A 115,343-nucleotide genomic window follows, 5' to 3' on the forward strand; every position below is an offset into this window, starting at 1 on the left:
TATACTCTTCCATTTCAGGCGCTTTCTTAGCCATGGCTGCATTACCTCCTTAATCTTTCATTATCCATATGCTTCAATTACTCTTCTTCGTGAATCCCCTTCTTAAGTGCATTCCACGCCAGTGTTGCGCACTTGATTCGGGCAGGGAATTTATTAACCCCGGATAGAGCTTCAAGCTCTTCATATTCATCAAAATCGACTGTCTCTCCCTGCATCAAGGAAGAGAAACGTTTAGCCAAATCCATTGCTTCCGCATAGGTCCGGCCTTTCACTGCCTCTGTCATCATCGATGCTGAGGACATACTGATCGAGCAGCCTTCCCCAGTGAAGCGGGCATCTTCACAACGCCATCCTCCAGCTTCAGCTGGAGCGAGATGCGATCCCCGCAAGTTGGGTTGTTAAGATCAACAGTCAGGGAATCGTCATCGAATTTCCCGCGGTTGCGCGGGTTTTTATAATGATCCATAATTACGCGGCGGTATAAGTCGTCAAGTTGCATTATCCAAAATACTCCTTTGTCTGGACTAAAGCTTCAGCCAGACGGTCAATATCCTGCTCCGTATTGTACAGATAGAGACTAGCCCTAGCTGTAGCGCTGGCCTCAAGCCAACGCATCAACGGCTGGCAGCAATGATGACCGGCACGAATAGCTACTCCGGACGCATCCAGAACAGTAGCCACATCATGCGGATGAACATCCTGCAGATTGAAGGTCAACAGCCCGACCTCGCGATCACGCGGCCCATACAACGTCAGTCCTTCAATTTCAGAGAGTTTGGCTTCAGCATATTTCGCCAGCTTCGCTTCATGCTGATGAATTGCATCCATACCAATCTCCTGCAGAAAATCAATCGCAGCGCCCAGTCCAATCGCTCCGGCGATAATCGGTGTCCCACCTTCGAATTTCCACGGAAGTTCCTTCCATGTCGATTCATATAGGCCAACATCATCGATCATCTCACCGCCGAACTCGATCGGCTCCATAGACTCCAGCAAATGCTTCTTACCATATAGTACCCCAATTCCTGTCGGTGCGCACATCTTATGGCCAGAAAAAGCATAGAAATCACAATCCAGCTCCTGCACATTCACTTTCATATGAGGCGTGCTCTGTGCTCCATCCACAACCATAACGGCTCCATGACGGTGAGCAATCTCGGCCAGTTCTTTGACCGGATTCACTACACCAAGCACGTTGGAGACATAAGCAACCGAGACGATCTTCGTCCGATCGGTAATCGTCTTCTCCGCATCCTCCAGAGCGATATTGCCGTCAGGCTGAAGCGGAATATATTTTAAAGTAGCACCCGTTCTTTTAGCCAACTGCTGCCAAGGGATCAAATTACTGTGATGCTCCATTGGGGTAATGACAATTTCATCCCCCTCTTGAAGCACCGCAGGCCCATAACCGGAAGCAACCATATTTAGCGCAGTCGTCGTCCCCGAGTGAAAATAATCTCCTGAGTCCGAGCAGCGCCGATAAACCGAGCTACCTTCTCTCTAGCACCTTCATAAGCATCTGTAGCCCGGCTGCCCAGCGTGTGTACACCGCGATGTACATTGGAATTGTCCCATTCATAGTAGCGCTTCAGTGCGTCAAGCACGACGCGTGGCTTCTGAGAAGTGGCAGCACTGTCAAGGTATACGAGCGGATGACCATTAATCTCCTGATGCAGAATAGGAAATTGCTCCTTGATCAGCTCGGCATTCATTGACCTAACTTCCTTTCAACCAGCCCTTGCAATTGCTGCTGCAATTGTTCCAGAGGAATCTCTGTAACGACCGGAGCAAGGAAACCGTAAATTACTAAGCGTTCAGCTTGCTCACGTGAGATACCACGAGACATAAGATAGTAGATTTGCTCCTGATTCACTTGACCAACCGAAGCCGCGTGTCCAGCTTTGACATCGTCCTCATCGATCAACAGGATTGGGTTAGCGTCCCCGCGTGCCTTCGGACTAAGCATAAGAACCTTCTCCGTCTGCTCACCGTTTGCCTTGGTTGCACCCTTCTCGATCTTCGTGATCCCGTTAATGATCGCCGTAGATTGTTCACGCATAACAGCTCGGGTAATCATTTGGCTCTCAGAGCTCTTACCGAAATGAACTGCCTTCGTCGTATAGTTCAGCTTCTGCGAACCTGAACCAACAGCAATCACCTTCATATCGGAGAGAGATCCGTTGCCTTTGAGAATCGACAGGGTCTCACTCATTGCATCGCCGAAATTCATCTCACCAATGATCCATTCGATTGATCCGTCATTGTCGACGATCGAACGACGGTAGCTGAGATCAGTGGTGCTTGTTCCCAGATTATGAACCGTCGCGAATTGTACCTTGGCTCCCGCTTGAACGAATACTTCCGCTACTCCACTATGAATAACTGTCTTCTCAAATTGTCCGGAGAAGTAGTTGTCTACATAAGTAACACGGCTATTCGCCTCAGCTACGATCAAGATATGCGGCGCGAAGGTCGTCTTGTCGTCCTGCTGTACGAAAATGCTCTGCAATGGAATATCGATCTCTACATTGCGTGGAACATACAGGAACACACCGCCATTCCAAAGAGCGGAATGTAGAGCCGTCAAGCGGTTCTCATCGCTCTTGACAGCTTGGTGCAAATATTTCTGTACCAGTTCGCCATGCTCACGAACGGCAGTCTCCAGATCAGTGAAAATAACACCTTTGGCAGTCAGCTCAGGGACAACTGCGTAAATTGTGTTCTACTGTTCACCTGAACAATCAGATTGCTATGCTCTTTCAAATCGACGAGAGAAGCCACACTTTCGGGCAATTGCTGCTCTGATGCTGCATAACCTTCGCGCAGTTGACCGAAGTTGCTGAGATCCCAGCGTTCGATTTTCATTTTTTCCAATTTAGGTAGTTCAAGCTCTTGAGCAAGCTTCACTCCATTTACACGACTTTCCGTTAACCAGGCCGGTTCCCCATTATTAACGGATGTTTGTCTTACTGTATCAAGTTCCACCGGAAGAACGATTTGTGTCGTCATTTCAGTTCCCTCCTTCCGTATTAGGCTTCTTGACCGACTGTTTCATCCGTAATTCCAAGTTCTTCTTTGACCCAATCATAACCGTCACGTTCCAGACGTTCTGCCAATTCAGGGCCACCCGACTTAACGATACGACCTTGCATCATCACGTGAACGAAATCCGGTTTAATATAGTCAAGCAAACGTTGATAGTGAGTAATGATCAGGAATCCGCGATCTTCATCGCGCATGCTGTTCACACCATTTGCTACGATACGCAATGCGTCGATATCCAGACCAGAGTCGATCTCGTCCAAAATAACGAGCTTCGGCTCAATCATCATCATTTGCAAAATTTCGTTACGTTTTTTCTCCCCGCCGGAGAAACCTTCATTCAAATAACGGTGAACAAATTCAGGATTCATTTCCAGCTCCTTCATTTTGCTCTCCATTTGACGAATGAATTTGATCAGTGAGATTTCGTTGCCTTCCTCACGACGTGCGTTGATTGCACTGCGCAAGAAATCAGAGTTTGTTACACCCGCGATCTCACTTGGATATTGCATACCCAGGAACATTCCCGCACGAGCACGCTCGTCCACGGCCATTTCCAATACGTCTTCACCGTTCAAGTTTACCGATCCGTCGGTTACTTCATATTTGGGATGTCCCATCAAAGCGGAAGCAAGTGTACTTTTACCAGTTCCGTTTGGGCCCATGATGGCATGAATTTCTCCGCCCTTTATTTCAAGATCAATTCCCTTGAGAATTTCTTTTCCTTCTATGGTTGCTTTCAGACCTTCAACAACGAAATTTGTCATTTTTTACCATACCCTCCATTACTCGTTCTCTTTTTTGTTAAAGCGATTATAACATAAAAATTCTAATCATTATCTAATTAGAATTATTATTGATGATTCTCACTGATTCTCATTCCATTCTACCCTACTTTGCAACCCGAATCAACGCAAGTAGGAAAGATTCTCAATGAATTAATCAAACAATGAAGCTAATAACCCCAAATCCACATCCACCGATCTAGGTCTATAGAATCATTTTAATAAAAACACCATAAGTTATACTGCATTATTATATGAATTCCGCTATTTTTATAAGATTTTAGGACTATGCTTCCCTTTGAAGCAGTGCTATGATTATCAGGTAAAATATACGAAAACTTTTTTGCTACATATCATGACATGAGCTTTTGGGGGAAATATGAAAAAAACAAGTGCAACCGACCAAGAAGAACTAGGATTCCTATTTAATGTAGAAATTCTGGTTAAAGAACAGACGAATGCAAAAGCACTGCAAAAACTGTTGCAACTTTTGAACAATAGTGATGATATTATCGATTATCGTATCAACTCAGGAATTGAGTTAGGCTCCATCATTAACTCAATGCTTGCCAACAAGAAGCAGTCGCTTATCGCCAAATCCTATAAAAGGATTAATGAAGGTGCTTCGAAACCGACTCCCTCGGAGACCAAGACTGCAAAATCATCCCCTGCTCCTCAGGAACAACAAACAGAAGCCACACAACAGAGCAGCTTTGAAAGTATGGCCAAAAGTCAGGAATTCGAGAAGTGGATTCAAAAGTATATTGCGAATAATTCACTCGTCCGCCTGTTAGTCAACCGAAATGGGAAGCGCGTCAGCATTCCTTGCCGCATCTTGAACTTCCTGACGGATACCTATACCTTGACGGTCTATCATGTGGATGAGAAGCAGGTTTATTCTTTCCACCTTAGTGAAATTATCGATCTTAACGAGTAACATATAATAGAAGTAGTTCAAAAAGGGAACTGATAAAAAAGCGGACGATCTATCTAATTCATAGATTCGTCCGCCTTTTTTATTTGCTACTATTCTGCTGAGTCTTGTCCCATGCGGCCAATATGAACATCAGCCAGCCGGCAATAAAGGATACGCCGCCAAGCGGAGTAATCGGGCCAAACCATTTCCAACCCGTCAGGGCTATCAAGTACAAGCTGCCCGAGAACAAGATCGTACCAATCAGAAACAGAATATTCGCCCAGCGCCATTTACTCGCACTGCCTCCAAAGGCCGCAGCTATGGACGCCAGGATCATACCGATTCCATGAATCATCTGATAGTGAACCCCTGTCTCATAAGTACCGAGCATTTCCTCTCCGATTATCGGTTTCAGCACATGAGCCCCAAATGCTCCAAGTGCCACGGACAACAGCATAATTATAGCGCCGATCCCGGCATATTTGCGTTGCATGCTAACGCCTCCTATACAGTTCAACCTTACCTTTACTCATCTTAACTCAATGCCTTGATTCATTCTAGTATTACATACAATTCAAATAGTCATTGATTTTTTGGCAAAGATATGAAAAATTAGACAGAGTAATAAATATGGCCAAAAGGAGACTTATTAAAACAATGGAAAACTTTGACCAGAGGAATTACGCTACATCCCCTTCTTATCCTGGCCCCGCACAAGGCGGCCAACCAATTCTGATAACCAAGCATTCGGGTCCTGGCATCGCCTCCTTCATCATAAGCTTGGTAACCTTCTTGGGCTATATTTTCGCAACAGTACTCATAACGGTGGCAGCTGCCAATGTTCTGGAGAGCCCGGATGAACTATTCCAGGAGTATTTCATGCAGCAAGGCAGCGCAATTGTTGGGATTCTGCTATTCTTCCTAGCCGCACTCCTAAATCTCACCTCACTAATATTAGGCATTGTCGGAATAAGCACCAAGAATCGCAAGAAAGTGTTCGCTATATTAGGTACGATATTCTCGGCAATCCCTATATTCCCAGTGATTATCATCCTATTGTTTTCTAATCTATAATAGGAAGTGGAAGTATTATCACTTTTAAGGGAGATGTATATGTCACAAGTAAAAATATTCGCGGACAGCACCTCCGATCTGCCGACAGATTGGATTACAAAATATGAAATAGGAATTATTCCTCTCTACGTTGTGTTTGGTGAGGAAATTTACCGGGATGGTATCGATATTACTCCGGAGGAGCTCTATCGCAAGGTTGAAGCAGGCGGTTCTCTGCCGAAGACCACGGCGCCGTCACCAACAGACTTTGTCGATGCCTTCCGCCCGCATATCGAACGCGGTGAGACTATCGTCTATATCAGCTTGTCGTCCAATCTATCCGCTACCTATCAAAACGCTCTAATTGCTGCCGATGAATTCCCACCAGGCCGGATACATATTGTAGATTCTATGAACCTATGCAGCGGAATTGGTCTACTTGTCATGAAGGCCGTTAGAGCGGCGGAACAAGGCAAGACTGCGGCAGAGATTACAGCTGTGCTTGAGCATACCCGTCCGCTGGTAGATACCGAATTTGTCATCGATACACTGGAGTATCTGTACAAAGGAGGTCGCTGCTCAGGAATGCAAAATTTCATTGGCAGCCTGCTAAAGATTCGACCGATTCTGAAGGTCGTGGACGGTTCCATCATCCCGGCTTACAAAGTGCGCGGCAAAAAAGACAAGGCCGTTCAGAAAATGCTGGATAACGCACTAGCAAATCTTGATGCGATGGATAATGATGTAATTATTGTTGCTCACACGCTTGCCGAGGAAGAAGCCCTATATCTAGCTTCCGTACTGAAAGAGAAGACCAGTGCGCGCGAAGTAGCTCTCTCCCAAGCAGGATGCGTTATTTCGAGTCATTGTGGCCCACATACTGTCGCAATCATGTATACTAAGAAGTCTGAGGCCTGACGGATCAGACAGACACAGGCCTAAACTAAACCATATAAGGAGGACTAACAATGGGAAACCTCAAAATATTCGCTGACAGCACATGTGACCTGCCATCCGATTGGATTAGGAAATATGACATTGGTATCATTCCCCTGTATGTCACCTTTGATCAGCAGACCTATAAAGACGGCGTTGATCTAGATACCCCAATGTTATATAAGAAGGTAAGCGAGATCGGGAGACTGCCGAAGACGGCTGCCCCTTCGCCTGCTGACTTCATCCAGGCTTTCACACCAGCGATCAATGAAGGCAAAGATATTCTGTATATCAGCTTGTCGTCCGAGCTCTCCTCTACGTATCAGAACGCGGTGATCGCCGCAGCTGAATTTCCTGAGGGACGAGTACAAGTATTTGATTCGCTGAACCTGTCCACCGGCATAGGCCTACAGGTCATGAAAGCATATAGAGCTGCCGAAGCTGGCCAAAGCACCGATGAGATCATGGACCTTCTGCACCGAACCCGTCCACAAGTTGAGACGGAATTCGTGATCGATTCCCTCGACTATCTCTACAAAGGTGGGCGCTGCTCAGGTATGCAGAACCTGGTCGGCAGTCTACTGAAGATCCGTCCGGTTATCAAGGTGATCGATGGTAAAATGACTCCCGCCTACAAAGTACGCGGGAGCCGTGAGAAGGCCCTTCAGCAAATGCTGGACAACGCGCTTGCCCGCATCGATGAGATGGATAATGACCTGATCTTCGTTACTCATTCGCTGGCGGATGAGGATGCCGACCAATTGAAGAGCATTCTACAGGAGAAGACAGGAGCTGAGAAGTCGCGATCTCCAAAGCAGGCTGCGTCATCTCAAGCCACTGCGGTGCGAAGACAATCGGCATTCTGTATACGAAGAAGACAAGCTAACGTTTTTTAGCTTAACGCTTATGAGTACAAGAATCTTAGATAAAATAGAACCCCGCCTATCTAGGCGGGGTTCTATTTGGTTGATTGCAGTAGAACAGCATACGTTGGCATTCATCTCTACCGATACAATACTACACACAGACCTGAGCCACAGTAGAACCAATACGTTCAGTCGACAACAGCTTATACAGTACCATCTTGTTTGCATCGGTGTTCAGAACATCCTCGCGTGTTGTCTATACAACTTTCTCTAACGAAACTGGATATCGCTATTCAGGCCAAAAAGGGCTGCTAAAAATTCTAACGAAACTGGGTATCGCTATTGAAGCAAATTAGTGCCTAAAAGCCTGGATTTCTCCCAAATAACGATCTGTAGTTTCGTTAAATTAAAGTTTCCGCTTTTTTTGAGGAATTAACGATCTGTAGTTTCGTTAGAACTGAAAAAACTCTGCGTGAGCTTTACAACCATCCGCAAACCTGTAAAAATGCAAGCTTGAGGCACTATTAGGCTCCGCAGGTGTTAATTCCTGCAAGAATGCAGTATTTTGAGCAATATTAGGCTCTCCAGGCGTTAATTCCTGCAAAAGTGCAGTTTTTTGAGCAATATTAAGCTCTCCAGATGTTAATTCCTGCATAAACCTCACGGCCCCCTAATAAAAGTGGAGTCTTGCCCTCCAATAAATTAGACTATTTATAAAGGGGAGATTCGAAATGAAACGAAAGAATAAAGCGTATGAAGAAGTTCGTTTACAGGTGGTCCGTGAGGCACTAGCAGGGATTAAGGTAGCCGTATTGTCCCGTAAGTATGGAGTTCATCCTGAGACTATTCGTAGTTGGATCAGGGAGTATCGAGATCAAATCGAAGAGCATGAGATACCCGCTGCAGATGAACAGCTACAGGAATTAAAAAGATTGCAGGAAGTCGAAGAGAAATACCAAACCGCTGTAAAGATCCTAGGCGAAAAGGAATTAGAAATCGAAATCCTGCGTGAACTCTTAAAAAAGAAGAACCCTGCTTATCTGAAAGATTCGAAATAGCAGACCAGTTTATTAAGCAGGGATATTATGCAGCACTGGTACTGCGAATCTTAGGGTTGGCTGAGTCAAGCTATTATGCACGAAAAAAAAGAATAGGCCAACATGATGAGCCTGTAACACGCATTCGTAAAGGGCGTCCATGCCCAGGTTATTCGCTAACGGAAAACGGTACCAGAATAAGCGACGAACAGATTAAAGAGTGGTTCGTAGAGCTTACAGAAGGCGAAGAGAACGAGTATGGGTATAAATTGCTTGCTGAGTGCCTCCGTAAGGATCACCGTCTCATTTTGAATAATAAGAAAGCTTACCGTTTGTGTCGTGAATTGGGGATTCTCCAAAAGTATCGAGAGAGAAGATCGAAGCATCCTCGTCGATTGCCTAGAAATCGTCTAGTCACCGGTCCGAATCAGTTATGGCAAATGGATATTAAATATGGTTACGTAGCAGGACGTGACCGCTTCTTTTCCTGCTCAGTATCATTGATGTATTCGACCGCGCTATTGTGAGCTATTACCGAGGCTCTGAATGTAAGGCTACTCATGCAATTCAAGTTCTGGGAAAGGCACTAGAGTCCCGGATCCAGCCAGGAGAATCGCTACCCACGATCCGAACAGATAATGGACCTCAATTTATCAGTGCTTTATTTGGAGATACGTGTGAAAATTGGGGCATTTCACACGAAAGAATCCCTCCTAAAACTCCAAATATGAACGCATATATTGAGTCGTTCCACAGTATTGTGGAGAAAAATCTATTCAGCAAAATGGAATACAAGACGATGGAGGCCGCCTATGAATCGATAGATAACTATATCGATTTCTACAACAACCGAAGAATGCATGGCAGTCTGAAACGGATGTCTCCACTCCAATTTTCTAGTTGGATTATGCAGTTCGAAGATCGGTCTCAGTTCTATAGATCTTTGTAAAACTTTAAAATATAGCGTTAGACTACGAATACAGTATTTTACTCGGGTCAGACTCCAGATTTAGGGGGCCGAACCGTAAATGCAGTTTTTTTCTTATAAATTGGTTTGTTTAGGGCATGATCGAAGGAAATACCTGCATTTTTGCAGGCTTTTTGCTAAAAACGGTCGATTTCAGAAGAAAAAACTGCATTTCTGCAGTTTTCTTCTGAATCTTTTTATTTATGGGCCTAAAATGGACTTGATGATGCCCCGAAACGGACTTGAACTGCATTTGCTTTGGCACTTGCCTTGACCTTAGCTTTGGCACTTTCCTTAGCCTTGGACTTGGACATGACCAGAGCTTTGGCTTTGGCCTATCCCTTTTCCAGTCCCCGCTCCTTACCCTGACCCTAAACTATCTTCCGGCTCACTTTATTGCCCTCATAGCTGAACAGGGCGATCTTGTTCTCGACGACCGTCTCCATATGGACCAGGTCTGCCCCAGAGCGAGTATACATAAGGAAGAGTGCGCTCCAAATATTTAAGGTCCAGCTCAAGACCGTCATATTGATGTTTCAGCAGCAGCTCGCCAGCCCGATTATAATCGCCGTCCTTCACGACAATGTAAGGAAATCCGCCGTTCATGCGGGAAGCTACAAGCTGATCACGCACATTCTCCCATGCCTTGTCGGTGATTTTCCATTCGGGTCCCTGCTTCTCGAAAATGTACAGATCCAGATCATCTACCAATTGCTTCGTCAAATAACTGCGCAGGAATGAAGTATCTGAGTCGAGCTCCCGCACCTCAAAGATCTTCTCTCTACCCTGCCCAGGGACTCTCCCGAATCTTGTTCTTTCCTCCTCTGTTGGCTTATTCCAACGCCGTTCAATATCTTCGAATATTTTCAGACCCAGATAGTAGGGATTGAGGTTTTGCGAAGGTTGCACGACAGAAGCGTTAAGCTTGGCGAATTCGATCGTCTCGTCACTGCTCAGATCCATCTCGCGCAGAATCCTCTGATGCCAGTAAGAGGCCCAGCCTTCATTCATGATCTTCGTCTCCATCTGCGGCCAGAAGTAGAGCATTTCTTCACGCAGCATGCTCATAATATCCCGCTGCCAGTCCTCCAGATTCTCCGAATACTCCTGGATGAACCAGAGAATATCCTTCTCCTGCTCTGGTGGAAAAGAAATCGCGTCCTCACTGTCCGAGAGCGCAGCGCCATGGTTCTCCAAATCCCACAGATCATCATATTCTCCCTGTCGGACAGGTGCCTTCGTCTGCTCCTTAGCGCGGCGCTGCTTCTCTTCCATTTGCTGACGCTTATCATAGCGGTGTGGCTTAATTAACTGCGGATCGACATGCTCCTGAATAGCCAGAACAGCGTCGATGAAAGCTTCCACCTTGCTCGCTCCATGAATCAACTCATAACGACTGATCCGCTCCGCGGTCGCAGACATACTCTCGACCATATCACGGTTTGTTGCCGAGAAGCGAAGATTGTTCTTGAAGAAGTCGCAGTGAGCCAGTACATGGGCGATGATTAACTTGTTCTGAATCAGCGAATTTCCTTCCAACAGAAAGGCATAACATGGATTGGAATTAATGACGAGCTCGTAAATTTTGCTTAATCCAAAGTCGTACTGCATCTTCATTTTATTAAAGGTTTTTCCGAAGCTCCAATGACTGAAGCGGGTCGGCATACCATAAGCCCCGAAGGTGTAGATGATGTCCGCTGGACAGATCTCATAACGCATCGGATAATAGTCCAGCCCGAATCCATCGGCGATTTCCATAATTTCCTGAATCGAATATTCCAACTGTTCCAGCTCAGCCGCCACGTTATTTGCCCCCTTTCCGTTTATGGAAAAAGCGTTTCAAGGCCTGGTACACCTCACCCTTCTCCTTAATTACATAGTACAAGAATCGTTCATGCTTCAAATTGCGATAAGCGGACATTAAGGTACTACCGCGGTTGTATTGATTAACCTCCCCGTAGCCGAACATATTTGAGCGCTTCAGAAGCTCATTGATGAGCCTAGTACAGCGTTCATTGTCCGAAGTCAGATTATCTCCATCAGAGAAATGGAAGGGATAAATATTGTAGCTGGACGAAGGATACCGTTCATCAATAATCTCTAGCGCCTTCTGATAGACGGAAGAGCAGATCGTGCCGCCGCTTTCACCGCGGGTGAAGAAATCCTGCTCACTGACCTCCTTCGCTTCTGTATGGTGAGCCAGGAACACAATCTCGACCTTCTCATATTGGCGACGCAGAAATCGAGTCATCCAGAAGAAGAAGCTGCGTGCGCAGTATTTTTCAAAATTGCCCATGGATCCACTCGTATCCATCATGGCGATAATGACTGCATTGGAGCGAGGAATCTGGACGTCCTCCCACGTTTTATAGCGCAGATCATCCGGTGAGATACCATGGATGCCCGGAGAGCCGGAAGTCGCATTGCGACGTAGGTTTTCTAGAATCGTCCGTTTCTTGTCTATGTTCGACATCAGTCCCTTCTTGCGGACGTCGTTGAAGCGGAATGAGACGGTCTCCATTTCCTCTTGTCCTTATCCTGAATAAAGGGAAGCTCCAATTCATTGAACAGCATATCCTCCAGTTCCTCGATACTGATCTCGGCTTCTACGACATCATGACCTGGCTGATTGCCTGCTTTGCCCCCTTTGCCGGCATCCTTTGGATGATCCTGAGCCAGCACATCGCCAACCTCGCTGTCTCCATTCCCTTGCCCAACATGCTTCTGTTTCTGAAAATTATGAATGAAGCGGTATTCCTCCAAATTGCGTAGAGGAACTTTAATAATCTGCTTGCCGTCCGACATAATAATATTCTCTTCAGTAATCAGATCCGGCAGATTTTGCTTGATCACTTCCCGCACCTTCTCCTGGTGGCGCTGCTGATCCTGGTAGCCTTTGCGATGCAGCGACCAATCTTCCTTGGAGACGACGAAGCTGAACTTATTCTGTTCAAATGAAGATGACACGGTGGGCACCTCCCTATTGGAATGTCAGGGAATTAAAAAGTAGTTGTAACTAAGTATATTCAAACGGCACGGTGATATGTGAGGAAGAAACAAAGCAAGTATAGCCCATTAGCAGAAATAGAATAGGGCAGCTATAACGAACAAAACCACCGGAGACTATAGTCCGGTGGTTTATACATCATTCTTATTATCTGGTCCAATAAATCTTACTCACAAATCTTCATCCGATATATCCCCAGCGCGACCGCGTACATATACCATGAAGCATGCGGCAGCCATTGCTCGGCCCAGCGCCAATTATCGTCAACGACGCCGGGTTCGGATCTGACAAACAATTCGATGTCTTCTTCATCGGTTAATCCGGAGGTAACTCCGTTGCAGATTCCACCAGGACAATTCATATAATCGAATCCGTTCACAAAATGGTACTGTGGATTGTTCCGTCCGGAGCCTTGCAGCATGCAGCTGTCAAATGGATTAAGTCCAAGAATCCAGCTCAACTGGGCATCCGCATAAGCTGATAGCTTCTCTTTAAACTCCGCATCCTTAGCATCTGTCAATTGCTTACCCAGTAGCCTAGCCGCTGCAGCTAGAGATGCCAGACGCGCATTCTCCCCTTGCCACCAAGGCGAAGCCTCTGTCTGATGAGGCAGGAAATATGAAGTATATCTCCGTCCATCACTGCTCTCAACCCATTGTCTTGCCAGTCCGAATGGATTAGTGACCTCTGCGGTAATCTTGAGTTCCGACTCCATGACCTGAAGTGCCGCCTCCATCACTTTGGCCCGGCGCGATTGATTCTTCTCAATCTGCAAATAGTTCAGTAGCGCTACCACCGGAAGCCCGGCATCCGAAGGATGGAAGAATGGGCGCCCCTCTTCATTGGCGCTCCAATAGTGGCCCCATTCTGCACTTGGCTGTAAATAACCAATTAACCGCTCGGCACTCTCGCCAGCTTGTTTTAGATAATCCGGATCCAAGGAGGCCTGGTACAATTCAACCAATGCGGTTAACTTACAATATTCATCCAACAGATTCGGCTTGCCATCATTCAAATACTTGGCATTATTAGTCGCAAGATATTCATACGACTCACGAGCTGCCTGCAAATATTGCTCGCGCGAAAAGTCGCCTGGGTAGGCGTGTCTACTCGCAGCAGCTAGAGCTGCAATGGCGAATCCAGCGCCCTGACGGAATCCTGTCTCATAGGACTCATCGGTAATTACTTCAACATCAGCTGTTACCGCAGCACCAAACTGGGAAGAAGAGTTCTTGTACTGAAAGGAGATCCTCCGGTCCTCCGACTTCATGAATTCTCCGCTGCGTTTGGCCGAACGGAAGAAGCTGCCCGAGGGTGCCCTCATACGGAACATATAGTCCGCACCAAACATCGCTTCATCCAGCAATCTACGTTTGAATTGGTAATAATGGCGATTTCCCGATTCCTCGAGTAGCTCATGCGTCTTAAACAGCGCCCATGCTGTAAAAGAACCCTGCTGCGGATTAAAATAAGTCGCATGCGACAAATGCGATAGATGCTTACCGTAATCCCCGGTCGCATCATACCAGCCCCCGTGCAGGTCATGTCGCCCTTCTCGCTCCCCAGCGAAAGGGATATTCCGGTCCGCCCGATCGAAATCTCCACTACACCGTTGAGCTTTGAAATAGAAAATAACGTCCGATAGACTCTGCCTCCCGAGTAAATTATCTTCTATAACGAACTCATAGGATCTGATGGTGCCTTGCGACGTATCACATTCGATCACATATCGACCCTCGATCTGCAATGCATTAAAATCTGCCGTCCAGAAATGCCAATCCCTCCATCTGTCCACCGTTCCACAACGCTGAGCACTTCCAGAATAGACCGTTCGCCCGTTCAACTGATCCACAACGCGGAAACCGCTGACCTCATCACCACTCCCGCCCAGGATAACAGCACGTTTGGTTCCTTTTCGCTCATAACCAATATGATTAATTAGAACTTTCATCCAGTCGTCCCCTCACTTCCTACCTAGTCATACTGCACATTAGCTGAACCATCGTTTGTCCGAATGAATAAAGGTATCCGATTGAAATGTCCCAATTTTCTACTAACCCGTTCCTTCATAATCCCATGCCAGACAAGCCGCACCGAGTAATCCGGTCACCTGTGGCCCGAGCTCTGTGAGTGAGATCTCTTTCAATCCTCTTCTCGACACTCCGGTTGAATTCTGATAAATAAAATCACTAAGCTCCTTCAACAGCCAACGATCCCTCATCACTCCACCGCCGAGAATGATCGCTTCCGGGTTAAGGATATTCACAAGATTAACCAGCCCGATCCCGATCGACCAGATGAATTCTTTATGTATTCTCATGGCTAGTGGATCTCCCTGACGCGCCGCCATGAAAATATCCATAGAGGTAATGCAACCGGATTGAATTAGAGAGGCCAGTCTGGAATCCGGATAATCGCTAATCCAGCGAATCGCCCGATTGATCATACCGCCCCCTGATGCGGCAGACTCTAGACACCAGCTGCTTCCGCACATACACTGCTCCATATCACGCCCGACAAAAGTATGACCGATCTCCCCGGCATAATTGGAGGCTCCCCTAATCAACCTGCCATCACTAACAATCCCCGCAGCAATCCCCGTGCCGATATTAACATATAGAAAATGACGGTATTCGCGTCCTTTACCAAGATGCAGCTCAGCCAGAGCCGCCGTATGTACATCATTATCGATCGCTACATTCATTCCGTAGCGTTGCTTAAGATCATCTCTAAAGTGTATCATTTCCATCCCGGGCAATCTCATCGTTCCGAGCCAGTCACCCTGTTCAAAATCAACGTGACCGAATACTCCAATTCCGATATTTCCAGATATATTCTCATTACCGTACCCTTGGATATAATCCGCTATGGAACGATAGATACTGCCCTTTAACGAGGACTCCGTACTAAGATCGATCCCGTATCTAGCATGATGAGTAATATCACCCTGACGCGTTACCGACCCGATTAATATTTTTGTTGCACCAATATCAATTCCTACAGTTACCGGCTCACCAACACGCATTTGTCTCGATCTCCTTTCTATCTAACCCTGGATCACAATCTTGCCTACATCAGCTCAGCTGCCGCCTTATCCAAAACAATCGTCAGACTAGGATGCAGCTGTAGAACAGAGGCTGGAACATCTGTAGTGATCGGGCCCATTAGGGCCTGCTTAATAATTTCGGACTTGCTCTTTCCTTTAGCCAGAAGCAAAATATGCTTCGATCTCATAATTCGCCTAATCCCTACGGTAATCCCCTGTACAGGTACGCTGCCGACCGCGCCGAAGAATCCTGCCTTATCCTTTGCAGTACGGCTAGTTAGGTTGCTCACATGCGTATCCAGATGGAAGGGGGTTCCCGGCTCGTTAAATCCAATGTGGCCATTACTCCCGATCCCGAGAATCTCGAGATCAACAGGATGCTCATCGAGAAGCCTATCATAGGTGGTACAAGCCTTCTGTAGATCTTCCGCCATACCATCCGGCATATAAATATGGTCGCTTTGCACACCGATATGGTTCAGAACCTGGTAACGAATCCGATAGCTGACACTTCGCGGATCATCAGGGGACAGACCGACATACTCGTCTAGTGTAAACGCCTTCATTTTTGAGAAATCAATACGCCACTCTTGGTACAGGTGGGTCAACTCACGATAAAGCCCGACGGTAGTCTCTCCTCCCGCGAACGTAACCACACTATTTGGCTTCGCGATGACTTGCTTCGTCACTTCAAGTGCGGACGCTATATGAAACTGTTCCTCCGTATCCTCCACAATGATCCTCATGAAGCACCTCCCATGATGTGTATTCACCTCTATATTACCCCTCTCTACCAGAATTTAAGGTAGAAAATCTTCTAATAAGGGGTTAATATTCTACAAAAAAAGAGCCGTCTATTTCGACAGCTCCATAAATCCTTCCCCGAACACATCACGTACATCATGAATCGTAATAAATGCATTCGTGTCGATCGCCTTAACGATCTTCTTCAGTTGACTGATCTCCTGCTTATTAATGACGATATACAAAATTTCCTGCGGCAGCTTCGTATAGAAGCCATGTCCGTGAAGCACAGTCACGCCCCGTTCCATCACGACATTCACCTGCTCGGCGATCTGATTTTGCTCCTTGGAGACGATCATCACCGCTTTTCTCGGATTCAAGCCTTCGATAATAAAATCCATCACCTTGGTACCAATAAATAACATCACAATGGTGAACATCAAGCTCTGAACACCAATGATGAACAAGGAAGCAAAGACGACGATCAAATCGAAGAATAACAAAGCATAACTTACATTCCAATCCAAATACTTATTCATGATCCGTGCAAGAATTGTCGACCCTGCCGTCGTCCCGCCAACCTTAATAATGAGTCCAATGCCTACCCGGCAAATACACCACCAAAGACAGCATTCAGCATCAAATCATGGGAAGCGATCGTCCAGCCTTCTGTAAGATACAAGAAGAGAGAGTTGAATACGACAGCGATAATTGTATATATGGTTGTCTGCTTATCGAGAAATTTGTACCCGATCACCAGCAAAATAGAATTAAATATGAAGTTAACGAGACCAGGAGACCAGTGGAACAAGTAGTACAGAATAATCGTGACCCCGGTAACTCCTCCTTCACCAAAATCATTAGGAATTACAAACAGATTCACATCCAATGCAAAAATCAATGCGCCAAAGATGATTGTTACAATATCGGTTATTCTCTTTTTCATGAAGTAAGCCCCTTCTTGTGAGTATGTATGGTTGTACCACTAGCGCTAAAATCAGTAATTCCTCCTGACCGTACAAAATTGGAAAGAGCGCACCGTGGCAAGGGTACGCCCTTCTTCTTAGTATGAATTGTAATTCGATCCGAACCAGTTGGCCGATCAGGCATCTAATTAATTGTAGTGGAAATATTATGATTTGTTAACCCATTTTCAGAAAATGAATAAATATTCAAATGAAACAAAAAAAGCCTGCCACTGGCCCAGTGACAGACTCTAATCATTTATATAAGCTCATTTCCCTCTAGAGGTAAGAGCCCATGCCCCCATCATGGCTCCCGCCCTTGATAGCGGAATAATCTAGCGATTCAACAGACTACCAACGTACCGCAGCAGTTCATTCGCACATACGGGGCAATATCCATGCTCATCAATCAAGCGCTTGCTGACCTCATTAATGCGTTTCAGTTGACTCTCATCCGGGGTTTTGGTTGAGGTCGTAATCTTAACGATATCCTTTAGATCAGCGAACAGCTTCTTCTCAATCGCTTCCCGTAGCCGATCATGATGATTGTATTCGAATTTGCGACCTTTACGGGAGTAGGCCGAGATTCGAATCAAAATCTCTTCACGGAACGCTTTTTTGGCATTCTCGGAAATACCGATCTGCTCCTCGATCGAGCGCATCAGCCGCTCATCCGGATCAATCTCCTCATCCGTAAGCGGGTCACGCCGTTTCGTCCAGTTGCAGAACGATTCGATATTGTCGAGATAATTCTCGAACAATGTCTTAGCCGACTCCTCGAAGGAATAGACGAATGCCTTCTGTACTTCTTTCTTAGCGATCTCATCATACTCTTTACGAGCAATGCTGATAAAGTTCAAATACCTATCGCGTTCTTCCTTGGTAATCGAAGCATGTTGGTCCAATCCATCTTTTATCGCGCGAAGAATATCAAGAGCACCCATGCATTGGATATCCTGCTTAATCAAGGCGCTGGAAATCCGGTTAATGACATAGCGTGGATCGACCCCGGACATTCCTTCCTCCAAGTACTCATTCTGCAGCTCTTTCAAATCGGCATCTTTGTAGCCCTCTACCTCTTCCCCATCGTAGAGGCGCATTTTCTTGACCAGATCGACTCCTTGTTTCTTAGTCTCCTTCAAGCGAGTCAGAATAGAGAAGACCGCCGCAGAACGCAGAGCATGCGGCGCAATATGCACATGCCCCATATCGCTCTGTCCAATCAACTTGGCGTATATTTTCTCCTCTTGCGACACTTTCAGGTTATATGGAATCGGCATAACGATCATCCGGGATTGCAGCGCCTCATTCTTCTTGTTGGCGATGAAGGATTTATACTCCGATTCGTTAGTATGAGCGACAATAAGCTCATCAGCCGAAATTAAGGCAAATCTTCCCGCTTTGAAATTCCCTTCCTGCGTTAAGGACAACAGATTCCAAAGGAACTTCTCATCACACTTCAGCATCTCTTGGAACTCCATCAGACCTCGGTTTGCTTTATTCAATTCTCCGTCAAAGCGGTAAGCTCGTGGATCGGATTCTGAGCCAAATTCTGTAATCGTCGAGAAATCGATGCTCCCCGTCAGATCTGCAATATCCTGTGATTTCGGGTCCGAAGGACTGAATGTACCGATCCCGATCCGTCCATCCTCGGACAAGATCACTCTCTAACCGGTACTTTCTCGATATCTCCGTCAAACTCTGTACGCAGTCTCATCTGGCAGACTGGGCAGAGATTTCCCTCGATTCTAACATGTAGCGCCTTCTCTACCTCCGGACGAAGCTCATGAGGTACTAAATGCAGCGGCTCCTCATGCATCGGGCAGCCGGAGATTGCATAGACTGCTCCACGCTGCGTACGGGAGAATTGCTCCATACCACGCTTAAGCATGGTGACAATCGTCGATTTTCCACCACTCACCGGACCCATTAATAGCAAGATGCGCTTGCGAACATCGAGTCTTCTAGCCGCAGAATGGAAATACTCCTCTACCAGCTTCTCCACTGCTCGGTCCAGTCCGAAAATTTCCTGTTCAAAAAACTTATACTTTTTCCGGCCATTCAGCTCTTCCACACCATAAGACTCAATCATTTCATACACCCGGGCATGGGCCGTCATGGCAGGCGAAGGATCCTCAGCGAGCAGAGCGACATAGTCTTTAAATGTTCCGTTCCATGCTAAAGCATCGCTTTCCGCCCGGTAAGCCGCTATACGTTCAAAAATGTCCATGTTCAGTACCTCCTGTACTCCGCTTGGGGTATCCCCGTCCCTTTGATCCTGAACTAGCAATGGAATAACCTACAAAATGATATTTCATCTTGTTTATTCACTCATTTGACTCAATTAGAAAAAGTGTATTACATACCTATGCGGAAACAAGCAAGAAGTTGACCTTTTTTATCCGTATTAATTATTCCAGTAGGAATAGTCAACTTAACACCATACTCTCTATAGAACAAGCCTCCGTATTACTGACCGTTCCAGACGTATTTCTGGCTGTGCTATAATTTGAGTTATTAGCTGAGTCCGACAATCAATGAGTAGCAGTCGCAATGGCGGTGACATTTGCAATAGATGAGTAAATATATGAGTGTACCGAATCTAGAGATGACATTTGCCTAGTGGAAGGGGCTTTCTGTTTACACACCCCCAAAATAATGGGCTCCAGTGGCCTAACGGAACATGGAAGACTCGCACAATAAGGAACGATAGATATTCTAACGAAACGTGGGATCGTTATTTGAGCTAAAGCAGGCCGTAAGAAAATCTAACGAAACTGTGTATCGCTATTCAGCCAAAACCACGGTACTTAGGCCAAATCCCCCCTAAATAACGTGTCTCTGTTTCGTTAGAATTTAAATCATAGCATTTAAGCGACAATAACGTTTCCCAGTTTCGTTAGCGTATAAATCTTATAAATAGAGGGAGAAGCGGCATGGCAGTCAAGCATGAGACGGAATTGTATGCCCCGCTGAAGGCTTTTTTTGAGGAGCGGGGATATGAAATAAAGAGCGAGGTACGGCATTGCGATCTAGTCGGCTACCTGCGGAGAGCGATGAACCGTTAATCGTGGAAATGAAGAAGGGCTTCAATCTTCCCCTGCTCCTGCAAGGACTGGAGCGGCAGAAGCTGAGCAGCGAGGTATATCTGGCTGTAGAGCGGGCGCGGGCCAAGAAGGGAGCTCATAATCAGCGCTGGAGCGACATTACGAACCTGTGCCGCAGACTCGGTCTCGGCTTCATCACCATTACGCAGTACAAGACCAAGAAGCCTTTTGTCGAGATTCACTGCATGCCTGGTGATCATCTACCCACGCCTTCACCGAAGGTCATTAAGGCCAGGGCCGCCCGATTGCAATATGAATTTAATGAAAGAAGCGGCGACTATAATGTCGGCGGCAGTCATGGCACGAAGCTGATGACCGCATATCGTGAGAAGGCGCTGCGAATTGCGGTGGTGCTGCAGGAAGGCGGGGAGATGGCCCCTAAAGACATTAAGCTTCGGAGCGGCGTTGGTCAGACAGCAGCGATTCTGCAGAAGAACTACTATCTTTGGTTCCGCAGGGTCTCGCGTGGTCGTTATGTTTTGACCCCTGAAGGCGAGCATGGACTTAAGCAGTATAGCTACATTATCGAAGGATGGAGCAGCGCCGCTCCATCTATAGAAGATTGAACTCCCAGTCCACCCTAAAAAATAATATCCTCTTCAGCAGGTATAAGGGTTCTGCGTCCTCCCATTTCTGCCTCTCACCGCGCGCGATCCAGCACGCGGTGTTTTCGTTGTATGCCCCTTAGCTTCTGGCGGTAAATTCCATCAAGGCGTCTTCAATCCGCGCAATACCCTCGGAGGCCCCCAATAACGGATATGCTGCATAATTCAGCCGTATCCATTCGCCCTCCATAGCCGGAAACTTTTGCAATTCCTCTGCCACGGCATAACAGTGCATGCCCGGTGTAAATGCCGCCCCTTCTAACATCGAGGCCTTAAGTAGCGCTTCTGAAGTAATTCCTTCGGGAAGCCGCACCCACAAAAATAACCCGACTCCCGGATCATAAACCTTGGCCTCCTGCCACTCCGTTTGCTTTAGCTTCTCCTTCAAATAAACCCGCCGAGTATTCAATTCTACTTCTATCTCCGCGGTATACTCCGTTAATGAGAAGCTATCCCCCGTCAGCAACCTATCAAGGATAAGACAGTTCTGAATGGAAGCACGGCTATGAACGGCTTCTTCAGTGCCGGCGACTGCGAGCCTGGCAAGCATTGCCGCATCGCCGCGTAGCCAGGCCAGCGGCAACGATGGGGATAGGGCCCGCTCGAACGAATCCAGCAAGACGACGCTCGTTCTTCTCCATTTGGCTTGGCTAAGCCATAAGGAGAAGAACGAGTCGGACGCTGCCGAGATCGATGCATTGCCCGCCCCTGGCGCACCTGCGCCTTGCAGCCAGGCGCGCGCGAACCCCGGCACCCGCAGGCGGTGCCGTCCTCGACGATCGGCACACGATGCCGATCGCACTGCTCCAGCAGCGTAAGCATGCGCTGCTGGCTCCACACCGCGCCGGACGGCCCGGTGCTATGCAGCGGCGTTACGTACACCAGCGCCGGCTTCGCCGCGCGGAGTTGACGCCGCAGATCGTCCGGCAGCATGCCGTCCCGGTCACACTGGACCGGGACAGGGACCGCGCCGCGGAGGCGCAGCATCCACAGCGCCTCCGGCGAGCTGGGCGACTCCACCAGCACCGCGTCGCCCGGCTTCAGCAGCGCGCTAATCGCAAGCTCCAGCGCGCCTGCTACACTGTCCACCAGCAGCAGGCGGTCCTCCGCCTCTGCTGCTCTCTCCCCGCCCTCCGCTTGCCGATAAGCGGAGGCCAGCCAATCGCGCAGTCGCTCCGATGCCACGGCCGCTGCTCCTGCTGCTTCATCTGCCTGAGCGGCCACAGCCCCTTCAGTGGCTTCCCCTGCCTGATGGACCTTCGCCCCTGCTTCCCGCAACGCATTCCCTTTCCATTCTCCGGCCAATCCTAATTCCTCCACAATTCGCACCATTCGTTCGCTGAACGAAGACATCTCCCCGATTGAACTCCCGGCGAAGGAAATAAAATCGCCGTCACGAATCAAGTTCTCGACATCACTGCGGAATATTTCCGGCAACTGCCCGATCGTCTGCTCCAACCACCTTTCCAAGTTCATTCCTCCTCTTCCGAATCATTACTCTTACGGCGATTGTACCCGAGGACAAATTATTGCCGCAAATCTACCATTCAACCTTTTTTTCACTATCAATAAAGTCCGTTTTGCGAGAAACGATACCACATGATAGAATGGAATCTTGGAAATCATAACTAGAGGTGATATAATGCCTTACTCCACAGAGCCAACGTCAGACAGTGTCCCGAGCAGAAAGAAGCGTAGACCATCCGTAAAGATGGTTCTATTAACTTGGATTCTTCTTATCGCTCTCGGCGTTACCGCCGCTTACTTATACAGCAATCATTTGAAAGAATCGATGATCGCGCAGATGAACCAGGAAATACAAACCCGCACGGAAGCGATGAAGACCGATTATACGACGCAGCTATCCGCTCTATCCGCTGAAATTCAGGAGCTTAATAACAAGGTGGAAGCCTTCAATGAGCTGCTGACCTTCACGAAGGATAATTCCAGCAATAAGACGGATAACAGCAACAAGCTGTACTCACAGCTGAATGAAGTCAAAGCGCAGCTGGCCGAGCTGCAGAAGAAGATGGAACTATTAAAATGATAGCACCACATAAACAAATCAATCGCTTCTTTTTACTCGTGACGGGTCCCTTCCTGGGGCTTATCATCGCCATACTGATTAGCGGAACAAGCCTGAATTTTCAACAGAAACCCGAACCATTTACAGTCAATACAGATATTCCGGCTACCGCAGTCGCGATTTCCGGACAGCTGGAACAAGCTCAGGACGCAGCCCAGACAACAATAACGTCTATTAAGAAGACGGCTGAGCTGTACAATAAGACGACCTCCGTCATGTCCAAAATCGTGCAGGCATCACAGAATGCCGCCAAACGGCCTGAAACCATCTATAATAAAAAAATTACGAGCTTGCTCGGCTCTCCATACAAGACCGTAGAATCCGACCGCATAAGGCTTGAGCTGTTCACCGTGAATCCCGGTACTTATCATGGCTATGCCATGAAGGTCAAGCTTAAGTCACCAGATGCGATGCAAATGACTCTAGGCAAAGATAAGCTGGGCGGATCTGAGACAACACTAGCTGCGGTCAAGCGCTATGGAGCTGTTGCCGGGATCAATGCTGGCGGATTCGCCGACTCCAAAAAAGGACGTTTCCCGCTAAGTACAACCGTACTGGACGGCAAATATTTGGGCGGATTTGAATCCAGCTACAAGGATCTCTTCTTCGTGGGACTGAACAAATCCGGCAAATTGATCGGCGGACAGTTCTCCTCGCAAGAGGAGCTGGATCGGCTCCACCCGGAATTTGGGGCTACCTTTGTACCGGTTCTACTTAAGAACGGACAAAAGAAGCTGATCCCGGACAAATGGAAAACCTCGCCCTTGCGAGCTCCACGCACCGTCATCGGTAATTACAAAGACGACCAATTGCTTATTATCGTCGTGGACGGATATAACGAGAATGGCGGCTCCGGGCAACCCTGGAAGAAATTCAGGGAAGATTGTACAAGCTCGGCGTTCAGGACGCTTACAATTTGGACGGTGGCGGTTCCTCCTCACTCGTCGTTAACGGCCAAATCGTGAATCAGCCCTCCGATGGGCAACTTCGTCCTGTTCCTACTCATTTTCTATTTTTTAAATAGAAAAAAAGACCACTACACAAGTGATCTCGTTCCGTCTGTGAAATATATCATATTTTGATTTATTTTTATCGAAGAGATGGATATAATAGGAATAAGAGATGTTAACTTGGAGGTGTCGTCCTTGTCTTTCTCATTAACATTCTGGATTATTGCCATTGTACTGGCCATGTTCCTGTGTGGAATTCTAACTTCATCCTATAACGACGATAAAACAAAAGGCCTGTAATAAAGAAGCTTCCCTTCAAAGGGAAGCTTCTTTATTACATTTAGAGGTTGTTCAAAAAGTCCGCTTTTGATCACGAAGTGAATCAAGAAGTAACTCGGCATCGAATCTTGAATTCACCCGGGTCTTCTGGTGCTCACGTACAAACTACGTACGCTCCGCTCCTCAGACCCTAGCTTCATCCAACCTTCTCGGTGCTGAAAACCGAACTTTTTGAACACATACTTTTAGGTCAAATGATTCATCTCGACCAAGCATTGATTGCAGATCGAGCGTTCTTTGAAGTCACTAACATTGTCCATAGAGCCGCAAAATACGCATTTCGGACGATATCTTTCCAAAATAATATGATCACCTTGTACAAGAATTTCTACAGGGTCCCCTTCATTCATTTGATATCTTTTGCGCAGCGACTTGGGCAATACGATTCTTCCCAGTTGATCCACTTTACGGACCACACCAGCTGGTTTCATGATATAAAACACCTCTCCAACATAAAATTAATATGTAAAAATAGAACGAAATACCTATCTAATTATATATATTTCGCTATTTTTTTATAGATTCCTGCTAATTCGACAGTAAAAATGCTTCGTCAGGATTTCCCCGCTCCCGAATCTGGTTAGCAGTAACGGTATGTAATGGACCACGCTGGCTAACATCTGCTGGTCATAGAGGTTGTTCAAAAAGCCCAATTTTGATCACGAAGTGACACTGCGAGCTTATTCGGCATCGAATCTTGAATTCAGCCGAGCCTTCCGGTGCTCACGTACAAACTACGTACGCTCCGCTCCTCACGCCCTAGGCTTTATCCAACCTTCTCGGTGCTGAAAACCGTTCTTTTGAACACGCACTTATAGCAAATTTCAGCGGGCGCGGCCCGGTGATCAAGCTGCCCGGAGGCCTATACCATTTCTGGGAAGCCAATCTGTCTTAGCGCCTCGTAAGTGATAATAGCTGCCGAATTGGACAAGTTAAGCGAACGTACTTTATCGGTCATCGGCATCTTCATTAACGTATCCGGATGTGCCACAAGAATCTCCGGCGAGAGCCCCTTGGTCTCCTTACCAAACACAAGAAAATCTCCGTCACGGAATTCAAAATCTGTGTAATACTGCTTCGCTTTCGTCGTGGCAAAGAAGAAGCGGCTGCCCGCGTATTTCTCTTCAACTTCCTGGAACGAGTCATGGTACTCAATATTTACCGCGTACCAATAATCAAGACCTGCCCGTTTCATCGTTTTATCATCTGTATTGAAACCGAGCGGTCGCACCAAATGCAGGTGAGTCCCCGTTGCCGCACAGGTTCTGGCTATATTCCCGGTGTTCGCCGGAATTTCCGGCTCCACGAGTACAATATGCAATGCCATGCTTATTAACACCTCATCAATAATAGAATCTGTACTTTCCATAGCTGTCTAAGGGTAGTTCTAACCTATTATAACAGTTTAGCACTCGAAGTATAAGAATGTTTTAAAATTCATCCAACTGAAGCGTTTCGAAGAAACGCACATCGCAAGCATAAGCTTCGGTGCTGAAAAGCGTACTTTTCAAACTTCATTAAAAGAAAAACCCTCCGTCGCCATTCGCAACGGAAGGTTGATAGATTCAATCTTCATTAACCGTTTTGCTGTTGGAAATGGTTCATAAAATCAACCAGAGCCTTGATGCTGTCATATGGCACTGCATTGTAGATCGAAGCTCGGAGTCCGCCGACACTGCGGTGGCCCTTGAGTCCGACAAAGCCCTCTTGCTCTGATTGCTTAATGAACTGCTTCTCTAGCTCTTCATTAGCAAGGCGGAAAGTCACGTTCATCAGGGAGCGGCTCTCTTTGTCCGCACAACCATAGAAGAAACCGCCGCTATTGTCGATCGCATTGTACAACAGGTCCGACTTCGCGCGGTTGTTCTTCTCGACCGCTTGCAAGCCGCCTTGTTCTTCAATCCAGCGTAATACTTCATTTACCATGTAAATGGAGAAGGATGGAGGTGTATTATAGAGCGAATTGTTCTCCGCTTGAATGTCGTAACGAAGCATGCTTGGCAGATGCTTAGGAGAATTACTTACCAGCTCCTCACGGGCAATGACAACCGTTACCCCGGAAGGACCCAGATTCTTCTGTGCCCCTGCATATACCATACCAAACTGATTCAGGTCGAACGGACGGCACAGAATATCACTCGACATATCCGCAATCAACGGCACGCTGCCGGTATCCGGATATTGTGAGAACTGGGTCCCTTCAATTGTCTCATTGGAGGTTACATGCAGATAAGCTGCATTGTCTGGCAATTGGAGATTGCTAACATCAGGAATGGACATGTACTTGCTTTCCTCGGAGGAAGCTACCACATGAGTCTCGCCGATCAGCTTCGCTTCTTTAATCGCCTTGTTGGCCCAGCTTCCCGTCTTCACATAAGATCCAACTTTGCCTTCAGTCAGGAGATTCATCGGAATCATAGCGAACTGCGTCGATGCTCCGCCTTGTAGGAACAGTACTTTATAGCCTTGCGGATTGCCTAGCAATTGAAGCAGGCGGCTGGACGCTTCATTATGAACCCCTTCATAGACAGCCCCGCGATGGGACATCTCCATGATCGACATTCCTGTACCATGAAAATCAACAAACTCAGCTTGTGCGCGTTCCAATACTTCAAGCGGAAGTGCAGCCGGACCAGCATTGAAATTATAAGCTCTCTTACCCATTTCTCCCATCCTCTCCTAGTTCACCTTAATACCTGCGTAGTTTTTTTAAGGATTATCATAGCAACTATTCTTTTCTACAGCAAGAATATATTTTAATGAATCGCATCAATTTGCAGAATTGACACATTAACGCTTCACCAAGATGTAGCGATAATCATTTTATTTTGTGAAAAACTCATAGATTCTGGACCAGCTATAACTCTCGCCGGGAGCGACATTCAACTTAATAAATATTTCTGGTGAGATGACATGTTTCTCTCCCCATACCGCGATAGAATCGACCGGATATGTGCTGATCTCTCTGACTCCTGCCCGACTCTCGTGGTTATACAGCTCCCAGATCCATCCCTGAGGATGATAAGCTTGGGCTTCCCCCTGCAAACGGAAGTAAAACCAGCTATCCTGGGCTCCGCTCCAGTTAACTTCACTGCCATGGAATGACAGACTGTCCATCGATCCCTCTTCATCTACTTCAGGCACCAGTTCAAATGGGAATTTCAAAGTATAGGCTGGTCCAACCCCTTGCCCATCAATACCGAGAAAATTGTGATTATATTCTTTCGTAGAGATCGGCTTGCTGCCTTCATTTTGCAATGTGTAGTCCACTATCAAAAGGTTGTCCTCAATGCGGATCTGCTTCTCCAGACGGACCGCATAGCCGCGGCACTCCTCTGGAAATACCGTATAGCATAGATTAGACGGACTTTCCTGTCTGACCTCCTGCAGAAAAGGAATCAACGGATATTGCTTATGAAATTGATACGCCTCTTCATCCACCCGAGTTAGCAAACCGACTCCCAGCTTAGGAAACAACTCACCAACCTGGGCATCCTCATATCCGATCGGATCGGCGATGCCAAACTCATTACACAGCCCTGCGCCACCAGTTCCGAGTCCGGGAACAAGGCTCTCCGGTACACAGAAGCTATGATTCCCCTGCCTTAGGGTCACTCCCGTAATAAAACCGCTCCAATCAAAACGTTTACCTTGATAAAATCCTTGCTCAGCAAAATCTACGATTAGATGATCATTCTTTAATTGATAGCTCATTTATATTCCTTCCTCTCTTATCCCATCAAATAAGTATACCTCCCTCTGTCCCGTTCGTTAATATACTAAACAGCTTTTCTTTAAAAAAAGCCATACCTGCTCGGATTGCTGCAGATATGGCTAATATATAAGCGGAACTAACCGTTGCCTGTCCGACCCTATTTCAGCTCTATTTCTAGCAGCCGCGCCGTCTTCGTCTCCGGTAGCGTAACCTTCAAAAAGCCTTCTCCCTCACTCCAGCTCCAGCTGCAATCAAAACTCTGCGGATATGCACAACGAATTTCTAACATCTTACCTTGCAGTTGTGGAAGCGATAGGCTGATTTCAGCCGATTCTCCATGGATGCGCCAAACTGCCAGGTAGGTAGCGTCTTCGTGGCGTAACCCGAGACAGATCCATTCATCCTGCTGCTTCGGTAGACCGAGCGGCCAGAATGGCAGCGCCTGCGGGATATGGTGGCGAATCGATTTGTAATACTCAAGCGCCTCCTTCACCAGCTCACGCCGGCGTAGGCTAAGCTCAGCCAGATGGCCGCTCTGATGCACACGCAGCAGCAAGGCGTTCACCATATTGAATACAACCTCCTCATCATCTCCTTCACGAAGCGGGTACGACCAGATTGCCGACTGTTCCGGTGTAAGCGCGGAAGGTGATGCTGCAGCGATTGCCGCATAGTTCACATAATTCTCCTGATCACTCGTAGATTGAATACTGTGGCGGCTAAGCATAGCATAATCCATCCGCATTCCACCGCTGGAGCAATTCTCAATTACCAGCTCCGGATAGCGTGCAAAAATACGATCCAGCCAGGCCAAATAAGCACGGTTATGCTGAAGCAGTCCATCGCCAACACTGTCCGCATCCTTCTCCGTACCGATACCCGCATTAATGTTGTAATCCATCTTGATATATCCTACCCGTAATCCTCCACAAGTCTCCGAATGACTTCATCAGCGTGGGCAATGACATTCGGGTTGCGATAATCGAGCTGGTAACGGCTACGATCCTTTACTCTCTTTCCATGACGCTGAAAGAACCAGTTGTCATCCGTATCTTTTAACTTCGGGCTGTTGATGCCCATGACTTCAAGCTCTAGCCACAGCCCAGGAATCATTCCCCTGCTGCGGATATAGTCGAGTACATATTTAATTCCTTCAGGAAACCGCTCTGCGGACGGCCTCCACTCGCCAACACCGTCCCACCATTCACCAGGCGCATACCATCCGGCATCGATACAGAAATATTCACAGCCTACAGAGGCAGCCGCATCAATAAGCGGAAGCAGCTTCTCCGTCGTCGGATCCCCCACAAACAGTTCATGTAGTCATTAAAGATGATCTTCAGATTACGATTATCGTCATTCGGCCGACGGATCAGGCGGCGGTAACGTGTTAATTGCTGTGCCGCCTCATCGATAGAGCCTTGAACCTCCCCCACCGCAGCTGGCACCGAGACGAACTCTTCTCCTGGTTGCAGTGATATCCACCAATGATTGTCATGTTCAGTCGGTCCGCTGATCAAGAGTGTCAATAAATCAGACTGATCGATAATTTCCCAATGCCATGATCCGTTATGCTCTATTTGCCAAAATAGGCTTGTTCCAGCTTCATTATTCTCCAGAATAGCCATAGGAATATGCTCCGCCGCGGACCAAGAGCCAGTATTACTGCATGAGATGCGCTTGGAGCTTTTGTCGATCAGATGCGACAAGCCGAGCTCAGGTAGATGATACGACCGCCATTGCAGCTCGCTCTGCCAACCATGATGCGGGATCGATAACAGCATTTTGCTATCCCTATCCTCCTTGCCTACCTTATCAATTCCTGTCAACGCAAAGGAGGAGACGTATTCCACATCGATTGGCTCAGATCCTTTATTACACAGCTCCATCCAGCAGCGGACAATGGCTACACCTTCATAGAATTGAAAGTGTTGTACCGCCTGTAAAGAGGTAACAGGATCGATAAGTACAATCTCTAACTTACGTCCGTTCTCGTTGCGAGAGTCGCGATGCGTCTCATATTGAAGTCTTAAACCCGGATACGTCGCACGATGTGTTCTTCCGTGATATTCATCGCGATCCTCTCCCGTGATTTGCAGTTCCATTAGGCGGAACCCTTTTTTATACGCAGCAGACAACCCGTTTACTTGACTTTCAACGTCCTGCCAAGCCGTCGTACCGAAATGCAATAATAAAATATCACGATTATCTGTTACCTCCAGGACTAAATTCAACCCGTTCTCTTCAATGTTGATTATCTGACTCATCGCTCCAGCACTTCCTTTCCTTTCAGCCTCCATATATAACTTAACTCAGCACCAGGAGATGCTGAGTTAAGAATAGGAATATTAGGGTTCACTTGCGTTATTCTGCAGATCCAAGCTGAATCCAAGCTTTTTGAATTTCGTCAATCGTTTTCTCTTTAGATTGATTTCCGCCAATATAAGCTTGCATAAGTTCCCCGAATTTTTGATGGAACGTATCCAATGAGTAGTTGATAGACAAATCGCCAGAAGGCTGAGTCTTCAGAATTTCAACCATTTGCTTAGGCATATCCAGAAGAGGCATCGGCGCATCCTTAATTGGCGGAATTACTTTAGCTACATTGGAGAACCAGCCTTTACCGTAATCCGAAGTATATAACCAATTGAAGAACTCAATCGTTTCCTTGGCAACCTTCGAGTCTTTGTTAATGCGTAGAGCTTGATCAGCACCCGTAATAATGAGAGCCTGATCCGCTTTATCACTTACAGGGTAACCAGCGATACCGATATTGAAATCCGGATTGATTTTCTTAATTGCCTCCTCATCCCATGCGCCCTTACCTGTCATAAATGCGGCTTTTCCGGAAGCGAAATCACTTACCTCAGCGTTGCTGTCACGTTCTAGCGGCTTATCAGTACCATGCTTAACTGTCGTATCTATGAAATTGAAGAAGTTATCGGACAGAATCGGATGTTCTTTGAAGGTTGTCTTACCTTCGATGAAGTTGTCAACAAGTTCTTTCGGGCTCATATTTGCATCCTGGGCTGCAGCATCCACGAAATGCTGGAATACGTGCTTCCATACCCACCATTCTTTATAGGCGTTGGCAAATGGAGTGATGCCTTGAGCCTCCAGCTTAGTAACCGCGTCTTCTAATTCAGCTGTTGTCTTAGGTGCTTCTTTAATACCTGCTTTTTCAAGGAGATCTTTGTTATAAATAAGTGCGAATAGATTACCTTCGACCGGTAGACCAAGCACTTTACCATCTGATGAACTCATATTCGAACGAATGGCATCTGTCATTGCTGCCGCAAGCGGCTCATTGGTCAAATCTGCGCTGTATTCGGCAAAAGTATCGATATCTCCGCCCGCAGTTGTTTGAAATACGTCAGGAGTGCTGCCGGCAGCTATTTTCGATTTTAATACCGTGTTATAGTCGGCTTGCATAATTTCCAGGTTAATCGTTACGTTCGGTTTTACTTTTTTGTATTCTTCAATGTAAGCGTTAAATGCGTCTGTGTATTCTGGAGAAGCTGTAAACATGTTAATGGTCACCGGTTTAGAGGAATCCGCGTTGCCGCCATCGCCCGCCGCACCATTTGCCCCGTTATCAACCGCCTTGTTGCCACCACACGCTGACAGAAGTCCCATTAACAGTACTAGACTGAATGAAATGGCAAGAAACTTTTTCTTCATAAGGTAATGCCCCCACTTTCTTTGATTAGTATGTCTATGTTGCTTATTCTAAAGAAAAGGCTTATTAAGAAAAATGGAGATAAGTGACAATCTAAGGGTAAAAAAGTGTTGTTATCTGGTTGTTCACTTTTTATCCCCTGCTCTTCCATTTCGATATTCCGTAGGCGATTCGCCATAATAATTTCGAAATGCCTTACTGAAATAATTTTTATCTTTATACCCCAGCATTTCGGATATTTCCTGAATTTTCAGAGCAGAATCATCCAACAGCATGCAGGCCTTATCCATCCTCACCTTCTGCATATACTCATGAATCCCGAATCCGAATTGCTGCTTGAACAGTTTCATCAGGTATTCTCGACTAAGATAATATTTATCGGTGAACATGGAAATTTTGATATCTTCAAAATAGTGCTGGTCAATATATGCCTTAATGTCCTCGATGTTAAACGGACGATTACTCGCCATCGCCTGACGGATCTGATCGCCATAAAATTCAAGAGTTCGTTCAAGCATTTGTTCGTACTCTCCTAAAGTCGTGAAGTCTGCGGACAGACCGACGTTAGCAAACGAACTACGTGAACCAATAGCGAGCAGCTGATCCGAGGCTGCACCCAAATCTATCGCCATGTCGTTAAAGAGAACGATCATTTCGCGGATTGCCCGCTCCGCTTCGCCGATCGCGAAATAATCAGCCTCCCTAATTTTTTGCGTTAACTCACTCAGAATGATCTTCGCCTGATTGATGTTTGCGGATTCCAGAGCATTTCGTATAGCCGTCATACGATTCGTAAAGGACAACACCTCGGAATGGCCTGTCTTCTCCTTAGAAGCAAAGGCGTTCGCCCCCTTCAGCTTAAGCAGATCAAATCCATAAATTGCAGCTCTCGCTTCCTCATAAGAATCCGCCAGTTTGGAGACTTGTTCATACACTTGTCCGATTCCTGCCACCGATACAATGCCAAACAGCTCGCTTAGCATCTGTCCTACTTTTCTCATCAGGAAATCCGCCCGGAAAGCCAGATCCTCCGGATACCCACCCCGCATCGTAAATACAGCGATAATTTCCCCATCCTTCCTCGGATCGGAAAAGCTGAAGCAGATCGTATCATCCATGGCGACTTCGTTGATCACGTTCGCCACAGCGAAATATAGCAATTCGGAATCCCGATTGAATCGCTTGTCACGCACGACCTGCATGTTTAGTAATTTTAATACGAGCGCACCAAAGCGGTTATCTTCTCGATCCGCGCCGATCAGAGGGAGAAAAGCGAGATTGTTCTGTTGCTTAAAGGAGCGTTCGATAATCGACAAATAAATTTTCTCCTTCAGCTTGGGCAAAGACATGTTGAAGGCGATATTCCTAGTGATTAGTTCGCTGTGGCTCTGCCGCTTCGCTTCCAGCACATTTATCGCCTTGCGGAGCGCTTGATTAAGATCCTGCCGATTAATCGGTTTAAGCAAATAATCAACGACCTTGGAATGGATCGCCTGTCTCGTAAATTCAAAATCGTTATACCCGCTGATCACGATTGTTAGCAACTCGGGGTAGTCGCGCTCTACTATCCGTAGAAACTCGACCCCATTCAGTTCCGGCATCTTCATATCCAGCATGACCAGATCTGGATGGTGCTTGGCAAGCAAATCCAGTCCAACTACTCCGTCGGTCGCCTCCCATACTTCTTCGACCTCGAGTCCTTCCCAATCTCCCAATATTTTGATAGCCTCGCGTAGCGGCTCCTCATCATCAATGATCAATACTTTATACATAGCCCGCGCCTCCCCGTGGTATTCTCATCGTCATTTCTGTTCCGGACTCGTCGCTATGAATCGTTAGCCCATATGGATCGCCATACAGTAGCTTCAGGCGAGTATTCAAATTTTTCAATCCGATATTCTCTCCTTCCTGCTCCTCCCACTCGACTTCCAAAGTTCGTAAAATTTGCTCAAGCCTGTCCGAAGGAATGCCCGGCCCGTCGTCATAGACCGAGATCACTGCAAAAGTCTCACTAACCTTGGCCTTAATTTCAATCGTAACTGGCGCGGACACCTTCTCGACCGCGTGCTTAATCGAATTTTCCACCAGTGATTGCAGGGATAGCTTAGGAATTTGCAGCTCCATCAACGACTCATCCCAATCGATGTTCACTTGAAGCCGGCTGCCGAATCTCGCGCTTTGCAGCGCCAAATATCTCTCAATATGTTTAAGCTCTTCTCTAGCATAAATAATATCTTTACCACTGATACTGTACCGCAGCGTTAAGGCCAGGGCATCTACCATATCAGCAACATCATCATTTCCGCTCTTTAAAGCTTTTGTTGATATGGCCTGAAGTGCATTATAGAGGAAATGAGGATTAATTTCCGCTTCCAGCGCTTTTAGAATCGCATTCTTCTCCACCAACTTCATCCGATAACGTTCATTGATCAGATCATTTGTTCGCCGTACCATCTGATTGAAACGATGGGTTAAATAAGCGATCTCATCCTTCCCTTGCACCGGTGCTTCCACATCAAACGTCCCTTCACTGAACTGGCGCATATGCTTTGAAAGCCGATTTAGCGGTTTTGTAATCGCATTCGAAGTAAGGGTAACGAGAATAACCGAAATAAACAGAAATATTAAGCCGATGATATAGCTCAAATTTCTCGCTTTGGTTGCGGCCTTATAAATGGTGCTGTAAGGAATCGGCTTGATCAACTTCCAGCCATCCTGTTTCCCGATATCGTATACAACAAGGTAGCGCTTTTCTCCATCCTTCCAGGTAACAGGACGCGCCGCCTTATCGCTGATCGTCCGAAACCATTCTGCCGAGCTAATCGCCTCGTAAGTATCCAAATCATCCATATGAAAAGGAACATTATTCGGATCGAGGAACATCAGATGCTCCCCTTCCTCGAATGGAATATCGTTCATAATGACATTTTTCACCGTTGGCTTCAAATAGAATGATAGAACGGCTCTAGGCTCACGCGAAGCAATAGAGCGCAGCACGCGATGATAACCCATAAATTTCGGCTCAGTCTCCATCTTGTAACCGCTTTTAGCATCAGGCGCAACGAATGATTGGTAGGAACGATTTTGCGGGCTGTTCATCGCTTCTTGATACCATGGCTGCTTGTCGATTCCTTCTTGATACCCGACCCGGACCGTAATATTGTAAGCCTCTCGGGTAATCGAATAATATTTGTGTTGGTCGATCAAATATAAATAGATGCTCTCCAAATCTTTACGACTGAAGAACATATCCCGTAAATAATCTTCAAGATACATTTTCGAAGCATAGTCATCGCTTTCACGTATGACCGCCCGAATTATATCGTCATATTTGTTGTAAGGAAGAGAAAATTCTTCAATTCCATCTAAATAATCCTCTAGCTTTTGGTTTACGAGCATGAGATTGTTCGTCGTACTATCAATGCTGTTATTGACCGCTTCCTTCTGGAGCATTTGATAGGATATGACCGTGAGCGAACCCACAATAAGAATGATCATTGATGTGAAAAGCAGGATAAGCTTATTGACCAATCTACGGGATACCCTCTGTGTAAACGACTTTATAGCTGCTGATAGTCTTCTTATCATTGCTGATCCCCCTCTTTACAGCGCTACAGTTTACCTTTTTACCCTTAACTGTTTTCTTATGTCCATTTAGACATATTCTTTGCTGAATTATAATCGATTGTAGATAAAAACGACAGAGTGTATAGAAATCTAACTCTCATGTCTTAAAAAGATTGTCTTAAAAAAACGTTACTAAAAAGAGGTGCGATATGTTAAAAACGGGGAGAAAGTGGACTGAAAGGCTAGAATTTGGGGCTTTTACGCTGCCTGTTCTGATCAGTGTGATTGCTGTATTCTATTATCCTTTTATCATGACGATTCGATATTCGTTAACCAAGTGGAATGGGATTTCCAAACACCCGAAATTTGTAGGGCTGGACAACTTCAAGCAAATTTTCAGTGGTGATACTAACTTCATGAATGCAAGCTGGTTCACGATTAAATATGCGATTCTGTATATCGTTCTTGTGAACGTACTGGCTATATTGCTGGCTCTGGTTCTAGATATGAAAATGAAGAGCACCACCTGGCTAAGAGCTGCCTTCTTTATTCCTTACATTCTTAGTCTGGTTATCGTAGGATTTATCTGGAAATTCATTTTCATGCAAGGCTTTGAATCATTGGGGGCAAGCACAGGCTGGGGATCTTCAAGCTCAGTTGGCTCGGTGAACAGAATCTAGCCTTTATCTCTGTTCTGCTTGTCTCCATTTGGCAATCTGTAGGTTTCTATCTCGTTATTTATATCGCTGGTCTGCAATCTGTACCGGAAGATCTGAAGGAAGCTGCAAGAGTAGATGGTGCAGGACCAGTTCGTCGTTTCTTCAGTATTACGCTTCCGCTGCTTGCACCGTCCATCACCATTTCCGTGTTCATGGCATTAACAAACTCCATCAAAGTGTTCGATGTCATCCTGTCCCTGACAGGCGGTGGACCAGGCGGTACTACATATAGTGTCGCATATGATATTTATCGTGATACGTTCCAGAACAACCTGTATGGCTATGGATCTGCCAAGGCGTTGATTCTGTTCGTGGCCGTGCTAATCATCACGGTGATTCAATTAACGATCTTCAAGCGCAGGGAGGTTGAGGCATAATGAAGAACAAAAAAGCAGGACTTATCATCTTTGAAGTAGTTATGGTCATTCTCTCACTATTGTTCTTGTATCCATTATTCTTGACCATTATCAATTCTTTGAAAAGTTTCTCCGAAGTCATGACGGACGTCATTGCTCTGCCAAAAAGTCTGACCTTCGCGAACTATAGCTATGTATGGAAATATATTAATTATCCACGACTGTTCCTGAATAATACGATCATTACTGTATTAGGTCTGGCAGGGATTATCTTAATATCCTCCATCGCTGCTTATAAGCTAGCCAGAACAAAATCAAAGTTGAGTACTCTGATTTATTTCCTTTGTATTACACCTATGCTTATTCCGTTTCAATCAATCATGCTGTCCGTATTGCAAATGTCCAAGACTTTCCACCTCTCAGAAAGTACATGGGGGCTTGGGATTCTATACTGGGGCTTTGGTGCACCATTGGCCATGTTCATCTATCATGGCTTTGTGAAGGGAATTCCGAATGAGATCGATGAAAGTGCCAAGATTGACGGCGCTTCCGGCTTCCGGCTCTTCTTCCAGGTTATATTCCCTCTCTTGAAGTCGGTAACGACGACAATCATTATTATTAATGTCATGTGGATCTGGAATGACTTCCTGCTTCCACTCCTGATGGTTAACGGATCGCCGACCACGAAAACATTGACACTGGCTGCCTACACCTTTGTCGGACAATATACGTCGGACTGGCAATATGCCATGACGGCGATGGTTATGGCCGTTCTGCCATCGATCATCGTGTTCATGTTTCTGCAGAAGCACATCGTCAAAGGCGTGGTTGCCGGAGCGGTAAAAGGTTAAGACTCTCCGAAAATCAAACGATGCGATCACGGCAAAAGAGCCGGGTAGCGGTATTTTCAACCACTGCCCGGCTCTTTTTATGCCGCTAAATTTGGATATACTTTCATCCACCCTCCTGGTTTGATACAATTCACTTAAGTACGTGTTCAACTTCCGCTAAATGATTAAAACGATGAAATGAGGTTAATTCGATGAGAGACGAGATTATCAACAGATTTACATCCTATGTTAAAGTCGATACGCAGTCTAATGAGGACAATCTGGTCTGCCCATCTACACCTGGGCAACTCACGTTGGCCAGACAACTCGTAGAGGAGCTGGAAGCCATCGGCATGGAGGACATCACTCTCGATGATAATGGCTATGTAATGGCTACTCTGCCGGGTAATACAGTGAAGGATGTTCCCGTCATCGGATTCCTAGCTCATCTAGATACCGCAACGGACTTCACCGGTACTAACGTGCAGCCGCAGATCGTGGAATCTTATGATGGTGGAGATATTGTATTGAATGCAGCTGGTGATATCATATTGTCTCCGCGTGACTTCCCTGAGTTGAGCAATTACAAAGGCCAAACGCTCATTACAACCGACGGTACAACCCTGCTCGGTGCTGATGATAAAGCCGGCATTGCCGAGATTATGACCGCAATGAACTATTTGATTCAACATCCGGAAATCAAGCATGGCGCCATCCGCGTCGCCTTTACACCAGATGAGGAGATCGGCCGCGGCCCTGACCGCTTTGATGTGGAGGCCTTCGGGGCAGAATTCGCATACACCGTGGACGGTGGGCCAATAGGCGAGCTGGAATATGAGAGCTTTAACGCCGCAGCTGCAAAAATAACCTGCAAAGGGGTCAGTGTCCATCCCGGATCTGCAAAAGGCAAGATGGTCAATTCGGCCAAGATTGCAATGGAGTTCCAGGCTATGCTGCCTGCAGAAGAAGCGCCTGAGCATACCGATGGTTACGATGGTTTCTATCATCTGTCCTCAATCAAGGGCGATATAGAGCAGACCCGGATGCATTACATCATTCGCGATTTTGACCGTGAGAAATTTGAGGCCCGCAAGGCTAAAATGCAGAACATCGCCGAAGAACTAAAAGCAAGATATGGCCCGGGCAGAATTACCCTCGACCTACGTGACCAATATTACAATATGCGTGAGAAAATCGAGCCTGTCATGGACATCGTAGATGTAGCTGCTGAAGTCATGAAAGATCTAAAAATTGAGCCGATCATCACTCCGATCCGTGGCGGTACCGATGGCTCGCAGCTCTCCTATATGGGACTACCGACACCGAATCTATTCGCTGGCGGCGAGAACTTCCATGGTAAATTCGAATATATTTCCGTGAATAGTATGATCAAAGCGACCGAGGTCATTATCGGAATCATCCGGAAATTTGAAGAAAGAGCGCAGTCTTAATTAGACTGCGCTCTTGCGCTTTCCATGAACTTGTCTGCGATTATCTTTGCAATGCGACCTTCGGAGTATCAAACCGTTTTCCTACAATCGGAGCTAATTTCTCTAGATCCTGTAGCAATGCAGCAAATTGATCCGGGAATAAAGATTGCACACCATCTCCAGTCATTGAATTATCAGGGTCGGTATGCATCTCGATAATGAGTCCATCCGCCCCGGCTGCAACCGAAGCCTTCGTCATTGGCTCAACCAATTCACGCCGTCCTGTACCATGGCTTGGATCTGAAATGACTGGCAGATGGCTGAGCGATTGAAGCACTGGAATGGCCGATAAATCAAGTGTATTGCGAGTGTAGGTTTCGAAAGTGCGGATACCACGTTCACAGAGCATCACATTCGGATTCCCGCCGGCAAGAATGTACTCAGCAGCATTCAGGAACTCATCGTATGTAGCACTGAAGCCCCGCTTAAGCAATACCGGCTTGCCGCAAGTCCCCAGCTTACGCAGCAGATCGAAATTTTGCATATTTCTCGTACCCACCTGAAGTATATCCGCGTATTCTGCGCATATATCAACATATTCTGGTGTCATCACTTCCGTAATCGTCAGTAGACCATGCTTCTTGCCAGCTTCGGCCATCATCACAAGTCCTTCCACACCGATTCCCTGGAAGCTATAAGGACCTGTACGAGGCTTAAATGCGCCTCCACGAAGCACCTGCCCTCCAGCCGCTTTCACCAGACCGGCAATTTCATCAATTTGCTCCGGAGATTCAACAGCACAAGGGCCACCCATGACGACCAACTCTCCACCGCCGATCTTCACATCACCGATCGAGATCACCGTATTTTCCGGATGGAAATCACGGCTCGCCAATTTATACGACTTGGATATTTTAATAACATTCTCAACATCCTTCATTTGTCGCAGATGCTCGGCAAGCTTCGGCTCAATGCTTCCGATAAGTCCGATCACCGTGCGATCCTCTCCTCGCGAAACATGGACCTGCAGTCCCTCTTTCTCAATAACAGCAATAATCTCCTGAATTCGCTCCTCAGGTGTACGATTTGAAGTTACGATGATCATATAATTCCTTCCCTTCCATATTCATTGAGATCATATAGAGATAATTATTAAAAGCTTCGCTACTGAAAGTCTGACTGTTGAATTCACACTTATTATATTGTTACCATACTTTCGCACTTAGACGCTTGTTCGCTTTTATGCTTTTAACCATTAAAGAAAATATACTCTATCCGATCTCTTCCGTCAAGGCTGGCCAAATAAACGTCAAGAATGAAGGAAGAAATAAAAAGGTAAAACAAAAGGAGCTCATAAGAGCTCCTTTGATTTACCGTATACATGAATCAGGTTCCGGACTTTATTTCTTAGCAACTTTAATCGGCGGAAGCAGCTTCTGCATATTAACCGTTCTTACGATTTCCCAAGTGGACGGATCCTCTGGATTGTACTGCTCCAAATAATTGACGACTTCTTTGGTGATAGGTGTCGGCGTGGAAGCTCCGAAGTCACCGCTACCTTGTTAACACCCTGCAGCCATTCCTGTTTGATCTCAGTTACATCAGAAATCCGGTATGCCGTCACACCAGCGATCTCCTCAGATACTTGAGCAAGACGATTGGAGTTGTTGCTGCGCGGATCACCTACGACGATGACCAGATCAGCTTGGCCCGCCTGTTCAGCGACCGCTTGCTGACGCATTTGAGTAGCAAGACAGATCTCATTATGCACCTCAGCCCCTGGATATTTCTCAAGCAACTTCTTCATGATGTGTTTGATATCCCACTGGCTCATCGTCGTCTGATTCGTAATAATGATCCGATCCGACGTAACATGAAGATCAGCGATTTCCTCTTCCTTCTCGATCAGATGAACATGATCCGGAGCGACCCCGATCGCACCTTCCGGCTCTGGATGGCCTTTTTTACCAATGTAGATGACGTCATAACCATCAGCCACCTTCTCCTGGATCAATACATGGGTCTTAGTCACGTCTGGACAAGTAGCATCTACCGTGGTCAGTCCTTTCTCACGGGCCAGCTTTCTCACTTCTGGAGAGACTCCGTGAGCTGTGAAGATCACGGTTCCACTCTCGACCTGCTTCAGAATCTCCATCCGATTTGGTCCATCCAGCGTAATAATTCCTTCATCCTCAAAAGAATTGGTGACATGACTGTTGTGAACAATCATACCCAGAATATATATAGGTCGCGGAAGATCGAGATTTTGAGCAGCCTGTCTGGCTAACACCATCGCATCGACGACTCCGTAGCAATAACCGCGCGGGGTAATTTTGAGTATTTCCATGAAATATTACCTTCTTTCCATACGCCCCTGCTAGTGCGTGTTCAAAAAACCTCTACTAGCGAGAGAAGCGGATAATACGAATCCTCCCTATTATATCCTATTCAGGCAAGGCATTAAAGAGAGCCGGGAGCCAGATGATAAATGAGGTCCCTTCGCCCAGTTTGGTAACTACTTCAACCGATCCATCATGTTCATCGATAATCCACTTCGCAATTGATAATCCAAGCCCAACTCCCTGAATAACGCCGCGGGAAGGATCAGCTCGATAGAAGCGCTCGAAAATATGTGGAATCTCGCTCTTATCCATTCCAATACCGGTATCCGTGATCCGGATGCCTATCTGCTCTCCTTGTCTTGCTGCATCAATCGTTACACTGCCCTCAGGTGTATATTTAAAGGCATTCTCAATGAAAATGAATAGCAGCTGCTGCAAGTAGTCCTTATTCCCCATCACAGCGGTACCCTTAACCGCATCAAGATTCCCCTGCAGCCAAGCTGCATTGCGGGGAAGGAACTGTGCCCTACGGACGACTTCCTCAATCAATGGTGAGAGAGGCAGCGGCTCTTTGTTGATCGTCTTGCCAGCATCGGCCCGGGCAAGCGACAGCAGATCATTAACCAGACCACTCATCCGTCGCGATTCATCGGCGATATCTGTAATCGCCTCTAGCGTATAGATGCGCTTCTGTTCTTCGTCCAGCTCTACCCGTTTTTCACTGCCCTGCCCCCACATTTTCTGCAGCAGGTCAACATTGCCGCGAATCGTCGTTAGCGGCGTCCTCAGTTCATGAGAAGCATCGGAGACGAAACGGCGCTGCGCTAAATAAGCATCATCCAGCTCATTATAGAATCCCTCGGTACGCTCTAGCATTCGGTTGACCGTCCCGATCAACTGACCAATCTCATCATTTGGTCCCTCATAGTCGATTCGAACACTCAGATCATTTCCAGTCTGAATCCCATTAGCCGCCTCAATCACTTTGCCAATCGGCGCCATTGACTGGCGGGCCAGGAACATTCCCAATGTTGCGGCAAAAACGATCGAAATAGATGAGCCAATTAATAGCACAGTTCTGACCAGATCCAGCAATCGTTCTTCTGCCCGGTATAGGCTCCCAGCTGAAGCAGGTGAACTACGTTATTGTTTTCATCTATTGTCAAAGGGCCTTGATACAGTAAGAAAGAGTTTTGACCAACATGAACCCTCTGAAACCAAGACCTTTGATTCGGATTCGTCTGTTTCTTCAGGGAAGCTGCATCGGGTACAGGAAACTTCATATTGAGTTCCTGCATATTTAACGACTGTGTCAAGGATTTGTCCAAATAATTGTAAACTTGTGCGTAGATTTGCGCATCCTCCAGACGGGTAGCTTGGCTTTGGTCTATTTTAACGCTCAGATTATTAGTTACATAGAAACTTGATCGAACCCGATTAGCCTGCTCCTCCAGCCGATTCTTCACTTCTTGATACGTGTAGAACCTTACCAATCCATAGAACGAAGCGCCGAACAAGATCAATACGACTGCCAATATGCTAGTATACCAAGCGGTGAGCCGTAATCTTATCGACATGTTCTTAGTCCCCTCTCAGGATGTAACCGGCGCCGCGAATCGTCTGAATAATGCGTTTCCCGCCGAACTCCTCCGTCTTCTGTCTCAGCATGGCAACATAGACCTCAAGTACGTTGGATTCACCGCTGTAATCATAGCCCCAAATTTTATCCATGATCAGATCCCGAGTGAGCAGACGCTTAGGATTCTGCATGAACAGATGCAGCAAGTCGAATTCCTTTGCTGTCAGTTCCAGCCTCTCTCCAGCACGAATAACTTCACGCGAATCGAGATCCATAATAATATCCTCGAAGATCAAGCGGTGCTCGCCCGTCTCTCCGCCCCCCTGATCCTTCCGTCTGAGCAGCGCACGGACCCGAGCTAACAGCTCCTCAAGCGCAAACGGCTTGACTAAATAGTCGTCCGCTCCCATATCCAACCCTTTAACACGGTTCTCTACCTCATCTTTGGCCGTCAACATCAGTACCGGTACTGCACTTCCGCCCTCGCGCAATCTGCGGCATACTTCAAAACCATCCACCTTCGGCATCATCACATCCAGAATGATCATATCCGGCTCTGCCGTCATCACCATAGACAGCCCGTCCGCGCCATTCTGAGCCGTATATACATCATAACCTTCAAACGCCAGGCCGCGTCGCAGCATGGAAGTAATCTTCTCATCATCATCGATAACTAGAATAACTGATCTCATTGCAACCTCCTATAATCAAGAGCCGTATGTAATCATCGTATACAAAGCTCTCCTCTATCTCCATATATACATTCTATCAGAACTTAAATATAATCTTAAACTTGCCGCAAAAAGGCGGCAAGCCCAAGGGCCCGCCGCCTCCTTACGCCTAGGATCAGACGCATCGACCTGCCGATAAGAGGTAGTTCAAAAAGTCCACTTTTGATCACGAAATGAATCAAGAAGTAACTCGGCTTCGAATCTTGAATTCACCCGGGCCTTCCGGTGCTGAAAACCAAACTTTCTGAACACACACTATTACTGAATATTCGAGAAGTCGTTCTTATTGCCAATCTTAATCTTCAAATCCATCTTGTTGCCGTCACGGACAATATTGAAGGTGACTTCATCTCCGACGTTTTGCTTCTGAATATATTCGATCAGTGATTCCTTGGTAGCAAATTTCTTACCATCGGCTCCTGTAATAATATCGTACGGACGAAGGTCTGCATTATAAGCTGGCGATTTGAATACAACGCTGGATACCACCGAGCCTTCCTTCACATCTGAACCCATTTGGGCTGCCACTTCATCACTCATCGTCATCAGTGTAGCGCCGATGAATGGAACTGGTTTTTCTGGAATCTTCTCGTTATTTTTCAACTTATCAATAACTTCTTTGACCGTACTGGTCGGAATCGCAAATCCGATACCTTGAGAGTCTGCACTGACTGCAACGTTAATCCCTACAACTTCACCATTCAGGTTCAAGAGCGGGCCGCCCGAGTTACCTGGGTTGATCGATGCATCAGTTTGCAGCAGATGTTCATACTCGCGATCTTTCTCGCCGTTCTCACCGGCGATGGTGATGCTACGCTCTTTCGCACTAAGTACGCCCGTTGTAACGGTATGATCAAAGCCTTTCGGGTTCCCGATCGCAACCAGCCAATCGCCTACTTGCGAGTTGTCTGAGCTTCCAAGTGGTATGGATGGGAAGTTGTTATTGCCCTCGATCTTCAGTACAGCGAGATCCAGCTCATAGCTTGTGCCAAGTACCTTGGCTTCATATGGCTTCTCAGTATCCTGCACCGTTACTTGAACCACATCAGCATTATGAACTACGTGTTCATTGGTCAGAATATAACCGCTCTTATCGAAAATAAATCCTGAACCGATGCCGACTGGAACCAGCTGATTCGAATTAGAGGAAGAACCACCGCCATCACTATTACCATTACCATTACCGTTGCCTCCGTTTGAATCTTCACCGAAGAAGAAACGGTAAAACGGATCATCGTTATATGAGTTACCACGGCTTGATTGTTGCTTACCTGCCTTAACCAGTGTCTCAATCTTAACAACCGCCGGACCAGCTTCCTTAACAACACCTGCTACATCCGTAGAACCTGCGACCGGATAAGAAGTGGTTGATGCCTTCGTACCAGAATCGCTACTGTTATGACTCATATTCTGTTCAGCCACAGCTGGTGCTGATGAATTCCCCGTGAAGATGTGAGTATAGTCTGCGAATGCCATCCCTCCACCCATGATCAGCATGCCTGCGAGGAAGGCAGCGACGATAGATTTGACAGAGGATTTCTTCTTGGGCTTATTGAACTGCCAGTTACCTGAATTTTTAGGTGGTAGCGAACCTCCCCCACCATTCAATGCACCAGCGTCTTCAGCTGAGGAACGGTAACCATATGTGTTAGGCAACTGTTTCACCGGCTGCGGTCTCGTAATTTCTACATCCTGTATGGGATCCTCATTAGTAGAGTAATTAGAGTTCGTTCCTTCCGGCTCCTTGCTATAGGATTGGAATGGACCGTAGGAATAATAGTAGGAAGCTCCGGAATCCTGGGTTCCTTGCGATCTATCACTTTCATTCTCTTTAAACGGTTGACCCGATTTGTTGTTATCCTCTTCCATGATTGATATACCTCCTTCCCCTTAGTACTGCAGGGGTAATTGATTGTTTGAGTTGTTATCTCGTTTACATTTATTATTTTCTACTAATAACCTTAAACATACCTTAAAAACAATTAAAAAGGAGATAAAAGCGGAAGAGTTAACTAACCCACCCTTGACGATGAGCATAAATAGCTAATTGAGTACGATCCTCCAGATCACATTTCATAAGCAAATTACTAACATGGGTCTTGACCGTCTTGATACTGATATGTAGTTCTTCTCCAATTTCTTTGTTGCTCTTCCCTTCGGCAATAAGCAGCAGCACTTCTTTCTCGCGCTCAGTCAGATCCGTGTCATCACCCTGTACCGTCCGTTGACGAAGGCCACGTGTTAGTGCTTGAGCGATCTCACCCGTCATGACCGGCATACCGCGACTGGCCTGCTGCAGAGCATGAATCAATTCATCTGCAGACACCGTCTTAAGACAGTAACTGACCGCTCCGGCTTCTACGGCCTGCACAACCAGATCATCCTCAATGAAACTCGTTAAAATGACGATTTTGATTTGCGGAAAACGTTCCAATACTGCTCTTGTCGCCTCTACTCCATTCATAACTGGCATCATGAGATCCATTAATACTATATCAGGTAATCCATTCTCTGAACTAGCATTCATGAAGTCAACCGCTTCTTTTCCATTTCCTGCTTCTGCGATGACATCAAAGAGGGGATCCATCATTAAATAAGTTTTAAGCCCCATTCTAACCATATCATGATCATCAACAATCATTACCTTTATTTTATCACTCATTTACTGCCGCCTCTTTTCCCGTTTCGAATTTCGGAATATGCACGCGGATGGTCGTCCCCGCTCCCGGCTTGCTAATAATTTCAACATGACCACCAAGCTTCTCGGCCCGCTCACGCATGGTAGTCAGTCCATAAGACCCCGGCCTCTGAGTAGTGCTGCTAAAACCCTGGCCATCATCACTAATACTTAGTGTTACCTGTCTTGGTCCCTCTTTAAGCGACATGCTGACTACCTTGGCGCCGGCATGCTTAACGATATTAGCCATTGCTTCCTGAATGATTAGGAACAATTGATGTTCCTTGGCTTCCGACATATCCCCTTGGATATCAAGGTCCTTCATCCCTTTAAGACCATTCTGCCGACAGTAATCAGGGAACCACTGATCGAGCGCTTCTGCGAGCGACTTACCCACGAGCTCCATCGGTCGGAGCTGGGCGATCAATGCACGCATCTGCTTCTGCGCCGTATTCGACATCAGAATAAGCTGTTCCATCACCGTCTGTGCCTGGGCTGCATTGTTCTCCAATACTTTCGGAAGCGAGGAAGCAGCCATATGGATGGCAAATAACTGCTGACTGACTGTATCATGCAAATCGCGGGCAAGTCGGCGTCGCTCCTCTAGTACCGCAAGTTCAGCTGCTTGCTCTTTCTCTACAACCTCTTGCTCCCCAAGTTGCTGCAGGAGCTGCATCTTCTTCTCCACCGCATCCGTCATATTATTGAACTCCTGATATACTCCGGCAAAGGATTGATCCAGCGTCTCAGGCATACGTACGGATAAGTTCCCTTTTGCGGCCTGAAGCATATTCAGATGTAGTAGATCGATCCGCCCCTGAATACGACGGCCGGCAATATAACCGATAATCAACGTTAAAATGACGATAGCTATCGTCTCATAGAACCAGACATGGGGATCACCAATGAAGATGATCCCCGCTCTAACACCGATATAGGAAGCTATGGCTGCCAGACTTCCTGTCAACAGGAAGAATCCGAGCAGCTCCCATTTTGTATTTTTTAGAATCCGTTGAACGATCATATTATCAACCCACCATATTTACTTTGACGTCCCCGATAAATACGCTGACGATCAGCTTTACTTTCTTATTGGCCTCATTATAATATGGGGTCTGCGCTTTAATGTTGCTCATGAACCCGCCCTGTTTCTGTGAGAAGACAGACAGGTCGCCGATAAACGCGCTCGAAACGGCTACAACGCCGATATCCATATCGTCAGGCACGAAGATCTTCACATCACCGATAAATGCTGAAATATGAATCTTCGTCTCGCCATAAGGAATCTGTGCCTTAGTTAAATCGATAATCGTATCTCCGATAAAATGGGATATATTCATCGGATGGAGCTGGAAATAGTCCTGACCGAAATGAACATCGCCAATAAATCCTGATTTGTTAATCGTCTCTTTGGAGCCAAACGATCCATGCATTCCATGGCCTTGCTGCTTCATATCAAAATGACTATCGTCAAACTGATCATAATCAAAATTCCCCGGACCCATTTTCTTGTCTTTCTTAGGCTTCTCCATCGCATCAAAGATCGAGTCCAGCGACGATTCCATTTCCGTAATTGGTGGAACCGGTGGTTTCGGAGGTGCTGGAGGCGGGAATGAAGGCTCCTTAAACCTCGGTGAACGTGGTTTGAACAGCAAATTAATACCGGCAATAATCAACACGAGTGGCAAGAAGAACTTGAAGAACTGCCCAGGATCAAGCTGAACTAGGTCTAAATTCTTGGCTAGAAAATAGCCGCCAATCGCAATCAAAATCACACTCCCGATCAAACTGCCTCCGCGCCTGTCTCCATTTGCAAAGCTGGCGATACCGCCTAAAATAAGGAATACTGGCCAGAATGTCGAGAATAGATAACCTATACTTATATCCGTATAGCCTAGGATATTCATTATAAAGATGCTACCGATTGATATTAATAAAAGCCCACCGATCAAGCGACCTATGTAGCTATGTTTCATTTTTGTCCCCTCCATCGTACTTGTCATCATTCTAACAACAGTGTACCGCATTCCAATGACGAGTAACAGCGGCGCGGGATGGAACATGCTATCGGTCTCGAGACCGAGGTGTATTACTTTTTTTTACAAAATTCAACCATTCCTATGCAAAAAAGGGCGCCCTAACGGGTGCCCTGAAATCTTGTTGTATCTCTCGTTATTGTACGTGAGAGCCCTGTTTATGTTTGGCATTACGAGAAACCTTTTTAGCAGTGGTAGTTGTCATGTTCTCCTCAGCGAACTCAGCATTGAACTTCTCGTTAGGTGTTTTATAGCCAGGAGAAGATGCTTTGTTTTTTTGATTTGGCACAGATTTCACCTCCCTTGCACTTTCGCGACAAGATATTTCTTCTTATCGGACTTAGTGGAGCGTCCATCCAACGCACCACCCTTATTATGCAAGCAGTTCAAGCAAAATATGCACCAATCGATGCCGAGTCCACTCCTAGATACACTTAAGTAATCAAAAGCGAATTTTTGAACTTTCACATTAAATCAAGTTCAAAAATTCGCTTTTCAGCACCGAGAAGGTTGAATGAAGCTAGGGTCCGAGGAGCGGAGCGTACGTAGTTTGTACGTGAGCACCGGAGGACCCGGCTGAATTCAAGATTCGACGTCGAATCTGCTACCCGAATCACATCGTGTTAGATATAGAATTTTATACGTTATCAGCAGAGCTGATGAAATTCTATATCGCAAGAAAACCTACCTTTAAATCGCGGTCGCTCATCCTTGAATTACTTCGATCGGTTTTCTTATCAAAAGAGAAATTTTGAACTTCCTCTAAACAGCTTCGTTCCAGAGGTTTTCGGGGATCTCCTTATTAACCTCCATCGCCTTGCCTAACTCGCGCAGCATAGCCTCCGTCAGCTTCCCATTCCCTTTACGTATCACCTGAACCTCGACTTCCTTCTTACCCCATTCTTTATAGACCTGTTTGGTCGTCTTGAAATACAGATCAATCTTCTTGCCTTTGATTGCAGAGCCTTTGTCTGCTACGACCCCATAGCCATAATCAGGGATGTACAGAATCGTCCCGAGCGGGAACACCTTCAGATCGGCCGCAATTGTGGAGACTGTATTTTTATCGCGTCGTACCTTTACTCCTGAATATGTGATGCCGTATTCCGGGTGATTAGGTCGTTTACCAGTCGATTCATAACCCGCAGTATATCCCGTAGCCATCACCTTTACCGTCTTCACTTTCTTCTTGACCTGCTCTACCTTCTCAGCCTTATCCAAATTCGGTTGTAGCGGCCTTTGTATCGAATCCACCGACTTCGGCGTCAATACGGTTTGCGGCAGGACAGCCGGATTTCCGAATGTTTCCCGCTTGGATTGAACCTCCAGCAAACGCATCATTTCATAATACTTCTTCTGTTCATAGTATGGATCTGAATACGATATATTCGTCACATTTGCCGATTTAGCCGCCGCAGGAATATGATCCAGTGATATTCCGTGCAGCAACAAGCCCGTCAAAATACTTCCTAATACAATTCTTTGCCATAAAATAATTTGGCGCATACGAAAAACCTCCCCCTTATTCCAAGAGGTTTTCCATATGCGCCGCATTTATACATTCAATTATTAAAAAGCATTGTCTCCGCTTTCCTCATCACTTAAAATGACCAAAATTGCGGATTATATGAATATCTAATTAAAGTGCGTGTTCAAAAAGGCCAGTTTTCAGCACCGAGAAGGTTGAATGAAGTTAGGGACTGAAGGAGCGGAGCGTACGTTTTGGGTACGTGAGCACCTAAGATGTTTCCGTAGGGAACATGACTTCGTAAGCATCCGCTTAGGCCCAGCTGAATTCAAGATTCGATGTCGAATTTTCTTCCTGATTCACTTCGTGATCAAAAGTGGACTTTTTGAACAACCTCTTAAATAGTGTGGTTGACGATGTCATTCTTCAAAGAAGCTACTACATCATCAAGAGGCTGCGCACCCAAATCTCCTTCGCCACGCTTACGTACGGATACTGTACCGCTGTTCTTCTCATTCTCACCAACGACGAACATGTATGGGATCTTCTCAAGCTGGGCTTCACGGATCTTATAGCCAAGCTTCTCATTGCGCAGATCGCTCTCGGCACGAATGCCCCCAGCACGCAATTTATCCTCTACCTGACGTGCATACTCCTCGAAATGAGCCGATACCGGAATGACCTTCGCTTGTACCGGGACAGCCAAAGCGGCAAATTACCAGCAAAGTTCTCAAGCAGGTATGCAGTAAACCGCTCCATCGTACCAAGAATACCGCGATGCAGTACAACCGGACGATGCTTCGCGCCATCATCTCCGACATATTCCAGCTCGAAGCGTTCAGGCAACAAGAAGTCGATCTGAACCGTGGACAGTGTCTCTTCCTTGCCCAGAGCGGTCTTGATTTGTACGTCTAGCTTCGGACCGTAGAACGCTGCTTCGCCTTCTGCCTCATAGAATGGCAAGCCTGCTTCTTCTACAACCTCACGCAGCATCCGCTGTGCAGTATTCCACATTTCATCGTTCTGGAAATACTTCTCTGTATCTTGTGGATCGCGATAGGACAGACGGAAGCGGTATTCTCCAATACCAAAGTCGCTATATACTTGCTTGATCAAGTCAAGCACACGAGAGAACTCGCTCTTGATCTGATCAAGACGGCAGAAGATATGCGCATCATTCAGCGTCATTGAACGAACGCGGTGCAAGCCTGTCAATGCGCCCGACATTTCGTAACGATGCTGCATACCGAGCTCGGCGATACGGATCGGAAGATCACGGTAGCTGCGCATATCGCTCTTAAATACCATCATATGGTGCGGACAGTTCATCGGACGAAGTACGAATTCTTCATTATCAACTTGCATCCGTGGGAACATATCCTCTTCGTAGTGAGCCAAGTGGCCCGAAGTTTTGTACAGCTCGGTGCTACCGAGTACTGGAGTATAGACATGTTGATAGCCGAGGCGTTCCTCAATGTCTACAATATAACGCTCAAGAGTACGGCGCAGAGTTGCTCCTTTTGGAAGCCAGATCGGTAGACCTTGTCCAACCAAATTATTAAAAGTAAAGATGCTCAGTTCTTTACCAAGCTTACGGTGATCGCGTTTCTTCGCTTCTTCCAGCATATGCAAATGCTCGTCCAGCTGAGCCTTCTTCACAAATGCTGTACCATATATGCGTTGCAACATCTTATTATCGCTGTTACCGCGCCAGTAAGCGCCAGCTACACTGAGCAGCTTGAAGATTTTGATCTTGCCTGTGGAAGGCACATGTGGTCCCCGGCACAAGTCGAAAAATTCGCCTTGATCATAGATCGAGATCTTCTCGCCTTCCGGCAAGTCGCGGATCAATTCAAGCTTGTAAGGGTCACCCACTTCAGTGAAGATTGCGATTGCTTCTTCGCGGCTCACTTCACGGCGTGTGATCGGCAGATTCTCGCCAATGATTCGCTCCATTTCCTTCTCGATCTTCTGCAGATCTTCTGGATTAAGCGGGTGTTCCAGGTCCATATCATAGTAGAATCCATCTTCAATCACTGGACCTACGCCAAGCTTAACCTCTTTGCCGCCGAACAAACGTTTTACGGCTTGAGCCATTAAGTGAGCGCAGCTGTGGCGCATAATTTCTACACCATCCTGCGAATCCAGCGTAATGATCTCTATCTTCGCCCCGTCTTCCAGCTTCGTGTTCAGATCAACGGCTACCCCATTCATTTTTCCAGCCACCGCATTCTTGCGTAAGCCGCTGCTGATCGATGCCGCTACATCTTCAAAAGTACTTCCCTCTGCATATTCCCGGACCGAACCATCCGGCAAAGTAATCGATACTGCCACTTTTATTTCCTCCCTCACAATGTTTGGCCGCTGGAAGCGGACATACAAAAAACGCCCGTCCCGCGAAAGGGACGAGCGTTATTTTACCGTGGTTCCACCCTTATTCGACCGCCTCAACTAACAACGAGACAAGCCCTTAATTAAGCATTGTGTAACGGTAATGAACCGGCTATTCCTAATACGGATACCGAGCAACAGCCAAATCAGCTATAAGCCCATTCTTCCTATGGTTCGGAACAGCAGCTACAAAGGGGTAAACAGGAACGAATCTGAAGGGACTTCCAGCCTAAGTTCCCTCTCTCTGTACAGTTCAAAATCCGGTTCATATCTTTGTCATCGCTTTTATAGGTAATTCAAAAAGGACTTTTGATCACGTAGTGAATCAGGAAGTTTCTCGGCATCGAATCTTGAATTCACCCGGGCCTTCCGGTGCTCACGTACACACTACGTACGCTGCGCTCCTCACGCCCTGCTTCATCCAACCTTCTTGGTACTGAAAACCGACTTTTTGAATATAGACTAACGTGTAAATTATATAGCGATACTGTTCTACAGTCAAGAAAATGGACTAGTTTATACGGCTCATGGGCACTGATCCCTCGACCTCTCCGATTGATGGAACATGGTACACTGTGGACACTGCGAGCAGATCTCCACCCGTTCTCCGAAAATACGGCAAATCGTCGAGATCATCTGCATTTCCGGCCATGGTGTATGAATCAAAATACGAACCGGCGACAATGAAATCAATGAGCTAACCACAGCGTTTTCCATCTCCAGCTCTTGATCATCTATTCGCGCTACCATGCCTCCACCAGAAGGAATATGGATGGATGTGAAATTTTCATCGAGAATAACAAATTCTTGATCCTTTTTATGCATCAGATGAACGAGCGGGGTCATCGGCTCCTGAAAATGGACAAAATACTGCAGCAGACCGATGAATTCTTCATACTGCTTATCGAGTAGAAGCTCATCCACCGCGTAATCGATAATTTCATCCAGTTTGTCCCTGTACTCCTGTAACCGGAAAGTGATCAAACCATCCACATGCACAAAAGCGCTTTTCAATAAATATTTCTTGAGCTCCTTCTTAATCAAGGAAATCCGCGTTCGTCTAGCAGAAAGACCTGCTTCATCCGTACCCAGCAACCTTAGGCTCTGCTTCGATACAGCCTCATAATCCTCCGCCGAAGCGAAGGTATATTTTCTGGATAACATCGCGGACACAATAGCCGCTTCCTTCACCTCAACTATATAGCGCGCGATCCCCTCTGTTAACCGTTCATGTCCATTTCCCCATGCCGGGTCGGAGTATTTATGTCCGTGTGAAGTTTCACCAGATATTCCAATGAGAACATCCATGATTTTTCCGTCTGTGGAGTAGCTAATTGCTGACTGACCTGAGTCAATATACAGATCCTGTCCTGAGAAACACTCTGTAAAGCGAGCCCCCGACTCTGCACCGTCAATATTGATCCGAATTGTAAAAAAATCCATGGACTTTCCCCCTTCCGCTTCCTCTTCACAAGTATATGGTGAGGAGAAAACGGATATACGGATCAAGCCCATGGAATGAAAGGCAGACTTTCCAATGTTACCTAGACCATATGTGGAATAGGTTTGGAGCGATCTTACGATCGCCTTAGCTGCTGCTTAGTTCTGCATCACAAAATCTCGTTCTACATGAGATCCCGAATCGAACACACGTAGAATATCATACTTCGTATTACGCTGTGCCGGGATTTTCCCTGCTTCACGGATAATGGAGAGAATCGCTTCAATATTTACTTTATAAGTTGCGCCAGCAGATGAGACAACATTCTCTTCGATCATCGTACTGCCAAAGTCATTGCAACCATACTGTAAGGACAATTTGCCGACCTCTGGACCCATAGTAACCCAGGAAGACTGCAGATTCTTAATATTATCAAGGACAATCCGGCTGATCGCTACCGTCTTCAGGTAAGATTCCGGTGTTTGTCTCTCTTTCTTCAAGTTCGTATTATCCGGCTGGAATGTCCAAGGGATAAAGGCCAGGAAGCCTTCCGAAGCATACTGGTTCTGGATGCATTTATCCTGAGCTTCACGTACACGCATTAAATGGAGTGCACGCTCTTCCATGGATTCACCAAATCCGATAACCATCGTCGCTGTCGTGTTCATACCAATCTTATGTGCGGTCTGCATCACATCCATCCAGTCTCTCCAAGAGCCTTTCAGGCGGCTGATCTTCTGCCGTGTGCGGTCATCAAGAATCTCTGCGCCACCGCCCGGCAAAGAATCAAGGCCAGCAGCGTGAATTTGCCGCAATACTTCTTCAAGTGAGAGGCCTTCCGATACTTCCTTCATTTTCATAATTTCCGCTGGAGAGAAGGAGTGCATAGTTATGTCAGGGAATTGAGTTTTGATTTCTTTTAAAAGATCCGTATAATAGCTGAATGGCAGATTAGGGTTTGTTCCGCCCTGCATCAAAATTTCCGTCCCGCCGACATCAATGGTTTCCTGAATTTTCTGCAAAATGGTCTCCGTTGGCAGCACATAACCTTCTTCCGATCCAGGCCGACGGTAAAATGCACAGAATCGGCAATAAACGTCGCAAATATTAGTGTAGTTCACGTTGCGACCGATGACAAATGTTGTCAATGGTTCCGGATGTTTGCGCTCCATAAGGATGTTCGCTACATGCCCCATCTTCTCAATTTCATCGGATTCGAACAAGGCGATCGTCTCCTCCAGGTTGACGCGTTCCCCCTTAAGTGCCTTATCAAGTATATGATCAATTGCTGTCATATATTGCCCTCCCTTGCTTCAATAATAAAACAATCACATATGCAGTGATTTTCAGATAAATTTATCCTATCATACTCAAGCCCATAAAAACAGCACCAGTCTAGGATCAGGTGCTAAGTGATAAATTGTTAGATCGCACTGCTGTTCAGCGCTTGTTCCAAATCGGCAATCAGGTCATTAATATCTTCAAGCCCGACTGAAAAGCGCAGCAATCCATCGCCGATCCCCCGCTCCAGCCTTACTTCCCGTGGCATGGAAGCATGCGACATCATCGCCGGATAGGACAGGATGCTCTCGACAGCACCGAGACTAACTGCAACGAGTGGCAGTTTGACTCCGTTAAGCAGTTTTTTCGCGCGTTCCCCAGAACCCACATCGAAGGAGACAACTGCACCATATCCCGTTGATTGCTGTTCATGAATAACCCTCCCTGGATGCTGCTCCAATCCAGGATAGTAGACAGCTTCAATATCATTTCGGCTCTGCAGCCAATCCGCCAGTTTGCGGGCGCTGATCTCACTGTGCGCCATTCGTGCACCTAGCGTCTTCATCCCTCTCATGAGCAGCCAAGAATCTTGTGCTCCCAATACTGTTCCAAGCCCATTCTGCACATATTTCAGGCTCTGGGCTAGCTCTTCAGTACGTGCAACGGCTAGACCCGCCAGCACATCACTATGTCCACCAAGAAACTTGGTCGCACTATGTAGAACGATGTCTACGCCAAGCTCAATTGGGCGCTGATAATATGGCGTCATAAAAGTGTTATCGACAATACTGAGTATGCCTTTTTCCTTTGCCCAAGCAGCAATTTCAGCCATATCGGTAATTTTCAGCGTAGGATTAGATGGCGTCTCCATATATACTGCCTTCGTATTTGGTCTAAGAGCCGCCTTCACTTGCTCCGTATCAGTCATATCCACGAAGGTCGTCTCGATATTCATACGGCTCAGCACGTTCGACAACAGCCGATAGGTTCCTCCGTAGACGTCCTCCGTCACGATCAGATGATCTCCCGCCGAGAACAGCATGAAGGTCGTCGATATCGCGGCCATACCGCTAGCGAAAGCGAATCCCCTCACTCCACCTTCTAATACCGCGATATAATCCTCCAATGCCTGACGTGTTGGATTCCCTGAGCGGCTATAATCATATTCCGGAGAATTATAGATATCATGATGATGAAAGGTAGAGGCTTGATATATCGGTACACTCGAAGCTCCCGTACTGCGATCTAATTCACCACCGAAGTGAATCAATTTAGTCTCAAACTTGCGATCTGGTTCATCGCTCGGATAGAAGTTACTCATAGTTTTCTCCTCCTTCAACCTCAACTCTGGCTGCTTCCAGAGCCTGACTCAAATCTCCGATCAGATCATTAACATGCTCAATCCCTACGGAAAAGCGCAACAACCGATCATCAACACCTACTGCCTCACGAATCTCAACTGGAATATCGGCATGAGTCTGTACCGCCGGATAAGTCATTAGCGATTCGACACCGCCAAGGCTCTCTGCAAATGCAATTAGCTTAAATGTCGCAGCACTGGCTCGACATAGCGAGCGTCCGTTACTTTAAAGGAGAAGATGCCTGTGTTGCCACTGCTCTGCTTATTTTGAATTTCATAGCCTGGGTGATCTGGTAGAGCCGGGTAGAATACCTCTGCCACCTGCGGATGGTTCTGTAAATATTTTGCAATCGTTAGCGCATTGCTCTGGTGACGATCCATCCGCAATGCCAGCGTCTTCATACCTCTCATGAGCTGATAGCTGTCAGAAGGGCTAAGTACTGCGCCTATAGAATTGTGTAAGAAGGACATCTCGGCAGACAGCTCCTCCCCCTTGGTCACGATAATTCCAGCTAATACATCATTATGTCCACCCAAATATTTTGTCGCGCTATGGACTACGATGTCTGCCCCAAGCTCAATCGGCCGCTGGAAATACGGTGTAAGCAGCGTATTATCGACAATTGTCAGCAATTGATGCTGCTTGGCCCAGCTACTTACTTTACCGATATCAGTGACCATCATTAGTGGATTTGTGGGTGTCTCGATGAATACAGCTTTTGTATTCGGCTGACGAACACTTTCCAGCTTATCCAGATCATTCGTATCCACATAGGAAGCTGTTACTCCGAATTTCGCCAATATTCGTTCAAGCAACCGATATGTACCTCCGTACAAATCAAGCGATACAATCATGTGATCTCCTTGGGCGAATATCATAAATACTGTCTGTAGTGCCGCCATACCGGAGCTACAGGCAAACCCAGCATCTCCGGATTCCAATTCAGCCGCCGCTTGTTCGAGTACGGCCCGTGTCGGGCTCTTCGTGCGTGCATAATCGAATCCAGTGCTCTGTCCAAGCCGTGGATGACGAAACGCTGTTGCTTGATATATAGGATAATTGACCGCTCCCGTCACCGGTTCCTCCACCGAGCCGATTTGTGCCAATTTACTCTCAATATGCCACTTCTTATCCATCCCAATCTTTCCTCTCATTATTTATATAGGTTGTTTAAGTCCGACTTTTATACACGGGACTTAAATCTCATATATGAAGTCTTTCGTCTCATCAATGTCATAAGGTGTCTCTTGATACACATAGTAATTGAGCCAATTGGAGAATAATAAGTTTGCATGTGATCTCCAGGTAGACACCGGTGTCTTGGAAGGATCGTCTTTCGGATAATAGTGAAGCGGCAGATCAATATCGAGCCCCTTGGCGACATCACGATCATACTCCCATTTTAAGGAGCTCGGATCATATTCGGAATGACCCGTTACGAAGATCTGCTTCCCATCTTTTGTAGCGACGAGATAAATACCTGCCTCCTCGGATTCCGCCAGAACCTCCAGCTCATCTCTAGCTTCAATATCCGTCCGCAATACGTCGGTGTGACGAGAATGAGGCACCTGGAACACTTCATCGAAGCCGCGCAGCAGCTTGACATGCGGTTTATTTACCGTATGAGGGAACACGCCAAAGCACTTCTGTTCCAGAGGTATTTTGCGTACGCCAAAATGATGATATAACCCGGCTTGTGAAGCCCAACATATATGCAGGGTCGAAGTAACATGGGTCTTGCTCCATTCGAAGATCTCCTGCAGTTCCATCCAATAGTTCACTTCTTCAAAATCGAGCTGTTCGACCGGAGCACCTGTAATAATTAGGCCGTCAAAGCGACGATGCTTGATTTCATCAAACGTTTTATAGAACATTTCCAAGTGCTCAGCCGATGTATTCTTTGATGTATGAGAGCTTGGGTGCAATAACACGATATCGACCTGCAGCGGTGTATTCCCGAGCAAGCGTAGAATTTGTGTCTCCGTCGTTTCTTTTGTTGGCATAAGATTGAGTATCGCAATGCGGAGTGGCCGAATATCCTGACGATATGCCCGACTTTCATCCATCACAAAAATGTTCTCCTGATTCAGCACTTCCTTGGCCGGCAAATAATCCGGGATCTTGATTGGCATAATGTTCCCACTCCTCATTTCATAGATTTGAATACAAACCATTTGTCATCTCAAAGAGGAAGTTCAAAAATCGAAAAGCCGTCTTTTGAACACTCACTTATTAGCTGGAGATACAACAAATGGCCTCACTCGTATAAAAAATCGAGAAAGGCCATCTACATCTGACTGAATATACCTCTCTCATCTCTCAGAGATCATATGCCATCAAGGCTTCTGATCCTGCAAGAATTAGCACCGTGCGAAAATTGCCGGTTGCCGGGTATCATCGGGCTAGTCCCTCCACCTACTCTTGATAAGAAAAATTGTATTAAGTATTCATTTGTTTTAAATTTGAATTTACTGACCTCATTATACATCATTTCTGCACTTTCACAAGACTTTTCATTGTTTTCAGCCTATATAGCCTCAGAAGCATCCTCAGCATGAACTTTTGTCTTGAAACATTTACGGGCACAGCGTTATACTAGACAGGTGTTTAAAAAACTAGGAAGCATAGAGGTGAAAAATCCGAGATGGAAGGCGACCCGAGTCCGCAGAGTTATAGGATACAACCGCATAGGAAAACGGCCAGCAGGCGACCTGTGGAATCAGCGCGGGCACTTTCTTGTCACGGAGTTTTATTTAGTGGCGCCTCTTTCGCATGTCTGCTGCGACTAACGCTGTCTTTTCCTGTGCTCAACATAATGAGAGCATACCTGACTTAATAGCCAGGAAGAGGGAGTGCATTTAATATGAAAATTCGTCATGTCAAGGATGGTGTGTTTACACCGATAGAGGACGTGGAAATTACGACAAACGCCCCAGAGGAGGGGTTTTATTGGATTGATGCAGATATCGAGGATCTCGCGCTGCTTCAACCCCTATTCTCTTTGCATGATCTGGCTGTGGAAGACTGTCTGTCTGAAGAAGAACAGCGGCCAAAGATTGAAACTTATGAGAATCACTATTTCATCGTTGTGAACAGTATCCGTTATGATGATGAGGAAATCTTCCTGCGAGCACTAAATATCTTTCTTGGACGGCATTATATCATTACAGTTACCAAGCAAAAAATCAATGAACTTCGCGCAGTCAAGCCGATTCTATGGGAACAGGAGGTCAGCTCACCTGACTGGTTCCTCTATCTGCTCATCGACCTTGTCGTTGACAACTACTTTACCGTCGGCGACCGGATTGAAGTGAAGATTGAGACTCTGGAAGAAGATATTCTAATGCATACGAAGCGCTCGCACCTGAATGAAATTATCGGTCTGCGAAGTGAGATTCTATGGCTGAAGAAAGTCCTTGGCCCGCAAAAAGAAGTTATCAACATTTTAAATAAAAAAGATTTGCGTCTGATCGATGATCAATTGCAAAAATACTTTAGCGATATATATGAGAACGCAGTTAAAATCGCCGAAAACTTTGATACGTTCCGCGAACTGATCGGAAACTTAAGGGAAGCCTATCAGGCTTCGATCGCTAACCGTGCGAACGAAATCATGCGTGTGTTTACGGCAATTACGACAATCTTTATCCCCCTTACCCTGATTACGGGTATTTACGGAATGAACTTCGACAATATGCCTGAGTTGCATTGGAAATACAGCTATTATGTAGTTCTTGGCATTATGGCTGTGCTTGGGGCAGGAATGTTCTATCTCTTCCGCAAGCGGGACTGGATTTGAACAGATAGCGAGGAATATTCACCATCGGGTTTTCCCATGATGAATATTCCTCTTTTTCTTACAAAACAACCTCTATACAGCTCTCCGAACCGATTCCGCATTACGTCTAAAAGATAATCGAATTAGTCTTAAGCGCTCATACAGCATATCCACTTGATTGTTCTCTGCGGCTTCTGCTCCGAACACACGCAATAATACCGGCTTGAGGAGATTATCCCCAGCTCTTCGAACGCTTGCCATACAGCAGATTGCTCTTGCTCAGGCATCTCTTGAAGCTCTAGCTTGATCAGATCATCGATCTGATAACCATCTTCTCCAGACCTTCAAGCAGTTCTACCGCCTCCCGACGCTCGAGACCAGTTTGAAGGCAAATATCGCTAATATTCTGTCCTTCGGCTAAGCATTCCAGCGCCTTGCGACGCAGGCTAAACTTCTCGATCTCCGCCCGGTATTTAGCCTCCTTCTGCTTGTATACCCAGGATCGGAATACTTCATCATCAATGGTCTCCTCTACCCAATCGAGTGGGAAAAATCGAGATTGGTCGCGAACCTTCGTCAATTCCAACAACTCGTCTCCATATTCATTCGCCTTGTTCTCGCCGACGCCAGGAAGCTGCAAGAGTTCCTCCCTAGTATGCGGACAGAATACACTAATCAGCTTAAGCAGACGGTTGCTGGCAATCAAATAAGGGGCTTTACGCTCCATGGATGCCTTCCTTCTACGCCAGGAGACTAGCTCAGTATAGAAATCTTCATTAGAATTCAGCTCACTGTAACAGATCAGCCTCTGCGCTGCCATTCCCCGGCCCTGAGCTAGCTCCCGCTCATCCCAAATGCCTTCAATAATCGGTCTGAACCCTTCACCAAGCTTGGCCGCCAGTCGATGACGATAGACGAGCAGCATCTCCGACCATGATGCTCCTTCGAACCAGATCGTCTCCCGCTGTCCTTCCTGCTCCAGCTCGTTCCAACCCATATGCCATATTCCTTCTGCCTCCCCAATCCAAATCTGTGCTTCGACGATATCGTCCTCCTGCGTTTTCTCTCCAAGCTGTTCAAAAATACGATTCGCATACTATATTTCGCCTCCTTGTGCTTTCAGTTACGCTGCGGGTCGCTGACAACGACAAAAAGCACCTCCCCTGCCGTAGCAAGAGAGGTGCTTCCCCTAAACGTATACTGTTATCCCTAATTGTACCATTTTTCGAAACGCTGTCAACGATGAAAGCTGTTTTCCCACAAACACCGTTTTTTCCGATATAATGACAAAAGACATAGCAATTGAAGGAGGTCTATATTATGACAGATCCAAATGATTTGGATTTCTTATCTGACAGCACAGAGAGTACTTCGACTAGATTCGTAACTTTTATCGGACATTCATTGAAACGCTTTGATCTTGCTGTAACTACAACGAACCGCTTCTACGGCAAGAAGCTTATCGCCGATTTACAAAATGGGCGGACAGCGATCCTCGGTACTGACGATCTTGAAGAGGAAGGCTATCTGGAGCATATCTTCTCTCTCGATGAACAAGAAGGTGAAGAATTGCGCAGCTTCTTGTACCAAGTCGTCGGAGACCCTTATTTTACCGATTGATCATCAGTGGCATTAGTATAATCCATAGGCCCTCGTTCACTCTGAACGGGGGCTGGTTATAGCAAGCAATACGAAAGAGATCAATATCATGAGTCCTGCCCAAAACCAGGCCAAATTCATATTACCCGATTCTACTGCCATATAGATCGCCGTCGGCAATGTCTGTGTTCGGCCTGGTATATTGCAGGCGATCATCAACGTAGCCCCGAATTCTCCAAGAGCCCTTGCAAATCCTAGAATGAACGCTGTCATGAGTGAACGATAGGCGAGCGGGATCTCCACCAGCCATAACAACCTCCATTCCGAAGCGCCGATCGAGCGTCCGGCCTCAAGTAGGTCACGATCAATCGAGGCGAAGCCCGCCTTAGCTGCTTGATAAGCGAGCGGAAAAGCAACGACCGTCGCCGCTAACACGGCAGCTCCCCATGTGAATACAATCGGCATTCCGCTCAGGAACTCGAATGCTCTACCAATAAATCCTCGGCGTCCAAATACAATAAGAAGCAAGAACCCAACGACCGTTGGGGGCAGCACCATAGGTAGCATGAAGATCGTCTCCAGCAGTAGTCTGCCCTTGAATTTCCTGGCGGCTAGCCGCCAGGCCGCAAATCCGGCCAGACCAAAAGCAAGTATACTGGAGAGCAGCGCTACCCTTAAAGATAACAGTACCGGAGTGAGAAAGTCATTGGTCATAGACTAACTACTCCGCAAGAACAAAGCCATGCTTGACGAAAATTTCACGGGCATCCGTCTCCCGAAGGAATTGCAAGAAAGCCTCAGCCTCAGCCTTATGCTTCGTAGCAGATACTATCCCCGCAGGATAGACAATCGGCTGATGATAAGAATCGTCAACAGTAAAGGCTGTTTTCACTTTTTGAGAAGACTTGGCGTCGCTTAAATAGACAAGACCCGCATCGGCATTTCCGGATTCAATATAAGTGAGTACCTGGGTTACATCTTTTGTGAATACCATCTTGGCAGAGAGCTGATCCCACAATTGTTCATGCTCCAGCGATTCCTTGGCATACATTCCCGCAGGAACCACCTCTGGCTCGCCAAGTGCGAGTGTCTTAATATCTGCACTTGCCAAACCGTTCAGATTATCAGGAATGATCTTCGCATCATCCGGCACAATGACAACCAGACTATTTTTTAATAGATTGAAGCTCTGCTCTGCAGCAATATGACCCGATTCAATCAAGGCGTTCATTTGCTTCTGCCCAGCCGACAAAAATATATCTGCGGGCGCTCCCTGTTCGATCTGCTTCTGCAGCGATCCTGATGCACCGTAATTATAAACTACGGTTACTCCCTGATGCTCCTGCTCGAACTGAGGTGTCAGCTCTTCTAGACTATCCTTCAAGCTGGCCGCTGCGGACACAATTAGGGTAACTGGTTCAACTTTCCCTGTCGCATCTGCTCCACTGCCCGGAGCATTTGTGCTGGTTGAGCCAGCAGTACTGCAAGAAACCAATAGCACCGCGCATAATAGTAATGACCCCAGCCATCCGAATAGCCGTACTCTTCTATGTAAGGTTAAAACTTTATTCATAGCCTCTTTCAACACATTACATCCCCATCTATAACCTAAAAAAAGTAGAGTTGCCTATACATTAAAGGACCGCTCCCTCAACGAAATTATCACTTGAGAGATCGGCCCTCTTCCGAATCTATAAATATGGCTATTTAGCGATAGCCAGCCCCAACCACGAAGAGACGCTGGCCATTTCTAGCTCTTCAAATTTGGATACAACAAGTGCTGGATTCATCTCGAAGCAGCAGGCTTCCACCGTACATTCTAGCTCAACGTCACAGCGAATTTCAGCAAGCTGTCTGGACAGATGAAGCATATCTATATCATTCTCTATTTTTGTACGAACTGATTTGGACAACCCCTCCAGATTGGCAAGAATTCCATCGACAGAGCCATATTCCTGTACCAGCTTCATGGCCGTCTTCTCACCAATACCGCGGACACCCGGATAATTGTCGCTCGGATCGCCCATCAAGCCTTTCATATCGATAATTTGCACTGGCTTAAGCTGTCTCTCTTCCATCAGACTCTCCGGCGTGTATACCATATAATTGCCATGACCCTTTTTCATAATGATCACACTGGTCCGATCGGTCACAAGCTGAAGCATATCATGATCGCCAGTGAGGATAAATACGTCCATATCCTCGCTAAATTTGACGGCCAATGAACCAATACAATCATCGGCTTCATAACCAGGAGAGCTGATATTCGGAATGCCCAAGCTATCCATCACATCGCGAATAACGCTGAACTGTGGAATTAGATCATCAGGCGCATCGGAACGGTTGCCCTTGTAAGCCGAAAACTGCTCGGTGCGAAAGGTCTTGCTACCCAGATCCCAGCAGCAGGCAATATGGGTCGGTTCGAACTTCTGCACGGCATCCCAGAAATAACGCATAAATCCATAGACGGCATTGGTCGGAAGCCCTTCTTTTGTCCGCCGTATATATCCGGTCGCTGCCGAAGCATAAAAGGCCCGGAACATCAATGCCATCCCGTCGACTAACAATAAACGTTGTTTTGTTTGTTCCATAATCGTAAATAAACTCCTCCGTTAAAATCTACTTATCTCCCCACGACTGCTCATAACTATCCTCTTTAAACCCAACAGTAACTTTATGTCCATCCGTCACAAGCGGACGCTTCATCAGCATGCCATTAGAGACGAGTAGCTCGATCGCCTCTTCGCGTGACAATCCCGGCAGCTTGTCCTTAAGCCCCAGTTCTTTATAGACTTCACCGCTCGTATTGAAAAACTTCTTAAGCTCAAGCCCACTACGGTCGATTATCTCTGTCATTTCTTTACTTGAAGGAGTTGTCTCCTTAATATTATGAAGTTCCAGCTGATGGCCGTGCTCCTCCAACCATTTAACCGCTTTGCGGCAAGTCCCACATTTGGGATAGTGATAAACTGTAAGTGTACTCATAGTATGGTTCCTCTCTAATTCAACTTTTTCTGTAAATTGGCCATATCTGCAGGCAGCGGTGCAGAGAATACCATCTGCTGGCCCGTTAAAGGATGAATAAATCCAAGCTCAGCGGCGTGGAGCGCCTGCCGGTCTATTTGGGCATCCAATGCATTCATGCTTGTCCGCTCTGACTCATCCAGATCGTCCAAACCTGGGTAGCGATACATCTTGTCGCCAATCAACGAATGGCCAATTGAGGTCATATGGACGCGGATTTGATGCGTTCTTCCGGTCTCCAGCTTGAGCTCCACCAGAGCCCCGCTCTCATAACAGGCCTTCACCTCATAGTGAGTCAAGGCAGGATAGCCGTCCGCTGTCACGATACGGCGGTGCGGCTCCTGTGGATCACGGTCAATAGGCCCATCAATCGAGGCACTCGCAGGCTGTGGACAACCATGCACGAGGGCGATGTATTTCTTTGTTACCTGCCCGGCTATAAGCTGCTCCGAAATATGCTGATGGATATAAGCATTCTTAGCAATCGCAATTATCCCGCTCGTCTCCTGATCCAGACGGTGTACAGGACGGAATCGATACTTTTCACCTTTAGCTTGCCAGTAGTGAACGACCCCATTAGCAAGCGTATTTGTATAATGGCCATGTGTTGGGTGAACGATAATCCCCGGTTCCTTGTTAACGATCAGCAGTGCGTTATCCTCATACACGATATCAAATGGAATCGGCTGTGGTAAAATATCCTCTGACATCTCTTGCTCCAGGGAGATGGATACGATATCGCCCGCTTTTACAGGAACGCTGATGTATACTCTCTCCCCGTTCAACATAACACCGCGTTCCGTCAGCTTGATCCGGGACAGAAGCTTCCGCGAAACACCTAGGCGCCGCTGCAGCACTGTCTTCACCAGCCAGCCTTCCTCATGCTCTTTCACTTCATAAGTTATCGGTTCATAATATTCCGTCATGACTTCTTGCCGAACACCTTCCTGCTGCGCATATATTCAATATCAGGAACCTCCAGACGTGCATTAGCCGTCCTGGCCACCGTGAAGAAGAAATCAGATAGCCTGTTAATATATTTCAGAGCATCCTCGTTAATTTCCGTCTTATGGCTCAAAGTCACTACGCGGCGCTCAGCACGGCGGCAGACCGTACGGCAGACGTGAAGAACAGCCGCCAATTGGGAGCCGCCAGGCAGAATGAAGCGTTCAAGCTCAGGATTTTCCTGTTCATAGCGATCTACCCATTGCTCCAATCTCTCCCATAACTCAGAAGTTACCTTATATTTGCTCTCCTTGATCTTAACGAATGCCAAATCTGACCCACAATCGAACAACTCTTGCTGTACCTGCAGCAGATCCTCGCGCAGATCGTCGAATTTTTCTCCTTCAGCGAGGCTTACAGCCTGCCCAACAAAGGAGTTCAATTCATCTATCGTGCCGTAAGCTTCCACTCTCTCATCATCTTTATATACTCTGCCGCCGATCACTGAGGTTTGCCCTTGATCACCAGTACGCGTGTAAATCGTCATTACAATCCCCCAACCCTTAGAATATAAGTTGAACTAAAAAAGGCTGCCTTCATCCTTTCAATCATTAGTTCAATTTATATAGCAAATCATAGAATCAACTTATATAAATCACTATTTCAAATATACCATAAATCACTGCTTCGGGCTTTTCCATATGCTTGCTTTTGCTTATCGCTTAATCACTTATTTTCTGTATATGGCCTAAACAACTTGCTGATCGCGACTGTTCGTACAGCATACAAAGAATAAACCCGCCCACATTAGATGTGAAACGGGTTTACACTTAAATCTGGATCAAATTCCATCCTCACCGTTTTCTTCTGTCCGAATAGATCGTGCTCTTTTCTCAAACACACCAGTTGCACTAATATTCACTGTAATGAATTGCTCAACCAATTCAGAGATAGTGTACTCTTCTTTGGTAACTATCATCTCGATCAACGCTCCCACATTACCACCTGCCACAACCCCAATTCTGTCTTTATCGGATGCTATAGTTGCTGCGGTCTTAAACGGAGTCCCCCGAGCAGGTCACAGAAGAATAGAAACTCACTGTCAGGATTCTCACTCAGAACAGCTTCATACTTAGCTTTTAATATGGTACTCGAGTCACTCTGGAGAAAATCGATATAGAAAATATCATCATTCTTTCCAGCCAATAATTCGACTGCGGATTGTAAACCTGTTGCAAAATGACCATGCCCTGTAACGACCAGCTTTTTCATTTTTAGAGCACCCCAAAGTAAGACAGAATGATAGCCAGAACAAACGTTGCGGCAATGAGAATAACAGGACTTATTTTTTTCGCTTTAATTAACCAATACATTAAGAACGTATATCCAAATGGTAAAATATTCGGAAAAATATTATCAAAGAATTCTTCTTGCAGAGATATCGTATGGCCTGAAGTTACCGTAAAACTTGCTGCCACATTAATATGCACATATGAAGCTATCAAACCTCCGATAACAGTAACCCCTAGAATCGTAGCGGCTTTGGAGATAACCTCCGAGTTTTCTTTAATCATCGCGATTGCCCTAGTTCCCAGGTTATATCCCATGTGAGCCCAGAAAATCCTTAACAGGAAGACGCCAAGATAGACTAAGAAGAATATAATTGGACCGAGCAAATTTCCATCCTTCGCAAAAGATGCCGAGATCCCCGCAACAATGGGTAAAAGCGTAAACCAGAATATCGCATCACCGATTCCGGCAAGCGGTCCAAACAGAGCGACCTTCAAACCTTTGATCGTGGAACGGTCTTCCTTACTCTCTTCAAGTGATAATAAAAGACCCATTAAGAAAGGTACGACAGGAGGGGCAGTATTGATGAACTCCAAGTTATCCTGCATCGATTTAGATAGTTCTTTTTTATTATTCTTATGAATCTTCTTCAGAAATGGCAACATTGAATACAGCCAACCACCAGCCTGCATGCGTTCATAGTTAAAGCTGGCCTGAAGTAAGACGGAACGAAGACCCAGCTTCGTAATATCACTTTTTGAGAGAACTCGTTCTTGTTTTTTGGGTTAGATTCCATCTTCGTAGCCCCCTCCCATATTTGCTTGATTTTCGGTGATTAGCTTTTCTAGCTTCCTCTTTTCTTTATCATTGTAGAATTGATACATGGCCGCAGCTAAACCTAATACAGCAACAGGAAGCAAGTTTCCGAATTGAATGAACGTAGCAGCTAAGAAACCAATTAATAAATATGGGAAAAACTTCGCTTTGAGCATCACTCTCAACAACAAACCGAAACCCACTGCTGGTAAAATACCGCCGGCAATTTCAAAGCCATGTGTCAACCAAGCTGGCATCGACGCCACTAAATCCTTCATCGGGCCTTGAGCTACATAGGCAGATAAGAACACTACAACTCCGTACGTCACCGCGACAATGACCATTGGTAAAATTGTAATTCTAGAAAACGCCTTAAGGTTAGCCTCTTTTGCATATTGATCTGCTTTCCCCATAAATACAGAGAATACGGAATAGTAGAATAAAATAATGTATTGCATTAGGAAGCTAAATGGTAACGCAAGACCGATGGCTGCAGCTGGTGACGTTCCGGTCGTATGCGCCAGAACAACCGTCATCACAGCAGCCAAAATAGGGTTTGGTGGCTGTGTTCCACCAGCAGGTGTTAGACCCGCAAAAGCAAGTTCCGTTAATCCACCGGCTATAACTCCTGTTGTTACATCGCCCAGTGCAAGTCCTGTAAGGGTACATACAATGATCGGGCGAAAGATAAACAACCCTTCCAGCCAGAAATCAAAACCTGCGATAATTGCAATAACAGCTATTATGATTCCTTGCATTAATGAAATATCCATTCCCTCACTCCTTATTTAATAAGAGTTTTTGTATCACCAGGCGTATCCTGAATGAAGACATTGACGCCTTTTGATTGGATATAGCGCAGATCCTCCAAGTCCTTATCATCCACATAGACCTTTTTCGTAAGCTGTTTCTTGCCATCTGTAAAATGCATATTCCCCACGTTAACATCTTGAATTGGAACCCCGCCGTCAACTAATTGGCGAACAACCTCTGGTGTTTTACAAATAATAAAAATCTTCTGACGATCCGCAGCTTTGTGGATAATATCAATGGTTTTTTGAATGGTAAAAAAGCGGATACCGGCACCTGATGATTTGGCTGTTACCTCCATAAGCTGTTGTTGAAGAGGCTCATTTGCAGTTTGATCATCGACTACTACCAATAGATTGGCACCTAATGTAGTGGTCCAGGTGACCCGACCTGTCCATGGACAAGCCGATTATCAATACGAGTAAGCAGAATGTTAGGCATTAATATTTCCCTCCTTCCCCTGGCATTAGGACATGTTGCTTTAATCTAAAGCGCTTACAAAAAGTGGTCAACTCTATTTTTCTAGCTCCTCTACCCCCTTATCTAACAACTCATAACACCGGGGGTTGACCTACAAATCATCGTTTATATCAGTATAATTTTCATCTTTAAAAATATGATTGTTGTTTTTCGAAATCGTAAGCTTTTCACTTTAATTGATATTGAGAGAAATAAAAAGGAGCTATCCCTCAGTAGTAAAACTACTAAGGGATAGCTCCTAATATTTATTGAACCATATCTGATTCATTTATTATTTTTGTCCGCGTTTTTTCATAAACTCATTAATCTTGAGATCGAGCAAACGACTGATTTCGATTACAATATCCGAGGTAAAAGACTTCTCTTGTAAGAACATCTTTTCCATTCTATTGCGAAGTATATGAATTTCATCTTCCAAGGTCACAGCTTGTGGTGAAGTCCTACGTCTCGCTTCTACCATCCACTTGTTTGATTCATTGTCTTCAGCGATCAATAGCCCCGCCATATCATATACTAGATTGTACTCACCACAACCCAAAAGTTATCCCTCCCTGAGAAACTATAACCTTCCTCCGAAAACAGATTATACCATATGAATTGGACATTGATCAATTAATAAATGAAAAAAATGTTAAATAGAGCCATTTTCCCAGATAAATAGTTCATGGACGCAGCACCAGTCCTAGCCTTGCTTCAGCTTATGGACAAATTGACCCATTCGGTGCAACGCTTCATTAAGCTGGCTGACCGAAGTCGCATAGGAACAACGTAGGAAGCCTTCGCCTCCACTACCAAAAGCGTTGCCAGGCACAGCCGCGACCTTAGCTTCCATAAGCAGTCTCTGTGAGAATTCTTCGGAGCTAAGCCCGGTCGATGCGATACTAGGGAAGGCGTAAAAAGCTCCTTGCGGATCATGGCAGGTCAAACCGATATCCCGCAGCCCCTGTACGACCAGGCGTCTTCTCTGGTTATACGATTCTACCATATGATCCTTCTCCCCAAGGCCGTTCTTCAAAGCCTCGAGTGCAGCAACCTGGCCCATAACCGGAGCACACATCACGGTATATTGATGGATCTTCAGCATCGCATAGATCAGATCAGGATGTCCACAGACATACCCCATACGCCAGCCTGTCATGGCAAACGCCTTGGAGAAACCGTTCACGAGCAAAGTACGCTCTTTCATGCCAGGAAGGGAGGCAAAGCTGACATGCTTGTGATCGTATGTCAATTCCGCATAAATCTCGTCGGCAATGACGATCAGATCGTTCTCTTCCACCACTTTGGCAATCGGCAACCAATCCTCATAGGTCATAATACCGCCTGTTGGATTGCTTGGATAATTCAATATTAATATCTTAGACTTCGGCGTAATCTTAGCCTGTAAATGCTCAGCCTTCAGTTTGAAGCTATCCTCAGCGAAAGTCTCGACATCTACCGGCACCCCTCCGCCAATTGATGTAATCGGGGAATAGGAGATATAGCATGGAACCGGAACAAGAACCTCGTCTCCTGGCTCAATTAGAGCTCTGAGAGCAAGATCAATTGCTTCGCTACCGCCTACGGTTACGATCATTTCATCCTTTGGATCGTATTTCAGATCATAGCTATTATATAGGTACTCCGCAATTGCTTCGCGAAGCTCCGGCATACCTGCGTTGGACGTGTAGCTCGTAAACCCACGCTCCAGCGAATATACGCACGCTTCCCGAACATGCCAAGGAGTTATAAAATCCGGTTCACCAACACCTAGAGTAATAATATCCTTATTTCCACTCACCAAATCAAAAAAACGGCGAATACCCGAAGGCTGTATCTCCCTCACTGCTGGAGACAGGTAAGATGTCATCGATTTGCTATTGTTCTCTACACCCTGCGAATTTACACTCATATCATTACTTCCTTTACGGAGATATCAAAAGTCTGCGATCCTCTTCAGGATCTTCAAAAATAATGCCATCCTGCTTATACTTCTTCAATATAAAGTGCGTCTTAGTCGAAAGTACGGATTCGAGTGTAGACAGCTTTTCGGACACGAAGCTTGCCACTTCCTTCAGGTTACGGCCCTCCACCTCTACCAGTAGATCATATGCACCGGACATCAGATAGACACTCATGACTTGTGGGAACAAATAAATGCGCTCGGCGATCGCCTCAAACCCTCTTCCGCGCTCAGGCGTTATCTGTACTTCAATCAACGCCGTAACCTTCTCATCGTCCAGCTTACTGGAGTTAACTACCGTAGCGTACTTCACGATCACGTTATCCTCTTCCAATTCCGCGATCGCTTCCGCTATCTCCTCAGGAGTCGCGCCGAGCAATGTCGCCAGCAAATTAGGGTCACGCCTCGCGTCCTCTTTCAGAAGATCCAGCACTTTCAGCTTAAGTTCGCTCATTTGTCTCATCCTTCATCCTCCAGCGCTGTTCCGGCAATGTCAGGTCGTTAGTTAGGATACAACCTTCCGCACCCGCCTGCCGAAAACTAAATTTATAATAATATTACATGAATTTCATGCATCTGCAAAGAAAAACCGTCCGCCACGAGAATGAGTTCTCCTCTGGACGGACGGCAACTAAACGATAACAGCAAGTCGAATGGATCGCTAATACCGCTGTTTGAACGGCTCAGGTTAAGTAAGGGTTTTGTACGTTCGTAGTGTGATTCTCCACATTGCTCTGATGGGAGAAAGCACCGGGTTGCATATTGTTCATCTGACTGAGTTGATGTGCCTGCTGATGATCCTGCTGTGCCGTCTGAATCTCCTTATCAATAAGTTGGCGGGGTGCCGGAGCTGGCGCGGCATACATTTGATTCTGATCCATCACCTGATACAATTCGCCCTGCAATCGAAGCGTGCTATTAGTCAGGTCCGTGAACATGCGTCTCACGTTAGGACATGCCGATTCTGTCGTCGCCGTCGTATATTCTCCCACCGTTCTCTTCAAATCGGACAAAATAACATTAAGAAAATCGGTCTCCGTTAACGCTTGTTGGCCCTGTGATGGGTTCTGTTGTTGATTCATCATTCCTATCCTCCTAGATGTTTATATACATGATGGTTTTGTTAATGACCTTGTGTCGGAGCCATTTGTTGATGCTGCTTAAGCATATCAATCATCTGATGAGTATGCTGTTCATGAACCTGTAGATGCTGACCTATGACCTGGCTGATTTGTCCGTTAGCCGATACACTTTTTGCCGCTGCACATAACTTGATAAGCATATTCTCATTAGACAGGGAATCGGAGATGTAATCCAATTCCTTTCCTGTGAGAGGCTTCATTTGCATATTGTCCATGCCTATTCCTCCTGAATTTTGATTCAATTCTTGCCTATTATGCTCCCGCAAACCATTTTTTATAATGCTTCAAGTTGGACATACTGATGACATCCTCGTGAACAAAAGTGAGAAGGTTGAATGATGCTAGGGGCTGAGGAGCGGAGCGTACGTAGTTTGTACGTGAGCACCGCAGGACCCGGCTGAATTCAAGATTCGATGTCGAGTAAGCTCTCAGTGTTACCTCGTGTTAGATATAGAATTTATACGTTATCAGCGGAGCTGATGAAATTCTATATCGCAAGAAAACCTACCTTTGAATCGCGGTCGCTCCTCCTTGGACTGGCTTCGATCAGGTTTTCTTATCAAAAGCGAACTTTTGAACTACCTCTAAAGGAGTGGCCTATTTTGAAGTTGCATTATGGTCAATATTACTGGCCCACCGTAGCCCCTAAGGCCTCCCGATATCCCCACTTAAATACGGATATCACCTGTGATGTGTTAGTTGTCGGAGGCGGGATGGGCGGAGCACTAACGACAAAACTTCTTACCAACAAGAACATCGATACTGTCCTTGTTGAACGCCATCAAGTCGCCTCAGGTAGTTCTCTGGCGAATACTGGCCTGCTCCAATTTTCCAATGACAAGACGCTAACCTCTCTGATTCATACATTTGGCGAACAGGACGCCGTACATTTCTATCGGCTCTGCCGTGATGCTATCCAACATTTATTACGTCTTAGTCAGGAATTTCCCGAAGAGGCCAGGGTGATTCCTCGCGGTAGCTTATATTTTGCCAGCACTACGGAAGATGTCGATATGCTTAGAGAGGAGTATAGTACGCTGAAGCGCTACGGTTTTGATGCGGCATGGTGGAATGATGATCAGATCTCAACACATTTTCCTTTTAAAAAACCTGCAGCCATTTATACCAAGGGAGACGCAGAGGTCAACCCATATGCCTTCGTTCACAGTCTGGTCGAACATTCAGTTCAGCAGGGCGCGAAGGTCTATGAGGAATCCTCGATCAGCGGCTGCGAATTTACTCATGATCGGGTGATCTGCCGATGCGGTCATTCACAGATCACAGCCAAACATGTTATTTTTACAACCGGATATGAGACACAGCAATACAAGAGAGAGAAAGGGGCTGAATTAACAAGCTCTTATGTCATCGTTACCGAGCCACTCAAAGACTTTCGAGATTGGTATGAGCAGAGCTTGATCTGGGAGACAGCCCGGCCATATTACTATCTCCGAACAACCCAAGACGGTAGGATTATAGCCGGAGGCTTAGATGAGTCCCTACCTGGCGGTGAACTTGTAGAAGGACGCTATCTAGCCAAGAGCAAGCAACTACTGGATTATGTACATCAAATGTTCCCGCAGACTGCTTCTATTCAAGCTGAATACCGATGGGTGCCGTATTCGGGCACACACATGACGGACTTCCATATATTGGTTCACATCCTGATTATCCGCACTGCTATTTTCTTGAAGGTTATGGGGGTAACGGTACAGTGTGCAGTACGATCGCCGCAGAGATGATTACGGATGTAATCTGTGGAGAAGAGCGACCTGACATGCAGATGTTCTCATTAACAAGAACAACCCGACCAACCCCTGAATAACAAAAAAGAACCTTCAATTCCGTTCAAGGGAATGAAGGTTCTTTTTCAACTGACTTTTATTCTTCTTCAGTCACGGTACGGATGAGGTGCATTCTCTCATCTTCTGTCAAGAAATGACTGACATGAAAACATGCCGAGCAAATATACATATCCAGCTTGGCTGCCTTCTGCACCAGTGGCTTCGTAAGTCCAGCCGGAACTGCAGGTACGAAGCTGTCCGGCAAAGGTTGGCTGCCTGCGAACAGCATATACTCACGGCAATGAGGGCATTCCGGAACCTCTTCCTGTCCATCCAGTACTTTCTCAATTCCGGATTCATAGGCCAACAAATCTCCGCCCGCCTTGGTAAATGTCTCTACTCTACGAATTGCATCGAGATGCCCACTCTCTCCATGCTCCCAGAGATCTGACTGATCCTGATCCTCATACTCATCCTCATCGTAGTCGCTATCTTCATCCTGAATCTCATCGATCCCGATACTCAGAGTACGGTACCCCTTCAATTCATTGTTGCAATAAGGGCAATGCTCCTCGGGCCCTATCTCTTCATCCCATACTATTTCTGTCTGGCACCATGGGCAAATCGTCGTATCCATCGTTCCCATCCTCTCTTTAGTCCAACTTTGATCACGAAGTAATACTGGTAGCTTAATCGGCATCGAATTTTGAATTCAGCCGGACCTTCCGGTGCTCACGTACAAACTACGTACGCTCCGCTCCTCAGGCCTAGCTTCATCCAACCTTCTCGGTGCTGAAAGCTGGACTTATTAAACTCGCACTTAAATGCGTATTACGCCATCCAAAGATAAATAATCCCTGCGATAATAAAGCATACGGCAGCCGCGAATAAAACCCTGACCAGGTTCTTCAGCATGATCTTACTCCCCCTACATGGATCATATTCGTTCAAGACGAATTATTTAAGCTCCGCCACCGTAACTCCTGTGCCGCCTTCTCCGTAATTTCCAAGACGGTAGCTCTTAATATGCTTATGTCTGCGTAAATAGTCAGATATTCCACTGCGCAGAATCCCGGTTCCTTTACCGTGAATAATATAGACCTGCCCAAGATTACTAAGGTACGCTTCATCAATGAAGCGGTCCACTTCAATCAGTGCCTCTTCAAGATTGGTTCCTCGAAGATCCAACTCTGTCCGTACATTCTCGTCCCGGGTACGTTTCACATTAGCCGCGACTCGCTGAATCGGCTTCGTTACTGGAGCTGATCCAATCAATTCTAGGTCTTCAAGCGCAACCTTCATCTTCATAATACCCAGTTGAACAAGTGCTTCCTTGTCGCCGGACAGCTCGACAATATGACCTTTCTGATTCAAGCTGTGAACCTTCACTTCATCGCCGGGTTGGATCGAACGTTTCGGTTTGACAGCCTTACGAGCAGCAGGCTTCTTACGCATCGCCGGTTCAGCATCATCGAGTTGCTTACGAGCAGCAATCAGCTTATGCTCCTTCACCGAAGCTCCTTCTTCCATGGCAAGCAGGCGTAGCTCGTCAATAATGTTCTCCGCTTCGCTGCGAGCCTTAGTGATAACCGCCCTTGCTTCCTCTTCCGCCTTCTCCAAGTAACGCTCTTTTTGCTGCTCCAGCTTCTCAAGCTCGGCCTCATGCTTGTTTCGCAGGTTTTCCATTTCTTTACGCAATCTCTCAGCGGTCTCGCGTTCCTGCTCAGCAATGTTCCGATTCTCTTCGAGTTTGGCAATCATATTCTCCACTCGCAGGTCCTCTTCTTTAACTTCACCACGGGCAAATTCAAGAATCGGGGCTGGGAGCCCAAGCCGTTCAGCAATTGCAAATGCATTGCTTCGGCCAGGAACACCAACCAGCAAGCGGTAGGTAGGACTTAATGTATTAATGTCAAACTCCATACTTGCATTGATAACGCCTTTACGTTCATAGGCATAAGCCTTAAGTTCGCTATAGTGCGTAGTCGCTACCATTCTACAACCAAGGGAATGAATATGCTCCAATATCGCAATCGCCAGAGCCGAGCCTTCAGCTGGATCTGTTCCCGCCCCAAGCTCATCCAGCAGAACAAGACTCTTAGGCGTCATGTTCTTCAGAATCGAGATAATGTTCGTCATGTGGCTGGAGAAAGTACTCAAGCTCTGCTCAATGCTCTGCTCATCGCCGATATCCGCATAGATCGCGTCAAATACACATAATTGACATCCTTCTTCAACAGGAACGAACAATCCGGACATAGCCATCAGACTGAGCAAGCCGATCGTCTTCAACGTAACCGTCTTCCCGCCAGTGTTTGGACCAGGTGACGATAATCGTCGAAAATTGATTACCAAGCTCAACATCAATTGGAACAACTTGGTCAATCGAAATAAGCGGATGACGTCCTTTCCGCAACTTGATGAAGCCACGGTCATTCATTCTCGGCATCGTGGCCTTCATCTCACGCGCCAGACGCGCCTTAGCGAACATAAAGTCTAGCTGAGCCAGAATATCGATATCATATAGCAGCAGTTCCGCCTGTTCCCCTACGAGCGCAGTCAGTTTCTGAAGAATAACCTCAATCTCTCGCTCCTCACGCAGCTTCGTCTCACGCAGCTTATTGTTCATCGCTACAATCGACTCTGGCTCAATGAACAGAGTTGCCCCGAACCTGACTGGTCGTGCACGATTCCGCCGAAATGAGAACGGTATTCCGCCTTAACCGGAATGACGAAGCGATCGCCGCGAATCGTAACAATCTGATCCTGCAGCATCTTCGAGACCGTCGACGAACGGATCATTGCATCCAGCTTCTCGCGGATCCGTACTTCACCACCACGTAGCTCACGTCTAATTTGCGATAACTCCGCACTTGCCGAATCCATAATCTCCGCATTATCATCGACGCAGCGTTTGATCGCTTCCTCTAAGTGCTTCTGCTCACTCAAGGACTCACTCAACGTAAATAATATCTCCACTGGATTGTCCTCGTGTACTGCTGACAGATAGCGCTTGATTCGTCTTGAACCTTCAAGTGTCGTCGCAATCCCTAGCAGTTCATGGGGATTCAGCGTACCAGCGATGCGGGCACGTCTCACAGCCGGCGTTATATCTACAATTCCCCCGAAGGAAGGATAACCCTTAAGTCGATCAACCGTAAAGGATTCCTCCGTCCCCTGCAGCATCAACTTCACATCCTCCAAATGGGTCACTGGATGTAAGTCCTCTACCATCTGTTTGCCAAGCGAGGTCTGCGCGTACCGGGCTAATTGATTTATTATCTTTGGATATTCCATCGTTTTCAGTATTTTTTGATCCAAGAAACTTCACAACCTCTCTCGAGCTATGGTTACATTATATCGAAACAGCTCAAATTTCGCTATTTCGCCCAAATTTAAAAATACAGGCACATAATAACCGACTTTCATGAACATCATAATATGGAGTTGCCACATGAATTTCATCAAAAAAGGAGGCAAATACCGTGAATTTTCTTGGGCATGTTGTCCGTTTTATCGTCTCCGCCCTAGTATTGCTGGTTGTGGGTTGGCTCGTCCCACAATTCAGTGTAGGTGGGTTTTGGAGCGCTTTGGTGCTCGCTCTTGTAATTGCCTTATTGGGTTGGGCCATTGAGGGCATATTCGGCAAGAAGGTCACTCCATTTGGACGCGGTATCGTTGGGTTTCTGGCCAGCGCGCTCGTGATCTGGCTCGCCCAATTCGTCGTATCCGGGGTTTCCGTGTCTGTAATCGGCGCTTTACTGGCGGCATTAGTGATCGGGATTATCGATCTGTTTATCCCCGTATCTACACCATTTGAAGCAGGCCGGGATAATAGATCCCGATAAGTTCCTTCTGAATTACGGTTATAAGTTGCAGCAAGAACTGCCCCGCGCCCCCATACTTGGAGGAATCGGGGTAGTTTTTTTATGTTCTCATATCCACATACTCGCCGAAAATAGCTCTATTTCGAAAAAAATTGGAAAATGTTCACTAATTATTCATACCGTCCCTCTCTTCAACCTAAGAACCTGCGCTATAATATCCTTAAATTTGTCACAAAAATACTATATTGCAGGTGATGATTATGAAGAAGACTATTGCACTCATGGCTACATCTGTGTTATTACTCCTCTTAGCTGCTTGTGGTAGCGGTTCCAATACCAGTTCTGAAGATAATAACATTACACCAGAGGCCGAGCTTACGATTGAAGCGACCAATTATCAATTCGATCAGCCTGAGTATCATTTGAAAAAGGGTGTCCCGGTGAAGATCACATTTAAGAGCAACGAAGGTAATCATGGAATGCTCGTACCTGGACTAAGGCTGCAGTTAAGTGGCAAGAGCGAGTCCAAGACGATTGTCCCGAAGGAAGTCGGAGAATATGAAATGTCCTGCTCCATTATGTGCGGAACCGGACATACAGCCATGCTCTCCAAAATTATAGTAGATGAATAATCATTTAAGGGTCCTTGGCGAATCGCCTAAGGACCCTTAAATTCTGTACCTTGAACTAGCACAGCGCTAATTGTTATCCTGTTCGATCAATTCGATCCATTCGTCATACTCCGTCTGCAGCTTCGCATAATCTTCCTTCAGACGCTTATATTCCTGTTCAAGCTTCTGCGTGTTCTCTTGGTCTAACTCTCTAACCGATTTTAACAAATGATACTCATGCGATACAATTTCATAGCCTTCGGTAATTTGCCGAATCTGCTCAGACATTTGTTCCTTCTCCTGCCGCAGTGCCTCATAATCCACGTTTAGCTCCTCGACCTTCTCCGAGCTCGCCGCACATTCCTGTTGCCATGTATTCAATTGTCTTTGCATGTCAGCTTCAATCTCACGCCAGGAAGCAAGCTCCTGCTCAGCTGAAGCTAGCTGCGATTTCCAAGCCTGTTCTTGCTGCTCGGCATCTTTGCGCGCCTGCTCCTGCTCTTCTGCAAGCTGAGCGAAGTCCTTCGACTCCTCTTCCAGAGCACGAATACGTTCACCCAGACTTTGATTCTTCTCATGCAAATGGTTCTTCTCTGCTTCGCTTGTCTCCATAAGCTGAGCGTAACCCTTCGACTCCTCTTTCAACTCCCGGATACGCTCGTCAAGATTCTGTACTTCATCTTGCAGTTCTTTCTTCTCTGCCTCGTTTGCCTCTGCAAGCTGGGCATAGTCCTCAGACTCTTCTTGCAATTCCTGAATCTTCTCACTCAGACTCTCAATCTTTTCTCTTAAGCGCTTCTTCTCCGCTTCGCTTGCATCCGCTAACTGTGCATAGCTCTCCGTCTCTTCCTTCAGACCCCGGATTCGCTCATCAAGATTCTTAACTTCCTCTTGCAGCTCTTTCTTCTCTGCTTCACCTATCTCTGCAAGCTGAGCATAGTCCTGAGACTCCTCCCCAAGGATCCGAATACGATCTTCGAGATTATGGATTTTCTCACGAAGCTGTTTATTCTCTGCTTCGCCCGACTCTACGAGCTGATTATAATTCTTAGCCTCTTCTTCCATACCTTGTATACGTTCGGAAAGACTTTGAACCTCACCTTGCAGTCGGTTCTTCTCTACTTCACTCGACTCCGCAAGCTGAGCGTAGCCTTTGGACTCTTCTTCCAGCTCAAGAATGCGCTCACCCGTACTTTGAATCTCTTCTTGCAAGCGAATCTTCTCTTCCTCACTGGCTTCCGCTTTCATAATCGCGGTTCCCCGATCAGACAGTGCTTGCTTCAATTTAATTCGCAGCTCTTCCAACTCGGCTGTGCTTCTTTGAAGCTTGTCCTTTTCAGCCTGCAGACCTTGACGGGCGGCATTCGCTTCCTTCGTCGCGAATTGCAACTGCTGTTCATTCTTCTCTAGCTCACCAGATACCTCGAGCAGCTTCGCTTCCAAACGGTTCAATTCCTCATTCCGTTTCTCGGCCAGCTTCTGCCAGGATTTCTCGTTCTGCAGAACGCCATCTAACTCGGAGCGGAGTTTCTTCTCCCGTTCAGTTGCTTCCTGTACATGCTGCTGCAGCTTCTTCGTCTCTGCTTCTGCACTTTGTAGCGAATCTTGCAATCCTTTCTTCTGCAATTCCAGCTTATCCATGCTCGCCTTCAATTGCTGTCCGTCTGCCTTAGCCGACTCTTCACGCTGCTGTACGGCCTTCAATTGCGCGCTCAGCTTGTCATGTTCGCCCTTCTCCCGCTGCACATTTTGTTCCGTGGTACGAAGCTTATTCTGCAGCTGGGTGTTACTGTTCCGTTGCTCATTCAACTGGCGCTCCAAATCCTGCATTCTGTTCGTATGCTTGAGGTCCTTGGCTTCCTGTTCCTTGACTTGCTTCGCATTCTCAGCTTCATGCTGCTTAAGCATGGCCTCAGATGCCATAAGCTTGTCAGACAACGTCTTCCTGTCATTCTTCAAATTGCCATGCTCCTCCTGAAGCTTGGCATGCTGCTCTTCTTGCTTAGCATTTAGCGTCTTGAGAACTTCCATCTCCTGAGCGAGAGCTACTTTCTCCTGCTGCAAGCTTCTCAGCTCTCCTTCAAGCTGAGTCACCCTCGCAGCCTCCTCCGTCATCCGAACGGCGGTCAACACCGCTAGGCGGGGAATATCCAAGTGTGAATACGCCTTGGATATGGAACGCATCTGCTCGTCCACACGCTTAGCGATTTGTTTCATATACGCTTCATTACTGCCAACAATTTTATAAGAAGTACCGTAAATATCTACGTTTACACTAATCCGGTCAGGGGTATTCAAACTTTGTGCCTCCTTTATTGCGCTTCGTTCTAGGTGTCTGAAATATGCATTTTTTTGCACGAAAGTCACATCGAATCGTTTACCTGTACTTGATTCGATGTGACTTTGTGCAATTCCTGCTATTTTCTTAATTCAGCAGCAAAAGTTTGCTCAAGTGCACTGACCACAGACCCATGCACTTCAGCGATCTCTTCATCCGTCAACGTCCGCTCCTTGTGACGGTATACGAGAGACAGAGCTACACTCTTCTTGCCATCTCCCAGCTTACTGCCAGTGAATACGTCGAATACTTCAACGGATTCCAGCAATTCGCCCGCAGTATGGCGAATGGTTCCGACCAAATCCCCAGCTTGAACTTCTTCGCTTACAACGACAGCAATGTCACGCTGCATCGATGGGAAGCGTGGTAGATCCTGATAAGCTACAGTTGCTCCCGCATAACGGTAGATCGGTTCAAGCAGTAATTCTGCTGCATACGTATCCTCAAGATCCAGTTCGTGCTGTAGCTCCGGATGAAGCTGCCCAGGGTGCCAATCCATAGCTTGCCTTCCGGTGCAGTGAGATACACGGAAGCAGAGCGTCCCGGATGGAATCCAGTCGGCTTATTCGCTTCATAAGAGATGCGTTCGCTTAATCCCAATGCATTGAACACACTTTCAAGCGCTCCCTTGATATCAAAGAAGTCTACCTTCTCCGCAGGTACATTCCAGCGCTTCTCTCCACGATTACCAGTCAATAGCAGTCCGAGCACAGACAATTCCTGCGGCTGCTTCGTCAGCTTCTCTTCTGTGGAGAGGAATACATTGCCGATCTCGAACAATGCCAGATTATCCTGCTTGCGATTGCGGTTATATGCCGCAATCTCGGTCAGCCCTGGTAACAGACTACTACGCAGAACACCCCGCTCCTCACTCATCGGCATTGCCAGTTTTACTTCATACTCTCCTGTGCCCAGACGTGGGAACAGTTTGCTACTGCCTTCCTTCACGAAGGAATAGCCCATCGCTTCCTGCCACCCGCCATGCACCAGCAGTTTGCGCAAGTTACGGCGCAGCGCCTGTGACTTCGTATATCCACCTACGGTTGTCGGCCCTTCTATAACTGTAGTTGGAATGTTGTCATACCCGTACAAACGTGCAACTTCTTCGATCAAATCTACATCGCGGGTAATATCTCCACGACGGGTTGGTACGCGTACTTCAATAGTATTACCGGACACATCGCCGCAATCAAGATGCAATCTGCTCAGAATCGTCTTCGTCTCCAGCGATGAAATATCCGTTCCAAGGAAAGCATTCAGCTTGCTGATCGACAAGGCAATGATTCTCTCTTGCGGTTGTTGAACAACAGTCTCCACTACGCCCTGATGAACGCAGCCTTCAGCATACTTCATCATAAGTGTAGCCGCCCGGTTCAGAGCCGGAATTACAGCGTTCGGATCAACCTCTTTTTCAAAACGCAACGACGCTTCGGAACGAAGTCCCAGTTGACGAGACGTAATCCGTACTGAACTGCCGCTGAATTTAGCCGATTCCAGTACAATATTCGTCGTCTGCTCCGTCACTTCTGAATTCAAACCACCCATAACCCCTGCCAGAGCGATCGGTTTGTCCTCTCCATCTACGATCAAGAGCGTTCCCACTTCCAGCTTACGCTCCTGTCCATCCAATGTGACAAGGATCTCGCCCGCTGTTGCCTCGCGAACACCAATTACGCCGCCAGCAATCTTATCAGCATCAAAAGCATGCAGTGGTTGACCGTATTCCATCATGATGTAATTCGTTACGTCAACGATATTATTGATCGGACGAACTCCCGCAGCCATCAGACGATTCTGCATCCAAAGCGGCGAAGGAGCGATCTTAACACCTGTAATATAGCGGACCGCGTAATGATCACACAATGCCGGAGCATCAATCTTCACAGATACATATTCGTGGGCTGGCTTCTGCACTTCAACAAGGTCCTTCTCTGGCGTCGGCAGCTTGATATCTCTTCCGAGAATCGCGCCCACTTCGTACGCCGCACCCAGCATACTAAGGCAATCGGAACGGTTCGGGTCAGATCGAAATCAAGGATTTGATCGTCAAGCCCAAGCAGCTTCGTGATCGGCGTGCCAATCTCCACATGCTCTGGCAGCACCAGAATACCCTCCTGTTGCTCCTTCGGCAGTAACTTGTCATTTAGTCCCAATTCCTTGGCAGAACAGATCATTCCATGCGAAGGAACGCCGCGTAGCTTCGCCTTCTTGATCTTCAAACCACCTGGCAGCTCGGCGCCTACAAGCGCAACCGGAACCTTCTGGCCAGCGTCTACGTTCTTAGCTCCACAGACGATCTGCAGATCCTCGCCTAAGCCTGCATCTACTGTACACACGTTCAGCTTGTCGGCATCCGGTGTTTTTCCTTATGCTTGACATAACCCACAACAACCTGAGTCACGCCTTTATTGCGGTCCTCTATCGAATCAATCTCTATGCCCGAGCGCGTAATTTGCTCAGCGAGCTCTGTAATATTTACATTTTCAAGTGATACATATTTGGATAACCATTCGGTTGATACTTTCATCTAACTTTCCCCTTTCCGCTATTAAATTCTGGAAAACTGCTGCAAGAAACGAAGATCATTGCTGAAGAAGTGACGGATATCATCCACACCATATTTCAGCATCGCGATCCGCTCAACACCCATACCGAATGCAAAGCCGCTATAAATTTCAGGATCATAGCCGCTCATCTCCAGCACGCGTGGGTGCACCATTCCGCTGCCCAGAATTTCCAGCCATCCGGTTTGTTTGCACACCCGGCAGCCATTACCGCCGCATTTTACACAGGTTACGTCAACCTCGACACTTGGTTCGGTGAACGGGAAAAAGCTCGGACGTAGACGAATTTGCGTATTCGGACCGAACATTTTCTTTGTGAACTCGAGCAAAGTCCCCTTCAAGTCACTCATGCGGATTCCTTTGCCGACAACTAGACCTTCGATTTGATGGAACTGGAAGGAGTGGGTCGCATCATCATCATCGCGACGATATACTCGTCCAGGACAAATAACCTTAATAGGCACCTCGCCCTTCATTTGCTCCATCGTGTGTACTTGAACCGGAGAAGTCTGTGTACGCATCAGCAATTCTTCCGTTAAATAGAAAGAATCCTGCATATCACGAGCCGGATGATCCTTTGGTAAATTCAACGCTTCGAAATTATAATAATCGGTCTCGACCTCGGGACCCTCAGCAATCCGATATCCCATACCAATGAAGACATCTTCAATATCCTGAATAACCTGATTCAACGGGTGAACCCCGCCTTGCTTCATCGGACGACCCGGTAAGGTCACATCTACTTGCTCGGCCGCGAGGCGTAGTTCAGTAGCTTGACGTTGGAAGAATCTGCTCTTCTCATCGACCAGGGCTTCAATAGCCCCTCGGACTTCATTGGCCACCTGACCAATAACCGGACGCTCCTCTGCGCTTAGAGATCCCATACCACGCAGAACTTCCGTAAGCGCACCCTTCTTACCTAGATATTTAACACGTAGATCATTCAGATGATTTCCATCTGCAACCTTGTGAAGCTGTTCCAATGCATCTTGCTTGAGTGCTTCCAAACGATCCTTCATGAACTTATCCTCCCTAAACATATAAAATCATCAATTTGAACTTATGCCCTCATAAGCTAATAACACAGGCTAAAATTGAAGTTGACAGTTGATTCAAACAAAAAAAGCCTTCTCTCCCCAGAAGGGACGAAAAGACCGTGGTACCACCCTTGTTAGAGTCTGCAGCATGCAGCACACACCATAGGCGTCCGCTGTTAGAGCAATACTCTCACTTTAACGAATAACGGTTCGTGACCGGTATCCTCTACTTTCTTCTTCCCTCATTTGTGCTCAGTAGGAACAAGCTGTTCAAGGAACTGCTCCGGAGCGAACTTCAGCAGTCTGAATTTCGTAGAGACGCTCTCAATCTGCGGCGTCCCCTCCCTGTAAGAAGGCTTCTGCTTACTCTTCTCCATCATTGCATTTACTTCTTTTATGCGTTTGGCTTGACTGATTTCACTTAATCAATATTATATGCAAACTTCCCTCTGATGGCAAGCTACCAGCGCTCTAAATAACTGCTCCGGCTATCATCTTAACGCAGGTAGCAGTGAAAAGCTGAATTCAACGGATGTAGTCAATCGTTTTTTCAAAAAAGGTCTTGCCTTCCATCTATAAAAATGATATATTATTTCTTGTCTTCACAAAGAAGTTAGCTTCTTAAATAAAGACAACGGGATGTAGCTCAGCTTGGTAGAGCACCTGGTTTGGGACCAGGGGGTCGCATGTTCGAATCGTGTCATCCCGACCATAATTTCATTTGCGGGTGTAGTTCAATGGTAGAACTCCAGCCTTCCAAGCTGGTAGCGTGGGTTCGATTCCCATCACCCGCTTCCTATGTTAACCCCTTGCGATGCAAGGGGTTTTCTTTTGTTATCTATAAAACAACATGCGCTTCGGCTGGGAGTACCTCCAATCTCTATAACATGTCTCATATAAAAAAGCTCCTTAACCGGCAAGCCGGCTGAAGGAACTCATTCTCGAATACTCCTGCAGGAACAGGCTTACTAAACAGGAAGCCCTGCCCCTCATGGCAATTCTGTTGCTTCAGGAATTCAAGCTGCTCCTTGCTCTCCACTCCTTCGGCAGTTACCTTGAGCTGTAGATGATGCGCCATCGTCGTGATCGTTGATACTATGGCTGCATCATTTCCGTCCAGCATCAGCTCTTGGACGAAAGCACGGTCAATCTTCAAACGGTCGATCGGCAAGCTCTTCAAATAGTAGAGTGAGCTGTACCCTGTTCCAAAATCGTCGATACTAATATGTATTCCAAGCTGCTTCAAGCTGTAAAGCTGGCTTAACGCGGTTTCGATATCATAGGTCATACTCTCTGTAACCTCAAGCTCCAGATACTTCGCTTCCATTCCGACTTCATTCAGGATCGCTCCGACCCTCTCAGCCAAGTTATATTGACGGAACTGGCGCATCGATAGATTGACGGATATACATACTGGTGGGTAACCAGCTAATTGCCAATTTCTATTGTACTGGCAAGCAGTCCTCAATACCCACTCTCCAAGCTGGACGATCAATCCGCTATCCTCAGCAATCGGAATGAAGTCACCCGGTGAAATGATGCCACGTTTGGGATGTCTCCATCGTACCAACGCCTCCATTCCTACCATTCGATTCGTCTGCAGACTGAATTGCGGCTGAAACTCCAGAAAGAATTGTTCCTGATCCAGCGCCTTGCGCATATCATTCTCCAATTCGATTCTGGCCTGGGTCACTAGCTTCATCGTATCGACGTAACGCGAGAATTCCTGCCCTTGATCTTTGGCATGATGAACGGCCATATCAGCATATTGAATGACCTGCTCCACAGAAGTTCCGTCTACGGGATACACGGATAATCCCATCGACAATGAGATATGGTACTCTGTATCATCGATAATAACCGATGGGTTCACCGATCGAAGTAAGCTTATCGCTCGCCGTTCAGCAGCCTCCGCATCGTTCACATCAGTCAGAATAACAGCGAACTCATCTTCGCTCATCCGATAGACCTTCTCCGCACCATGGCACACTTCAGACAACCGTTCACCTACTTCCGTAAGCATCTTGTCACCCGCACTATAACCGAGAGAATCATTAATCGCTTTGAATCGATCGATATTGATAACAGTTATACCGATACATGAGGCGCCAAAATGATTCGCATACCCGTCGAGCTCCTCTTTCATCCGCCGCAAATTAGGCAATCCGGTCAGATCATCATGATCTACCATATGCTTCATCATGGCTTCAACTGCCTGTTGGCTGCGGAACGGTTCTTCGATGGTAAGGCGGTATACACCCTTCATTACGAAATAATAAGAGATCACCATATACCACTCGCCGACAGCATGAAGCAAGCTGAGCCGCATGTCTACTAACATAAAAAAAGTATGACCCAGTAGCATGAACATCAGTGCCCTGACCATCGTAATAGCCGCGGACGAGCTGGACTCACGTGCTCGGCGGATCATAGATATCATCGCTAATAAGATTATCGGCAGCGTAACCATCCAGATTATCGCATTGCCGAAGCTGCGCCCTTCGTATGTATGCCAAGTTGAATACTTCCTTTGATACGTATATAACAGACCGATCCCGATCACGGTGACTAATGCACCACCGATAAAGGTCATTAATTTATGCTTGCCTGACACCTGCTGGTCTTCCGAACTGAAAATAAACAGGATTCCCAAAGCCCCTAACAAATGTGAAATCGCAAGCAACGTGTCCGATAGATGAAGGCCTGTCTCTATTCCAAATAACTTAATCCCGCTATACGCTGATATATGTAATACATCTAATAATCCGACTATGAAAAAAAGAACCGCTGTATACGATCGCTGTCTAGATAATTTGTCTGCAAACAAAATCCAGCCCTGAGCAAAAATCGCAAATGATACCGTTCCGATCACCAATCCGGCTAAAATCAGTAATGCTCTTGTACTTTCTGCGGAAATCCCCAGACTATCTAACCTGACGGATGCTATGATTAAGGCCAGCATACCTGCCAAGCCAACTCCTCCCTGGATTATCGCTGTTCTTCTCTCTGTCTTAGTACCCATTTTTGAGTTCTCATCCCCCGGAGGTATATTCTTTAGTTGTACAATTCAACATCATCCGCTATTTTCCTGCCTTCTCCCTAATCTGAGGACAAAAATCGTCAAAAACTGCATTCGCTCAAAACATTCAGAAAAGCCCGGTTATCCTGAGATAACCGGACTTTATCATATATAGTCTATTTGTCTGACTTTTTAAACTCGTACTATTATTTCTTCTTGAAGTTCACTTCAGGCGTCGTGAGCTTATCGTAGAAATCAACGACCTTATCTTTGTCGTCCGAAACACGAAGTGCCATAGCTGAACGCGGATGCTCATCCAGCGTTCCGGTAATCATGTAGGGGATCAGGTAACCCCACTCCTCCTTCTCGCGAAGCGGCACCATGAGCTCTTCAAGCACAACAAGCAATGGACGAAGTTTATATTTTGTATTTTTCAAATGAGTTACGAGTAGTTCAGTAGGACAGTTTCCTGCTGCTCGTCCCATCCCGTACACAGAAGCGTCAAGGAATTCTACCCCATTATCTGCTGCAACTAGCGTATTCGAGAAAGCCAACTGCATGTTGTTATGGGTATGAACGCCCAAGCGTTTATTAGGCAAATGGGTCTTGAATTTGTTCACCAAGTATTCCATATCTTTATAATCCAGACTGCCGTAAGAATCAACGACATACACAACGTCAACTACGCTCTCCTTGATCATCTCGAACGCTTCAAGTAATTCATTCTCCATCACGTTCGACAAAGCCATAATATTCAGCGTCGTCTCATAACCACGGTCATGGAACAATTGTACAAGCTCCAGAGCTTTATCAACATCCTTGATGTAGCAGGCTACTCGAATTAGATCAAGCATGCTCTCGCTGCGGGTAAAACATCATTCTCATCTACCCGCCCGATATCAACTAGTGCAGACAGCTTAGTGTTTCCTTTCTCCGGGATCACCTTGCGAAGGAAATCGTCGTCTAGAAAGCGCCATGGCCCCGCCTCATCTGCTCCCTTAAGCAGCTTCGGAGAGTTTTTATATCCAATTTCCATATAATCCACGCCTGCTTCATTCAGACCGGCATACAATTTTTGCACGAAATCTACACTAAAATCCCAGTTATTTACTAACCCACCGTCACGGATAGTACAATCGACAATCTTACATTGGTTCACTTTCATCTTCCTATCCCTTTCACTCGTTTGTTTTTTATTATCCATCTTACTTGAAGATAATTGAAAATGTAAAGCGAAAGAATTAAATGCTGTGATCTATATCACAGTTGGCCAGTTTGCAGTTTGCTATATTATTTATAACAAATGAGAGTGATTATCAATATCAAATTATTAACTAGTAAATATTATCATTTAATATTAATTATTTATTATAGATATTCTAAATTTTAGTACTCCAATACCTTTTTGATTAAAGCATAACTTACCCATTCTAATTCTAATCCTTTCATTATAATAAGGGGCGATCTACCATGTCTGACTGCCAAAACTGTCTTCTCGGTCTGAGACCGGGAACCTCCGTAGAGATACGTCAATTCGGATCCATTGATCCCACACTAAAACGTCGTCTTGCCGATCTCGGCATCTGCGTTGGCTCAAATATTACAATTAAGCGATACTGCCCCTGCGGTGGTCCGTTAATGCTGGAATGCAGCGGACAGTTATTCGGAATTCGTCAGAAAGAAGCCGCACAAATCTCGGTGGCTGTCTCATGATCAATGCTGCTTTAATAGGTAATCCTAATACAGGGAAAACCTCGCTCTTCAATACGCTAACCAGTTCTTACGAATATGTAGGTAACTGGTCAGGAGTAACCGTAGAGAAGAAGATTGGACATCTCAAGAACAAGAGCGGAGATCTAACAGACCTGCCCGGCATCTACACATTGCATCCATTATCGCGGGATGAAGGTGTCGCCGCTGAATATTTAGTAACCGATTCTCCTGACCTATTGATCAATATCGTCGATGCTTCTCAACTTGAGCGAAATCTATATTTAACTTTCCAACTTCTGGAATATGGGAAGCCGATGGTAATTGGCCTTAATATGATTGATGTTGCTCAATCTAATGGTCTTCGTATTAACTTGGAAGCCTTGGCAGAGAGTATCGGCGTACCTGTGCTCCCTCTTGTAGCCCGCACAGGAAAAGGCGCCGACGATTTGCTTCATCTAATTAGCAACTCTGAAGTAAAAGCCCCGGATTTTCACATCGATTACGGAAGCGCCGTCGAGGCGGCAATCAGTAACATTTCCCGGGAATTAACTTCTGTAATACCTGACCATATTCCGTCGGAACGTTTCATCGCCCTCCAGCTGCTTGAACGTAATGATGCCGTTATCCATTCGCTTAATCTCGGAAATGAGCAGATGGCCAAGGTACAATCCATTTGCGATTTGGCTGAACAAAGACTGCACAAGGCAGGTAACCCATCAACACTGCAAGAGTATATTCGCTCTGTAAGAACGAAGCATATTCAAGAAATCTGTGCAAAAACTGTCGATGCTACCCATCGCAAGCCTAATACACTAACCGAAAAAATAGATTCTATATTGACCCACCCCATCTGGGGGATCCCAATATTTCTCGTATTTATGCTGTTTACCTTCCAGTTGACTTTTGATTGGCTCGGCAATCCATTGTCAGATCTGCTGGAGTCCTTTTTCTCTGGACCGCTCAGCACCTGGGTAGAGAACGGACTTGAAGCAGTGGGCGCCTCTGAATTCACACGTGCATTGTTGATCGATGGAATTATCGGCGGAGTTGGCGGTGTGCTCGTATTCGTCCCGCAAATTTTCGTCATGTTCCTGATTATTTCCTTCATCGAGGATTCAGGCTATATGGCGCGAATCACAGTCATGATGGATAAGATCATGGAACTGGCAGGGCTGAACGGCAAGTCACTGATCCCGTTCATTATTGGTTTCGGCTGCAACGTCCCTGCCATCATGGCTTCGCGTAGTATTGAACAACAGAAAGAGCGAATGCTGACGATGCTGCTCGTTCCGCTGATGTCCTGCTCAGCCCGTCTGCCTGTCTACGCCTTGTTCGCAGGAATATTCTTTGCAAAGTCCCAAGCACTTATCGTGTTCTCTTTGTATTTGCTTGGAATTGTACTAGCACTTCTATTAGCCAAGTTGTTCTCGCTATTCATGTTCAAAGATACGAAGTCCTTCTTCATGGTTGAGCTGCCGCCATACCGTATGCCGCAGTCTACTACCCTATTCCGCAGCACTTGGGAGAAAGGTAAAGGCTTCCTACGCAAAGCAGGGACCTTCATTCTTGGCGGTTCCGTATTAGTCTGGCTATTATCCTATGTTGGACCAGGTGGGGTAGCGGAAACGATGGATGATAGCTTCCTTGCTTATATCGGCGGATTGTTCGCTAGCATTCTTCATCCGCTTGGCTTTGGAACATGGCAATCCGGAGCAGCCCTCATCACTGGTTTTATGGCCAAAGAGGTCGTCGTATCAACGATGAATATCATCTATCATGTACCTGATATGGCTGGACTACAAGATCAGATCGCGCTGGCCTTCACCCCGCTGAAGGCATACAGCTTCATGGTATTTGTACTATTATATACGCCTTGTCTGGCTACCGTTGGTATTCTCCGTAAGGAGACGGACTCATGGAAATGGACAGCATTCTCTGTCATCTACTCCCTAACGCTAGCCTACATCGTCTCATTCATTATCTATCAGGGCGGTAAATTGCTTGGGTTTGTGTAAGAGCCTTATGGTGTCAATGTAAAGGAAAGGAATGTGATAACGATGGCCGATATTCTGATCATTGGCGTGGTCTTCGGATTTGCATTATTTGCACTCTATCGTGGATTTAAAAAGAGTAAAAAAGGGGCTTGCGCCGGCTGCTCTCAGCGCAATTCCTGTGCGGCCTGCGGGGATGTCAATCAGACATCTGTTTCTCCCCGCTCATGAGTCCTGAATGAATACAAGGGAACCCCATCATTATTATGATGGGGTTCCCTTATTTCGTCTTGAACAAATCTAAACCGTAGGGAGCCAGATTTCAAAGATCGTTCCCGCCCCTTTGATACTATCGACGGAAATCGTTCCCTTATGATTTCTAACGATCCGGTAACTAACCGATAAGCCAAGTCCTGTCCCCTTTTCCTTCGTCGTAAAGAATGGATCGAAGAGATGGGCCAGCAAGGTCTTGTCGATTCCGTTCCCGTTATCCTGGATAGATATATTCACATATTTCCCTTCGGGTTTTGCTGTAATATTAATAACCCCAGAGCGACCGCTATTTACCTCTTCAATCGCATCCAGCGCATTTTTAATAATATTTAATAGAACCTGCTTAATCTGCTTCACGTCAATAGACACATTCATGTTTACATCCTCACGCAGGAGCAGATTGATTTCACAGCCTTTCATATGCCCCTCACTTTCAGTCAGAAGCACAACTTCTTTTAATAAGGAATATACACTAACGACGACCATTTGCGGGGCAGTGGGCTTGGAAGAGTTAAGAAATTCAAAAATAATATCATTGGCGCGATCAATTTCGGCCAGAATAATCCGGGCATATTCATCCTTACCCAATTGGACAAGATGAGGACGGAGCAGCTGAATGAAACCGCGGATCGTCGTCAGCGGATTACGAATCTCATGAGCAATAGCCGCTGATATCTTACCAAGCATGGCCAGCTTATCATTTTGATACGCCGTTTGCTCGATTTGCTTGAACTCCGATACATCCTTCACACTGAGCAGGAAATCTCCATCCATCTGGTCTCCATATTTGACCGTGATTAACCAATGACGTCCATATTCATCAACGACCTCATGATTCTTCCTGCGATAAAAAATCGTCTCGCGATAAATACGTAAGATCTTTCTTTTCTTGAATTGGTTCAGGTGTGGATGAAGCAGTATTTGCATCAAATTGCATCCGATCAATGCATGACGCGGGGTTTCAAGGAGTTTAGCCATCTGCACATTAATAAAAGTCAGCACTCCTTCACTATCGAACAGCATAATACCGCTATCCAAATGCTGGAGCACATTTTCATACTTGTTCATTACAAGCTGAGTCGATTGAAATGCTTTGACGGACTCAAGTAATGTATCCTGGAATTCACTCAACAAGATTGATCCCCCTTTTTCAAATGATCTACCTGCCTATATGCGTCAACCTACGGTCTACGGCCACTTTGCTAGTCCTATTCTACGTTTTTCCGGCATTGATCTTTACTCAAAGGTTCTTCCTCTACATTTCCTATGGAAACCCCTTATAGCGGATATTAACCATCTCCTTAAAGCATGTACAAAGCCCCTGATTAAATCATAGTAAACTTTTCCAGAAAACGTCAATCAGAGATACTGTCGAAAAAGAGATATCGGTAAAATTTACCCATTTTCACTAAAAAAATATCCAAAAAAGTTAAAAAGCACTCCCAAATTGGAAGTACTTGTCAATTTATCTATTAAAATCAACTTTTCTTGTTTCGTTCCCAAGAGTAATGGTTGTCTCGCTAGGCTTCGTCTCGGAGATCATCTTACCATTACGGAATGAATAGCGAACAGTCGCTTGCTTCCGGATCGCCTCATACTCATTCTCCGCCGACAAGACGATGAAATTGGCCGGCTTACCGGGCTCAATGCCATACTTATCTTCTATTTGCAACGTCTTGGCACTATTCGTCGTAATCATATCGATAGAATTTACGATTTGCTCGTAGCCCATCAGCTGAGCGACGTGAATTCCCATATGGAGAACCTGAAGCATTTTTCCCGTACCAAGCGGATACCATGGATCAAAAATATCATCATGTCCAAAGCATACGTTCAGTCCTGCCTCCATCAGCTCTTTAACACGGGTCAAGCCTCTGCGCTTCGGATACGTATCGAAACGTCCTTGCAGATGAATATTTACTAGCGGGTTGGATACAAAATTGATGCCCGACATTTTCAATAAACGGAACAGCTTGTAGGCATATGCATCATTATAGGAGCCCATGGCCGTTGTATGGCTTGCTGTTGTACGCGCCCCGAGGCCGCGCTCAAAGGCTTCCTTGGCAACAACCTCGACGAACCGGGACTGCTCATCGTCAATCTCATCACAATGGATGTCCACCAGACGATCGTATTTCTCAGCCAGGTCGAATACCACTTTCATGGAATCGACGCCATATTCACGCGTAAATTCAAAATGCGGAATCCCGCCTACCACATCCGCTCCTAATTTCATCGCTTCCTCAAGTAATTCCACACCGTTCGGGAACGATAGGATGCCCTCTTGTGGAAAGGCAACAAGCTGGATGTCCACATACGGAGCCATCTCTTCCTTCACTTCGAGCAATGCCTTCAGAGCGGTCAGATCAGGATCTGTCACATCGACATGCGTCCGAACATGCTGAATGCCTTGGGCGATCTGCCATTTAAGAGCTGTCTTGGAGCGCAGCACTACATCGTCATGAGTTAACGTCTCTTTACGCTGCGACCAACGCTGAATGCCCTCGAATAGCGTACCGCTTTGATTCCATTCCGGCTCACCAGCCGTGAGCGTCGTATCTAGGTGAATATGCGGTTCAATAAATGGCGGAAGAACGAGCGAACCGGCAACATCGATCACTTCATGTCCTTCAGCATTCACCAGAGACTCAGTAATGCTCACAAATTTCCCATCCTGTACAACGATATTCCATAGGCCCTCTTGAGCTCTTAATTTAGCATTTTGAATAATCATTGTTGAACCCCCTCATTAATCATCTTCGTAGTTGTTTGTTCCTCACGCAGAGGAAAGCACTTCATGACGATCACATAAATCACTGCTGTTCCTAGAATCCCGTTGACCGGCGGAATCCCCGGTACAAATTTAGCGATAAGTACGCCACCAACCCAAGCGATCAGAGCATTCCAATTCACTTGTCTGAATTTCATATCTTCAAATTTCTGATATTTGCCCCGTTTGAGTAAGAAGAAGTCAGTTAACAAAATCGCCCCGATCGATGGCAGAACAGAACCCAGTATCGTAAGGAAGCCAACGAAGTTGTTATAGAGCCACATGGCAGCAACCGTACCTAGGAGACCATTAGCTATTACAAATTTATTGCGCGATAACTTCGTAATATTAGAGAATCCCAAACTTGAAGCGTATAGAGCATTTTCATTGGTCGTCCAAATATTCAAGCCCAGTACTATGATAGCCGGTAGAATTAAGCCTTGCAGATACATTACGTCAGAAATATCCGATTTCCCATATACAATTGCGCCTACCGCACCAAATAAGAACATTAATGAATTTCCAAGGAAAAACGCCACTACAGTGGATACTACTGCGGAACGAGTCGTCTTAGCGAATCTCGCAAAATCGGGTGTCAACGTTCCTCCGCTAATAAAGGAACCGATACAAACCGATAATGCCGTAGCAATCCCGATCCCTTGGGCAGGCTGATAGGAGAATAAACCCTGAAGGCCTCCAGCCGTGTTAGTGGCCTCAATCATCGAATAACTTCCCAAGATTGCAATCGAAGGTACTGAGATAATTCCGATAATCGCCAGTGCCTTAATCCCGTAAATAGCAGTGATCGTCATCAGTACACCAAAAATGAGAATCAGGACATATACGTTCATGCCGGTCATTTTTTGTACTGGAACTGCGAACATCGCAACCCCAACCCCAAACCAGCCTACCTGCGTTAAACCGAGTAGCAATGAGGATAGATACGATCCCTTTTCACCGAACGCATATCTAGTCAGCAAGTGGGTCGACAGCCCTGTTTTAGCAGCGATATAAGCCAAAGCCCCCGTGTACACACCAAGAATCAAATTCCCCGCCAAAACAATCCAGATGAACTCAGAAAACTTAAGTCCGTTACCAAGTGTTCCACCTGCCCACATACTGGCAGAGAAGAAGGTGAAGCCCAGCATGACGGCGAGAATTTTCCAAAATCCGTTACGATGTGCCTGAGGCACAGGTTCTAATGAGAATTCCAAATCTACTTTTTCCATAGCAGCCTCCAAATAACATGATGGTGATTGATACCGTGTGATGCTTGTACATGCTTGGAGAGCATCGAACCGTGCAAAAAATCAAATGTTTGCAAATAAAAAAGGCATATTGCCGTTTCTGACAATACGCCTCTCCTACTTATGACCAAATAGGGCACAGAAATACCACGCCTTGTTGGATCATAAGGTCCGCTGTCCTTGCCAGTCTCACGGGACTGATTTAAAGGTATCAATATAAAGTTGTTTATCATTATTACAGAAAACATCCACTTTGTCACTGGAAATACATGACAATCTATTTCTGCAGCAGTTTCGTTCTCCGACGACTCATTACTGCCAGACGCTTCTTCAGCTCTTTTTCCCACTTAGTATCGACGATATGCTTCGCGAAAGCCAGAAGGTCAAGCGCCATATCAATTTGGCTCTGAACAATATCAAGCGGGTCCTCTTCTTCACAGTTCACACAGTTGCAGAAAATCGATTCTTCATCCTCCATTACAAAATCCTGAAAATCTATTTCTGAGACACCATCACCATGTGCGTACTCTGCCAAAATCTCGTATTCATTCTCCACTTTGTAATGGACTTCCACCCGATGGCATACCGGGCAGAACAGTAAGGGAACATTATGGACCTGGGTACGATAATGCTTCAATGTCCCCTTTGTTCCAAGCATACTAGCACCGCAGCAAAAACTCATCCCCTGTCACCCTTTCCAGATCCTTGTTCATATACTCCAGTATTATATCCACCTTCAATATGCGATTTCAAATAATTTATTCGAGAATGGCTTAAGTAATTCCTCTACCCGGTAAGAAATTATTACCAAATATCCAGGACGAAGGAACGAACCGTGGCAAAAAGCCCCTGTATGGACGAACCAGACAGAGGGCTTGCACATAAATTTGTCACTTTAACTAGAGATTCTTGTCTCCAGCTTTCCAATTGGCGGGGCAAAGACCACCAGATTGAAGGGCCTGAAGAATACGGAACGTCTCATCAACACTGCGTCCAACATTGTTATGGTGAACGACTTGGTATTTCACTTCGCCCTCCGGGTCAATGATGAACAAGCCACGTAGTGCGACGCCCTCTTCCTCGATTAATACACCATAATCGCGAGCAGCACTCTTCGTCATATCGGACGCGAGCGGGAAGTTCAACTGCCCTAGGCCATTGCTATCCTTCGGCGTGTTGATCCACGCTTTATGGCTATACTCTGAATCCACGCTGCAGCCGAGAATTTCAGCATCGAGCTTCTTGAACCGAGGGTAAGCCTCGCTTAGCGCCATAATCTCAGTCGGGCATACATCTGTGAAGTCCAACGGATAGAAGAAGAATACGAGCCATTCGCCACGATAATCGGACAGCTTCTTGCGTCCAAAATCTTGGCCATCTCCGTCTACAATCGCGAGATCGAATTCCGGAGCTGGTCTGCCTACCAAACGTTCTGCCATCTGAAAATTCCTCCTCAGCAAATGGTAAGAAACAAAAGGCGCTTCTATTTTTTAGGTTGGACTACTTTTTTTCATGCTATGCATGCATACTCAAGTTATTTCATCGCTGCGACGATCAGATCGCCCATCTCTTTCGTGCCAATCGCCTTACTCTTATCAACCGCAATATCACCGGTACAATGTCCTGAATTAAGGACATCTGCTACAGCCTTCTCAATGGAATCTGCGGCATCCGCATAGCCAAATGTCATTCTGAACATAAGGGCCAATGACAAGATCGTCGCGATCGGATTAGCCAAATTCTGGCCAGCGATATCAGGTGCCGAGCCATGCACAGGCTCGTACAGTCCGAAGCTGCCTTCTCCAAGCGATGCGGAGGACAACATCCCGATCGAACCAGTCAGCATCGCAGCTTCATCACTGAGAATATCTCCGAACATATTCTCTGTTACGATAACGTCGAAGCTGGATGGACGACGTAACAACTGCATTGCGCAGTTATCTACCAATACATGCTCAAGCTCCACATCCGGATATTCTGGGCAATCCGGATCACAACTTCACGCCACAGGCGGGAGGTCTCAAGCACGTTCGCCTTATCGACAGAAGCTAGTTTCTTACGGCGCTTCTGGGCGATCTCGAATGCTTGACGTACAATCCGTTCCACTTCGTTCACGTTATAAGCGCAAGTATCAACTGCTTCCTGCCCCTGCTCTGTCTCGCGGCGGAATTTCTCACCGAAATAAATGCCACCTGTCAATTCACGAACCACGATCAGATCCGTGCCTTCCAATACTTCCGGCTTCAATGTGGAAGCATCCTTCAAGCAGTCGAATACAACCGCCGGACGCAGATTAGAGAATAAGCCGAGCGCTTTACGGATACCGAGCAAGCCTGTCTCTGGACGGAGTTCCTTCGGATTGCTGTCCCATTTCGGCCCGCCAACTGCTCCGAGCAATACCGCGTCAGCACTGCGGCAAATATCAAGTGTCTCTTGCGGCAACGGTGTCCCCTTCTCGTCGATCGCTATCCCACCAAATAGCGCATGCTCCGTTTCAAATTGATAACCGAACAGCTCTTCTGTGCGCTTCAATACTTTTTCTGTTTCTGCAACAACCTCAGGTCCGATCCCATCCCCAGCAATAACGGCTATTTTTTTTACGTCAGCCATGATTTCATCTTCCTCTCCTCAACATTTCACGAATAACATCCTTACTCTGTTGTAACATAATCGGAGAGGCTAGACCAAGATATAGATTCTATTAGACTTATAGGTTTTAACTATAAGCCGTTTAAAGGATATTCAGGTGAAATCTATTTCTTAGCATCCAATATAAACATGGACGCATCCTGATTCATGAATATTTTATTCCCCGTATAAAAGGTTTTAGCCGCAACATTCCTGAAGCCCAACTGATTCATCAGATTTATAAGCTGTCCTTGATCAAATCCGTTATGAACCATGTCGGAGGCAATATCTTCATTTTTATCAAAATCAATAATTAGCAAGTGGCCTTCTGGATTAAGAACCTCATACAACTTGGATAACACTGGCTCGACATTACTGATATGAAGTAAAACCTGAGCCATAATAACGTAATCAGCACGGATATCCGAGCGGAATACCGCTTCAAAATCAAAGCATAACGTAGCCGCATTCTGGATATGGGCCTCAGCCATTTTTTGCTCTATCTGTCTAAGCATATTTTGCGAGGTATCCAAAAAAGTCACAGAACGAAATTCATTCAGCAAATCCATGCCAACGAGTCCGGTCCCACATCCAAAATCGATCGCACTTTTATTTTTACCGTCTGCTATGTATTCACGAACAGCATTTGATATGATTTTGGCGATTCTGATTCTTTCGGGTGTATCATATCCACTCGCCATCAAATCAAAAATATCGGTATTTCCCATGATTGTACCCCAATCCGTTTTTTCCAAAAACTCTTCCAATGCATTTTCAATGATTATCTTGTAATAGCTACAGTATCATATCATTGGCTTTGATATCAAAAAAGGCAGGGTACCTCTCCATTAAATTTTCGAGGCCCCTGCCTTCCTATTGTCAGCTATAACCCTTAATCGTGATATGCTTCAGCAATCGCATTCGCTGTAATAATCGCCTGATATACATCATCCGGACTGACCGGGAATGGCATATTGCCCATCGTATCGCCCTCTGCACAGGCATCGATCGCAACCTGACGCCATTCTTCCTCCACGAACTTCTTCATCCCAAGATCTTGCAACGTCAACGGTAGGTTAACGGCTTTGATGAGATGAATCACCGTCTCCAATTCTTCACGCGGAGCATTCTCCAATACCAGCTGAGCCAGCAGACCAAAGGTTACTTTCTCCCCGTGCTGCGCCTTATGCAATGATTCAACAGCCGTCATTCCGTTATGAATCGCATGGGCTGCCGCTAAGCCGCCGGACTCCGCCCCACACCGCTCAAATATATTGTAGCTTCAATCGTCTCCTCTACAGCACGCGTCACGACATGGTTATCCACAGCAATTTTGGCCGCAACGGCATTTTTAAGTAACGCTTCATAGCAGAGTCTTGCTATTCCGAGTCCGGTTGCCGAAGGCTTCATGAGCACCAGATTGTCACCAAATGATTGATAGCAGGCTCTCGCCTCAAAATAAGTTGCCAGCGCATCACCAATCCCTGCAGCAAAGAAGCGGGACGGCGCAGCAGCCAGAATTCCTGTATCGGCTAGAACGATATCCGGGTTGCTCGGCAAGAATAAGTATTCGTCGAAGGAGCCATCTTCTTTGTAAATTACAGCAAGTGCCGTACAAGGAGCGTCGGTTGAAGCGATCGTTGGAAAGATTACGACAGGCAAATGCTCATAATAAGCTGTAGCCTTGGCGGTATCCAGCGTCTTACCGCCACCGATGCCAACGATAATATTGGCACCAGCCTCACGTAACAACTCACGATGCCGTTCAATTTCCTGCTTTGTAATCTGATAATTGAACTTCTCAAATACAGCTTTATTGCCCCCGTTCTGTATAGACTTACCCGCTTCCTCCTTCGCACGGTCCAGGATGAATTCATCGCAGATTACATATGCGGAATCTCCAAAATTTTTCATGTAATCATGAATGGAACCGAGCAGTCCTTGTCCGATAATAAATTTCTTAGGCGAGGTCACCGATTTCACATAATTGGTCTTGGTCATCTTGATCTCCTTTTAATCAATCTCTTTCGCCACATATAGGCAGCATCCTTAGAATGTGTAGATTTGTCTGGCATTATCATACAAAAAGAAAGAGCCCCAACTCTTAGTTGGGGCCCTTCTCAAGTGACCAAAGATTCTATAACTTCTGTATCTCCTTCTTCTCAATCAATCGATTCAGCGCATCGACATAAGCGCGGGCGCTCGCTTCCAGAATATCCGTACTTACGCCGCGGCCCTGTACAGTGAGTTCTTCCTGTGTCATGACGACGTGAACCTCACCTTGGGCATCCTTTCCGTAGCTGATCGATTTGATTGAGTAATCCGACAGAGTTACCATCTCACCAGTAGCCTGATCGATCGCATTGTATATAGCATCTACCGAGCCGTTGCCTTCTGATTCCTGCTCCAGCGTCTTGCCATCGGCCGTCAGGATGCGCACCTTGGCCGTTGGCGTCGATTCATTACCGTAGGACACATGGATCGCCTGCAATTGATACGCTTCCGGTGTATCCACCAGCTTCTCTTGCAGCAGAGCATGCAAGTCCTGGTCGGTAACATCCTTCTTCTTATCGGCTAGAACCTTGAATTTCGCGAAGGCCTCGTTCAGTTGCTCATCATCCAGCTTGTATCCGAGCTCAATCAATCTCTCGCGGAAAGCGTGGCGTCCGGAATGCTTACCAAGTACCAGCTTGCTCTCCTTCAGGCCGATTGTCTCCGGAGACATGATTTCATAGGTCGTCTTCTCCTTCAGCATCCCGTCCTGATGAATCCCTGACTCATGCGCAAAAGCGTTCGCACCAACGATAGCCTTGTTCCCCGGCACGACCATACCTGTCAATCGGCTTATCAAGCTACTTGTGCGAGCAATCTCCGACAGTTCAAGTGATGTCTTAGCCCCGAAAAATTCGCTGCGCGTCTCCAGTGCCATTGCTACTTCCTCCAGAGCGGTGTTGCCAGCTCTTTCGCCAATTCCGTTGATCGTTCCCTCAATTTGGTCGGCCCCACCAAGAATTGCAGCCAACGAATTCGCCGTTGCCATTCCCAGATCGTCATGGCAGTGCGCACTCAATTGGATCTTCTCGATGTCTGGAACTCTCTCCTTCAAGGTTTTGAAGATATTCCCGTATTCATATGGATATAGGTATCCTACGGTATCCGGAATATTTACAACCGATGCTCCTTCGCGGATCGCCATCGCCGTCATTTCGCAGAGGAAGTCAATCTCCGTACGCCCAGCATCTTCGCAAGAGAACTCGATCTTGGAGAAATACTGACGCGCGTATCTGAGCGCCGCCTGTGCCGTTTCCATCACCTGATCCTTCTCCATCTTAAGCTTATACTTGCGATGAATCGGACTGGTAGCTAGGAAAATATGAATACAAGGATCTTCCGCTCCCTGTAGCGCCTCTCTTACTGCATCGATATCCTGCGTCCGTGAACGGACAAGCCGATGATCGTCGAACTTTTGATGGCCCGGGCAACCGCATTTACCGCTGCCAAGTCACCCGGCGAAGCTGCGGGAAAGCCCGCCTCGATCCGATCAATACCAAGCTTCTCCAATTGATAAGCGATTTCCAATTTCTCGCGGGTATTCAGATTCACTCCCGGGACTGTTCTCCATCACGCAGCGTTGTATCAAACATATAAATTTTGCGCACTATGTACACCTCCTGTACAAACTACCAATAAAACTCAATGCGGCACACGCGTAGGGCACGGCCGCATTGAGGGGATGGATACTTCATCACGCTACATACATATGACGTTCGATGAAATGTATAACGGGAAAGATATTATTTTTTGATCCAATGCATAAGTCCGCGAAGCTCATTACCTACTACTTCGATCGGATGGTTCGCTTCGTTGCGGCGAGTTGCTGTTAAGAATGCACGGTTCGATTGGTTCTCAAGGATGAAGTCACGAGCAAATTTACCTTGTTGAATATCTGCCAATACTTCCTTCATCGCCTTCTTCGTCTCATCAGTCACGATGCGAGGACCTGTTACATAGTCGCCATATTCAGCAGTGTTGGAGATGGAATCGCGCATTGTAGCCAATCCACCTTCATAAATTAGGTCAACGATCAGCTTCAGCTCATGCAAGCACTCGAAGTATGCCATTTCTGGCGCATAACCAGCTTCTGTCAAAGTCTCAAAGCCTGCTTTAATCAGGGCGCTAACGCCACCGCACAATACAGCCTGTTCACCAAACAAGTCGGTCTCTGTCTCTTCACGGAAGGAAGTTTCGATAACCCCAGCGCGAGTACAACCGATCCCTTTAGCATAAGCAAGACCAATTTCCTTCGCTTTGCCTGTTGCATCTTGATGAATGGCGATCAAGCCTGGAACCCCGAAGCCTTCTACATAAGTACGACGAACCATATGTCCCGGAGATTTAGGAGCTACGAGCAATACGTCATTGTCTTGGGAAGGAACGATTTGGCCGAAGTGAACATTGAAGCCGTGAGCGAACAGAAGTGCTGCACCTTTCTTCAAGTTCGGAGCGATTTCGCTGTTGTATACGGAAGCTTGAGTCTCATCCGGCATCAAAATTTGTACCACATCAGCGCGCTTGGTAGCTTCAGCTACAGACAGTACTTCGAATCCATCCTCTTTGGCTTTGTTGAAGGATTTGCCTTCACGAAGGCCGATAATTACGTTCAAGCCGCTTTCACGCAAGTTTTGTGCATGAGCATGGCCTTGGCTGCCATAACCGATAATTGCGATTGTTTTTCCTTTCAAAACACTAAGTTCTGCGTCCTGTTCATAATACAAAGTAACTGCCATAATAATAACCCTCCTAAATAATGTCGGACTGCTTGCAGCATGTCCCATAAATTTGATCCTCCGCCTGTTAAGCGGGTGCTTCAGAGGGCCGTCGCAGCGTCAGCGCAGTACAGGCTTTAACTGGACTGCCCTCTCAAACCCCCGCTCACAGAACGGAAGGTATTACGTACAATGAATTTATATAATGTTAACCGCGCGTCATTGCTGTTACGCCTGTCCGCGACAATTCACGGATACCGTAAGGACGGAGCAACTCAATCATAGCGTCGATCTTCTCGGTATCGCCAATGACCTGAACCATCATGCTGCCTGGGCCGATATCTACGACTGCGGCGCGGAATGTCTCCACGACACCCATAATTTCTGGCCGCTCCGCCGGCTCTGCCTTCACTTTGATCAGCGCCAATTCACGAGATACCATCGGGTTGGCACTTAAATTAACAACCTTGATGACATTGATCAGCTTATAGAGCTGCTTCTCAATCTGCTCCAGCGTCGTGTCATCTCCTTGAGTAACAATGACCATCCGAGACAATCCTGGCTCCTCCGACTGACCTACCGTAATGCTCTCGATGTTGTAGCCGCGGCGTCCGAACAAACCGGACACGCGCTGCAGAACACCTGGTTGGTCGTTCACTAATACGGCAATAACATGGTTCTTTGTCATCATTCACAGTCCCCCATCAGCATTTGATCAATGGTGGAACCTTGAGGAACCATCGGATATACATTCTCTCCCTTGTGAACCACGAATTCCACCAGCACTGGTCCGTCGGTATCAAGCGCTTCTTGCCAAGCACTTTCAGCTTCTTCCTTGCTGGTAGCTCTAAGTCCCTTAACTCCGTAAGCTTCAGCCAGTTTCACGAAATCCGGACTGCCGGCAAGATCGATATGGCTGTAGCGGTTGTCGTATATAAGTTCCTGCCACTGCCTTACCATTCCTAGTACTTGGTTGTTAATGACCACGATCTTCACTGGAATTTTGTTAATTGCACAGATCGCAAGCTCCTGCGCACACATCTGCATTCCACCGTCGCCGTTAATCGAGATGACCAGTCGATCAGGATGAGCCATTTGCGCACCCACCGCTGCTGGGAAGCCGAAGCCCATCGTACCAAGTCCGCCCGAAGTGATGAAGGAACGCGGCTGGTTAAATTTATAATACTGAGCCGTCCACATCTGATGCTGACCTACATCGGTCGTTACAATCGCTTCGCCTTGAGTCGTGTCATTCAACAACTCGATGACCCATTGTGGCTTCAGCATATCCTCGGAATCTTTATACTTGAACGGCTTCTCTTGCTTCCAGCTACTGATCTGTGCTCTCCAAGCATCAGCCTTGCTGCTATATCCGACCATCGGATTCAGCATTTCAAGCACCGTCTTCACATCACCAACAATCGGGATATCCGTCTTGACGTTCTTGCCGATCTCCGCTGGATCAATATCGATATGAACAATCTTCGCATGCGGTGCAAACCCATCAAGACGCCCAGTCACGCGATCATCGAATCTTGCTCCGATGCTAATCAGAAGATCTGATTGCTGAATCGCTTGATTCGCGGCATAAGTACCGTGCATACCCGGCATTCCCATCCACAGATCATGTCCGCTTGGGAAAGAGCCTAATCCAAGCAATGTCGTCGTGATCGGAATACCTGAACGATTGACGAATTCGAGTAACCCTTCGTGTCCTCCGGAATAGACAACACCTCCGCCAGCCAGAATCACCGGACGCTCCGCTTCGGAGACCGCAGCCACCAGCTTCTCAAGCTGCAAGCGATTCGGTACAACTGTTGGATTGTAACCGCGTAGGTCCACCGAATGAACAGGTTCGAACCTTACTTTCTGTGCTGATACATCCTTCGGGATATCGATCAATACAGGGCCTTTTCGCCCGGTATTGGCAATATGGAATGCCTCGTGGATAACCCGCGGCAGATCCTCTGCATTTCTGACCAAGTAACTATGCTTCGTAATTGGCATCGTAATGCCCGTAATATCTGCTTCCTGGAAAGCATCCGTCCCAATTAGGCTAGTCGCCACGTTACCGGTAATCACTACCAGTGGAACTGAATCCATATAGGCGGTAGCAATTCCTGTTACTGTATTGGTTGCTCCTGGTCCGGAGGTCGCGATGCAAACTCCTACTTTGCCGCTGGCGCGTGCGTAGCCATCTGCCGCATGAATCGCTCCTTGTTCATGTCTGGTCAACAGGTGGTGGAAATCATCGAATCCGTACATCGCATCATAAATGTACAGGACCGCGCCACCCGGATAACCGAAGACACATTCGACACCTTCCAATAGCAAACTGCGAAGCAAAATTTCTGAACCTGAAATGACTTCTGGTTTCATCCATTTCTCTCTTAATTGTTCTGTAGACCGCTCTGCTGGAATTTGCGCGCTCATCAGTCATCCTCCTTCCAAGATTTACAACATCTTTGATCATCAAATTTGGAATACAACAAAAAACCTTCCATCCGCCGAAATAGTCTCCTATTCCGAGGGACGAAAGGTTATTACTTCCGTGGTACCACCCATGTTTACCTGACACTTCACAGTATCAAGCCTTGACAAGTATCCGCGATCCGTTACCTTCTCACGCTTACCTGTGGTCTCTAACGCAGACCTAACGATTCTCCCTAATAAGTTTCGCTGAACTTTACCAAAGTTAAGTCCGCTAGCCTTTCAGGAAAACAGCTCCGAGGTGAGCTCGTATTTAAGGGATATTGGTGGTGGTCTCAGCAAATCCATCCACTCTCTGAGCAAAGAGCCCCTAAACCTTCGTCCTCTTCATCGCCGATTCAATATTTTGTCATGAAAATGTTTAGAAACATTATATGATCACTTTACATCAAGAGTCAATACCCTTTTTTTCTAACCAAAATCAAGGTAGATCGTCCTCATCCCGATTGGAACCCTTCTCCCCCTAGTGTCATATGATAAAAAATAACGCCTAATTTTTAGCATATTCCCGCTACAACCAGGCGCAAGCAGTACACTAAAGGAGGTTGATTGAATGATCCGCTATCGAAGGCCCAGGCAGGATGATCCTGTCATTATCGATTTGATAGAAAAGGAACTTGTCCCTATTCTCACCTTCCGCCTGAGGAAATAGCTATGATTTTCAAAGACCTTCCCAAACGGCTGTCACGTGGTATTACGCTGGTGTCTTCGCCCTATTATGAAGCCGATTCAGTTGCCTTTATTCACTTTATGATTCACGGGGAACTGTTATATATTGACATGATGGCAGTCGCACCCGCACATCGGCGGCAGCGACTGGGGAAAACACTGATGTCCCAAGCGGAGCAATATGCCGGTTCACGCGGGTGCAGACGGGCCAAGGTGATGGTCGATCAAGGCAATTCTCGAGCCCATACCTTCTATCGCAAGCTCGGATACAAGACTATTCGTTATATCGATCAATCAGAGTGTTATGAACTGGAGAAGACACTTCCCCTACGAGGATGAGAGGTCTTAGAAAAATGGCCTAATTCCATATCCATATGGCTGGCCACCATACCCATATCCGCCATATCCACCGTATCCGCCATGCCCGCCGTATCCACCGTATCCTCCACCACCGTATGGACCATATCCGCCGTACCCATAGGCGTAAGGTGCAGTTCCGATCGCGAGCAAATCGAATAATACTAGTGGGATTAGCGCCTTCGTCTTCACCTTTTTACCCGAATTCTGCCGCAGCACCAGACGATTGCCGCTGATCTTCACGAGCTTGCCAGTTACGATTCCGCCATCCTTCTTGTAAGCAACGATAGATTTGCCAATCCATTTCTCGGCTTCCTTCTTAGTCACCGTTCTCCCCATCATATAACCTCCTTCCAGAGTCGTCCCTGAATCCTTGACAAAGCGCCCATTTGCGTGCTCTGGAGCGCGCCCTATCTTCCTTCAGCTTATTCAAAGACCATTCTATCCGCATATGCCATCGCCTTAAAAAAGAAAAAAACAGGCATCCCAAAAAGGATGCCTGTTTCTGCTTATTTATAATTAAGCGTTGACTTTTTGTTTAGCTACGTTTGCCAAAGAGTTGAACGCTTCAAGATCGTTCACAGCAAGATCAGCAAGCATTTTACGGTTGATGTTCACTTCAGCCAATTTAAGGCCGTGCATCATTTTGCTGTAAGACAAGCCGTTCATACGTGCAGCCGCGTTAATACGCACGATCCACAATTTGCGGAAATCGCGTTTTTTCGTACGACGGTCACGGTATGCATATTGCATGGATTTCATGACTTGCTCGTTAGCTGTTTTGTAGATGCGGTGTTTCGAACCGAAGTAACCTCTAGCTAATTTCAATACTTTTTATGACGACGACGAACCACGAATCCGCCTTTTACTCTTGCCATATTAATAAACCTCCCAGAAAAGTTATGTTAGATTATTTCAAATTTGCAAGCTGCTGTTTCAAACGGCTAACGTCACCCGAGTAAGCTACTGGGCTGTTAGCCAATACGCGTTTGCCGCGTTTGGATTTGTGAGACAGCAAGTGGTTGCGGTTCGCTTTGTAGCGTCTTACTTTACCAGTTCCAGTAATTTTGAAGCGTCCTTTCAGACTGCTGTGGGTTTTCATTTTAGGCATGGTATATCCCCCTCAAATTGTGTGATACGGCGCCCATCAACTGAGATTGCTTAGAGATCAATCTACTGATGCTACGCTCGATTAATTGCTTTTAGGTGCTAAAATCATAATCATGCTGCGACCTTCCAATTTTGGAATGCGCTCAACTGAAGAGATTTCTGTGACCTCTTCCTTGACACGGTCAAGGATTTTCTTCCCGATATCAGCATGGGTAATTTCCCGGCCGCGGAAGCGGACCGAACATTTTACCTTATCGCCATCCTTCAGGAATTTGATGACATTACGAAGCTTAGTCTGGTAATCATGTTCCTCGATGTTAGCGCGGAACCAAACTTCCTTGACATCGACAACCTTCTGATTCTTGCGAGCTTCCTTCTCTTTCTTCTGCTGCTCGTAGCGGAATTTGCCATAGTCCATAATCCGGCACACCGGCGGCTTAGCTGTTGGGGCTACGTTAACCAGATCAAGATTCAAGTCCACGGCCATCTGCAGTGCTTCACGCAGCGGCTTAATGCCGATCTGCTCGCCTTCAGCGCCTACCAAACGGACTTCCTTCGCACGAATCTCATCATTGATCATATGTTCCTTACTGATAGTACTCCACCTCCGAAAAATATTCTGATCTTAAGACCGATATCATTCAAAAGAAAAGGGATGCAGGTTAACGCCCGCATCCCATTTGATCGTCAATTCGTCATGAATATACATTCATCAATTAACGGATCAATACCAGCCAACAATACGTCGGACAGGTGAGAAGCCACGGCCTCTGCTTGCAATCCTAAATAATAACCGACAATTAATGTATCATACTCCTGTATACTATGTCAAGAGTTGATTCAAATTTTTTAGCCTTGCTTGCTCTGAACCTCTTCCAGGCGCACCACTCTGGTATGCTGAGTATGGCTCCATTGCTTGTTGTTCTGTGTAAAGAAGGCATAGAACGTAATCGGCCACCAAGAGATCAGGTAAATCGGGAACAAGATCAAATAGGCATAGACCTTCTTCGATTTAACCTTCTCCAGAATCATTGCAGCCAAGAAAATAAATACGTTGGCGGCGATTGCCAAGAACGATATCCACATTGGCATGTAGCCGTACAAGGTGTCAAGATGCGGCCCGCTAAGCAGCGACTGATCGACCCAGATGATCGCAGTCAGCAAAAAAGTAAGCAGAACGATATATACGTTCACACCATAGAGCGCCATGTCCAGCTTGACCAGATTGCGCTCCTTGATGCTCTTCCACAGCAATGGGAAGAAGTAGCGACGGGCAACCGTAAAGTGCCCTTGCATCCAGCGCAGACGCTGACGTGCCGAAGCCTTAAAGGTAAGCGGCTTCTCGTCAAACAGCTTGGCATCGTAGTTGAACACCGGATATACACCGCGATCGACGCAACGCATCGTGAACTCGAGGTCCTCTACAAGACTGGTCGCACCCCAGCCCATCTCTTTGAGCAGGTTAGTCTCGAAGCACATACCCGTACCACCAAGGAAATTCGCCATTCCCAGATTGTGACGAGACAACTGCCACAATCGGTTACAGTACCAGTACGAGATGCCATAAGCAGCAGTAATCCAAGAGTCCTCTGGATTCTTCGTATCGATATAGCCTTGAATAACTCGTGCACCGCTGCAAAGATCATTGTTCATCTCGCTCAGAAAATCCGGATGAGCCAGATTATCAGCGTCGAACATCACTACCCCATCATATTGACGAGGCATTTTCCACAATTCCTTCAGCATCCATTCGATAGCATAGCCCTTCCCCGTAAATTCGGGTTGTTGCGAACACAGGCATGCATGCCGTGGCTACGGACGATCTCAGCCGTACGGTCCGTACAGTTATCGCAAATTACGAACACATCATACAACTCTCTAGGGTAGTTCAGGTGCTTGAGATTTTCCATCAAGGCCCCTACTACTTTCTCTTCGTTATGCGCCGCTACGAGTATGGCAAATGATTTTTTCGGCTCGTAATGTACTTTGCTCTTTTTCTTGTACAAGCCGAATAATGATAAACCGAATTGATAGATCCCGACGACAGCGAGCACAACTTGCATTACAATCAAAATAGCCTGAAACATGTTGTTTTTGTACCCCCTTAAACTCCTTCTTTTTTGTTTGCGGAGTTTTTTTGACCCTTCTTCTTCATTTTTTCTGAAATACATTTTCCTTACATTGCATTACGATTTTCCACGACTTCGGCTCATTTGTCAAAAACGATGTAACGCCTCCCTAGCGGAAATATCGGCTGGAGCCAGCTTTTATTCATACATGATCCACCGCAACTCTTTTTCAGTGCAGTATGGTCTTATTTTCAGCACTTTTGACGGTTTTTATTTCTTTAGCCCCCTTTTTTTATCGCAGTGTTAATTTTTTTGCTTTTCCATCTCATCCTTAATAACGAAAACAGCACAAAAAAGTTACTTAAATCTCCAATATTGTTTACACAAGTCTGTTATCATTAAAACATTGTAATGCTCCTCGAGACAGAAATCAAAAAATAGCGCCCTACCCTTGAAAAGGCCGCAAAATAAAAATATGATAAGTCTAACTCGGAAATGCCATGCTACAGATAAAAGAAACATCGATATTGAAGCACAACACACAATGAATTTTTTTATTCCGTTACAGAGCCATACAAATCGGAGGTATCCTATGAATTCCTTGCTTCAAAAACTTACATCTCTTGATCAGAAAATATTCAAAGGAATTAATGGACGTTTACATCGTAAACCCCTAAGTTTCGGATTTTATTATATCACGCATATAGGCGGAGCCTGGTTTACTATTATTGCCACTTTGTTCATCTGGTATTTCACTGCGAATCCCTGGAGTCGTCTAGGTATGCAGGCCCTGGTTGCCCTAGCCATAAGTCACATACCTGTAGCTATAGCCAAGAAGGTGTACCCGCGTATTCGCCCTTATCTGGCACTTCCTGGTACAAATACTTTTCCCAATCCGCTGACGGACCATTCTTTTCCTTCTGGGCATACAACAGCGATCTTCTCGGTTACAGTACCATTTATGATCGTCATGCCATGGCTCATTTTCATACTTGGTCCGCTTGCTCTACTCGTAGGAACATCCAGAATTTATCTAGGGCTGCACTACCCATCCGATGTGCTTGCTGGTGCTGTAATCGGTTCCTCCGTAGCGTTCGGAACTGTTGCATTATGGACGTAAACGGGATATTGTAGTTGGTAGAAAACCTTGCAGGAAAAGGTGAAACCAAAGTGCAAAAACAAAGAGTATTGCTTTTATCTGAGGGGTTTGGAGCAGGACATACGCAAGCGGCATATGCACTTTCCAGCAGTTTACGCAAAATTGCTCCTCATGTTCAGACGAGAGTGCTGGAACTGGGCAGTTTTCTCAATCCTAGAGTAGCGCCGGTCATTATAACTGCCTATAAGAAGACTGTATCCTCCCAGCCCCGGCTCGTTCGCATGATGTATCGTAGCAATTATAATAAATCTTTAAATCGATTGACGACGCTAGCACTTCATCGAATATTTTATACGCGGACTTTACAGATCATCCGTCAACTGCATCCCAATGTCATCGTATGCACACACCCGATACCAAGCGTCGTGATCTCTCGAATCAAACGACTTGGCTTTGATGTACCGCTGTGCACCGTAATTACAGACTATGACGTGCACGGGGCATGGGTCAGCCGTGAGGTGAATCGCTACCTCGTATCGACCGAGCAGGTGAAGGAGAAGCTTCTTGAACGGGGTGTCGGTGCTTCAAAAATTCAAATTACCGGTATTCCTGTTCACCCTAACTTCTGGGAGAGACATCAGAAGGATGATATCCGGGCACAGTTCACACTTATCAATTTGCCCACGGTGCTCGTCATGGGCGGCGGTTGGGGCTTTATGAAGGATGAGGCTGTCAATTCCCTGCTCGCTTCCTATCGTAATGAAATTCAAATAATATTCTGCTTCGGCAATAACATCAAACAGCTTGAGAAGATGAAAAAGGATCAGCGGTACATTCACCCTAATATCCATCTACTCGGTTTCACTAGAGAGGTCGATAAACTGATGGAGGTTTCTGATCTGCTCATTACGAAGCCCGGAGGCATGACCTGCACCGAAGGCTTGGCGAAGGGAATCCCCATGCTCTTCCATAAACCTCTTCCCGGTCAGGAGGAAGAGAATTCACAATATTTCTCATCGCAGGGTTGGGGAACCGAGATCCACTCACTCAGCGATATCGAAGGATGGATACATCGTCTGCTGTACAATTATGCTGAAGTGCTTCGCACGCGTGAAGAGGTTCTAAAACATATCGCCAAGTATCACCCCATGCAGAGTGCTCAGGCGATTCTGGACCTGCTGGCCGATAACCCGAAAAGGAAGACAGACAGTCAAGAAGTTAAATAGTTTAGTCTAATACTTAAGTGTTTGGCAGTATACGACAATTAACGCTCTCGGCTCTAACCAAGCTGAGGGCGTTTTTCATTGCATGAAGCAAAAATGCCGCTCTAGCGTGGTCTAAACCACATTAGAACAGCATCTTTTTAAGGTAGTTCAAAAATTAAAATTCATCCATTTTATTTTCATGATAGCGTCTCAAGGCTGCTTCACCAATGATAACTTCACAACGGTGAATCGGCATTCCCTTACCGACGAACTTGCTCTCATACTCAGTCATCACATGCGCCTCGTTAATACCCCCCTCATGCAGGCTGAGCGATATATCGTTCAGTTGCAAACCCGTTGCAGCGAAGGCATTAAGTGAAAATTGGAATAAGGAACGTGAATCCGTCTTGAAATGGATCTCTCCATTCTCGTTCAGAATAGAACCGTATTTATTTAAAAAACGTGGATGAGTCAGGCGTCTTCTGCCATGCTTTTTCTTCGGCCATGGATCGCTGAAGTTCAAATAAACTCGCTCGATTTCTCCTGGTGCGAATATCTCCTCGATCTCTTCCACATTGCCAAGCGCAAGCCGAACATTGAGCGAGTCTGTCTCGCCAGTTGGAGTGGCTGCAACCGCCGTATTCGCTTCATCCGCTGGATGGGACTCTTCTTGTTCAACTAGGCCGTGAATTACCCGTACCTTCTCGCTGCCGCGACGGATCAGTTCATCGTACATGTCCATCCCGATGAAATTCACATCCGGATATTTGGCACTCATCCCGCTAATGAACTGTCCCTTGCCCATGCCCAGCTCCACATGAATCGGACGATCGTTGCCGAACACCTCAGACCAACGTCCTTTATATTGCTTGGGATCAAGCACAACCAGTTCAGGCTGCTGCTCCAAATTTTCCCTTATACCTTTTCTACCGCGTAAACGCATGATATTCCTCCACTTTCTTGTGAGTATACTATTAAAAAGAGGTTGTTCAATTGCGAAATAAATAGATTACTGAAATATTGTGCCGAAGTTCGTCGGAAAAGTAAAGAGTTACAGAGAAAAGGAACCCTCCACACCGCCGGGGAGACAGTGGGAAAGATTCCTTCTTCATATATTTTGGAATTGGGGTCCAACGAATGTTATTACAACCAAAATAACATAATCAGTTAACCATCGCAAGGAAAGTACGTAGGCCTTCATTCCCTTTTTTTATTGAACTTTGATACAATGAAGTCGTGAGAGCCTGTCAGAAGGCTGACTTTGCAAGTCATGATACTAATTCGCATATTTCTGTGACAAATAAAGGAGTTTTTCAATGCATACATCATTATCTGCTTCCCCGGTACTCTGGTCTGACAAAAGATTCCATACATGGAATTACGAGATGCGGCATGAATTTGGCGATAAAGTATTCAAAGTGATGCTTGATGCTGGATTTACCTGTCCGAACCGGGACGGCTCCATTGCCAAGGGTGGCTGCACCTTCTGTAGTTCAAGGGGATCTGGCGATTTCGCAGGCAGTCGCCGCGATGATCTAGTGACGCAGTTCAACAAAATTCGCGACAAACAGCATCTGAAATGGCCGCATGCTAAATATATCGGTTATTTCCAGGCTTATACGAATACGTACGCTCCGGTTGAGGAACTTCGTGAATATTACGAAGCAATCCTCGAGCAGCCCGGAGTCGTTGGTCTGTCTATAGCTACACGTCCGGACTGTCTGCCTGATGATGTCGTGGATTATCTCGCCGAGCTTAACGAGCGAACCTATCTATGGGTGGAAATGGGACTGCAGACGATCCATGATACGACCTCCGAACTAATTAACCGAGCCCATGATACGCAATGCTATCTGGATGCCGTTGAGAAGCTGCGCAGGCGGAATATCCGCGTATGCACCCATATCATCTACGGATTGCCTCAGGAGTCTCATGAAATGATGCTCGATACCGGGCGGGCAGTAGCAGCCATGGACGTTCAAGGCATTAAGATTCATCTGCTTCATCTAATGCGCAAGACGCCGATGGTCAAGCAATATGAAGCGGGACTTCTCCGTTTTCTGGAACAGGATGAATACGTGAAGTTGATTGTAGACACACTCGAATTCCTTCCTCCAGAAATGATTGTGCATCGTCTAACCGGTGATGCGCCGAGGGATTTGCTGGTCGGGCCGACGTGGAGCCTGAAGAAATGGGAAGTACTTAACGCAATCGACGCCGAGCTGAAGAACAGAGACACCTGGCAAGGCAAGTATTGGAGGGGTTAAGATGGGCTTTCTATCCGTATTAAGCTATGCCCATAAGCTGGTCGCAGAAAGGCTCCAGCCTGGAGACGCTGCTATCGACGCTACCGCGGGCACCGGGGCTGACACTTTGTTCCTAGCCAGAACTAGCGGACGACGCGGTCAGGTCTGGGCATTCGATATTCAAGCCGAAGCGCTCCGTCTGACCCAAGCAAGATTGGACCTGGAATCCAGGGACCAACTGGCCCATGTCACCTTGCTGCAGCGGAGTCATGCCGAGATGAGAGAGCAGCTTCCAGAAGCCGTCCACGGCCAGATTGGAGCCGTGATGTTCAATCTGGGTTATCTACCCACTGAGGAGGCCGATCAATCACTGATCACGCTGCCAGAGAGCACCATCGCCGCATTAGAGACGGCGGTCTCGCTTCTACGTCCGCGCGGGATCGCAACGGTCGTTCTCTATCCGGGACACTCAGGCGGGGACCAGGAGGCCGAGGCGGTACATGCCTGGGCCGCAAACCTGCCTTCATCGATCGGCCAAACAGTTTTGTACCGACAAATTCAGCGCCCTCATGCGCCTTATCTCATAGCGATCGAGAAGAAATAATTGTAAACTGGAATATATAAATGTTAGGCATTACAGTCTAATTGGAGAGGAAGTGTCCTTATAGATGCAAGAGAACACCTTTACTTTCGACAATGACGCTGGTCAACAAGTATTCGTCTATCACTGGTACCCGGACGATATAATGCTGCCATTGCGCGGCGTTGTACAGATCGCCCACGGTATGGCGGAGACAGCCAAGCGCTATACCCGTTTCGCTGAGGCGCTCACCGCCTCGGGTTTCCTCGTGTATGCGGGCGACCACCGCGGCCACGGCATGACGGCAGCGAGTCAATCCGAGTTGGGATGGCCAGGCAAGGACGGTCTGAACGGTATGGCTCGAGATATGACGAAATTAGGCGACATCATTCGCAGCAAGCACCCGAACCTGCCTCTCTTCTTGTTCGGCCACAGTATGGGATCCTTCTTGACGCAGAAATTAATGTACGCCGCTCCCGAGAATTATACCGGCTTTATTCTGTCCGGGACCAACGGGCCGAGAGCTTTCTCGCCTTCGGTGAAGGACTTGCCAAGCTGCAAATGAAACTGCAAGGACCAAGCCATCCAAGTGTACTCATGAATGCGATCTCCTTCGGCAGCTTCAATCGTCAGTTCCGACCTGTACGTACAGCCTTTGACTGGCTATCCAGCGATGAGGCAGAAGTTGATATGTTTATCGCTGATCCTTACTGTGGGTTCCTGTGCAGTGCGGAATTCTTCCAAGGCTTATTCGGAATTTTAAGAGATATTCATCATCCAGATCATGTGAGCCAGATTCCTAAGGACAAATCGGTATACATATTCAGCGGAGACCACGACCCTGTCGGATTAAGCGGCGCCGGAGTCAAGCGGCTGGTGCAATTGTATGAGCAACTAAGCATTAAGGATCTGGAAATGAAATTATATCCCGGCGGGAGACATGAAATGCTCAATGAGGTCAACCGCGACGAAGTCACGCGCAATGTCATCGACTGGTTGGAGAGACATATATCGTAGTGTCGGAGTAAGTGACCAAGGATAGAAAAGGAATATAAAATACGTCAGGAGCT

The 115,343-nt window shown here is 46.5% G+C and carries 87 protein-coding genes, 2 tRNA genes, 27 pseudogenes, 1 riboswitch and 1 other annotated feature (1 of these 118 running past the window's edge); of the genes and pseudogenes, 30 read left to right on the forward strand and 86 right to left on the reverse strand.

Annotation, left to right across the window (positions count from 1 at the left end; translation table 11 throughout):
• The 5 genes and pseudogenes from sufB to sufC all read right to left on the reverse strand — a co-directional run.
• Nucleotides 1-34 (reverse strand): annotated as a pseudogene (sufB, locus tag RE628_RS20550) (Fe-S cluster assembly protein SufB); it reaches 1,363 nt to the left of the window's first position.
• Nucleotides 35-77: 43 nt separating this feature from the next.
• Nucleotides 78-499 (reverse strand): annotated as a pseudogene (sufU, locus tag RE628_RS20555) (Fe-S cluster assembly sulfur transfer protein SufU).
• Nucleotides 499-1,712: pseudogene (locus RE628_RS20560) on the reverse strand (cysteine desulfurase). Before RE628_RS20560 ends, sufU begins: the two co-directional pseudogenes overlap by 1 nt.
• A pseudogene (gene sufD, locus RE628_RS20565) lies at nucleotides 1,709-3,009 on the reverse strand (Fe-S cluster assembly protein SufD). The pseudogenes RE628_RS20560 and sufD overlap by 4 nt, the downstream one beginning before the upstream one ends.
• A gap of 20 nt (nucleotides 3,010-3,029) precedes the next feature.
• Nucleotides 3,030-3,809, reverse strand: a complete 780-nt coding sequence (sufC, locus tag RE628_RS20570; protein ID WP_309154787.1) for a Fe-S cluster assembly ATPase SufC — start codon at nucleotides 3,807-3,809, stop codon at nucleotides 3,030-3,032.
• A 397-nt stretch (nucleotides 3,810-4,206) separates the two neighbouring features.
• Between sufC and RE628_RS20575 the strand changes: the two genes are divergently transcribed.
• Nucleotides 4,207-4,764 carry a hypothetical protein gene (locus RE628_RS20575; protein WP_309154788.1) on the forward strand — a complete coding sequence of 186 codons (558 nt, stop codon included), beginning with the start codon at nucleotides 4,207-4,209 and terminating at the stop codon, nucleotides 4,762-4,764.
• A 79-nt stretch (nucleotides 4,765-4,843) separates the two neighbouring features.
• Here the strand turns inward: RE628_RS20575 and RE628_RS20580 are convergent, their stop codons facing one another.
• Nucleotides 4,844-5,236 (reverse strand): DUF423 domain-containing protein, encoded by a 393-nt coding sequence (locus RE628_RS20580; RefSeq protein ID WP_309154789.1) that lies wholly within the window; start codon nucleotides 5,234-5,236, stop codon nucleotides 4,844-4,846.
• A gap of 164 nt (nucleotides 5,237-5,400) precedes the next feature.
• Here RE628_RS20580 and RE628_RS20585 point away from each other — a divergent pair, with 164 nt between their 5' ends.
• The 3 genes and pseudogenes from RE628_RS20585 to RE628_RS20595 all read left to right on the forward strand — a co-directional run bounded on the left by RE628_RS20585 (nucleotide 5,401) and on the right by RE628_RS20595 (nucleotide 7,618).
• A complete protein-coding gene (locus RE628_RS20585) occupies nucleotides 5,401-5,817 on the forward strand; it encodes a hypothetical protein (RefSeq protein WP_309154790.1) in 417 nt (138 codons plus the stop codon).
• A 39-nt stretch (nucleotides 5,818-5,856) separates the two neighbouring features.
• The gene (locus tag RE628_RS20590) at nucleotides 5,857-6,714 is read left to right on the forward strand and encodes a DegV family protein (protein WP_309154791.1); all 858 of its coding nucleotides are present in this window, start codon (nucleotides 5,857-5,859) and stop codon (nucleotides 6,712-6,714) included.
• A gap of 50 nt (nucleotides 6,715-6,764) precedes the next feature.
• Nucleotides 6,765-7,618: pseudogene (locus RE628_RS20595) on the forward strand (DegV family protein).
• Nucleotides 7,619-8,049: 431 nt separating this feature from the next.
• Here RE628_RS20595 and RE628_RS20600 read toward each other — a convergent pair.
• Entirely contained in the window at nucleotides 8,050-8,253 is a 204-nt protein-coding gene (locus RE628_RS20600) for a hypothetical protein (protein WP_309154792.1), read from the reverse strand.
• A 76-nt stretch (nucleotides 8,254-8,329) separates the two neighbouring features.
• On the opposite strand from RE628_RS20600, the gene RE628_RS20605 reads away from it, so the two are divergent.
• Genes RE628_RS20605 through RE628_RS20615 form a run of 3 tightly spaced genes read left to right on the forward strand, consistent with a single transcriptional unit; the run spans nucleotide 8,330 to nucleotide 9,584 of the window.
• Nucleotides 8,330-8,656, forward strand: a complete 327-nt coding sequence (locus tag RE628_RS20605; protein ID WP_309154793.1) for a transposase — start codon at nucleotides 8,330-8,332, stop codon at nucleotides 8,654-8,656.
• A 56-nt stretch (nucleotides 8,657-8,712) separates the two neighbouring features.
• Nucleotides 8,713-9,162, forward strand: a complete 450-nt coding sequence (locus RE628_RS20610) for an IS3 family transposase (protein WP_309154794.1) — start codon at nucleotides 8,713-8,715, stop codon at nucleotides 9,160-9,162.
• Nucleotides 9,159-9,584: an integrase core domain-containing protein gene (locus RE628_RS20615; protein WP_309154795.1), complete on the forward strand. Its 426-nt coding sequence runs from the start codon at nucleotides 9,159-9,161 to the stop codon at nucleotides 9,582-9,584. Before RE628_RS20610 ends, RE628_RS20615 begins: the two co-directional genes overlap by 4 nt.
• 389 nt (nucleotides 9,585-9,973) lie before the next feature.
• Here RE628_RS20615 and RE628_RS20620 read toward each other — a convergent pair.
• The 7 genes and pseudogenes from RE628_RS20620 to RE628_RS20650 all read right to left on the reverse strand — a co-directional run bounded on the left by RE628_RS20620 (nucleotide 9,974) and on the right by RE628_RS20650 (nucleotide 19,594).
• Nucleotides 9,974-11,360: pseudogene (locus RE628_RS20620) on the reverse strand (SpoVR family protein).
• Nucleotides 11,361-11,406: 46 nt separating this feature from the next.
• Nucleotides 11,407-12,569: pseudogene (gene yhbH / locus RE628_RS20625) on the reverse strand (sporulation protein YhbH).
• A 206-nt stretch (nucleotides 12,570-12,775) separates the two neighbouring features.
• Nucleotides 12,776-14,560 carry a glycoside hydrolase family 9 protein gene (locus RE628_RS20630; RefSeq protein WP_309154796.1) on the reverse strand — a complete coding sequence of 595 codons (1,785 nt, stop codon included), beginning with the start codon at nucleotides 14,558-14,560 and terminating at the stop codon, nucleotides 12,776-12,778.
• A 102-nt stretch (nucleotides 14,561-14,662) separates the two neighbouring features.
• Nucleotides 14,663-15,634, reverse strand: a complete 972-nt coding sequence (locus RE628_RS20635; RefSeq protein WP_309154797.1) for an ROK family protein — start codon at nucleotides 15,632-15,634, stop codon at nucleotides 14,663-14,665.
• A 44-nt stretch (nucleotides 15,635-15,678) separates the two neighbouring features.
• A complete protein-coding gene (locus RE628_RS20640; RefSeq protein ID WP_309154798.1) occupies nucleotides 15,679-16,401 on the reverse strand; it encodes a glucosamine-6-phosphate deaminase in 723 nt (240 codons plus the stop codon).
• A gap of 108 nt (nucleotides 16,402-16,509) precedes the next feature.
• Nucleotides 16,510-17,345, reverse strand: a pseudogene (locus RE628_RS20645) (YitT family protein).
• A 354-nt stretch (nucleotides 17,346-17,699) separates the two neighbouring features.
• A pseudogene (locus tag RE628_RS20650) lies at nucleotides 17,700-19,594 on the reverse strand (PrkA family serine protein kinase).
• Nucleotides 19,595-20,300: 706 nt separating this feature from the next.
• On the opposite strand from RE628_RS20650, the gene RE628_RS29750 reads away from it, so the two are divergent.
• Nucleotides 20,301-20,432 (forward strand): hypothetical protein, encoded by a 132-nt coding sequence (locus RE628_RS29750; protein ID WP_375142949.1) that lies wholly within the window; start codon nucleotides 20,301-20,303, stop codon nucleotides 20,430-20,432.
• Between the two features lie 8 nt (nucleotides 20,433-20,440).
• The gene (locus tag RE628_RS20655) at nucleotides 20,441-21,037 is read left to right on the forward strand and encodes a DUF2161 family putative PD-(D/E)XK-type phosphodiesterase (protein WP_375142950.1); all 597 of its coding nucleotides are present in this window, start codon (nucleotides 20,441-20,443) and stop codon (nucleotides 21,035-21,037) included.
• 118 nt (nucleotides 21,038-21,155) lie between these two features.
• Here RE628_RS20655 and RE628_RS29755 read toward each other — a convergent pair whose 3' ends face one another.
• From RE628_RS29755 to RE628_RS20665, 3 genes are all read right to left on the reverse strand, one after another.
• On the reverse strand, nucleotides 21,156-21,464 hold the full coding sequence (locus RE628_RS29755) for a hypothetical protein (protein WP_375142951.1): 309 nt from the start codon (nucleotides 21,462-21,464) through the stop codon (nucleotides 21,156-21,158).
• 71 nt (nucleotides 21,465-21,535) lie between these two features.
• Nucleotides 21,536-22,246 (reverse strand): aminotransferase class I/II-fold pyridoxal phosphate-dependent enzyme, encoded by a 711-nt coding sequence (locus tag RE628_RS29760; protein WP_375143130.1) that lies wholly within the window; start codon nucleotides 22,244-22,246, stop codon nucleotides 21,536-21,538.
• Nucleotides 22,153-22,359 (reverse strand): hypothetical protein, encoded by a 207-nt coding sequence (locus RE628_RS20665; RefSeq protein ID WP_309154800.1) that lies wholly within the window; start codon nucleotides 22,357-22,359, stop codon nucleotides 22,153-22,155. Before RE628_RS20665 ends, RE628_RS29760 begins: the two co-directional genes overlap by 94 nt.
• A 359-nt stretch (nucleotides 22,360-22,718) precedes the next feature.
• On the opposite strand from RE628_RS20665, the gene RE628_RS20670 reads away from it, so the two are divergent.
• On the forward strand, nucleotides 22,719-23,123 hold the full coding sequence (locus RE628_RS20670; RefSeq protein ID WP_309154801.1) for a hypothetical protein: 405 nt from the start codon (nucleotides 22,719-22,721) through the stop codon (nucleotides 23,121-23,123).
• Nucleotides 23,120-24,186, forward strand: a pseudogene (locus RE628_RS20675) (phosphodiester glycosidase family protein). Before RE628_RS20670 ends, RE628_RS20675 begins: the two are co-directional and overlap by 4 nt.
• Before the next feature lie 450 nt (nucleotides 24,187-24,636).
• Here the strand turns inward: RE628_RS20675 and RE628_RS20680 are convergent.
• From RE628_RS20680 to RE628_RS20725, 10 genes are all read right to left on the reverse strand, one after another.
• Nucleotides 24,637-24,882 carry an AbrB/MazE/SpoVT family DNA-binding domain-containing protein gene (locus RE628_RS20680; protein ID WP_068780187.1) on the reverse strand — a complete coding sequence of 82 codons (246 nt, stop codon included), beginning with the start codon at nucleotides 24,880-24,882 and terminating at the stop codon, nucleotides 24,637-24,639.
• Between the two features lie 431 nt (nucleotides 24,883-25,313).
• Nucleotides 25,314-25,778, reverse strand: coding sequence for a tRNA (uridine(34)/cytosine(34)/5-carboxymethylaminomethyluridine(34)-2'-O)-methyltransferase TrmL (gene trmL / locus RE628_RS20685; protein ID WP_309154802.1), 465 nt, complete (start codon nucleotides 25,776-25,778; stop codon nucleotides 25,314-25,316).
• 248 nt (nucleotides 25,779-26,026) lie between these two features.
• Nucleotides 26,027-27,115 (reverse strand): 3-phosphoserine/phosphohydroxythreonine transaminase, encoded by a 1,089-nt coding sequence (serC, locus tag RE628_RS20690; RefSeq protein WP_309154803.1) that lies wholly within the window; start codon nucleotides 27,113-27,115, stop codon nucleotides 26,027-26,029.
• Between the two features lie 159 nt (nucleotides 27,116-27,274).
• Nucleotides 27,275-28,165: a hypothetical protein gene (locus RE628_RS20695; RefSeq protein WP_309154804.1), complete on the reverse strand. Its 891-nt coding sequence runs from the start codon at nucleotides 28,163-28,165 to the stop codon at nucleotides 27,275-27,277.
• A 158-nt stretch (nucleotides 28,166-28,323) separates the two neighbouring features.
• Nucleotides 28,324-29,067 (reverse strand): alpha-amylase family protein, encoded by a 744-nt coding sequence (locus RE628_RS20700; protein ID WP_309154805.1) that lies wholly within the window; start codon nucleotides 29,065-29,067, stop codon nucleotides 28,324-28,326.
• Between the two features lie 11 nt (nucleotides 29,068-29,078).
• Entirely contained in the window at nucleotides 29,079-29,474 is a 396-nt protein-coding gene (locus tag RE628_RS20705; protein ID WP_309154806.1) for a glycoside hydrolase family 36 protein, read from the reverse strand.
• Entirely contained in the window at nucleotides 29,417-30,433 is a 1,017-nt protein-coding gene (locus RE628_RS20710) for a glycoside hydrolase family 36 N-terminal domain-containing protein (protein WP_309154807.1), read from the reverse strand. The genes RE628_RS20705 and RE628_RS20710 overlap by 58 nt, the downstream gene beginning before the upstream one ends.
• A gap of 97 nt (nucleotides 30,434-30,530) precedes the next feature.
• Nucleotides 30,531-31,847 (reverse strand): ABC transporter substrate-binding protein, encoded by a 1,317-nt coding sequence (locus RE628_RS20715; RefSeq protein ID WP_309154808.1) that lies wholly within the window; start codon nucleotides 31,845-31,847, stop codon nucleotides 30,531-30,533.
• Between the two features lie 123 nt (nucleotides 31,848-31,970).
• Complete coding sequence (locus tag RE628_RS20720; RefSeq protein WP_309154809.1) at nucleotides 31,971-33,617, reverse strand: response regulator; 1,647 nt, start codon at nucleotides 33,615-33,617, stop codon at nucleotides 31,971-31,973.
• Entirely contained in the window at nucleotides 33,610-35,433 is a 1,824-nt protein-coding gene (locus tag RE628_RS20725; protein WP_309154810.1) for a sensor histidine kinase, read from the reverse strand. The genes RE628_RS20720 and RE628_RS20725 overlap by 8 nt, the downstream gene beginning before the upstream one ends.
• A 188-nt stretch (nucleotides 35,434-35,621) precedes the next feature.
• On the opposite strand from RE628_RS20725, the pseudogene RE628_RS20730 reads away from it, so the two are divergent.
• The 3 genes and pseudogenes from RE628_RS20730 (at nucleotide 35,622) to pepT (ending at nucleotide 38,768) form a co-directional block, all read left to right on the forward strand.
• Nucleotides 35,622-36,508: pseudogene (locus tag RE628_RS20730) on the forward strand (carbohydrate ABC transporter permease).
• The gene (locus RE628_RS20735; RefSeq protein WP_309154811.1) at nucleotides 36,508-37,338 is read left to right on the forward strand and encodes a carbohydrate ABC transporter permease; all 831 of its coding nucleotides are present in this window, start codon (nucleotides 36,508-36,510) and stop codon (nucleotides 37,336-37,338) included. Before RE628_RS20730 ends, RE628_RS20735 begins: the two are co-directional and overlap by 1 nt.
• Nucleotides 37,339-37,529: 191 nt before the next feature.
• Nucleotides 37,530-38,768 carry a peptidase T gene (gene pepT / locus RE628_RS20740; protein ID WP_309154812.1) on the forward strand — a complete coding sequence of 413 codons (1,239 nt, stop codon included), beginning with the start codon at nucleotides 37,530-37,532 and terminating at the stop codon, nucleotides 38,766-38,768.
• A 40-nt stretch (nucleotides 38,769-38,808) separates the two neighbouring features.
• Here the strand turns inward: pepT and aroF are convergent, their stop codons facing one another.
• The 16 genes and pseudogenes from aroF to metA form a co-directional block, all read right to left on the reverse strand.
• A complete protein-coding gene (gene aroF, locus RE628_RS20745) occupies nucleotides 38,809-39,852 on the reverse strand; it encodes a 3-deoxy-7-phosphoheptulonate synthase (RefSeq protein WP_309154813.1) in 1,044 nt (347 codons plus the stop codon).
• Between the two features lie 295 nt (nucleotides 39,853-40,147).
• Nucleotides 40,148-41,094: pseudogene (locus tag RE628_RS20750) on the reverse strand (4-hydroxy-3-methylbut-2-enyl diphosphate reductase).
• 97 nt (nucleotides 41,095-41,191) lie between these two features.
• Nucleotides 41,192-42,666: pseudogene (locus RE628_RS20755) on the reverse strand (ATP-binding protein).
• A gap of 4 nt (nucleotides 42,667-42,670) precedes the next feature.
• Entirely contained in the window at nucleotides 42,671-43,360 is a 690-nt protein-coding gene (locus RE628_RS20760; RefSeq protein ID WP_309154814.1) for a response regulator transcription factor, read from the reverse strand.
• A 297-nt stretch (nucleotides 43,361-43,657) separates the two neighbouring features.
• Nucleotides 43,658-45,268 (reverse strand): S1C family serine protease, encoded by a 1,611-nt coding sequence (locus RE628_RS20765; RefSeq protein ID WP_309154815.1) that lies wholly within the window; start codon nucleotides 45,266-45,268, stop codon nucleotides 43,658-43,660.
• 139 nt (nucleotides 45,269-45,407) lie between these two features.
• Nucleotides 45,408-46,061: a response regulator gene (locus RE628_RS20770; RefSeq protein WP_309154816.1), complete on the reverse strand. Its 654-nt coding sequence runs from the start codon at nucleotides 46,059-46,061 to the stop codon at nucleotides 45,408-45,410.
• Nucleotides 46,054-47,100, reverse strand: coding sequence for a sensor histidine kinase (locus tag RE628_RS20775; RefSeq protein WP_309154817.1), 1,047 nt, complete (start codon nucleotides 47,098-47,100; stop codon nucleotides 46,054-46,056). The genes RE628_RS20770 and RE628_RS20775 overlap by 8 nt, the downstream gene beginning before the upstream one ends.
• A gap of 4 nt (nucleotides 47,101-47,104) precedes the next feature.
• A complete protein-coding gene (gene liaF, locus RE628_RS20780; RefSeq protein WP_309154818.1) occupies nucleotides 47,105-48,052 on the reverse strand; it encodes a cell wall-active antibiotics response protein LiaF in 948 nt (315 codons plus the stop codon).
• A gap of 196 nt (nucleotides 48,053-48,248) precedes the next feature.
• On the reverse strand, nucleotides 48,249-48,401 hold the full coding sequence (locus RE628_RS20785) for a hypothetical protein (protein WP_309154820.1): 153 nt from the start codon (nucleotides 48,399-48,401) through the stop codon (nucleotides 48,249-48,251).
• A 473-nt stretch (nucleotides 48,402-48,874) separates the two neighbouring features.
• The gene (locus tag RE628_RS20790; protein ID WP_309154822.1) at nucleotides 48,875-49,618 is read right to left on the reverse strand and encodes a 3D domain-containing protein; all 744 of its coding nucleotides are present in this window, start codon (nucleotides 49,616-49,618) and stop codon (nucleotides 48,875-48,877) included.
• A gap of 359 nt (nucleotides 49,619-49,977) precedes the next feature.
• Nucleotides 49,978-51,914, reverse strand: a pseudogene (thrS, locus tag RE628_RS20795) (threonine--tRNA ligase).
• A gap of 582 nt (nucleotides 51,915-52,496) precedes the next feature.
• A complete protein-coding gene (locus RE628_RS20800; RefSeq protein ID WP_309154823.1) occupies nucleotides 52,497-53,414 on the reverse strand; it encodes a putative sporulation protein YtxC in 918 nt (305 codons plus the stop codon).
• Between the two features lie 156 nt (nucleotides 53,415-53,570).
• Nucleotides 53,571-54,707: a cyclic dehypoxanthinyl futalosine synthase gene (mqnC, locus tag RE628_RS20805; RefSeq protein WP_309154824.1), complete on the reverse strand. Its 1,137-nt coding sequence runs from the start codon at nucleotides 54,705-54,707 to the stop codon at nucleotides 53,571-53,573.
• Nucleotides 54,708-54,835: 128 nt separating this feature from the next.
• Nucleotides 54,836-56,014, reverse strand: a complete 1,179-nt coding sequence (locus RE628_RS20810; protein ID WP_309154825.1) for a trans-sulfuration enzyme family protein — start codon at nucleotides 56,012-56,014, stop codon at nucleotides 54,836-54,838.
• Nucleotides 56,007-57,190 (reverse strand): annotated as a pseudogene (locus RE628_RS20815) (PLP-dependent transferase). Before RE628_RS20815 ends, RE628_RS20810 begins: the two are co-directional and overlap by 8 nt.
• Before the next feature lie 60 nt (nucleotides 57,191-57,250).
• Nucleotides 57,251-58,186, reverse strand: coding sequence for a homoserine O-acetyltransferase MetA (metA, locus tag RE628_RS20820; protein ID WP_309154826.1), 936 nt, complete (start codon nucleotides 58,184-58,186; stop codon nucleotides 57,251-57,253).
• Between the two features lie 177 nt (nucleotides 58,187-58,363).
• Nucleotides 58,364-58,485, reverse strand: a riboswitch (SAM riboswitch).
• A 432-nt stretch (nucleotides 58,486-58,917) separates the two neighbouring features.
• Between metA and corA the strand changes: the two genes are divergently transcribed.
• Nucleotides 58,918-59,853, forward strand: coding sequence for a magnesium/cobalt transporter CorA (corA, locus tag RE628_RS20825; protein WP_309154827.1), 936 nt, complete (start codon nucleotides 58,918-58,920; stop codon nucleotides 59,851-59,853).
• A gap of 72 nt (nucleotides 59,854-59,925) precedes the next feature.
• Here corA and RE628_RS20830 read toward each other — a convergent pair whose 3' ends face one another.
• Both RE628_RS20830 and RE628_RS20835 read right to left on the reverse strand, forming a co-directional pair.
• Complete coding sequence (locus tag RE628_RS20830; protein ID WP_309154828.1) at nucleotides 59,926-60,093, reverse strand: hypothetical protein; 168 nt, start codon at nucleotides 60,091-60,093, stop codon at nucleotides 59,926-59,928.
• A gap of 46 nt (nucleotides 60,094-60,139) precedes the next feature.
• Complete coding sequence (locus tag RE628_RS20835; RefSeq protein WP_309154829.1) at nucleotides 60,140-60,829, reverse strand: HRDC domain-containing protein; 690 nt, start codon at nucleotides 60,827-60,829, stop codon at nucleotides 60,140-60,142.
• Nucleotides 60,830-61,152: 323 nt separating this feature from the next.
• On the opposite strand from RE628_RS20835, the gene RE628_RS20840 reads away from it, so the two are divergent.
• A complete protein-coding gene (locus RE628_RS20840) occupies nucleotides 61,153-61,452 on the forward strand; it encodes a DUF3055 domain-containing protein (protein ID WP_309154830.1) in 300 nt (99 codons plus the stop codon).
• 36 nt (nucleotides 61,453-61,488) lie between these two features.
• Here RE628_RS20840 and modB read toward each other — a convergent pair whose 3' ends face one another.
• The 16 genes and pseudogenes from modB to RE628_RS20920 form a co-directional block, all read right to left on the reverse strand.
• Nucleotides 61,489-62,145 (reverse strand): molybdate ABC transporter permease subunit, encoded by a 657-nt coding sequence (gene modB, locus RE628_RS20845; protein WP_309154831.1) that lies wholly within the window; start codon nucleotides 62,143-62,145, stop codon nucleotides 61,489-61,491.
• Between the two features lie 7 nt (nucleotides 62,146-62,152).
• Nucleotides 62,153-63,004, reverse strand: a complete 852-nt coding sequence (gene modA / locus RE628_RS20850; RefSeq protein ID WP_309154832.1) for a molybdate ABC transporter substrate-binding protein — start codon at nucleotides 63,002-63,004, stop codon at nucleotides 62,153-62,155.
• A gap of 130 nt (nucleotides 63,005-63,134) precedes the next feature.
• Complete coding sequence (locus RE628_RS20855; RefSeq protein WP_375142952.1) at nucleotides 63,135-64,022, reverse strand: 5'-3' exonuclease; 888 nt, start codon at nucleotides 64,020-64,022, stop codon at nucleotides 63,135-63,137.
• Between the two features lie 28 nt (nucleotides 64,023-64,050).
• Complete coding sequence (locus RE628_RS20860; protein WP_309154833.1) at nucleotides 64,051-64,416, reverse strand: arsenate reductase family protein; 366 nt, start codon at nucleotides 64,414-64,416, stop codon at nucleotides 64,051-64,053.
• A gap of 14 nt (nucleotides 64,417-64,430) precedes the next feature.
• Complete coding sequence (locus tag RE628_RS20865; protein ID WP_309154834.1) at nucleotides 64,431-65,381, reverse strand: RluA family pseudouridine synthase; 951 nt, start codon at nucleotides 65,379-65,381, stop codon at nucleotides 64,431-64,433.
• Nucleotides 65,378-65,947 carry a cob(I)yrinic acid a,c-diamide adenosyltransferase gene (locus tag RE628_RS20870; protein ID WP_309154835.1) on the reverse strand — a complete coding sequence of 190 codons (570 nt, stop codon included), beginning with the start codon at nucleotides 65,945-65,947 and terminating at the stop codon, nucleotides 65,378-65,380. Before RE628_RS20870 ends, RE628_RS20865 begins: the two co-directional genes overlap by 4 nt.
• A gap of 294 nt (nucleotides 65,948-66,241) precedes the next feature.
• Complete coding sequence (locus RE628_RS20875; protein WP_309154836.1) at nucleotides 66,242-66,412, reverse strand: hypothetical protein; 171 nt, start codon at nucleotides 66,410-66,412, stop codon at nucleotides 66,242-66,244.
• A gap of 26 nt (nucleotides 66,413-66,438) precedes the next feature.
• Nucleotides 66,439-66,672: a PTS sugar transporter subunit IIA domain-containing protein gene (locus tag RE628_RS20880; protein ID WP_309154837.1), complete on the reverse strand. Its 234-nt coding sequence runs from the start codon at nucleotides 66,670-66,672 to the stop codon at nucleotides 66,439-66,441.
• A gap of 2 nt (nucleotides 66,673-66,674) precedes the next feature.
• Nucleotides 66,675-67,442, reverse strand: a pseudogene (agaD, locus tag RE628_RS20885) (PTS galactosamine transporter subunit IID); the annotation flags it as partial.
• Nucleotides 67,443-67,475: 33 nt separating this feature from the next.
• On the reverse strand, nucleotides 67,476-68,279 hold the full coding sequence (gene agaC / locus RE628_RS20890) for a PTS galactosamine transporter subunit IIC (protein WP_309154838.1): 804 nt from the start codon (nucleotides 68,277-68,279) through the stop codon (nucleotides 67,476-67,478).
• A gap of 11 nt (nucleotides 68,280-68,290) precedes the next feature.
• A pseudogene (gene agaB / locus RE628_RS20895) lies at nucleotides 68,291-68,757 on the reverse strand (PTS galactosamine transporter subunit IIB).
• Nucleotides 68,758-69,067: 310 nt separating this feature from the next.
• A complete protein-coding gene (locus RE628_RS20900) occupies nucleotides 69,068-69,256 on the reverse strand; it encodes an aspartyl-phosphate phosphatase Spo0E family protein (RefSeq protein WP_375143131.1) in 189 nt (62 codons plus the stop codon).
• Between the two features lie 222 nt (nucleotides 69,257-69,478).
• Nucleotides 69,479-70,687, reverse strand: coding sequence for an aminotransferase class I/II-fold pyridoxal phosphate-dependent enzyme (locus tag RE628_RS20905; RefSeq protein WP_309154842.1), 1,209 nt, complete (start codon nucleotides 70,685-70,687; stop codon nucleotides 69,479-69,481).
• A 13-nt stretch (nucleotides 70,688-70,700) separates the two neighbouring features.
• Complete coding sequence (locus tag RE628_RS20910) at nucleotides 70,701-71,201, reverse strand: Lrp/AsnC family transcriptional regulator (RefSeq protein ID WP_309154844.1); 501 nt, start codon at nucleotides 71,199-71,201, stop codon at nucleotides 70,701-70,703.
• A gap of 220 nt (nucleotides 71,202-71,421) precedes the next feature.
• The gene (locus RE628_RS20915; protein ID WP_309154847.1) at nucleotides 71,422-71,823 is read right to left on the reverse strand and encodes a spore coat protein; all 402 of its coding nucleotides are present in this window, start codon (nucleotides 71,821-71,823) and stop codon (nucleotides 71,422-71,424) included.
• Nucleotides 71,824-71,861: 38 nt separating this feature from the next.
• Nucleotides 71,862-72,095, reverse strand: a complete 234-nt coding sequence (locus RE628_RS20920) for a hypothetical protein (protein WP_309154848.1) — start codon at nucleotides 72,093-72,095, stop codon at nucleotides 71,862-71,864.
• A gap of 387 nt (nucleotides 72,096-72,482) precedes the next feature.
• Between RE628_RS20920 and RE628_RS20925 the strand changes: the two genes are divergently transcribed.
• Nucleotides 72,483-73,622, forward strand: coding sequence for an NAD(P)/FAD-dependent oxidoreductase (locus RE628_RS20925; RefSeq protein WP_309154851.1), 1,140 nt, complete (start codon nucleotides 72,483-72,485; stop codon nucleotides 73,620-73,622).
• A 139-nt stretch (nucleotides 73,623-73,761) separates the two neighbouring features.
• On the opposite strand, the gene RE628_RS20930 is transcribed toward RE628_RS20925, so the two are convergent.
• Complete coding sequence (locus tag RE628_RS20930) at nucleotides 73,762-74,364, reverse strand: hypothetical protein (protein WP_309154854.1); 603 nt, start codon at nucleotides 74,362-74,364, stop codon at nucleotides 73,762-73,764.
• A 257-nt stretch (nucleotides 74,365-74,621) separates the two neighbouring features.
• Nucleotides 74,622-76,985 (reverse strand): annotated as a pseudogene (locus RE628_RS20935) (endonuclease MutS2).
• Between the two features lie 164 nt (nucleotides 76,986-77,149).
• Between RE628_RS20935 and RE628_RS20940 the strand changes: the two are divergent.
• Both RE628_RS20940 and RE628_RS20945 read left to right on the forward strand, forming a co-directional pair.
• Nucleotides 77,150-77,512 (forward strand): phage holin family protein, encoded by a 363-nt coding sequence (locus tag RE628_RS20940; protein ID WP_309154856.1) that lies wholly within the window; start codon nucleotides 77,150-77,152, stop codon nucleotides 77,510-77,512.
• A gap of 239 nt (nucleotides 77,513-77,751) precedes the next feature.
• A complete protein-coding gene (locus tag RE628_RS20945; protein WP_309154857.1) occupies nucleotides 77,752-78,123 on the forward strand; it encodes a cupredoxin domain-containing protein in 372 nt (123 codons plus the stop codon).
• A 66-nt stretch (nucleotides 78,124-78,189) separates the two neighbouring features.
• Here the strand turns inward: RE628_RS20945 and RE628_RS20950 are convergent, their stop codons facing one another.
• The 3 genes and pseudogenes from RE628_RS20950 to pheS all read right to left on the reverse strand — a co-directional run bounded on the left by RE628_RS20950 (nucleotide 78,190) and on the right by pheS (nucleotide 84,023).
• On the reverse strand, nucleotides 78,190-80,400 hold the full coding sequence (locus RE628_RS20950; RefSeq protein ID WP_309154858.1) for a hypothetical protein: 2,211 nt from the start codon (nucleotides 80,398-80,400) through the stop codon (nucleotides 78,190-78,192).
• A 119-nt stretch (nucleotides 80,401-80,519) separates the two neighbouring features.
• Nucleotides 80,520-82,967, reverse strand: a pseudogene (gene pheT / locus RE628_RS20955) (phenylalanine--tRNA ligase subunit beta).
• 21 nt (nucleotides 82,968-82,988) lie between these two features.
• Complete coding sequence (gene pheS / locus RE628_RS20960) at nucleotides 82,989-84,023, reverse strand: phenylalanine--tRNA ligase subunit alpha (protein WP_309154859.1); 1,035 nt, start codon at nucleotides 84,021-84,023, stop codon at nucleotides 82,989-82,991.
• 119 nt (nucleotides 84,024-84,142) lie between these two features.
• Nucleotides 84,143-84,430 (reverse strand) — a binding site (T-box leader).
• 246 nt (nucleotides 84,431-84,676) lie between these two features.
• On the opposite strand from pheS, the gene RE628_RS20965 reads away from it, so the two are divergent.
• A tRNA-Pro gene (locus RE628_RS20965) sits at nucleotides 84,677-84,753 on the forward strand.
• Nucleotides 84,754-84,764: 11 nt separating this feature from the next.
• A tRNA-Gly gene (locus RE628_RS20970) sits at nucleotides 84,765-84,835 on the forward strand.
• Between the two features lie 98 nt (nucleotides 84,836-84,933).
• Here RE628_RS20970 and RE628_RS20975 read toward each other — a convergent pair.
• Nucleotides 84,934-87,063: a putative bifunctional diguanylate cyclase/phosphodiesterase gene (locus RE628_RS20975; protein WP_309154860.1), complete on the reverse strand. Its 2,130-nt coding sequence runs from the start codon at nucleotides 87,061-87,063 to the stop codon at nucleotides 84,934-84,936.
• Between the two features lie 203 nt (nucleotides 87,064-87,266).
• A pseudogene (locus RE628_RS20980) lies at nucleotides 87,267-88,225 on the reverse strand (aldolase catalytic domain-containing protein).
• A 305-nt stretch (nucleotides 88,226-88,530) separates the two neighbouring features.
• Between RE628_RS20980 and RE628_RS20985 the strand changes: the two are divergent.
• Genes RE628_RS20985 through RE628_RS20995 form a run of 3 tightly spaced genes read left to right on the forward strand, consistent with a single transcriptional unit; the run spans nucleotide 88,531 to nucleotide 90,995 of the window.
• A complete protein-coding gene (locus RE628_RS20985) occupies nucleotides 88,531-88,773 on the forward strand; it encodes a FeoA family protein (RefSeq protein ID WP_309154861.1) in 243 nt (80 codons plus the stop codon).
• Nucleotides 88,770-90,788 (forward strand): ferrous iron transport protein B, encoded by a 2,019-nt coding sequence (feoB, locus tag RE628_RS20990; RefSeq protein WP_309154862.1) that lies wholly within the window; start codon nucleotides 88,770-88,772, stop codon nucleotides 90,786-90,788. Before RE628_RS20985 ends, feoB begins: the two co-directional genes overlap by 4 nt.
• Nucleotides 90,789-90,830: 42 nt before the next feature.
• Nucleotides 90,831-90,995 carry a FeoB-associated Cys-rich membrane protein gene (locus tag RE628_RS20995; protein ID WP_309154863.1) on the forward strand — a complete coding sequence of 55 codons (165 nt, stop codon included), beginning with the start codon at nucleotides 90,831-90,833 and terminating at the stop codon, nucleotides 90,993-90,995.
• Nucleotides 90,996-91,064: 69 nt separating this feature from the next.
• Here the strand turns inward: RE628_RS20995 and RE628_RS21000 are convergent, their stop codons facing one another.
• From RE628_RS21000 to ilvB, 12 genes and pseudogenes are all read right to left on the reverse strand, one after another.
• Entirely contained in the window at nucleotides 91,065-92,171 is a 1,107-nt protein-coding gene (locus RE628_RS21000; RefSeq protein ID WP_309154864.1) for an ATP-binding protein, read from the reverse strand.
• A gap of 331 nt (nucleotides 92,172-92,502) precedes the next feature.
• Nucleotides 92,503-93,771, reverse strand: coding sequence for a cytosine deaminase (locus tag RE628_RS21005; protein WP_309154865.1), 1,269 nt, complete (start codon nucleotides 93,769-93,771; stop codon nucleotides 92,503-92,505).
• Nucleotides 93,768-95,036 carry a cytosine permease gene (gene codB, locus RE628_RS21010; RefSeq protein WP_309154866.1) on the reverse strand — a complete coding sequence of 423 codons (1,269 nt, stop codon included), beginning with the start codon at nucleotides 95,034-95,036 and terminating at the stop codon, nucleotides 93,768-93,770. The genes RE628_RS21005 and codB overlap by 4 nt, the downstream gene beginning before the upstream one ends.
• 295 nt (nucleotides 95,037-95,331) lie before the next feature.
• Entirely contained in the window at nucleotides 95,332-95,736 is a 405-nt protein-coding gene (locus RE628_RS21015; protein WP_309154867.1) for a hypothetical protein, read from the reverse strand.
• 217 nt (nucleotides 95,737-95,953) lie between these two features.
• Nucleotides 95,954-96,493, reverse strand: a complete 540-nt coding sequence (locus RE628_RS21020) for a peroxiredoxin (RefSeq protein ID WP_309154868.1) — start codon at nucleotides 96,491-96,493, stop codon at nucleotides 95,954-95,956.
• 95 nt (nucleotides 96,494-96,588) lie between these two features.
• Nucleotides 96,589-97,664 (reverse strand): annotated as a pseudogene (gene leuB, locus RE628_RS21025) (3-isopropylmalate dehydrogenase).
• Between the two features lie 143 nt (nucleotides 97,665-97,807).
• The gene (locus tag RE628_RS21030; RefSeq protein ID WP_309154869.1) at nucleotides 97,808-98,410 is read right to left on the reverse strand and encodes a class I SAM-dependent methyltransferase; all 603 of its coding nucleotides are present in this window, start codon (nucleotides 98,408-98,410) and stop codon (nucleotides 97,808-97,810) included.
• A 164-nt stretch (nucleotides 98,411-98,574) separates the two neighbouring features.
• A pseudogene (locus RE628_RS21035) lies at nucleotides 98,575-99,683 on the reverse strand (glycerol dehydrogenase).
• A 136-nt stretch (nucleotides 99,684-99,819) separates the two neighbouring features.
• Nucleotides 99,820-101,341, reverse strand: a pseudogene (locus tag RE628_RS21040) (2-isopropylmalate synthase).
• 135 nt (nucleotides 101,342-101,476) lie between these two features.
• Nucleotides 101,477-102,469, reverse strand: a complete 993-nt coding sequence (ilvC, locus tag RE628_RS21045; RefSeq protein ID WP_309154870.1) for a ketol-acid reductoisomerase — start codon at nucleotides 102,467-102,469, stop codon at nucleotides 101,477-101,479.
• A gap of 187 nt (nucleotides 102,470-102,656) precedes the next feature.
• Nucleotides 102,657-103,136, reverse strand: a complete 480-nt coding sequence (gene ilvN, locus RE628_RS21050; protein ID WP_309159521.1) for an acetolactate synthase small subunit — start codon at nucleotides 103,134-103,136, stop codon at nucleotides 102,657-102,659.
• Nucleotides 103,136-104,881: a biosynthetic-type acetolactate synthase large subunit gene (gene ilvB, locus RE628_RS21055; protein WP_309154871.1), complete on the reverse strand. Its 1,746-nt coding sequence runs from the start codon at nucleotides 104,879-104,881 to the stop codon at nucleotides 103,136-103,138. Before ilvB ends, ilvN begins: the two co-directional genes overlap by 1 nt.
• Nucleotides 104,882-105,491: 610 nt before the next feature.
• On the opposite strand from ilvB, the pseudogene RE628_RS21060 reads away from it, so the two are divergent.
• Nucleotides 105,492-105,946: pseudogene (locus RE628_RS21060) on the forward strand (GNAT family N-acetyltransferase).
• 6 nt (nucleotides 105,947-105,952) lie between these two features.
• On the opposite strand, the gene RE628_RS21065 reads toward RE628_RS21060, so the two are convergent.
• The 5 genes and pseudogenes from RE628_RS21065 to RE628_RS21085 all read right to left on the reverse strand — a co-directional run bounded on the left by RE628_RS21065 (nucleotide 105,953) and on the right by RE628_RS21085 (nucleotide 109,161).
• Nucleotides 105,953-106,303: a hypothetical protein gene (locus tag RE628_RS21065; protein ID WP_309159522.1), complete on the reverse strand. Its 351-nt coding sequence runs from the start codon at nucleotides 106,301-106,303 to the stop codon at nucleotides 105,953-105,955.
• Between the two features lie 180 nt (nucleotides 106,304-106,483).
• Nucleotides 106,484-106,842: pseudogene (rplT, locus tag RE628_RS21070) on the reverse strand (50S ribosomal protein L20).
• Nucleotides 106,843-106,874: 32 nt separating this feature from the next.
• Entirely contained in the window at nucleotides 106,875-107,075 is a 201-nt protein-coding gene (gene rpmI / locus RE628_RS21075) for a 50S ribosomal protein L35 (RefSeq protein WP_309154872.1), read from the reverse strand.
• Between the two features lie 81 nt (nucleotides 107,076-107,156).
• The gene (infC, locus tag RE628_RS21080) at nucleotides 107,157-107,654 is read right to left on the reverse strand and encodes a translation initiation factor IF-3 (RefSeq protein ID WP_309154873.1); all 498 of its coding nucleotides are present in this window, start codon (nucleotides 107,652-107,654) and stop codon (nucleotides 107,157-107,159) included.
• A gap of 269 nt (nucleotides 107,655-107,923) precedes the next feature.
• Nucleotides 107,924-109,161, reverse strand: a pseudogene (locus RE628_RS21085) (glycosyltransferase family 2 protein).
• A gap of 574 nt (nucleotides 109,162-109,735) precedes the next feature.
• Between RE628_RS21085 and RE628_RS21090 the strand changes: the two are divergent.
• Nucleotides 109,736-110,263: a phosphatase PAP2 family protein gene (locus RE628_RS21090; protein ID WP_309154874.1), complete on the forward strand. Its 528-nt coding sequence runs from the start codon at nucleotides 109,736-109,738 to the stop codon at nucleotides 110,261-110,263.
• Between the two features lie 50 nt (nucleotides 110,264-110,313).
• Complete coding sequence (locus RE628_RS21095; RefSeq protein ID WP_309154875.1) at nucleotides 110,314-111,468, forward strand: MGDG synthase family glycosyltransferase; 1,155 nt, start codon at nucleotides 110,314-110,316, stop codon at nucleotides 111,466-111,468.
• 154 nt (nucleotides 111,469-111,622) lie between these two features.
• On the opposite strand, the gene trmB is transcribed toward RE628_RS21095, so the two are convergent.
• Entirely contained in the window at nucleotides 111,623-112,390 is a 768-nt protein-coding gene (gene trmB / locus RE628_RS21100) for a tRNA (guanosine(46)-N7)-methyltransferase TrmB (RefSeq protein WP_309154876.1), read from the reverse strand.
• Nucleotides 112,391-112,763: 373 nt separating this feature from the next.
• On the opposite strand from trmB, the gene RE628_RS21105 reads away from it, so the two are divergent.
• From RE628_RS21105 to RE628_RS21115, 3 genes and pseudogenes are all read left to right on the forward strand, one after another.
• Nucleotides 112,764-113,714, forward strand: coding sequence for a tRNA modification radical SAM protein MnmL/YtqA (locus RE628_RS21105; RefSeq protein WP_309154877.1), 951 nt, complete (start codon nucleotides 112,764-112,766; stop codon nucleotides 113,712-113,714).
• 1 nt (nucleotide 113,715) lies between these two features.
• Nucleotides 113,716-114,297: a tRNA 5-(aminomethyl)-2-thiouridylate-methyltransferase MnmM gene (locus RE628_RS21110; RefSeq protein ID WP_309154878.1), complete on the forward strand. Its 582-nt coding sequence runs from the start codon at nucleotides 113,716-113,718 to the stop codon at nucleotides 114,295-114,297.
• 64 nt (nucleotides 114,298-114,361) lie between these two features.
• Nucleotides 114,362-115,290 (forward strand): annotated as a pseudogene (locus RE628_RS21115) (alpha/beta fold hydrolase).
• The last annotated feature ends 53 nt before the right edge of the window (nucleotides 115,291-115,343 follow it).

The sequence above is a fragment of the Paenibacillus sp. D2_2 genome, from assembly GCF_031199965.1.
In the GTDB taxonomy this organism is placed as follows: domain Bacteria; phylum Bacillota; class Bacilli; order Paenibacillales; family Paenibacillaceae; genus Fontibacillus.

Coding starts and splice junctions, on each gene's coding strand:
- sufC (WP_309154787.1), bottom strand. CDS start 3,809: ATGACAAATTTCGTTGTTGAAGGTCTGAAAGCAACCATAGAAGGAAAA.
- RE628_RS20575 (WP_309154788.1), top strand. CDS start 4,207: ATGAAAAAAACAAGTGCAACCGACCAAGAAGAACTAGGATTCCTATTT.
- RE628_RS20580 (WP_309154789.1), bottom strand. CDS start 5,236: ATGCAACGCAAATATGCCGGGATCGGCGCTATAATTATGCTGTTGTCC.
- RE628_RS20585 (WP_309154790.1), top strand. CDS start 5,401: ATGGAAAACTTTGACCAGAGGAATTACGCTACATCCCCTTCTTATCCT.
- RE628_RS20590 (WP_309154791.1), top strand. CDS start 5,857: ATGTCACAAGTAAAAATATTCGCGGACAGCACCTCCGATCTGCCGACA.
- RE628_RS20600 (WP_309154792.1), bottom strand. CDS start 8,253: ATGCAGGAATTAACATCTGGAGAGCTTAATATTGCTCAAAAAACTGCA.
- RE628_RS20605 (WP_309154793.1), top strand. CDS start 8,330: ATGAAACGAAAGAATAAAGCGTATGAAGAAGTTCGTTTACAGGTGGTC.
- RE628_RS20630 (WP_309154796.1), bottom strand. CDS start 14,560: ATGAAAGTTCTAATTAATCATATTGGTTATGAGCGAAAAGGAACCAAA.
- RE628_RS20635 (WP_309154797.1), bottom strand. CDS start 15,634: ATGCGTGTTGGTGAGCCGGTAACTGTAGGAATTGATATTGGTGCAACA.
- RE628_RS20640 (WP_309154798.1), bottom strand. CDS start 16,401: ATGAGGATCATTGTGGAGGATACGGAGGAACAGTTTCATATAGCGTCC.
- RE628_RS29750 (WP_375142949.1), top strand. CDS start 20,301: ATGGCAGTCAAGCATGAGACGGAATTGTATGCCCCGCTGAAGGCTTTT.
- RE628_RS20655 (WP_375142950.1), top strand. CDS start 20,441: ATGAAGAAGGGCTTCAATCTTCCCCTGCTCCTGCAAGGACTGGAGCGG.
- RE628_RS20665 (WP_309154800.1), bottom strand. CDS start 22,359: ATGCGTTGCGGGAAGCAGGGGCGAAGGTCCATCAGGCAGGGGAAGCCA.
- RE628_RS20670 (WP_309154801.1), top strand. CDS start 22,719: ATGCCTTACTCCACAGAGCCAACGTCAGACAGTGTCCCGAGCAGAAAG.
- RE628_RS20680 (WP_068780187.1), bottom strand. CDS start 24,882: ATGAAACCAGCTGGTGTGGTCCGTAAAGTGGATCAACTGGGAAGAATC.
- trmL (WP_309154802.1), bottom strand. CDS start 25,778: ATGGCATTGCATATTGTACTCGTGGAGCCGGAAATTCCGGCGAACACC.
- serC (WP_309154803.1), bottom strand. CDS start 27,115: ATGGGTAAGAGAGCTTATAATTTCAATGCTGGTCCGGCTGCACTTCCG.
- RE628_RS20695 (WP_309154804.1), bottom strand. CDS start 28,165: ATGAGCTATCAATTAAAGAATGATCATCTAATCGTAGATTTTGCTGAG.
- RE628_RS20700 (WP_309154805.1), bottom strand. CDS start 29,067: ATGGATTACAACATTAATGCGGGTATCGGTACGGAGAAGGATGCGGAC.
- RE628_RS20710 (WP_309154807.1), bottom strand. CDS start 30,433: ATGAGTCAGATAATCAACATTGAAGAGAACGGGTTGAATTTAGTCCTG.
- RE628_RS20715 (WP_309154808.1), bottom strand. CDS start 31,847: ATGAAGAAAAAGTTTCTTGCCATTTCATTCAGTCTAGTACTGTTAATG.
- RE628_RS20720 (WP_309154809.1), bottom strand. CDS start 33,617: ATGTATAAAGTATTGATCATTGATGATGAGGAGCCGCTACGCGAGGCT.
- RE628_RS20725 (WP_309154810.1), bottom strand. CDS start 35,433: ATGATAAGAAGACTATCAGCAGCTATAAAGTCGTTTACACAGAGGGTA.
- RE628_RS20735 (WP_309154811.1), top strand. CDS start 36,508: ATGAAGAACAAAAAAGCAGGACTTATCATCTTTGAAGTAGTTATGGTC.
- pepT (WP_309154812.1), top strand. CDS start 37,530: ATGAGAGACGAGATTATCAACAGATTTACATCCTATGTTAAAGTCGAT.
- aroF (WP_309154813.1), bottom strand. CDS start 39,852: ATGATCATCGTAACTTCAAATCGTACACCTGAGGAGCGAATTCAGGAG.
- RE628_RS20760 (WP_309154814.1), bottom strand. CDS start 43,360: ATGAGATCAGTTATTCTAGTTATCGATGATGATGAGAAGATTACTTCC.
- RE628_RS20765 (WP_309154815.1), bottom strand. CDS start 45,268: ATGGAAGAGGATAACAACAAATCGGGTCAACCGTTTAAAGAGAATGAA.
- RE628_RS20770 (WP_309154816.1), bottom strand. CDS start 46,061: ATGAGTGATAAAATAAAGGTAATGATTGTTGATGATCATGATATGGTT.
- RE628_RS20775 (WP_309154817.1), bottom strand. CDS start 47,100: ATGATCGTTCAACGGATTCTAAAAAATACAAAATGGGAGCTGCTCGGA.
- liaF (WP_309154818.1), bottom strand. CDS start 48,052: ATGAAACATAGCTACATAGGTCGCTTGATCGGTGGGCTTTTATTAATA.
- RE628_RS20790 (WP_309154822.1), bottom strand. CDS start 49,618: ATGCGCCAAATTATTTTATGGCAAAGAATTGTATTAGGAAGTATTTTG.
- RE628_RS20800 (WP_309154823.1), bottom strand. CDS start 53,414: ATGGATTTTTTTACAATTCGGATCAATATTGACGGTGCAGAGTCGGGG.
- mqnC (WP_309154824.1), bottom strand. CDS start 54,707: ATGACAGCAATTGATCATATACTTGATAAGGCACTTAAGGGGGAACGC.
- RE628_RS20810 (WP_309154825.1), bottom strand. CDS start 56,014: ATGAGTAACTTCTATCCGAGCGATGAACCAGATCGCAAGTTTGAGACT.
- metA (WP_309154826.1), bottom strand. CDS start 58,186: ATGCCAATCAAGATCCCGGATTATTTGCCGGCCAAGGAAGTGCTGAAT.
- corA (WP_309154827.1), top strand. CDS start 58,918: ATGAAAATTCGTCATGTCAAGGATGGTGTGTTTACACCGATAGAGGAC.
- RE628_RS20830 (WP_309154828.1), bottom strand. CDS start 60,093: ATGGCAAGCGTTCGAAGAGCTGGGGATAATCTCCTCAAGCCGGTATTA.
- RE628_RS20835 (WP_309154829.1), bottom strand. CDS start 60,829: ATGGGTTGGAACGAGCTGGAGCAGGAAGGACAGCGGGAGACGATCTGG.
- RE628_RS20840 (WP_309154830.1), top strand. CDS start 61,153: ATGACAGATCCAAATGATTTGGATTTCTTATCTGACAGCACAGAGAGT.
- modB (WP_309154831.1), bottom strand. CDS start 62,145: ATGACCAATGACTTTCTCACTCCGGTACTGTTATCTTTAAGGGTAGCG.
- modA (WP_309154832.1), bottom strand. CDS start 63,004: ATGAATAAAGTTTTAACCTTACATAGAAGAGTACGGCTATTCGGATGG.
- RE628_RS20855 (WP_375142952.1), bottom strand. CDS start 64,022: ATGGAACAAACAAAACAACGTTTATTGTTAGTCGACGGGATGGCATTG.
- RE628_RS20860 (WP_309154833.1), bottom strand. CDS start 64,416: ATGAGTACACTTACAGTTTATCACTATCCCAAATGTGGGACTTGCCGC.
- RE628_RS20865 (WP_309154834.1), bottom strand. CDS start 65,381: ATGACGGAATATTATGAACCGATAACTTATGAAGTGAAAGAGCATGAG.
- RE628_RS20870 (WP_309154835.1), bottom strand. CDS start 65,947: ATGACGATTTACACGCGTACTGGTGATCAAGGGCAAACCTCAGTGATC.
- RE628_RS20880 (WP_309154837.1), bottom strand. CDS start 66,672: ATGAAAAAGCTGGTCGTTACAGGGCATGGTCATTTTGCAACAGGTTTA.
- agaC (WP_309154838.1), bottom strand. CDS start 68,279: ATGGATATTTCATTAATGCAAGGAATCATAATAGCTGTTATTGCAATT.
- RE628_RS20900 (WP_375143131.1), bottom strand. CDS start 69,256: ATGGTAGAAGCGAGACGTAGGACTTCACCACAAGCTGTGACCTTGGAA.
- RE628_RS20905 (WP_309154842.1), bottom strand. CDS start 70,687: ATGAGTGTAAATTCGCAGGGTGTAGAGAACAATAGCAAATCGATGACA.
- RE628_RS20910 (WP_309154844.1), bottom strand. CDS start 71,201: ATGAGACAAATGAGCGAACTTAAGCTGAAAGTGCTGGATCTTCTGAAA.
- RE628_RS20915 (WP_309154847.1), bottom strand. CDS start 71,823: ATGATGAATCAACAACAGAACCCATCACAGGGCCAACAAGCGTTAACG.
- RE628_RS20920 (WP_309154848.1), bottom strand. CDS start 72,095: ATGGACAATATGCAAATGAAGCCTCTCACAGGAAAGGAATTGGATTAC.
- RE628_RS20930 (WP_309154854.1), bottom strand. CDS start 74,364: ATGCCGATTAAGCTACCAGTATTACTTCGTGATCAAAGTTGGACTAAA.
- RE628_RS20945 (WP_309154857.1), top strand. CDS start 77,752: ATGAAGAAGACTATTGCACTCATGGCTACATCTGTGTTATTACTCCTC.
- pheS (WP_309154859.1), bottom strand. CDS start 84,023: ATGAAGGATCGTTTGGAAGCACTCAAGCAAGATGCATTGGAACAGCTT.
- RE628_RS20975 (WP_309154860.1), bottom strand. CDS start 87,063: ATGGGTACTAAGACAGAGAGAAGAACAGCGATAATCCAGGGAGGAGTT.
- RE628_RS20985 (WP_309154861.1), top strand. CDS start 88,531: ATGTCTGACTGCCAAAACTGTCTTCTCGGTCTGAGACCGGGAACCTCC.
- feoB (WP_309154862.1), top strand. CDS start 88,770: ATGATCAATGCTGCTTTAATAGGTAATCCTAATACAGGGAAAACCTCG.
- RE628_RS20995 (WP_309154863.1), top strand. CDS start 90,831: ATGGCCGATATTCTGATCATTGGCGTGGTCTTCGGATTTGCATTATTT.
- RE628_RS21005 (WP_309154865.1), bottom strand. CDS start 93,771: ATGATTATTCAAAATGCTAAATTAAGAGCTCAAGAGGGCCTATGGAAT.
- codB (WP_309154866.1), bottom strand. CDS start 95,036: ATGGAAAAAGTAGATTTGGAATTCTCATTAGAACCTGTGCCTCAGGCA.
- RE628_RS21015 (WP_309154867.1), bottom strand. CDS start 95,736: ATGAGTTTTTGCTGCGGTGCTAGTATGCTTGGAACAAAGGGGACATTG.
- RE628_RS21020 (WP_309154868.1), bottom strand. CDS start 96,493: ATGGCAGAACGTTTGGTAGGCAGACCAGCTCCGGAATTCGATCTCGCG.
- RE628_RS21030 (WP_309154869.1), bottom strand. CDS start 98,410: ATGGGAAATACCGATATTTTTGATTTGATGGCGAGTGGATATGATACA.
- ilvC (WP_309154870.1), bottom strand. CDS start 102,469: ATGGCAGTTACTTTGTATTATGAACAGGACGCAGAACTTAGTGTTTTG.
- ilvN (WP_309159521.1), bottom strand. CDS start 103,136: ATGACAAAGAACCATGTTATTGCCGTATTAGTGAACGACCAACCAGGT.
- ilvB (WP_309154871.1), bottom strand. CDS start 104,881: ATGAGCGCGCAAATTCCAGCAGAGCGGTCTACAGAACAATTAAGAGAG.
- RE628_RS21065 (WP_309159522.1), bottom strand. CDS start 106,303: ATGGGGAGAACGGTGACTAAGAAGGAAGCCGAGAAATGGATTGGCAAA.
- rpmI (WP_309154872.1), bottom strand. CDS start 107,075: ATGCCTAAAATGAAAACCCACAGCAGTCTGAAAGGACGCTTCAAAATT.
- infC (WP_309154873.1), bottom strand. CDS start 107,654: ATGATCAATGATGAGATTCGTGCGAAGGAAGTCCGTTTGGTAGGCGCT.
- RE628_RS21090 (WP_309154874.1), top strand. CDS start 109,736: ATGAATTCCTTGCTTCAAAAACTTACATCTCTTGATCAGAAAATATTC.
- trmB (WP_309154876.1), bottom strand. CDS start 112,390: ATGCGTTTACGCGGTAGAAAAGGTATAAGGGAAAATTTGGAGCAGCAG.
- RE628_RS21105 (WP_309154877.1), top strand. CDS start 112,764: ATGCATACATCATTATCTGCTTCCCCGGTACTCTGGTCTGACAAAAGA.
- RE628_RS21110 (WP_309154878.1), top strand. CDS start 113,716: ATGGGCTTTCTATCCGTATTAAGCTATGCCCATAAGCTGGTCGCAGAA.